The sequence below is a fragment of the Paenibacillus sp. F4 genome, assembly GCF_002894905.1.
Taxonomy (GTDB): Bacteria; Bacillota; Bacilli; order Paenibacillales; family Paenibacillaceae; genus Paenibacillus; species Paenibacillus polymyxa_B.
The window spans coordinates 57,672-173,014 of record NZ_POVS01000013.1 but is presented as its reverse complement, the minus strand read 5'-3'; the positions used below and the strand labels follow the sequence as shown (position 1 = coordinate 173,014).

The 115,343-nt window shown below is 46.1% G+C and carries 106 protein-coding genes and 3 pseudogenes (2 of these 109 cut by a window edge); 21 read left to right on the top strand and 88 right to left on the bottom strand.

The genetic code is table 11. The features are described from left to right. From dxs to C1T21_RS13865, 23 genes are all read right to left on the bottom strand, one after another. Positions 1-786 carry the start of a 1-deoxy-D-xylulose-5-phosphate synthase gene (gene dxs, locus C1T21_RS13975; protein WP_039270954.1) on the bottom strand. The gene continues 1,113 nt to the left of window position 1, outside the view, so the window shows 786 of its 1,899 coding nt (coding positions 1-786); its start codon is at positions 784-786; its stop codon lies beyond the left edge, outside the window. A gap of 107 nt (positions 787-893) precedes the next feature. Continuing rightward, positions 894-1,817 carry a polyprenyl synthetase family protein gene (locus C1T21_RS13970; protein ID WP_103048687.1) on the bottom strand — a complete coding sequence of 308 codons (924 nt, stop codon included), beginning with the start codon at positions 1,815-1,817 and terminating at the stop codon, positions 894-896. Beyond that, positions 1,789-2,049, bottom strand: coding sequence for an exodeoxyribonuclease VII small subunit (xseB, locus tag C1T21_RS13965; RefSeq protein ID WP_013310814.1), 261 nt, complete (start codon positions 2,047-2,049; stop codon positions 1,789-1,791). Before xseB ends, C1T21_RS13970 begins: the two co-directional genes overlap by 29 nt. Continuing rightward, positions 2,039-3,403, bottom strand: coding sequence for an exodeoxyribonuclease VII large subunit (gene xseA / locus C1T21_RS13960; protein ID WP_103048686.1), 1,365 nt, complete (start codon positions 3,401-3,403; stop codon positions 2,039-2,041). The genes xseB and xseA overlap by 11 nt, the downstream gene beginning before the upstream one ends. A 12-nt stretch (positions 3,404-3,415) precedes the next feature. Further along, positions 3,416-4,273 (bottom strand): bifunctional methylenetetrahydrofolate dehydrogenase/methenyltetrahydrofolate cyclohydrolase FolD, encoded by an 858-nt coding sequence (folD, locus tag C1T21_RS13955; protein WP_103048685.1) that lies wholly within the window; start codon positions 4,271-4,273, stop codon positions 3,416-3,418. Between the two features lie 37 nt (positions 4,274-4,310). Beyond that, positions 4,311-4,760 (bottom strand): transcription antitermination factor NusB, encoded by a 450-nt coding sequence (gene nusB, locus C1T21_RS13950; RefSeq protein ID WP_013310817.1) that lies wholly within the window; start codon positions 4,758-4,760, stop codon positions 4,311-4,313. Positions 4,761-4,895: 135 nt separating this feature from the next. Continuing rightward, the gene (locus tag C1T21_RS13945; RefSeq protein ID WP_023989248.1) at positions 4,896-5,129 is read right to left on the bottom strand and encodes a DUF2273 domain-containing protein; all 234 of its coding nucleotides are present in this window, start codon (positions 5,127-5,129) and stop codon (positions 4,896-4,898) included. A 15-nt stretch (positions 5,130-5,144) separates the two neighbouring features. Next, positions 5,145-5,684, bottom strand: a complete 540-nt coding sequence (gene amaP, locus C1T21_RS13940) for an alkaline shock response membrane anchor protein AmaP (protein ID WP_013310819.1) — start codon at positions 5,682-5,684, stop codon at positions 5,145-5,147. Between the two features lie 73 nt (positions 5,685-5,757). Then, positions 5,758-6,171: an Asp23/Gls24 family envelope stress response protein gene (locus C1T21_RS13935; RefSeq protein ID WP_013310820.1), complete on the bottom strand. Its 414-nt coding sequence runs from the start codon at positions 6,169-6,171 to the stop codon at positions 5,758-5,760. A gap of 125 nt (positions 6,172-6,296) precedes the next feature. Beyond that, on the bottom strand, positions 6,297-7,640 hold the full coding sequence (gene accC / locus C1T21_RS13930; protein WP_103048684.1) for an acetyl-CoA carboxylase biotin carboxylase subunit: 1,344 nt from the start codon (positions 7,638-7,640) through the stop codon (positions 6,297-6,299). Positions 7,641-7,701: 61 nt separating this feature from the next. Then, entirely contained in the window at positions 7,702-8,193 is a 492-nt protein-coding gene (gene accB / locus C1T21_RS13925) for an acetyl-CoA carboxylase biotin carboxyl carrier protein (protein WP_029517257.1), read from the bottom strand. 138 nt (positions 8,194-8,331) lie between these two features. Continuing rightward, positions 8,332-9,156, bottom strand: a complete 825-nt coding sequence (locus tag C1T21_RS13920) for a SpoIIIAH-like family protein (RefSeq protein WP_103048683.1) — start codon at positions 9,154-9,156, stop codon at positions 8,332-8,334. A 62-nt stretch (positions 9,157-9,218) separates the two neighbouring features. Next, positions 9,219-9,860: a stage III sporulation protein AG gene (spoIIIAG, locus tag C1T21_RS13915; protein WP_029517255.1), complete on the bottom strand. Its 642-nt coding sequence runs from the start codon at positions 9,858-9,860 to the stop codon at positions 9,219-9,221. A 16-nt stretch (positions 9,861-9,876) separates the two neighbouring features. Further along, on the bottom strand, positions 9,877-10,647 hold the full coding sequence (spoIIIAF, locus tag C1T21_RS13910; RefSeq protein WP_103048682.1) for a stage III sporulation protein AF: 771 nt from the start codon (positions 10,645-10,647) through the stop codon (positions 9,877-9,879). 37 nt (positions 10,648-10,684) lie between these two features. After that, on the bottom strand, positions 10,685-11,875 hold the full coding sequence (gene spoIIIAE, locus C1T21_RS13905; protein WP_103048681.1) for a stage III sporulation protein AE: 1,191 nt from the start codon (positions 11,873-11,875) through the stop codon (positions 10,685-10,687). 12 nt (positions 11,876-11,887) lie between these two features. After that, the gene (gene spoIIIAD / locus C1T21_RS13900) at positions 11,888-12,277 is read right to left on the bottom strand and encodes a stage III sporulation protein AD (protein ID WP_013310826.1); all 390 of its coding nucleotides are present in this window, start codon (positions 12,275-12,277) and stop codon (positions 11,888-11,890) included. An 8-nt stretch (positions 12,278-12,285) separates the two neighbouring features. Beyond that, positions 12,286-12,489: a stage III sporulation protein AC gene (spoIIIAC, locus tag C1T21_RS13895; RefSeq protein ID WP_010345636.1), complete on the bottom strand. Its 204-nt coding sequence runs from the start codon at positions 12,487-12,489 to the stop codon at positions 12,286-12,288. Positions 12,490-12,501: 12 nt separating this feature from the next. Beyond that, entirely contained in the window at positions 12,502-13,020 is a 519-nt protein-coding gene (spoIIIAB, locus tag C1T21_RS13890) for a stage III sporulation protein SpoIIIAB (RefSeq protein WP_103048680.1), read from the bottom strand. Beyond that, positions 13,013-14,008 (bottom strand): stage III sporulation protein AA, encoded by a 996-nt coding sequence (gene spoIIIAA / locus C1T21_RS13885; RefSeq protein ID WP_023989257.1) that lies wholly within the window; start codon positions 14,006-14,008, stop codon positions 13,013-13,015. The genes spoIIIAB and spoIIIAA overlap by 8 nt, the downstream gene beginning before the upstream one ends. Before the next feature lie 413 nt (positions 14,009-14,421). After that, positions 14,422-15,675, bottom strand: a complete 1,254-nt coding sequence (locus C1T21_RS13880) for an aspartate kinase (protein ID WP_028540593.1) — start codon at positions 15,673-15,675, stop codon at positions 14,422-14,424. Positions 15,676-15,870: 195 nt separating this feature from the next. Then, on the bottom strand, positions 15,871-16,428 hold the full coding sequence (gene efp / locus C1T21_RS13875; RefSeq protein ID WP_029517249.1) for an elongation factor P: 558 nt from the start codon (positions 16,426-16,428) through the stop codon (positions 15,871-15,873). Positions 16,429-16,461: 33 nt separating this feature from the next. After that, positions 16,462-17,535, bottom strand: coding sequence for a M24 family metallopeptidase (locus C1T21_RS13870; RefSeq protein ID WP_061829060.1), 1,074 nt, complete (start codon positions 17,533-17,535; stop codon positions 16,462-16,464). Between the two features lie 81 nt (positions 17,536-17,616). Beyond that, a complete protein-coding gene (locus C1T21_RS13865; RefSeq protein WP_103048679.1) occupies positions 17,617-18,198 on the bottom strand; it encodes a YqhR family membrane protein in 582 nt (193 codons plus the stop codon). A 285-nt stretch (positions 18,199-18,483) separates the two neighbouring features. Here C1T21_RS13865 and C1T21_RS13860 point away from each other — a divergent pair, with 285 nt between their 5' ends. The 3 genes from C1T21_RS13860 to C1T21_RS13850 all read left to right on the top strand — a co-directional run bounded on the left by C1T21_RS13860 (position 18,484) and on the right by C1T21_RS13850 (position 20,980). Continuing rightward, positions 18,484-19,485 carry an ABC transporter substrate-binding protein gene (locus C1T21_RS13860; RefSeq protein ID WP_103048678.1) on the top strand — a complete coding sequence of 334 codons (1,002 nt, stop codon included), beginning with the start codon at positions 18,484-18,486 and terminating at the stop codon, positions 19,483-19,485. A gap of 174 nt (positions 19,486-19,659) precedes the next feature. Then, entirely contained in the window at positions 19,660-20,652 is a 993-nt protein-coding gene (locus C1T21_RS13855) for a DUF1385 domain-containing protein (protein WP_071641501.1), read from the top strand. A gap of 7 nt (positions 20,653-20,659) precedes the next feature. After that, positions 20,660-20,980, top strand: coding sequence for a hypothetical protein (locus tag C1T21_RS13850; RefSeq protein ID WP_023989265.1), 321 nt, complete (start codon positions 20,660-20,662; stop codon positions 20,978-20,980). A 117-nt stretch (positions 20,981-21,097) separates the two neighbouring features. On the opposite strand, the gene C1T21_RS13845 is transcribed toward C1T21_RS13850, so the two are convergent. The 3 genes from C1T21_RS13845 to mntR all read right to left on the bottom strand — a co-directional run bounded on the left by C1T21_RS13845 (position 21,098) and on the right by mntR (position 24,481). Continuing rightward, the gene (locus C1T21_RS13845) at positions 21,098-22,087 is read right to left on the bottom strand and encodes a patatin-like phospholipase family protein (protein WP_023989266.1); all 990 of its coding nucleotides are present in this window, start codon (positions 22,085-22,087) and stop codon (positions 21,098-21,100) included. Between the two features lie 95 nt (positions 22,088-22,182). Then, positions 22,183-23,919, bottom strand: a complete 1,737-nt coding sequence (locus C1T21_RS13840) for a family 10 glycosylhydrolase (RefSeq protein WP_103048677.1) — start codon at positions 23,917-23,919, stop codon at positions 22,183-22,185. Between the two features lie 136 nt (positions 23,920-24,055). Next, positions 24,056-24,481 carry a transcriptional regulator MntR gene (mntR, locus tag C1T21_RS13835; RefSeq protein WP_007430946.1) on the bottom strand — a complete coding sequence of 142 codons (426 nt, stop codon included), beginning with the start codon at positions 24,479-24,481 and terminating at the stop codon, positions 24,056-24,058. Between the two features lie 251 nt (positions 24,482-24,732). Between mntR and splB the strand changes: the two genes are divergently transcribed. Continuing rightward, entirely contained in the window at positions 24,733-25,797 is a 1,065-nt protein-coding gene (gene splB, locus C1T21_RS13830) for a spore photoproduct lyase (protein WP_103048676.1), read from the top strand. On the opposite strand, the gene C1T21_RS13825 is transcribed toward splB, so the two are convergent. From C1T21_RS13825 to adhE, 8 genes are all read right to left on the bottom strand, one after another. After that, a complete protein-coding gene (locus tag C1T21_RS13825) occupies positions 25,790-26,506 on the bottom strand; it encodes a cytochrome c biogenesis CcdA family protein (RefSeq protein ID WP_180984595.1) in 717 nt (238 codons plus the stop codon). The two genes, splB and C1T21_RS13825, sit on opposite strands and share 8 nt — an antisense overlap. A gap of 166 nt (positions 26,507-26,672) precedes the next feature. Next, positions 26,673-28,691, bottom strand: coding sequence for a methionine--tRNA ligase (gene metG / locus C1T21_RS13820; RefSeq protein ID WP_103048674.1), 2,019 nt, complete (start codon positions 28,689-28,691; stop codon positions 26,673-26,675). Positions 28,692-29,104: 413 nt separating this feature from the next. Further along, complete coding sequence (gene yidD / locus C1T21_RS13815) at positions 29,105-29,395, bottom strand: membrane protein insertion efficiency factor YidD (protein WP_061829057.1); 291 nt, start codon at positions 29,393-29,395, stop codon at positions 29,105-29,107. Between the two features lies 1 nt (position 29,396). Next, positions 29,397-29,888: a Fur family transcriptional regulator gene (locus C1T21_RS13810; RefSeq protein ID WP_013310843.1), complete on the bottom strand. Its 492-nt coding sequence runs from the start codon at positions 29,886-29,888 to the stop codon at positions 29,397-29,399. 253 nt (positions 29,889-30,141) lie between these two features. Then, complete coding sequence (locus C1T21_RS13805; protein ID WP_103048673.1) at positions 30,142-32,364, bottom strand: copper amine oxidase N-terminal domain-containing protein; 2,223 nt, start codon at positions 32,362-32,364, stop codon at positions 30,142-30,144. Between the two features lie 219 nt (positions 32,365-32,583). Beyond that, the gene (pflA, locus tag C1T21_RS13800) at positions 32,584-33,342 is read right to left on the bottom strand and encodes a pyruvate formate-lyase-activating protein (RefSeq protein ID WP_013310845.1); all 759 of its coding nucleotides are present in this window, start codon (positions 33,340-33,342) and stop codon (positions 32,584-32,586) included. 51 nt (positions 33,343-33,393) lie between these two features. Continuing rightward, positions 33,394-35,655, bottom strand: coding sequence for a formate C-acetyltransferase (pflB, locus tag C1T21_RS13795; protein WP_103048672.1), 2,262 nt, complete (start codon positions 35,653-35,655; stop codon positions 33,394-33,396). Positions 35,656-35,983: 328 nt separating this feature from the next. After that, complete coding sequence (gene adhE / locus C1T21_RS13790; RefSeq protein ID WP_103048671.1) at positions 35,984-38,596, bottom strand: bifunctional acetaldehyde-CoA/alcohol dehydrogenase; 2,613 nt, start codon at positions 38,594-38,596, stop codon at positions 35,984-35,986. A 258-nt stretch (positions 38,597-38,854) separates the two neighbouring features. Between adhE and C1T21_RS13785 the strand changes: the two genes are divergently transcribed. Next, a complete protein-coding gene (locus C1T21_RS13785) occupies positions 38,855-39,571 on the top strand; it encodes a Crp/Fnr family transcriptional regulator (RefSeq protein WP_013310849.1) in 717 nt (238 codons plus the stop codon). A gap of 139 nt (positions 39,572-39,710) precedes the next feature. Here C1T21_RS13785 and C1T21_RS13780 read toward each other — a convergent pair whose 3' ends face one another. Further along, positions 39,711-40,478 (bottom strand): DODA-type extradiol aromatic ring-opening family dioxygenase, encoded by a 768-nt coding sequence (locus C1T21_RS13780; RefSeq protein WP_103048670.1) that lies wholly within the window; start codon positions 40,476-40,478, stop codon positions 39,711-39,713. 316 nt (positions 40,479-40,794) lie between these two features. Here C1T21_RS13780 and C1T21_RS13775 point away from each other — a divergent pair, with 316 nt between their 5' ends. Next, positions 40,795-41,094, top strand: coding sequence for a hypothetical protein (locus C1T21_RS13775; RefSeq protein WP_246773006.1), 300 nt, complete (start codon positions 40,795-40,797; stop codon positions 41,092-41,094). 89 nt (positions 41,095-41,183) lie between these two features. On the opposite strand, the gene C1T21_RS13770 is transcribed toward C1T21_RS13775, so the two are convergent. From C1T21_RS13770 to C1T21_RS13745, 6 genes are all read right to left on the bottom strand, one after another. Next, complete coding sequence (locus C1T21_RS13770) at positions 41,184-41,507, bottom strand: winged helix-turn-helix transcriptional regulator (protein WP_103048668.1); 324 nt, start codon at positions 41,505-41,507, stop codon at positions 41,184-41,186. A 267-nt stretch (positions 41,508-41,774) separates the two neighbouring features. Further along, on the bottom strand, positions 41,775-42,506 hold the full coding sequence (locus C1T21_RS13765; protein ID WP_103048667.1) for a ThuA domain-containing protein: 732 nt from the start codon (positions 42,504-42,506) through the stop codon (positions 41,775-41,777). 20 nt (positions 42,507-42,526) lie between these two features. Beyond that, positions 42,527-43,495 (bottom strand): sugar phosphate isomerase/epimerase family protein, encoded by a 969-nt coding sequence (locus tag C1T21_RS13760; protein WP_061829051.1) that lies wholly within the window; start codon positions 43,493-43,495, stop codon positions 42,527-42,529. Between the two features lie 77 nt (positions 43,496-43,572). Next, positions 43,573-44,655, bottom strand: coding sequence for a Gfo/Idh/MocA family protein (locus C1T21_RS13755; protein ID WP_061829050.1), 1,083 nt, complete (start codon positions 44,653-44,655; stop codon positions 43,573-43,575). Beyond that, entirely contained in the window at positions 44,648-45,415 is a 768-nt protein-coding gene (locus C1T21_RS13750; RefSeq protein ID WP_103048666.1) for a sugar phosphate isomerase/epimerase family protein, read from the bottom strand. Before C1T21_RS13750 ends, C1T21_RS13755 begins: the two co-directional genes overlap by 8 nt. 18 nt (positions 45,416-45,433) lie before the next feature. Continuing rightward, the gene (locus C1T21_RS13745; RefSeq protein ID WP_103048665.1) at positions 45,434-46,540 is read right to left on the bottom strand and encodes a Gfo/Idh/MocA family protein; all 1,107 of its coding nucleotides are present in this window, start codon (positions 46,538-46,540) and stop codon (positions 45,434-45,436) included. 166 nt (positions 46,541-46,706) lie between these two features. Here C1T21_RS13745 and C1T21_RS13735 point away from each other — a divergent pair, with 166 nt between their 5' ends. Next, complete coding sequence (locus tag C1T21_RS13735) at positions 46,707-47,525, top strand: AraC family transcriptional regulator (protein ID WP_103048664.1); 819 nt, start codon at positions 46,707-46,709, stop codon at positions 47,523-47,525. Between the two features lie 83 nt (positions 47,526-47,608). On the opposite strand, the gene C1T21_RS13730 is transcribed toward C1T21_RS13735, so the two are convergent. The 5 genes from C1T21_RS13730 to C1T21_RS13710 form a co-directional block, all read right to left on the bottom strand. Continuing rightward, a complete protein-coding gene (locus C1T21_RS13730) occupies positions 47,609-49,093 on the bottom strand; it encodes an alpha-N-arabinofuranosidase (protein ID WP_103048663.1) in 1,485 nt (494 codons plus the stop codon). Positions 49,094-49,413: 320 nt separating this feature from the next. Next, complete coding sequence (locus C1T21_RS13725) at positions 49,414-49,692, bottom strand: DUF6171 family protein (RefSeq protein WP_029517224.1); 279 nt, start codon at positions 49,690-49,692, stop codon at positions 49,414-49,416. A 98-nt stretch (positions 49,693-49,790) separates the two neighbouring features. Next, positions 49,791-50,111 carry a hypothetical protein gene (locus C1T21_RS13720; RefSeq protein ID WP_013310862.1) on the bottom strand — a complete coding sequence of 107 codons (321 nt, stop codon included), beginning with the start codon at positions 50,109-50,111 and terminating at the stop codon, positions 49,791-49,793. A 76-nt stretch (positions 50,112-50,187) separates the two neighbouring features. Then, positions 50,188-51,132 (bottom strand): Gfo/Idh/MocA family protein, encoded by a 945-nt coding sequence (locus C1T21_RS13715; protein ID WP_103048662.1) that lies wholly within the window; start codon positions 51,130-51,132, stop codon positions 50,188-50,190. A 163-nt stretch (positions 51,133-51,295) separates the two neighbouring features. Continuing rightward, the gene (locus C1T21_RS13710) at positions 51,296-51,985 is read right to left on the bottom strand and encodes a TerC family protein (protein ID WP_103048661.1); all 690 of its coding nucleotides are present in this window, start codon (positions 51,983-51,985) and stop codon (positions 51,296-51,298) included. Between the two features lie 350 nt (positions 51,986-52,335). Between C1T21_RS13710 and C1T21_RS13705 the strand changes: the two genes are divergently transcribed. Together C1T21_RS13705 and msrA are read left to right on the top strand one after the other, a co-directional pair. Further along, positions 52,336-52,953 carry a TVP38/TMEM64 family protein gene (locus C1T21_RS13705; RefSeq protein ID WP_103048660.1) on the top strand — a complete coding sequence of 206 codons (618 nt, stop codon included), beginning with the start codon at positions 52,336-52,338 and terminating at the stop codon, positions 52,951-52,953. Positions 52,954-53,132: 179 nt separating this feature from the next. Continuing rightward, positions 53,133-54,104, top strand: coding sequence for a peptide-methionine (S)-S-oxide reductase MsrA (gene msrA / locus C1T21_RS13700; protein ID WP_103048659.1), 972 nt, complete (start codon positions 53,133-53,135; stop codon positions 54,102-54,104). Between the two features lie 105 nt (positions 54,105-54,209). Here the strand turns inward: msrA and C1T21_RS13695 are convergent, their stop codons facing one another. After that, the gene (locus tag C1T21_RS13695; RefSeq protein WP_103048658.1) at positions 54,210-55,013 is read right to left on the bottom strand and encodes a lipid II flippase Amj family protein; all 804 of its coding nucleotides are present in this window, start codon (positions 55,011-55,013) and stop codon (positions 54,210-54,212) included. A 151-nt stretch (positions 55,014-55,164) separates the two neighbouring features. Between C1T21_RS13695 and C1T21_RS13690 the strand changes: the two genes are divergently transcribed. Then, positions 55,165-55,614: a DUF2188 domain-containing protein gene (locus C1T21_RS13690; protein ID WP_061829041.1), complete on the top strand. Its 450-nt coding sequence runs from the start codon at positions 55,165-55,167 to the stop codon at positions 55,612-55,614. 66 nt (positions 55,615-55,680) lie between these two features. On the opposite strand, the gene C1T21_RS13685 is transcribed toward C1T21_RS13690, so the two are convergent. Further along, complete coding sequence (locus C1T21_RS13685) at positions 55,681-56,385, bottom strand: YitT family protein (RefSeq protein ID WP_013310869.1); 705 nt, start codon at positions 56,383-56,385, stop codon at positions 55,681-55,683. 460 nt (positions 56,386-56,845) lie between these two features. Then, positions 56,846-57,736, bottom strand: coding sequence for a DMT family transporter (locus C1T21_RS13680; RefSeq protein WP_103048657.1), 891 nt, complete (start codon positions 57,734-57,736; stop codon positions 56,846-56,848). 301 nt (positions 57,737-58,037) lie between these two features. Between C1T21_RS13680 and C1T21_RS13675 the strand changes: the two genes are divergently transcribed. From C1T21_RS13675 to C1T21_RS13660, 5 genes and pseudogenes are all read left to right on the top strand, one after another. Then, positions 58,038-58,439: a YhjD family protein gene (locus C1T21_RS13675; RefSeq protein WP_069289864.1), complete on the top strand. Its 402-nt coding sequence runs from the start codon at positions 58,038-58,040 to the stop codon at positions 58,437-58,439. Positions 58,440-58,886: 447 nt separating this feature from the next. Further along, positions 58,887-59,996 (top strand): annotated as a pseudogene (locus tag C1T21_RS13670) (spore germination protein); the annotation flags it as partial. A 66-nt stretch (positions 59,997-60,062) separates the two neighbouring features. Continuing rightward, positions 60,063-60,619 (top strand): annotated as a pseudogene (locus C1T21_RS28010) (GerAB/ArcD/ProY family transporter). A 104-nt stretch (positions 60,620-60,723) separates the two neighbouring features. After that, positions 60,724-61,077, top strand: coding sequence for a GerAB/ArcD/ProY family transporter (locus C1T21_RS28005; RefSeq protein ID WP_308411641.1), 354 nt, complete (start codon positions 60,724-60,726; stop codon positions 61,075-61,077). Further along, positions 61,074-61,973, top strand: a pseudogene (locus tag C1T21_RS13660) (Ger(x)C family spore germination protein); the annotation flags it as partial. The gene C1T21_RS28005 and the pseudogene C1T21_RS13660, both read left to right, overlap by 4 nt. A gap of 18 nt (positions 61,974-61,991) precedes the next feature. Here the strand turns inward: C1T21_RS13660 and C1T21_RS13655 are convergent. Next, positions 61,992-64,517, bottom strand: coding sequence for a transglycosylase domain-containing protein (locus tag C1T21_RS13655; protein ID WP_103048656.1), 2,526 nt, complete (start codon positions 64,515-64,517; stop codon positions 61,992-61,994). Between the two features lie 216 nt (positions 64,518-64,733). Here C1T21_RS13655 and C1T21_RS13650 point away from each other — a divergent pair, with 216 nt between their 5' ends. After that, entirely contained in the window at positions 64,734-66,002 is a 1,269-nt protein-coding gene (locus C1T21_RS13650) for a DNA polymerase IV (RefSeq protein WP_103048655.1), read from the top strand. A gap of 154 nt (positions 66,003-66,156) precedes the next feature. Here C1T21_RS13650 and C1T21_RS13645 read toward each other — a convergent pair whose 3' ends face one another. From C1T21_RS13645 to C1T21_RS13630, 4 genes are all read right to left on the bottom strand, one after another. Next, the gene (locus tag C1T21_RS13645) at positions 66,157-66,444 is read right to left on the bottom strand and encodes a stage VI sporulation protein F (protein ID WP_013310877.1); all 288 of its coding nucleotides are present in this window, start codon (positions 66,442-66,444) and stop codon (positions 66,157-66,159) included. Positions 66,445-66,555: 111 nt separating this feature from the next. After that, the gene (gene recG / locus C1T21_RS13640; protein WP_069289870.1) at positions 66,556-68,604 is read right to left on the bottom strand and encodes an ATP-dependent DNA helicase RecG; all 2,049 of its coding nucleotides are present in this window, start codon (positions 68,602-68,604) and stop codon (positions 66,556-66,558) included. A 1-nt stretch (position 68,605) separates the two neighbouring features. Then, positions 68,606-69,475: a DegV family protein gene (locus C1T21_RS13635; protein WP_103048654.1), complete on the bottom strand. Its 870-nt coding sequence runs from the start codon at positions 69,473-69,475 to the stop codon at positions 68,606-68,608. Positions 69,476-69,524: 49 nt separating this feature from the next. Beyond that, positions 69,525-71,309 (bottom strand): DAK2 domain-containing protein, encoded by a 1,785-nt coding sequence (locus tag C1T21_RS13630; RefSeq protein WP_103048653.1) that lies wholly within the window; start codon positions 71,307-71,309, stop codon positions 69,525-69,527. A 509-nt stretch (positions 71,310-71,818) separates the two neighbouring features. Here C1T21_RS13630 and rpmB point away from each other — a divergent pair. Beyond that, the gene (gene rpmB / locus C1T21_RS13625; RefSeq protein ID WP_013310881.1) at positions 71,819-72,007 is read left to right on the top strand and encodes a 50S ribosomal protein L28; all 189 of its coding nucleotides are present in this window, start codon (positions 71,819-71,821) and stop codon (positions 72,005-72,007) included. A gap of 224 nt (positions 72,008-72,231) precedes the next feature. Here the strand turns inward: rpmB and spoVM are convergent, their stop codons facing one another. From spoVM to C1T21_RS13525, 19 genes are all read right to left on the bottom strand, one after another. Next, complete coding sequence (spoVM, locus tag C1T21_RS13620) at positions 72,232-72,312, bottom strand: stage V sporulation protein SpoVM (RefSeq protein WP_010345573.1); 81 nt, start codon at positions 72,310-72,312, stop codon at positions 72,232-72,234. A 390-nt stretch (positions 72,313-72,702) separates the two neighbouring features. Next, positions 72,703-73,371 (bottom strand): ribulose-phosphate 3-epimerase, encoded by a 669-nt coding sequence (gene rpe, locus C1T21_RS13610; RefSeq protein ID WP_023989299.1) that lies wholly within the window; start codon positions 73,369-73,371, stop codon positions 72,703-72,705. Between the two features lie 4 nt (positions 73,372-73,375). Then, positions 73,376-74,293, bottom strand: a complete 918-nt coding sequence (gene rsgA, locus C1T21_RS13605; protein ID WP_103048651.1) for a ribosome small subunit-dependent GTPase A — start codon at positions 74,291-74,293, stop codon at positions 73,376-73,378. 73 nt (positions 74,294-74,366) lie between these two features. Beyond that, positions 74,367-76,646, bottom strand: coding sequence for a Stk1 family PASTA domain-containing Ser/Thr kinase (pknB, locus tag C1T21_RS13600; RefSeq protein ID WP_103048650.1), 2,280 nt, complete (start codon positions 76,644-76,646; stop codon positions 74,367-74,369). Beyond that, positions 76,643-77,419, bottom strand: a complete 777-nt coding sequence (locus tag C1T21_RS13595) for a Stp1/IreP family PP2C-type Ser/Thr phosphatase (RefSeq protein WP_103048649.1) — start codon at positions 77,417-77,419, stop codon at positions 76,643-76,645. The genes pknB and C1T21_RS13595 overlap by 4 nt, the downstream gene beginning before the upstream one ends. Positions 77,420-77,425: 6 nt before the next feature. Continuing rightward, positions 77,426-78,466, bottom strand: a complete 1,041-nt coding sequence (gene rlmN / locus C1T21_RS13590) for a dual-specificity RNA methyltransferase RlmN (protein ID WP_013310887.1) — start codon at positions 78,464-78,466, stop codon at positions 77,426-77,428. Between the two features lie 187 nt (positions 78,467-78,653). Then, positions 78,654-80,069, bottom strand: a complete 1,416-nt coding sequence (gene rsmB, locus C1T21_RS13585; RefSeq protein ID WP_103048648.1) for a 16S rRNA (cytosine(967)-C(5))-methyltransferase RsmB — start codon at positions 80,067-80,069, stop codon at positions 78,654-78,656. Continuing rightward, positions 80,066-81,025, bottom strand: coding sequence for a methionyl-tRNA formyltransferase (fmt, locus tag C1T21_RS13580; RefSeq protein ID WP_103048647.1), 960 nt, complete (start codon positions 81,023-81,025; stop codon positions 80,066-80,068). Before fmt ends, rsmB begins: the two co-directional genes overlap by 4 nt. A 6-nt stretch (positions 81,026-81,031) precedes the next feature. Next, on the bottom strand, positions 81,032-81,529 hold the full coding sequence (def, locus tag C1T21_RS13575) for a peptide deformylase (protein WP_061829023.1): 498 nt from the start codon (positions 81,527-81,529) through the stop codon (positions 81,032-81,034). A 132-nt stretch (positions 81,530-81,661) separates the two neighbouring features. Further along, complete coding sequence (gene priA, locus C1T21_RS13570) at positions 81,662-84,238, bottom strand: primosomal protein N' (protein ID WP_103048646.1); 2,577 nt, start codon at positions 84,236-84,238, stop codon at positions 81,662-81,664. Further along, positions 84,238-85,542 carry a bifunctional phosphopantothenoylcysteine decarboxylase/phosphopantothenate--cysteine ligase CoaBC gene (coaBC, locus tag C1T21_RS13565; protein ID WP_103048645.1) on the bottom strand — a complete coding sequence of 435 codons (1,305 nt, stop codon included), beginning with the start codon at positions 85,540-85,542 and terminating at the stop codon, positions 84,238-84,240. Before coaBC ends, priA begins: the two co-directional genes overlap by 1 nt. Before the next feature lie 90 nt (positions 85,543-85,632). Then, the gene (gene rpoZ, locus C1T21_RS13560; protein ID WP_013310893.1) at positions 85,633-85,836 is read right to left on the bottom strand and encodes a DNA-directed RNA polymerase subunit omega; all 204 of its coding nucleotides are present in this window, start codon (positions 85,834-85,836) and stop codon (positions 85,633-85,635) included. Between the two features lie 122 nt (positions 85,837-85,958). Continuing rightward, positions 85,959-86,531 (bottom strand): guanylate kinase, encoded by a 573-nt coding sequence (gene gmk, locus C1T21_RS13555; protein ID WP_103048644.1) that lies wholly within the window; start codon positions 86,529-86,531, stop codon positions 85,959-85,961. A 14-nt stretch (positions 86,532-86,545) separates the two neighbouring features. Continuing rightward, complete coding sequence (gene remA / locus C1T21_RS13550; RefSeq protein WP_005548256.1) at positions 86,546-86,806, bottom strand: extracellular matrix/biofilm regulator RemA; 261 nt, start codon at positions 86,804-86,806, stop codon at positions 86,546-86,548. A gap of 56 nt (positions 86,807-86,862) precedes the next feature. Continuing rightward, entirely contained in the window at positions 86,863-87,750 is an 888-nt protein-coding gene (locus C1T21_RS13545) for a YicC/YloC family endoribonuclease (protein ID WP_103048643.1), read from the bottom strand. Between the two features lie 35 nt (positions 87,751-87,785). Then, positions 87,786-89,672, bottom strand: coding sequence for a bifunctional homocysteine S-methyltransferase/methylenetetrahydrofolate reductase (locus C1T21_RS13540; RefSeq protein WP_103048642.1), 1,887 nt, complete (start codon positions 89,670-89,672; stop codon positions 87,786-87,788). Between the two features lie 144 nt (positions 89,673-89,816). Continuing rightward, entirely contained in the window at positions 89,817-90,842 is a 1,026-nt protein-coding gene (locus C1T21_RS13535) for a hypothetical protein (RefSeq protein ID WP_103048641.1), read from the bottom strand. Positions 90,843-91,050: 208 nt separating this feature from the next. After that, the gene (gene dapF, locus C1T21_RS13530) at positions 91,051-91,884 is read right to left on the bottom strand and encodes a diaminopimelate epimerase (protein WP_103048640.1); all 834 of its coding nucleotides are present in this window, start codon (positions 91,882-91,884) and stop codon (positions 91,051-91,053) included. Between the two features lie 109 nt (positions 91,885-91,993). Beyond that, a complete protein-coding gene (locus C1T21_RS13525; RefSeq protein ID WP_103048639.1) occupies positions 91,994-94,792 on the bottom strand; it encodes a calcium-translocating P-type ATPase, SERCA-type in 2,799 nt (932 codons plus the stop codon). Positions 94,793-95,021: 229 nt separating this feature from the next. Between C1T21_RS13525 and C1T21_RS13520 the strand changes: the two genes are divergently transcribed. Continuing rightward, positions 95,022-96,767, top strand: a complete 1,746-nt coding sequence (locus tag C1T21_RS13520) for an Rqc2 family fibronectin-binding protein (RefSeq protein ID WP_103048638.1) — start codon at positions 95,022-95,024, stop codon at positions 96,765-96,767. A gap of 93 nt (positions 96,768-96,860) precedes the next feature. On the opposite strand, the gene C1T21_RS13515 is transcribed toward C1T21_RS13520, so the two are convergent. From C1T21_RS13515 to C1T21_RS13475, 9 genes are all read right to left on the bottom strand, one after another. Next, positions 96,861-97,730, bottom strand: a complete 870-nt coding sequence (locus C1T21_RS13515) for a PHP domain-containing protein (protein ID WP_103048637.1) — start codon at positions 97,728-97,730, stop codon at positions 96,861-96,863. Continuing rightward, positions 97,730-98,686, bottom strand: coding sequence for a selenium metabolism-associated LysR family transcriptional regulator (locus C1T21_RS13510; RefSeq protein WP_103048636.1), 957 nt, complete (start codon positions 98,684-98,686; stop codon positions 97,730-97,732). Before C1T21_RS13510 ends, C1T21_RS13515 begins: the two co-directional genes overlap by 1 nt. A gap of 210 nt (positions 98,687-98,896) precedes the next feature. Further along, positions 98,897-99,334, bottom strand: coding sequence for a hypothetical protein (locus tag C1T21_RS13505; RefSeq protein ID WP_023989315.1), 438 nt, complete (start codon positions 99,332-99,334; stop codon positions 98,897-98,899). A gap of 229 nt (positions 99,335-99,563) precedes the next feature. After that, positions 99,564-99,824, bottom strand: coding sequence for a YlbG family protein (locus C1T21_RS13500; protein WP_023989316.1), 261 nt, complete (start codon positions 99,822-99,824; stop codon positions 99,564-99,566). A gap of 39 nt (positions 99,825-99,863) precedes the next feature. Next, a complete protein-coding gene (locus C1T21_RS13495) occupies positions 99,864-100,304 on the bottom strand; it encodes a YlbF/YmcA family competence regulator (RefSeq protein ID WP_013310906.1) in 441 nt (146 codons plus the stop codon). Between the two features lie 108 nt (positions 100,305-100,412). Further along, a complete protein-coding gene (locus C1T21_RS13490; RefSeq protein ID WP_103048635.1) occupies positions 100,413-102,437 on the bottom strand; it encodes a helicase-associated domain-containing protein in 2,025 nt (674 codons plus the stop codon). Between the two features lie 6 nt (positions 102,438-102,443). After that, entirely contained in the window at positions 102,444-104,267 is a 1,824-nt protein-coding gene (locus tag C1T21_RS13485) for a DNA repair helicase XPB (protein WP_103048634.1), read from the bottom strand. A 177-nt stretch (positions 104,268-104,444) separates the two neighbouring features. Continuing rightward, a complete protein-coding gene (locus C1T21_RS13480; protein ID WP_023989320.1) occupies positions 104,445-104,873 on the bottom strand; it encodes a CBS domain-containing protein in 429 nt (142 codons plus the stop codon). Positions 104,874-104,957: 84 nt separating this feature from the next. Beyond that, positions 104,958-106,163, bottom strand: a complete 1,206-nt coding sequence (locus C1T21_RS13475) for a M20 metallopeptidase family protein (protein ID WP_103048633.1) — start codon at positions 106,161-106,163, stop codon at positions 104,958-104,960. Positions 106,164-106,412: 249 nt separating this feature from the next. On the opposite strand from C1T21_RS13475, the gene ftsW reads away from it, so the two are divergent. Then, on the top strand, positions 106,413-107,672 hold the full coding sequence (gene ftsW / locus C1T21_RS13470; RefSeq protein WP_103048632.1) for a putative lipid II flippase FtsW: 1,260 nt from the start codon (positions 106,413-106,415) through the stop codon (positions 107,670-107,672). A 226-nt stretch (positions 107,673-107,898) separates the two neighbouring features. On the opposite strand, the gene C1T21_RS13465 is transcribed toward ftsW, so the two are convergent. Then, positions 107,899-108,264, bottom strand: a complete 366-nt coding sequence (locus C1T21_RS13465; protein WP_013310912.1) for an Asp23/Gls24 family envelope stress response protein — start codon at positions 108,262-108,264, stop codon at positions 107,899-107,901. Positions 108,265-108,456: 192 nt separating this feature from the next. On the opposite strand from C1T21_RS13465, the gene cax reads away from it, so the two are divergent. Next, positions 108,457-109,527, top strand: coding sequence for a calcium/proton exchanger (gene cax / locus C1T21_RS13460; protein ID WP_103048631.1), 1,071 nt, complete (start codon positions 108,457-108,459; stop codon positions 109,525-109,527). A 140-nt stretch (positions 109,528-109,667) separates the two neighbouring features. On the opposite strand, the gene C1T21_RS13455 is transcribed toward cax, so the two are convergent. From C1T21_RS13455 to C1T21_RS13435, 5 genes are all read right to left on the bottom strand, one after another. Continuing rightward, a complete protein-coding gene (locus tag C1T21_RS13455; RefSeq protein ID WP_007431028.1) occupies positions 109,668-109,958 on the bottom strand; it encodes an Fpa/YlaN family protein in 291 nt (96 codons plus the stop codon). Between the two features lie 141 nt (positions 109,959-110,099). Next, positions 110,100-110,342 (bottom strand): HPr family phosphocarrier protein, encoded by a 243-nt coding sequence (locus tag C1T21_RS13450; protein ID WP_013310915.1) that lies wholly within the window; start codon positions 110,340-110,342, stop codon positions 110,100-110,102. Positions 110,343-110,431: 89 nt separating this feature from the next. Beyond that, the gene (locus C1T21_RS13445; protein WP_013310916.1) at positions 110,432-111,547 is read right to left on the bottom strand and encodes an aminopeptidase; all 1,116 of its coding nucleotides are present in this window, start codon (positions 111,545-111,547) and stop codon (positions 110,432-110,434) included. A 76-nt stretch (positions 111,548-111,623) separates the two neighbouring features. Beyond that, entirely contained in the window at positions 111,624-112,475 is an 852-nt protein-coding gene (locus C1T21_RS13440) for a hypothetical protein (protein WP_374703727.1), read from the bottom strand. Positions 112,476-112,670: 195 nt separating this feature from the next. Continuing rightward, entirely contained in the window at positions 112,671-114,656 is a 1,986-nt protein-coding gene (locus C1T21_RS13435; protein WP_103048629.1) for a sensor domain-containing diguanylate cyclase, read from the bottom strand. 436 nt (positions 114,657-115,092) lie between these two features. Here C1T21_RS13435 and rpsD point away from each other — a divergent pair, with 436 nt between their 5' ends. Then, positions 115,093-115,343: the start of a 30S ribosomal protein S4 gene (gene rpsD / locus C1T21_RS13430; RefSeq protein ID WP_013310919.1), read on the top strand. 349 nt of this gene lie beyond the right edge of the window; the window shows 251 of its 600 coding nt (coding positions 1-251); the start codon lies at positions 115,093-115,095; its stop codon lies off the right edge, out of view.

The window sequence follows — 115,343 nt, the reverse complement described above, 5'->3', positions numbered from 1 at the left end:
GAAGGTTTCGATTAGCTTCGGCAAATCATGTCCGTCCACTGGACCGAGATACGTAAGTCCCAGTTCCTCAAACAGTACACCAGGCACCATCATATATTTAAGACTGTCCTTGACACGGCCAGCCGATTTGGCAAGTTTACCGCCGATCGCGGGTATTTTTTTCAGCAAAACTTCCAGCTCATCTTTTGCTCGCAAATAATGACGGTCCGAGCGGATTTTACTCAAATAATTATGCATGGCTCCTACATTAGGTGCTATGGACATTTCGTTGTCATTCAGAATGACCATTAAATTTTTGCGCTCATGACCGATATGATTCAACGCTTCGAAGGCCATCCCCCCAGTCAACGCTCCGTCTCCGATCATTGCAATGACTTTATTGTCCTCGCCCTTCAAATCTCGAGCCAAGGCCATTCCCATTGCCGCCGACAGAGAAGTGCTGCTATGACCGGCTTCCCAAACATCATGCTCGCTCTCACTTCTTTTTACAAAACCACAAAGTCCATCACGCTGACGAAGTGTATCAAAACGGTCCATTCGCCCTGTCAATATTTTGTGTACGTAGGCTTGGTGCCCAACGTCATAAATCATCTTGTCCTTCGGACTGTTATAGCAATAATGCAGGGCGATCGTGAGCTCAACCACTCCCAGATTCGATGCCAGATGCCCCCCAGTCACGGACAGCTTCTCAATCAAAAAGCTCCTGATTTCCTCGGCTAGAGAAGCCAACTCCTCAACCGACAGTGATTTCAGATCGCCTGGTTGCTTTATGTGTGGAAGCAGCACGCATATCTCCCCGCTTTCCTTCAAGTTTGTGTGTAAAGTTAACAAGTATTATATCACACTTTTTGACTGTGCTTAAACGCAGACAAGTCAAAACAGCTCTAACGCAACTAATGATCACGCTTCATCAGGTAATCGGCTATCTCCAGCAAACGAGAAGAATCGGGAATACCGCTCTCTGTTATCACTTTTTTAGCAGATGCGGTGAGTTCCTCCACCTGCCGCAAAGATGCGTCCATACCAATGAAATACGGATAGGTAACCTTCTCCTGTTCAACATCACTTTGCGTTTTCTTACCCATTTTGCTCTCATCGCCTATGAGGTCCAGTATATCGTCCTGGATCTGAAAAGCCAGCCCCAAGTCTCGTCCAAAGCGGCGAAGCGCCTCTAATTGACTCTTGTTCGCCCCACCAATCCGTCCACCTGCCAAGAGCGAGAAAATAATCAAATCAGCAGTTTTATGAAGATGGATATATTCCAGTTCCTCGATCCCCGTTATTCCTTGCTCGCCTGACATATCGGCGACCTGTCCACCTACCATGCCCCGCGCGCCACTCATTTCGGACAAATCCTCAACAATGGACAATAGCGAATCGGATGAAACACCGTGACGCCGTCCTGCTTGCACAATGCTGTAAAAGGCATGGGTCAACAGAGCATCACCCGCAAGGACGGCAACCGCCTCACCGTATACCTTATGATTCGTCAGCTTACCTCGCCGATAATCGTCATCATCCATGGCTGGCAAGTCGTCATGAATGAGAGAGTACGTATGTACCATTTCTACCGCACATGCCACTGGCAACGCAGCTTCCCTGCTTCCACCGAATGCTTCAGCAGCAGCGATCACAAGCAGAGGCCGCAGCCGTTTTCCGCCTGCGGTGAGTGAATAATTCATAGATTCTCGAAGAACATCGGGAATGTTCCAATCGGCCGGGAACTGCTCGGTCAGCGCAGACGAAACCGCATCCGCCGTCCCGGTTAAATATTCCTTGAACGACGGTCTATTCAAGCCCTTCACCGCCGTTTTCATCTAATCCGCCGCCAAAAGGCTTCTTGCGCAAATCTCCATCCTCTTCCACGATCATTTCAATTTTACGTTCGACCTGCTCCAGCTTTTGACTGCAAAGCTGAGACAGCTTCATCCCCCGCTGGAACAAATCAATGGCTTGCTCCAGAGGAACGTCTCCATGCTCCAGTTGTCCGACAATTTCTTCAAGAGCGGCCATAGCCGCTTCAAAATTCAATTCCGTTTCATTCGCCACCGTGCTTCGCGTCCTCCTTCATTCCCCATACTTGGCAGTCCAACTGCCCATCACTTACTTTAATCTTGATGGAATCTCCCGGCTGTACGTCTTTGAGCGACTTAATCAGCCGTTTCTCCTGCTCATCGTATACCAAGCTATAGCCTCGGGCCATGACTTTGAGTGGGCTCAGCGCATCCAGCTGACGAATTCCCGTGTGCAACTGCTGCCGTCCCGTTTTCGTAATAGCACGCATCGCAGACTCCAGCTGACGTTGCGCCATATCCGTCTGCTTACGTGCCGAACGAATTTGTTCACGCGGATTAAACCGCTCTAGTACCTGACGCATACGTGCGTTCTTTTCTGCGTTTAAGCGCGAACGGTTACCCGCTGCGCGGATTAGCCGCTGCTGCAGCATGTCCATTCGCTCTGCATGCTGTAGCATATAGCGGCGTGGGTGCAGCAAGACTGGTGAACGCTGAAGCCTCGCCAAGCGTTCGCGGCTGGTTTCCAGCCGCTGCCGGAGGGCGTTACGCAGGCGTTGCTCACGCTGGAGCAGCTGATCCCGTAGCTCTGCCTGATTAGGCACAGCCAACTCAGCTGCTGCGGTTGGCGTTGCTGCACGCAAGTCAGCCACAAAATCGGCAATGGTAAAATCCGTTTGGTGTCCAACTGCCGAAATAACCGGAATGACCGATGCGTAAATGGCGCGCGCAACCGCTTCCTCATTAAACGCCCACAGTTCTTCCAACGAGCCACCTCCCCGTCCGACGATCATCACCTGAACCTCTTGCATACGATTCATAGCTTCAATTGCCTTGACAATCGAGGGTGCGGCACCTTTTCCTTGTACAAGCACAGGATACAACACAATTCCAGCCTGCGGGTATCGCCGTTGAAGTGTCGTAATAATATCACGCACAGCCGCTCCGGTCGGTGACGTAATCACGCCAATGGTTGCCGGATGGGCAGGGAGATTACGCTTACGAGCAGTATCAAACAATCCCTCTGCATCCAGCTTTTGCTTGAGCTGTTCGTAAGCCAAATAAAGGCTTCCTATACCATCAGGCTGCATTTGAGTCGCATAAAACTGATATTGTCCATCTCGTTCGTACACGGATACGTTTCCCCGGGCAATAACACGCGTACCTTCTTTCGGTACGAAGGGAAGCCGCTGATTATGGGTTGCAAACATAATCGAACGTATGCGGCTCCCCTCATCCTTGAGCGTAAAGTACATGTGACCACTCGAATGATGCGTAAAATTAGAAATTTCCCCGCGTATCCATACATCAGACAGCACCTGATCCGATTCCAGTTTCATCCGGATATAACGATTCAGGTCCTTTATAGAGTAAATACGTTGTTCAGCCATAGGCAGCTGCCCTTATGCCAAACCGTGCGACCGCTTGGCCGCTACAAGCGTATTTTGCATCAGCATCGTAATCGTCATCGGGCCTACTCCGCCGGGAACAGGCGTAATCGGACCAGACACTTGCTTCACGCTCTCAAAATCAACGTCCCCCGCCAGCTTTCCGTTCTCCAGACGGTTCATCCCCACATCTATCACAACCGCTCCGGGCTTCACGAACGATGCATCAATAAAGTTGGCTTTGCCGATCGCAACGACTAAGATATCCGCTTGTCGACTTAGATCCCCGATATTCGCTGTACGGGAGTGGCACATCGTAACCGTAGCATTTTCACGTTGCAACAATAAAGACACTGGCTTGCCTACGATATTACTGCGACCTATAACTACCGCATGTTTACCAGCAATCTCCACTCCAGCACGCTTGATTAACTCAATGACTCCAGCAGGAGTACAAGGCAATAGACTATCGTCACCGATGACCAAATTCCCTACGTTCACCGGATGGAATCCATCCACATCCTTCTCCACTGCAATCGCGTCAATGACAGCTTTTTCATGAATATGCTTTGGCAACGGCAGTTGAACCAAAATCCCATGGATAGTACTTTGATGGTTCAGCTTGTCCACTAGTTCCAGTAATGCTTCCTGCGAAGTATCTGCTGCCAACCGGTGAACCTCTGAGTAATAGCCGAGATCATGGCACGCCTTTTCCTTGTTTTTAACATACACCTGCGAAGCGGGATCTTCGCCTACCAATACAACAGCCAGTCCCGGTTGAAAGCGGTGCTCTTTCAGACGAATGACCTCTTGCTGAATACTTGCGCGAATATCCTGAGAGATTTGTTTACCATCAATGATCGGTGCTGACATGTTTAACCACTCTCCAACCTGATTCAGTAGTCTCTACTTAAAAACGTGCTTTCAATTGCTCCAGTTCTTGAATCACTCGTCCCAGTACACCATTAACAAATTTACCGGATTCCTCGGTACCAAAGTGCTTCGACAACTCAATCGCTTCATTAACAGCTACCTTGGCTGGAACATCTTCACGGAAAATCATCTCATATGCCGCAAGTCTCAAAATTTGACGATCTACACGTGAAAGTCTGCTGATCTGCCAGCCTTTAAGATAATCCACCAACAGCCCATCAATGGCTTCCTTGTGCTCCCACGTACCCCGCACATGCTCTAAAACATACGCTCTTAATACTGCCGCGTTTTTAACGACAACTTCCGCTTCGTTTTCCTCAGCGGCTTCCTGAAGCAACATGTCCACGGCTGCTGCCGCATCCACTTCATTCATTTCCATATGGTACATACTCTGTACCGCTAATTCCCTCGCCAGACGTCTTTTCATGCCCTGCCTCCTACGCTTGCCTATATCTATTTTTCATTCTAACCAATTTCCACAAAAAAACCTGTGAACGCATCCTCCAAAACGTTGGGCGCAAAGAAGCTACAGCTCTATTTTGGAGAACACGTATCACAGGGTTCATTTAAAAGGACGCCAACGCTGCGACAACCAATCGCCCCATTCCTTCCAAGGGAGAAATGAACCAAGCGCTGAATCGCTACGTCTTCCTAGCGTATATCCGATGAACACCATCAATGCAAAGAACAACATATTCCAAAAGCCTGCCCACAAATAAATAAAACCGAAAAAAATACCAGCCGTGATCCCCATGATCCGGCCCTTGTAACTTCCCCATATTTCTTTCCAGGGCATCAGGGAAAATCACCTCTATTCCACACGACTCTTAAAGCTGGGTGACTGAGAAACATTAGCGATGTACACCGACACATTGGACACAGGAATTCCTGTAATTTCTTCCACATGATCGTGTACCCCCTTTTGTACCTCGGAGGTTAACACCGGAATGGAGCTTTCCCCGTCTACAACCGCCCGAATCGTAATATCAAGTCCCGATTCCAACACGCGAACGCGTGCTTTCAAATCCTGCATCCCGCGAAATCGGGAGGCTGCTTTGAGGCACAGATTTTCAATGGTGTCCACTGAAATCTGAATGTCACCATATTCCGTTCGTTGATCAATAGAATGCTGTACGGTTTGGTTCCGTCGAATAGAGATATAAAAAAAACGAAGACTCAATAACAACAGAACCCCTGCAATAATCAGGCTGGTAAACCACACCACTCGCTCATCCTCAATACTTAAAACATACGGAATGGCCCCGCTCAGGAGGAGGATGGCGAGAATGGAAATAATTCCGATACTTAAGCTGTACAAGAACAGCAGAAGTCTGTCCATAACTTTAGCCACGAAACGCACAGCCTCCTTAAATTAGAGTAAACCCTCGACCCATAAGGGTCGGGGGTTTGTACAAAGTATCGCTCTATTTAACCCGTCCGGCGCCCAGCACTTCCGGCTCTTCTACTTTTTCGGCATTTTTGAATTGAACATCATGAATTTGCACGTTCACTTCAACAACGTTAAGACCTGTCATGTTCTCAATCGAACGCTTAACATTATGCTGAATAGCAGCAGCCACCTCAGGCAGACGGTTACCGTACTCAATAATGACGGAGACGTCTACAGCAGCTTCACGCTGTCCGACTTCCACTTTTACACCTTTAGATAAATTTTTGCGGCCTAGCAGTTCGGCAAACCCACCAGCAAATCCGCCACTCATTCCCGCTACGCCTGGTACCTCAACGGTAGCCAGTCCGGCAATGACTTCAATAACTTCTGGGGCAATTTGAATCTCCCCAATTTCTGTACGTTCGAATTCGGTTGGCACTGTGCTCATACCTTCAACACCTTTCGGTCAAAATAAGTTTCATTCCAGCTTTGGATTTCAAAGCAGACATGCTCACTTATTATCCATACTATATCATTTGGCGTTCATTATGACAAACTGAGGAAATATACCGATTAAACTTCGTTTTCCTCCAAAAATTTAATATCAAAATCGCCTTTAATAAAGGTCGGATGCTCTAGCAAGCGCTGATGAAAAGAAATCGTTGTGGGTATGCCCTCAATAGCAAACTCAGACAAAGCCCGCTTCATTTTGGCAATTGCATCTTGCCGTGTAGGTGCCCACACAATCAGCTTGGCGATCATAGAGTCATAATAAGGAGGAATGCTATAACCTGGATATGCTGCGCTGTCTACCCGTACTCCAGGACCGCCTGGAGGCAGATAAAATCCGATTTTACCCGGTGCAGGCATAAAATTACGATCCGGATCCTCAGCGTTAATACGGCACTCTATCGCCCAACCATTGATGGTGACTTCTTCCTGCGTAAAGGAAAGCGGATGTCCTTCAGCGACAGAAATCATTTCCTTAATCAGGTCTACACCAGTAATCATTTCTGTTACGGGATGTTCTACCTGAATACGTGTATTCATTTCCATGAAATAGAAATTATTGTCCGGGCCGAGCAAAAATTCGAGAGTACCTGCACCAGAGTATTGAACGGCCAAAGCTGCACGAACAGCTGCCTGACCCATTTCTTCACGGACATCCTGCGAAAGTACAGGACATGGTGCTTCCTCCAACAACTTCTGACGACGACGCTGCACAGAGCAGTCCCGTTCGCCCAAATGGGCAACATTACCATGCTTGTCCGCTATGATCTGTATTTCCACATGTTTCATACCGGTCAAATATTTTTCTAGGTACACACCCGCGTTGCCAAATGCTTTTTGCGCCTCCTGCTGAGCGGTAGTGATTTGCTGAATAAGGTTATCCTCATCCTCAGCGATACGAATACCTTTACCTCCGCCACCTGCTGTGGCCTTGATAATTACCGGATATCCGATATCACGTGCGATGCTGATTGCATCCTGCAAATCCTCAACCAGCCCGTCTGAACCCGGAATAACCGGAACTCCGGCATCCTTCATGGTCTGCTTGGCTACGGCCTTATCTCCCATTTTGTTAATGGCTTCAGGAGAAGGACCAATAAACGTAATATTACACGATTCGCAAATTTCAGCGAAGTCTGCGTTTTCCGCCAAAAATCCGTACCCTGGATGAATGGCGTCACATTCAGTCAATGTAGCAACGCTCATCAGATTCGTAAAATTAAGGTAGCTGTCCTTAGATAGCGTCGGTCCGATACAGTAAGCCTCATCTGCGAGACGCACATGTAACGAATCCTTATCAGCTTCCGAATATACAGCAACTGTCGAAATATTCATTTCGCGGCAAGCGCGAATGATACGAACCGCAATTTCTCCACGATTCGCAATCAATATTTTTTGAAATGTCATGACTTTATCCTCCCTGGGAGCAGTCTTGCCGAACCCTCAAAAGAGGGTTCAAACAAGCTTTTTACTCCGGTTTCACAAGGAACAATGGCTGGCCATACTCGACCAACTGTCCGTTTTCGGCCAAAATTTCCACAATTTCGCCCTTCACTTCAGCTTCCAGCTCATTCATCAGCTTCATCGCTTCAATGATACATACCGTTGTTTTTTCGCCCACTTTGCTGCCAATACTCACATACGGAGCCGTATCCGGGGATGAAGAACTATAGAAAGTGCCTACCATCGGAGATACGATCTTATGTAGATTGCTTGCATATTCCCTCGGTTCCCCAGCAGTTGTAGATCCAACATCGGACTGTACTTGTGGATTTGGAATAACAGCTTGTGGTGCCACTGCATAAGCAGGTGTTGCCACAGGAGCCTGTACCGTAACGATCTCGCTTTTGCCCGGTTTCCGGATCAACAGGCGAGTTCCTTCATTTTCAATTTCAAGCTCATGCACAGACGTTTCATCCACCAGCTTGATCAATTCCTTAATCTCGCTTAATTTAAACATCTCTATTAATCACTCCTTCAGCATTTTGCCGGTTGCTGATAACATTGTTGAAACAGCTTTATGTATTATATCACAATCATTAAAAATAGAAAGAGCCCGGAATAATGCAGAAATCCGGGCTTTTTCGCGTTTTTTGTCTTATTGTGTAACATACTGGACACTGATCTTATCCTGCGTTACGTTCAGCTCCTTCATGACTTTATCGACAATTGTTACCGCTTGCTTAGCATCCAATTTTTCACTCAGAACCACTACTTTGTATTTATCAGCATCTTCCTCACGGACGACCGCATTGGCGAACTGCTGCTGAAGCTCTTCTTCAATTCCAGTAATTTTAGCCTGCTTATCTTCAAGTACATGTAATTCCTTTTGAGCCTCCGCAGCTTTCTTTGGTGTGCTGTCGTTCATTGCGGTAGTCAATTCATCATTTTTCTTCTGATTTTCCACGTCCCGTTCCAGCAAATAGTTGTCAATCACAGCTGCTGCTGTAGGTTGAGCAGCTTGATCGGTTGCCACTTGATCCAGTACCTGCTGGTCGGTTTTGGCTGTAGAGGCTGCTTTGTCGTCACTTTGTGCTGTCGCGTCCGTCTTAGTCGCAGTTGTGTTTTGATCGGATGTCGCTGGTTCAGTAGTAGGGATAGCTGCCGTATCTTTATCGCCTTTTGAGTTTTCTGTTGCTGGGTCAGTTGTAGAAGCCGTATCCGACTTTGTGGAAGTTGCTGATGCTCCATCAGTTACTTCTCCATTCGTCACTACTTCATTTACCTTCAGTTCGTTCAATTGTTCCTCTGCCTTCGTCGTTGCTTCCTGTGCGGCATCCTGCTTAACCTTGCTCACTTGCTCACTATCGGCTACTGGTGGATTTGCAGGGCTTGAGTCCTCTGTAAACAAATAATACGCAGACAGCACGACCATTAAACTCAGCATGGACACCAGCCAAACGGTTTGTCTTTTATTATTCATGTTCCGTCCTCCATATTCATAAATGGTTTAAAATATAAACTTATTTGTTCCTAAATTCCAAATTATCCCTGCTTGCGCGGTACGACTGAAATTTTGTAGGAAGGTACATTTAGTCCCTTCTGTACAGCATCGACAATTAGCTGCTTCACTGTAGGGTTTTCTGCCCCCATAGCCACAACAAGCACTCCCCTCACCTGCGGTTTTACTTTTTTTGTCACAATCGGGGTGTGCTGGCCACCTGATGACTCATAGGTGACAATCTCGCCATCACGTGTATATTGAGTAGTGTGTCGTTGTCCGCCATTAGCGTCCGTCTCGTTGTTCTCTTCCTGCATGTCCTTTACATTGCGTTGAACGATAACTTCTTCGGTGGAATCTACCGTAACCATGACATCGACGGTTCCTACGCCAACAATCTGCTCCAGCATCTGTTTCATATTGTCCTCAAAAACCTTCTCGATCCCGGCAAAGGAACTTTCTTCACCTGTTGTTGTCTCTAACGTAGGCTCATTTTTCATCACGCCAGGCGGCTCACGGCCTACGTTTTCTGGATCAACCTTTTTCACATTAACGAATGAATTAAAAAGCATGATCGCTACACCGATAAGGCCAAGTATAAGCAGCCAACGAAATGAGTTGAATCTTTTCGCCCCATCCGCCCCTCCACCCAGCCATTGCTCCAGCTTTTTCAGCCATTTGCTCATTTCTACTCACCTCCTGTTACCATTCATGTGTTCCATCCTGCGAAGAAACCACCTGAACATTTTTGCTGTCTATCCCCCATTTTTCACTTAGAAGTCCTGTAATTAAGCCAAAAGCTTTCGTATCCGTTGGCTTTCCGTCCTCAGCAGTTTTATCAGGATTACGATCATCTTCTCGTGTTCCTTCATTAAGTTCTGAAGTTTTTGTATGTGTCGGTTCCACACGAATATTCACTGTCTTTTCGGTTACAGGCTCCACCATTATCGGCTTGGCATCTGCACCAGGCGAGACGTCTGTGTTTTTCTTTTCTTTTTCTGGCTGCTGCTCTGCCAATTTGACCACTACCGACTGGACACCCGTTCCTGCCTCCAGCCCCGATTCCTTCTGTTGAATCTTTGCAAGGGTAACCTGGACCGACTGAATTGCTAACCCAGTATACTGTTCCAACTGTCCTTTCATTTCCTTAGCTACCTCTTTGCCAGCCCATTGCATGGAGCTTTGTTCTTGCTGTTGCTTCAACTGGCTGCCTTTTGCTAAAATCTCCTCCAATGTCGGTTCCCTCTTGCCTGTCTCAGCCTGACGTTGAAGATCCAATGCTCGCCCTAGAACCTCGGAGGGGCTGCTGCTCAGTAAGCGCACGACCGGAGACAGCAACGTCAGCAGAATAAGCAGGCTGAGAACGAGTTTTACATACCTTTCCATAGATCGGCTCGGTAAGATCATATCGACAAAAGAAGCCAGCAACACGATTAACACCAGTTCCTTAAGCCAGCCTCCCAGCCAGGTCACGTCACTCCCCTCCCCCTTGTTGGTTTACATGCATTGGTTACCTCATCATGACCGTCATATTGCCTGCTGCGAGCATGACTGTAATCGCAAGGAAGGACATTAATCCCACTGCCGCCAGCGCCGCGAAAACATAAATCATGCTCTTGCCGATTGCATCCAGACATTCCACGATAGGCGTATCACCCAAAGGCTGCATGATCGCTGCTGTCACTTTATAAATGAGAGCCAGTGTCAGAATCTTGAGGGCGGGAAAGGCGCACAGGAACAAAATAATAATGACTCCTACCAGACCAATGGCATTTTTAACGAGCAGCGAAGCCGAAATGACTGTATCTGTCGCATCTGCCAACGCCTTGCCGACCACCGGAACAAAGCTACCTGTAATATATTTGGCTGTGCGGATCGTTAATCCGTCAGTAACCGACGATGTCAAGCCTTGTACCGAAATGACTCCCAGAAATATGGTCAGCAGCACTCCCAGCACTGCTACTCCAGCGTTCCGCAACAGATCGGCTAGCTGGGTCAGTTTGTATTTGCCCGTCAACGAGTTGACCAAGTACAGCACAGCCGAGAAGAAAAGCAGCGGGAAAACCAGCGTATGAATGACTGTTCCGACCGTGTTGATCATAAATACAATCAGCGGGTGGGTCACCGAAACTGTTACGACGTTACCCATCGAGGCTAACATGGTAAACAACAGGGGCAACATTGCCATCATGAAGTGAATCATGCTATCAATCGCTTCTTTGGCATAACCAATCGCTACACTAAAGCTATTAATCGCCAGAATGATAATGACCATGTATACGATAGCGTAGGCCACTTTGCTGACCTGTTTGCTTTCAAAAGCGCTTTGCAGCGTTTCCAGCACCATACTCATAATGCTGAGCATGACGATGGTGACGAGCAACTTGGCATTTACTCGGATTTCATGGATGAAAAAATCAGCTATAGCGCTCAATACACCCTTTATGCTGAACCCTTCACCGCCTGGAAGCAGCATGTCCATGAAGGAAGGCGTTTTCTGATCCGGGAAAAATCCGCCGTATTGCTGCATGAGCCCGTCCCAATAATGTTCTACTTCATCTTTGGGCATTTGCTCCGCCTGCTGTCTGATCCATTCGTTTGTCGGTGTATCTGCAAAGAGGACCGCAGCTGAGGCACACCAAAGACATAGCAACAACATCGCAATTACTTTGAGATTCGGCATGCCCCGTAGCCTTTTCATGGCATCACCCCCTCAGGCGGGCATCAGCTTCAGAATGGTATCAATAATAATGCTGATAATCGGGATTGCGAGCACCATGATGAGTACCTTTCCGGTAAGCTCAATTTTGGAAGCAATCCCGTCTTGTCCTGCATCCCGAACGATTTGCGCTCCAAATTCAGCAATATAAGCGATACCGATTATTTTCAATACGGTTTTAAAATAGATCATATCCATGCCTGAAGACCGGGCCAGTCGCTCCAGTACAGCAACCACAGATCCGATCTTGCCAATCAGCAGCAAAAAAATGACGATTCCCGCAGCTGTTGCAATCAAAAAGGCAAACATCGGCTTCTGTTCCTTAATGACTAAAATGAGGACTGTGGCAATGAGGGCGAAGCCCACCACCTGAATGATTTCCATGTGTCCACCTACTGAAAAAGAAAGATAGATTTGATCTCTTGCAGAAGGTTATCCAGCATTCGCACCACCATGAATAGGACCACGACGAAACCAATGACCGTTACCCAGTGGGCCATGTCTTCTTTGCCCATTTGCTTTAATACGGTATGAATCATAGCGATAATAATGCCAATTCCGGCAATCTGGAAAATTGCGTTCACTTCTAAATTCATTCGAGCACCCCGCTAATAGATCAAAATGACGATCAATGCTCCGATCAGCAGTCCCAGGCTCCTGCTCATACGCTCGTACCTCACCTGATCTGCCTGCGCTTGCGCTTCCTCATGGGATAACTGCTGAATGGTCAGCGCAATGTGCTTGATCTGGTCTTCACGGTCGCTGGTTCCAAGGCTGTAAGCAAGCTGCCTCATCGCTTCCTTCTCGGCTTGCTTCATAGAGGAACGGCTCCACGAGTCTTCAATCGCTTTATGCAAGCTTTCTCTGGCAGTCAGGCCAAAAGAGGGGTGCATCCAGCGTGAGGCTTGCTGAAACAGAGTGCGCAGTGGCTCTCGCAAGGACTCTCCTGTCTTGGCGAAAGCATCTGGTAGCGGAGACACCCCGTAGGAAACCTCGGTGGTCAGTCTTTGCAGCGCAAGAATCAACTCCCTGATTTGCCGCGGCCTCATCGCAAACTGCCTTGCCCGCTGCCAGCCTGCCAGCGTAGCGGCCAGTATAACCAAGGCTGCACCCAGCAGCTTAAGCATAGGAGATGCCCCCATTCTGCCCTTCTCCAGGCAGTGTAAGCCTGCGCTGCTTGGCATCTGCCAGCCGAAATGAGACGCCCCGGCTCGTCCGCTCCAGCATGACGTAGAGCTGGAACAGCTCTTGCCCTGTAGTTAATCCAGCAAAAGCAGACCGGGTCGCCATTTCAGCCACATCGCGACCATGTGCGGAAGCAATGACTGCAATGCCTGCATGAAGTGCTTCGCGCACCGCCTCCGCATCTTCCGGTCGTCCGATTTCATCAACAATGAGGACATCCGGTGACATCGAGCGGATCATCATCATCATGCCTTCTGCTTTCGGACATCCGTCCAATACATCGGTGCGAGGCCCGACATCAAAACCGGGGATACCTTTGTGACTACCAGCGATCTCAGAGCGTTCGTCTATAATGCCTACCTTGAGTCCATTCCGTCGCCCCCCATTGCTTTCCATCCCTCCGTAACTGAGTTGCCGAGCCAAGTCCCTAAGCAGTGTCGTTTTGCCATGCTGAGGAGGGGACAAAATGAGGGTGTGCCGGATTTTCCCGGACATTCGATCTGCTACATAAGGCAATATCCGATCAGCTATGCCGGGAATTGCACGAGCAATTCTTACATTAAAGCTGCTTATATCCCTCAAATGCTCCACTCGTCCTCGGTTGAGCACGGTTCTCCCTGCCAAGCCAATACGATGACCGCCAGGGATCGTAATAAACCCTTTACGAAGCTCCTCTTCCATGGTATACAGTGAATGATTGCTGATAAAATCCAGCAGTCGGTGGGCATCCTCACGGTCAGGCTTATAGGCTTCCACATGGTTCAAAGTGAGCCGACCCGCAGACGTTACAAAATGATGATCACCATTTGCATTAATTTCCAACGGCCTTCCTTCCCTGACCCGGATTTCTTCCAGTTGCTTAAATACCGTTTCTGGAAGCCTTCCGAGTATACCGTGCAACGGTTCGGGAAATAACTCCAGCCATTCCATACCGATGCCGCCCCCTCACAGTTGTCCTTTTTCTTTAAGACAAGTCTATGGTTGACTCTCGCTTTTTATGCCGAAAATATATTGAAAACCTAGGCAAACTTTTGCTAACTCCTATCAACGCTCAACAGACCTTTCCCCCGCTTGTTAAAGCACCATTCTCTAATTCGCACAAATAAAAAAGGGCCTCTCAAAGCCTTGTCGGCTAAGGGATACCCTTGGGTAGAAAAGATAGATTCAGCAAAAAAAGAGGCTGCCCCTCAGTCTAACTCTCACTGATGGGACAACCTCTTAACCTACTGCTGTATTCTATGATTTATCAAACTATAAATAGAGGGCATATAATGTATCAACCTTTACCTGTCATAGCATCGTTCACATTAGACATATTCAGGGTCTAGATCACGTTGCAGTTATTAACGACGGTCTTGCGGTCCACCCACAAACGCTTGCTCCTCGGTGTCCAGGTTATAAGCTGTATGCAGCGCCTGAATAACCTCATGAAGTTTACCCGCTTCAATTACACACGATACTTTGATTTCAGATGTACTTACCATTTTAATGCTAACGCCTTGCTCTGCCAGTACGGCAAACATTTGCGCAGCAACACCCGGATGGCTAACCATTCCTGCACCTACAATGGATACCTTCACCAGGTTTTCCTCAGAAGTTACTTCACGGTATGGAAGCTCTCCACGAATACCTTCCAGCGTCTTCAGTGCTGCTTCACGATCCGTCAGAGCTACTGTAAAGGAGAAATCCGCTTTACCAGCTTCAACCCCGCTTTGTACAATAATGTCTACATCAATTTTGGCTGCCGCCAGTGTTCCGAATACTTTCGCCAGTACACCGGGGATATCGGCGACGCCCAAAATACTGATTCTTGCTACATTTTTATCATATGCAATCCCACTGACTACAACGCCCTGTTCCATTACTGCATCCTCCTTTACGACCGTTCCTTCATTATGGTTAAAACTGGACCGCACAATCAGCGGTACCCGGTTATGTTTGGCATATTCTACCGCACGAGGATGCAATACAGCTGCACCCAGATTGGCTAATTCCAGCATTTCATCATAAGAAATTTCTTTTAGCTTACGAGCAACTTTCACGATCCGTGGATCTGTTGAATATATACCGTCCACATCCGTGTAAATTTCGCAGGCATCCGCTTGAATCGCCGCCGCCAGCGCAACGGCTGTCGTATCAGAGCCACCACGTCCCAGCGTCGTAATGTCTCCCTCTGCAGACATCCCTTGGAAACCAGCTACAACAACGATCTTGTTGCTGCTCAGTGCATCCAGCACACGCTGAGGTTGAATATCCGTAATCCGTGCTCGACCAAAGTCAGATTCAGTACGAAAACCAGCCTGCCATCCCGTAAACGATACCGCTTCATGACCCAACTGCTGAATAGCCATCGACAATAAGGCGATTGAAATTTGCTCACCTGTCGTCATCAACATATCCAACTCACGTGCAGGCAACTGTTCATTCAACAATTTGGCCTGGTCAATCAGTTCGTCTGTCGTGTCTCCCATTGCGGAAACGACCACTACACATTGATGCCCTTCACTCTGTTTCTCAACAACGCGTTTTGCCACGCGCTTCATGCGCTCCGTGTCACCGACGGAACTGCCTCCGAATTTCATGACATACAAAGACAACGTTATTCACTCCCTCAGACTCAACAGTATGTAACCTTGAGATGGCACCAAACGACTGAACGTGACATCCTGCGGCATAACTTTAGTACAGTATAATACGAAAGTGCTGTGTGGAGCCAATGTTTTTTAATATTAGTGCTTATAAAAATATCCCCTGCCCTTACAAGGACAGAGGAAATCTAAAAGTTGCAAATTTTATGCGCGAGACATGTATTTGCCGTCACGTGTATCAATCAACAATACGTCATCTTGGTTAATGAACAAAGGAACTTGAACATTCAAACCCGTTTCCAGTTTGGCATTTTTGGTAGCACCTGTAGCCGTATTACCTTTAATGCCTGGCTCTGTTTCGATTACTTTCAGTTCCACGCTTGTAGGCAGGTTAATACCCAGAATTTCGCCGTTATAGCTGACGATATTTACATTCATGTTTTCTTTCAGGAAGTTAAGCTCCCATTTCAGTTGATCGCTGGACAATGTGAATTGATCATATGTTTCATTATCCATGAATGTATGGTCGTCTGCACTAGCGTACAGATAGGACACACCACGATTTTCGATTTGCGCCCGACCGATCGTTTCACCCGCACGGAATGTACGTTCAACGGTGTTACCGTTACGCAAGTTTTTCAACTTTGAGCGTACGAATGCAGCACCTTTACCCGGTTTTACGTGTTGGAAATCCAGCACCGTAAAAATATCTCCGTCTACCTCGACGGTCAAACCTGTTTTAAAATCATTAACGTTAATCACTAAAATACCCCTCCTACAGGACTGTTATCGTTATTAAACGACTGTAAATTCTTTGCTCGAATGTGTTAATACTTTGATGCCGCTATCTGTAATAACGATATCATCCTCGATCCGTACACCGCCCAATCCAGGGACATAGATACCTGGCTCGACCGTTACCACCATACCCGGCTCCAGAATATCATCACTCGCCTTCGACAGACGTGTAGATTCATGTACTTCAAGACCCAGACCATGACCTGTACTGTGCCCGAAATTGTCTCCATAGCCATGGCTCGCAATAATATCCCGGGTCAGTGCATCCGCTTCACGGCCTGTCATGCCCGGCTTAATATGTTCGAGTGCGTGAAGCTGCGCCTTAAGTACAATATCGTAGATCTCACGCAATTGGGGCGCTAAATCCCCTTGTGTAGCCACTGTACGTGTCAAATCGGAGCAGTAGCCATCCAGCAACGCACCAAAATCAAACGTAATCAGCTCGCCTGCTTGTACTAACTTAGCACTGGCTACGCCATGAGGCAAAGCCGAACGAACCCCGGAAGCCACAATTGTGTCAAATGAAGAGGATGTAGCTCCCTGCTTGCGCATGAAGAATTCCATTTCCAGATCCAGCTCACGCTCGCTGACACCTGGCTTGATGTAAGGTAATATGTGTGCAAATGTAGCATCTGCCAAATCCGCTGCCCGCTGCATCACTTCCAGCTCTTCTGCATCCTTGTACACCCTTAATTTCTCCACAATGCCCGACACCGGAACCAGTGAAATAGGTGACAAATCTTCGCTATAAGCTTTATGCGTCGCAACAGTTACAGCGTCTTGCTCGAAGCCTGTTTCGCTGATCTGATGGGAAGACAGCAATTCTTTCACCGTTTCCATGACCTGTGCAGCGTGCTGCACCACCGTGAAGCCTTCGGCTTGTTCGGTCGCTTGCGTCATATAGCGAAAGTCAGTCAGCAAATAGCTATGGGATTCCGTAATCAGCACATAACCCGCCGAACCTGTGAAGCCTGTCAAATATCGACGATTGACAGGGCTAGTAATTAGCATAGCCCGCAGATTATGCTCGCCCAGCGCCTGCCGCAGCTTTAACACCCGGTCATTCTTCATCTTTCATTCCGCTCCCCTCTGTCAAATAACCAAATGCTATTTTAACACAGGGAATAGGCGCTTGAGAAGTTTTTGTTACGTTCAGTCCTCAGCTTTCTCAGGCTCGCGCTTTCTTTCATCCGTATACTCGACAGCAACGGTATATCCGATAAATAGTCCCCACAGCATAAACACACAAATTTCCGTATATAAGGAATTCCATGTTAACCGATTAGGAGCATTCATCATCCCTAGCTTAGGACCTGTTAATACAAATAAAACAACCCACCAAATCAGGCCATATACAATTCCGGGTAAAGGGCCCTTAAATCTGCGCAGCAACAGAGTGTACACCAGTGAAGCTACGACAGATAATGCAATAAAAAACAGTAGCCCTACCAGATGCCCCGCCATGGTGTTCATAAACGAATGCTTGAAAAAAGGCTCTGCGAGAAAGCCAGGTGCTACTACGGTAAAGTGCAACTTATAAAACAGCCAGCGCAGCAATCCCCAGAGCAAACCCGCAAAAAAACCCAACTCAAGTGCAAAAGGAATGAGAGGCGTATGTATTTTGCCTGACTGCTGCCTGCCTCTACCACTGTCGTTATGATTACGTTGATCCTGAGATTCGCGAGACTGCTCCTGTTCATGGCCTATCTTGGGTATAGAGTAGGTTTCACTCATGTTGTTTAATCCCCTTTCAATATGCAAACTTTTTCCATGGTAAAGACTATTGCAATCGGAAATGCATGTACTTCCATCGGATTCTGCATTCCCATTTTGCTAGGTAGTATGCTCAAAAGGAGAATCGTTTAACAATGAACCGGAATGCAGAATAATAGCAGCTTACCAGTTAAGCGTTCGGACCCGTTTTTTTCATTGACAAAATTTCAATCCTCTATCATAATATAATGATGAAAATGATAATCATTATCATTTTCTAAAAAATATACACGGGAGAACGCTTCTATGAAAAAGGGACTAATTGGCATTTTATTGTTAATGGTTTTTACGCTCACTCTGGCAGGTTGCGGAGCAGCCGACAAAGCATCGAATAAAGATCAGGCACCCACGTCGGGTAGCAAACCGACTGACACAGCGACCGGTCCTGTGACGGTAAAGCATAATCGTGGTGAGATCACGCTCAACAAGCCCGCACAGCGTGTCGTAGTACTGGAATGGACATTTACAGAGGATTTGATTGCATTGGGCGTTCAGCCGGTTGGTAATGCTGACAATGCCAACTACAAGGTGTATGTGACACCGGAGGCGGCTCTGGACAGCAGCGTGGTCGATGTCGGTACGCGTAACGAGCCGAACCTGGAGGCGATTGCTGCATTGAAGCCGGATCTGATCATTTCCAATGTTGATGGGAATGAAGCTATCTATGATCAACTCAAGGCCATCGCTCCGACGATCGAATATAATCTGAACGATGGTAACGGCTACGATCATGATAAAATGGTAGAAATTTTTAACAGCATCGCAGTCGCTCTTGGAAAAGAAGACAAAGCTAAGCAGGTGCTTGCCGAACTGGATCAGCATTATGCTGAAGCCAAAGAAAAGCTCGCCGCTGCTGGCAAGTCGGATTATCATTATATACTGACACAGGCTTTCACTTCGCAAAATGCGGCCAGCCTCCGTATGTTTTCGGATAACTCAGTCGTCGTGGCAACACTAGCGAAGATCGGTATGATTAACGATTGGAAACCGAGCAAAGTTGAACAGTATGGCTTTTCAACAGTAGGCATTGAAGCTCTGTCTGCCGTTCAGGACAGTAACTTTATCTATATTGTGCAGCCGGACGATAATGTTTTCGGCGAACCCATGAAAAATAATTCGGTCTGGAACGGTCTGAATTTCGTTAAAGAAAAACGTACCTACTCACTGAGCGGTACGACATGGACGTTTGGCGGCCCTCTCTCTTCAAAAGGGCTGGTTGACCAGGTTGTCGGGGCGATTACGCAATAGGTTGTTTCCGATATTCATTCGGTTTTATAATGATTAGCATTTATGTGAGCAGTTTGACGCTCCATAAATGCTTTTTTTATAAGCCTGTGGTTACACCAGTTTCATCTAACTAGATATTCCCTTCCAAATTCGATACAATATACAAAAAAGCATGTATTAAGAGAGGTGAGACGGTTGTCACAAGCATCCAAGCCTGTGAGCTACGGCGGTCAGGCAGTCATTGAAGGTGTCATGTTCGGCGGCAAGCGTGTCAATGTCACGGCAGTTCGCCGCAAAACTGGCGAAATCACATATTTGGAAGTACCACGCAAGGAGCAATCCTGGGTATCCAAATTCCGCAGAATTCCTTTATTGCGGGGGATTGTAAGCATCATCGACTCCAGCGCTAAAGGTACCAAGCATTTAAACTATTCAGCCGATGCGTATGCTGATGATGAAGTAGATCCGGAGGAACGCGCTGAGCAAAAGAAAAAAGAAGAATCTCGCTGGAGTCTGAGTATGATGATCGGTGTGGCGGCGGTCGGTATTTTGTCATTCCTGTTTGGCAAAATTGTATTGACTCTCGTTCCGGTTATTGTAGAGAATTTCCTGTTCGGTAGCTTGTTTCACAGCCAAATTTTGCATAACCTCGCAGAAGGAGCTATTAAGCTGATTCTGTTACTGGCTTATTTGTGGGGTATTTCCCAAACTCCGTTAATTAAACGATTGTTTCAATATCACGGTGCAGAGCATAAAGTAATTACAGCATTCGAAGCTGGGGAAGAACTAACTCCGGCCAATGTGCAAAAATACAGTCGTCTACATTACCGCTGTGGTAGTAGTTTTATTATGCTGACTGTGATTATCGGGGTGCTTGTCTATTCCTTATTTACCTACGATAATCTGTGGGAACGTATGGGGCAACGGCTTTTACTACTTCCGATCGTACTGGGGCTTTCTTTTGAATTTCTCAAGCTGACCAATGCCCTTCGTGAAATTCCGGTACTTCGTTATTTAGGTTACCCCGGTCTGTGGCTGCAACTACTTACCACCAAAGAACCGACTGATGATCAAGTGGAGGTATCTATTGCCTCATTTAAGCGTATGCTTGAATTGGATGCTGAGTTGGAAAATGTACCTGTAAAGGAGACCTTCAACAGTCCGGTCCTTGATCCTGTGAAAGGATGAGTGAATAATGAACAGACATGCCGTTATTTTCTGGCTTACCCTTGCTTTGGGTGCATATGGGATTGTGGATATGCTATGGAGAGGAAGCTGGGGCTTTCTCATGAGTTTACTAATTCCCGTCCTTGTTTTTGCAGTTATATTTCTGCTATACAAATACCTGCCAGGACAACGTAATCGTACTCCCAAAATCAAACCCTCTGTGCGTACCATGGCCAAAACAGCCAACGCACGTAAGCAGCAAACTACAGGCAAGCGCAAAGCGTATCCTTTTCATGTGATTGAGGGTTCCAAGGGAAAAAATGAAGAAGAACAACCTAAATATCATTAATGATAATCATCCTTTAAAATGTAGCACAAAGGAGCCATCACCCGCGTATTCAAATATGACCGGGAAGAGGCTCCTTTTTTACACCCTTTTAAATTAACTTTAACTGCAAGTAAGTGTTTATTTCATAGCGTACATGGTATCCTTCATCAATTGATACTTGCTATACTGCTGCTGGTAAGAAGTGATGCTCCATTTGTGGAAAAAAGCATCCCCTGCCTGCACACCGGAAGCATACAACAAATCACTTTGCTCTGTAGAAATGTTAAATTGTGCAGTGCGGATACCCAATGTTGGAATCTTAATCGTCCGATACCGATTCTCCTGCTCAATATATCGCTCATCATGTGCTGATAGCATGGTATCAAAAATAGCCTGCAGCATGGTCAATGGACCCCGTATATAAGAAACTTTGGTCTCCGTACCCGTTTTGCCCACCATTTGAAACCCTACCGTTGGAATCGTTTTGGCCTCACGTTCATTTACAGGCTCATCAAAAAGCCACAAAGGCAAATTGCTTAGTAAAGCCCCATCAACTACAAATACAAATTGCTGAGAAAAAGTCTTTCCCTTGGCAAGTGCAGAATCAAGCCTTAACATAACGGGATCAAAAAAATAAGGGATACTTGTGCTCATCCGAATGGCTTTAGCTACCTCCAGTGAAGAGGGATTGATACCAAAACGTTTGATATCCTCAGGAAGCACCAGAATGCGTCCATTCGTGATATCTGATGCAATAATGCGCAATTTGCCAGGAGGTAAATCCGCGAACGTACGCACTCCCTTAGCTCGTAACAGCTCACGTACCCAGTGCTCCAGTGCCTCCCCTGAGTAGAGCCCTTTTTTAAGAAAGATACGGGCTGCTGGTCCAACCCACTTAATATTGAACACTGGAGAACGTCGTAACAACTTGACCAAGGGGGTTTTCTCAATTACGGCTTTCATTTCATCCGCAGAGTATCCCGCAGCCAATAAAGCAGCTACAATAGCACCTGATGATGTACCTGCCAAACGATTAAATACAATTCCATGCTCCTCCGCAGCCTTAACTGCACCCGCCAGCGAAATTCCCTTAACCCCTCCACCCTGGAACACAGCATTGATCAGCATAGATCAAAAAACCTCCGTTCTCTTGGGAGTAAGCAGTTCTACTGCTTATCTATGAGAACGGAGGCCCAAATAGAACCTATATGATCCAATTTATATCACATTTGATAATAATTTTGAAGAAGCTGAATGAGTCCATATGGATTTTTACGCAAATGCTGTGCACTAAAGTAAATATCCCCTTTGACCTGTTTATAATCTTCGTTCAGTTCAAGCTGCTTAATTAGCTCTTGAGCCGTTTGCCAGCCCTTTTCAGGGGTGCCGATCTTATAAGGAGAATGACCGATATACAGCTTAACATCTGAGTTTTTGACCTCATTGGACCACCATGCGACAAGCTTGTCATATCCCGCCGCCGGGAAACCGATACTCCAGTAAATTTGTGGAGCTACATAATCAATCCATTCTTTGTTAATCCAGGTTCTTACATCCGCAAACGTCGTATCATACGCTGTAACGCCTGCCTTCGTGTCTGAACCCGTTAAGTCCTGAGATTTGTTACGCCATACCCCAAAAGGGCTAATTCCAAATTGAACTTTCGACTTGCTGGCATGAATACTTTTGCTCAAATCGCGAACAAAATTGTTCACATTATCTCTCCGCCAGTCGCCCTTGTTAGAGATTTTGTTGGCATTATATGCTTTGAAGGTCGCATCATCATCAAAAGTCCCGCTGTAAGGATAAAAATAATCGTCCAAATGGACGCCGTCAATATCATATCCGTTCACGACCTCCATAATCGCCGCAATGACATGCTGACGTGCAGCCGGAATTCCTGGATTGATGTACAATTGGCTACCATTCTTAACAATCCAGTCTGGATGTTGATTAGCCACATGATTTGCAGCCAAGCCGCTGGTTGTTCCTGTAGAATTCGCACGGAACGGATTAAACCAGGCATGGAATTCCATGCCTCGCTTATGCGATTCGCTAATCATAAATTTCAAGGGATCATAGCCTGGATTTTTACCTTGGGTGTTGGTCAAATACTTGCTCCATGGTACGAGACTCGACGGATAGAGCGCATCGCCGCTGGCACGAACCTGAACAAATACCGCATTGATGCCCATCCCCTGCAAATCATCGAGCATTTTAGTAAACTCCTGCTTTTGCTTCTCGGAGCTGCTTCGGGCAGCAGAAGAAGGCCAATCACCATTAATGGTGGAAATCCATGCCCCACGCATGGAAGTTGAAGCCTTTACCTGAACCACATTTGCCTGTGAAGAACTTGAACCGTCCTCACTAGTAGACGGTAAAGTGACAACCGCCTGCTCATCATCGATGGCTCCCTGATCTGTACTTACACTGTCCTGATTGCCAGATACAGACGTATCTGATATGGAGCCGCTGCTTCCCGCAGAAGTGTTCCTGCCAGTAGAGACACCTTCCTTACCACTGCTTAACGTAATGACTCGCTCTGAAGCTTGCCAATCCACTTTTAATCCCAACTCTTCCCCAACAAAACGCAGTGGCACCATGACTCTCCCGCTTGTCATACGAGCAGATGCATCCAGTCGAACTGACTTGCCATTCACCGTAGCGCTTTGTGCACCGTTCTCCATAGATATATTTTTGTTCTGTGCTGTAATCGTTACCGTACCGGACGATTCCGACCAGTTGACCTGAGCGCCCAATCCCTCACTAATCACTCGCAAAGGGACCATCGTAACATTGGCTCCCTGTACAATATACGGTGACGCGTCACTTTGCAGGGACTGTCCGTCCAATATAATTTCAATATCACCAGTTGGAGCTGCTTGAACTCCAGGAACGATGGCAGTCTGCACTGCTAAGAGTAGACCTGCAGCCAATGCCACTATTTTCTTTCGATTCATATTATTACAATCCTCCGCTAACCCTGTTAATTTTAACCCCTATCTTGTCCTGCTATATAATGGATAGACGCTAATAACCGGATATTTGTTGCGGTCGGGACAAATAAAAAAGCATCGTCCATAAGGACAGATGCTTTTAGGAATCCCCACTCAATTCCTTGTGTATATCATGAAGCTGGCGTAAGCGATCTTCATCCCGGCGAAAATATTCGACCAATGTTTCGATACGGGTGATGGAATCCCAGCTCAAATGATGCTCAATACCTTCCACATCTTTATATATCAGGTCCTTGTCAACCCCAATCATATCCAGAAATTGCTCTAATAACTGATGGCGATCAACCAACCGCTTGCCGACCTTTTTCCCTTTCGGTGTCAAAATCAGTCCCCGATACTTCTCATATACAAGATAATCGTCCTTATCCAACTTCTGAATCATTTTGGTGACGGACGAAGGATGCACCTCTAACCCCTCTGCGATATCCGAGACACGAGCATAGCCCTTCTCATCAATCAGTTGGTAAATGCGTTCCAAATAATCTTCCATGCTTGGCGTTGGCACTTGTTTCCCTCTTTTCTGTTATTGAACGGGCGCTTACCGCCTTCATTTCCTGCGTTAAACCTACTATGTAATGATACATGTTATCATTGCCCATTGGCAAGTCTCATCCCTTCACTCACAGCTATTGCCACGATTTGTTCAATTTAAGCCGGGCACACTAATCTCGTCGTCCTGTATCGTTTATTTCTGCGGCAATATGTTAAAGTTGGACACCAGAGCACTGTGGATTTATTTCGAAAGGAGCGTTAGCCATGTCAACGCTTGAGCGTACTCCTGTCCAAATCAGAGGAACCAAGCCATTTTTGCCTGACCTGGTGTTTTTTGAGCCAGACGCACTGAATTATCCCAAGGGCCAGCGTATTATGGATTGGGTTAAAGCCAAGGATATTCCGTATCGGATGACTACCTCTCACAACCGAATTACCAATTTACCAGGTGAAACTGAAGTTGAAAAGTACCGAATGGCAAAAAAAACTTTGGTAGTCGGTATCCGTAAAACGTTAACTTTTGACCAATCCAAGCCCTCTGCCGAATACGCCATCCCCATTTCGACTGGTTGCATGGGGCACTGTCACTACTGTTATTTACAAACAACCTTGGGAGCAAAGCCGTATATTCGTGTATATGTCAACACTGACGATATCTTATCAGCAGCTAAAGCTTATATCGAGGAGCGTGCGCCTGAAATTACCCGTTTTGAAGCAGCTTGTACCTCCGATCCGGTTGGTTTGGAGCATTTCACCGGAACGCTTGGAGACTTGATTCGTTTCATGGCAGATGAGGAATTTGGTCGTCTGCGTTTTGTTACTAAATATCATCATGTTGATCCATTGCTGGATATTAAACATAATGGTCATACTCGCATCCGCTTTAGCATTAATTCCGATTATGTTATTAAACAGTTTGAACCTGCAACTTCACGCTTCGAGGAACGTATTGAAGCCGCGGGCAAAATCGCACGAGCCGGTTATCCACTGGGGTTCATCATTGCACCCATCATCTGGTATGACGGCTGGGAAGAAGGCTACGGCGAGTTGCTGCGTAAATTGGGAGAAACCTTGCCCCAGCATGCTACAAAAGATTTGACGTTCGAATTAATTCAGCATCGCTTCACCAAAACATCCAAAGCTGTCATCGAGAAACGTTATCCGAAAACCAAGCTGGAGATGGACATAGAGAAACGCAAGAAAAAATGGGGCCGCTGGGGACAAAACAAATATGTTTATCCCGATGAACAGCAAAATGCACTACGAGAGTTTATCACAGAGCGCATTTTTGAACATTTCCCTTTAAGTCGTATTGAATATTTCACATAACTAACATCCAATCTGGGGTAATCTGTTGTAAAAATAGCGTTACATCAGTCATATGATCCGTTACCAGTAAAATGCCAGTGATAACAAGTAGTATTCCACCTGTTTTGATTAGGATGGAGGTATAGCGAGAGGATAGTCGAACAGAGCCTGCCAGCAAAGCTAATATAAAAAATGGAATCGCAAAGCCAAGCGCATAGCCTGTAATCAGCTTGAACCAAATGTGATGCTCTACTGCCGCCAAAGCGATAATAGCTGTTAGCATGGGACCGATACAGGGCGACCAGCCTGCCGCAAACCCAATTCCGATCACAAAGGAACCGGCGTACCCGGCAGGCTTCCATGTCCAGCGAAGCTTATGCTCCCTCATTAGAATCAAAGGACGCACCACACCAAGAGATACCAGTCCCATTAGTAAAATAAGTAACCCTGCTACCACTCTTAGCGTATCCCCATAATTGGCAAACCATTCTCCAAGCAACCCGACACTTGCACCCAGTGAATAGAAAACGACCGAAAAGCCCAATACAAAAGCAAGCGTATGTCCCATCGTACGATAACGAACCTCGGCCTTGTGCCGTCCTTCAGCCAGTTCACGCGCAGACATCCCTGTCATATAGGATAAATAAGATGGATACAGCGGTAAACAACACGGTGAAAAAAAAGAAACCAGTCCGGCTACGATCGCCAACCCGGCGTTGATATTTGTCATCATCATTTCCCCCCACCTGTCTTAAATGAACACGAGCAAACAAGCCCTGCCTACTAAAACATACGTATAGCGGGAGCAAAATATGATGCAAGCCAAAAAGCGCATGCCCAGGAAGAATGATTCCCGGACATACGCTCATTACGTTCTTTTATTTTTACATAGCGTACTACTTTACAACTGCACCATTCGGCATACCTTCCGGTACGGTGGCCAGCGTAAGCTGATCTCCATGTGATGCTGCCAAAATCATACCTTGCGACAGCTCTCCCCGAAGTTTTACTGGCTTAAGATTGGTCACACAGATCACCTTGCGCCCAATGATATCTTCAGGCGTATAAAACTTCGCAATCCCTGATACTACTTGCCGCTGCTCATAACCAAGATCAAGTTGGAGCTTCAACAGTTTATCGGCCTTCTTCACAGGCTCGCAGGCGACGACCTGAGCAACGCGCAGTTCTACCTTGGCAAAATCCTCAATGCCAATCTCTTCCTTTGCCTCCGGGGCTTCCTGGCTCGCCTCAGATGCATTTTGCGGTTGAACTTGTGCTGTAGCTTCTTCCGGTTTCTTCCCCCCAGTCATTGCTTCCACGATAAAAGCAACCTCTTGCTCTGAATCCAGACGCGGGAAGATCGGATTACCTTTGACCAGCTGCGTTCCTTCCGGAATACGACCAAACTGCTTACCGCTATCCCATGTAGTCAGCTCACCTTGGCTAATACCAAGCTGTTCCCAAATTTTATGAGGAGCACGGGTTAAGAATGGCTGGAGTAAGATGGAAGCGATACGCAAGCTTTCTACCAAATGCAACATAACCGATGCCAATTCGCGACGTTTTGCCTCATCCTTAGCCAAATTCCATGGTTGCGTCTCATCAATATACTTGTTGCTGCGGCTAATAAATTGGCTAATCGCCGTTAATGCCACGGAAAACTCCATGTTTTCCATGGCTTCTTCTACTTTGCTATAAGTCGATGTTGCCATGTCTTCCAAAGCTCCGTCGAATGCTGTTACATTCGCTTCATAAGCCGGAACCTTGCCATCAAGATATTTATCTACCATCGCCACGGTACGATTCAATAAGTTGCCCAGATCATTTGCCAAATCCGAATTAACTCGATCTACAAAACTTTCTGGTGTAAATGTTCCGTCTGCCCCAAAAGGCACCTCGCGCAGTAAGTAGTAACGAAGTTGGTCCAGACCATAACGGTCAATCAACGTCACCGGGTCTACAACATTGCCTTTAGATTTCGACATTTTACCGTCTTTCATGAGCAGCCAACCATGTGCAAATACTTTTTTAGGCAACGGAAGATCCAGCGCCATCAGCATGATCGGCCAATATATCGTGTGGAACCTTACAATCTCTTTACCTACGATATGCACATTTGCAGGCCAGAATTTATCATACAACTCGGTATTGGAAGAGCCATAACCCAAGGCTGTGATGTAGTTGGAAAGTGCATCAATCCACACATACACGACATGCTTCGGATCCCCCTTCACCTTAATGCCCCAATCGAAGGTAGTACGTGATACAGCCAAATCCTCCAGACCCGGCTTGATGAAGTTATTGATCATCTCTTTTTTACGTGATTCCGGCTGGATAAACTGTGGGTTCTCTTCATAAAATTGCAGCAACCGATCAGCATACTTGCTCATACGGAAAAAGTAACACTCTTCCTTGACCAGTTCTACAGGGTGTCCACTATCCGGGCTTTTTCCTCCAGCCACATTGCCTTCGGCGTCCTTCACCACGTCAACCAGCTGAGTTTCTGTGTAGTACGTCTCGTCAGGGATGCTGTACCAGCCTTCGTATTCTCCCTTGTAAATATCGCCTTGCTTCAGCAAACGATCAAAAATTTCCTGTACGACAGCCTTATGACGTTCCTCCGTAGTACGGATAAAATCGTCATTGGAAATGTCGAGCTTCCGCCACAGTTCTTGAATACCTGCCACAATATCATCTACGAAACGTTGCGGCGTTTTGCCTGCTGCACTCGCTTTCTGCTCAATCTTCTGACCATGCTCATCCGTTCCTGTCAAATAGCGCACTTCATAACCACGTAGCCGCTTGTACCGGGCCATTGCATCTCCCGCAACCGTCGTGTAAGCATGACCTATATGTAGCTTGTCGCTCGGATAATAGATCGGAGTCGTAATGTAAAATGTGTTCTCATTGGACATGTGTGTTGCCTCCTGTTTTGTTCACGGCAGCTCGATAAGATCTGCTGACATGATGGTACTCCAATTCATGAATTTGGCACAAATTGGGCACAAAAAAGACCCCGCCCCTATGGGACGAGAGTCACCTCACGCGTTACCACCCAATTTTCCTGTATCCTCGCAGACTACAGGCTTCACCGGTCACATCTGACCGCCCATTAACGCTGGAACACGCCTCCCCCTTACGCTTGCCTCCCAAGCACTAATAACTGTGGCAAATACGCTCGAAAAAGGTTCCTCCAGGACCATATTCAGGCTTCGCTCCAGACCGGTTTGCAGCTAACCCCGGCTCTCTGTACTGGGCGGTTTACCCTACTCATCCCTTCGCAGGAAAACAATATTAACCAAAATATAACCAAATCCGCATAGCGCTGTCAAGTAAGACCCTTCTTGGAGTGGGTAGCCAAACGATCTTCGCTAGACCTATCTGTTCCCTTCTTTGCAGGAGGGACCAAATCTACGCCGCCCGGATGAAAGGGATGGCACTTGGCTATACGCTTAGCAGCAAGCCATGAACCTTTGAGCGCACCATGCACCTCTACCGCCTCCAATGCGTACGCCGAACACGTTGGATAGAACCGGCATGTAGCCGGCTTTAACGGTGAAATATAGGAACGATAAAACTTAATCGGAGCCTGTACCACTCTGCGTGTGGTGATTTTCATTTCAGTAGCCCCCGTGGCTGTGAGTGTGACTGCTCGTCTGTCTGAATCCCCCATCCGAATTACTGTCAGTATGCCCATTCTTCTGTTGACAATCTTTGCAATAACCAAAAATTTCAAACTTGTGCTCGACGATTTGGAATTGATCCGTTGTATCCGTCATTTGCATTGGGCAAAAAGAAATCGGTAATGTTTTCTGACAGCTCAAGCAAATCATATGGTGATGGTGATGATGCTCATTACAGCTCACCTTAAACTTCATTCCATCCTCAAAAGATACTTGTTCCAGCACACCCAATTCCTGCATTACACGCAGATTACGATAAACCGTATCAAAGCTAAGTCCACTGTACTTCTTACCCATATATTCATAAACGTCTTTGGGGGACAGATACCCTTCATTCTCGGAAAATAACGTGGCCAACGTCTTGCGCTGATCTGTAATACGCAGCCCCTGAGCGGACATTGTTGCAATAATTTCATCCTTTGTCAGCATGCGTTTCACCCTCCCCTGTCTGTAGTTTCAGGTTTTCTGATGCAGGCTTAGGCTTGCATCTATTTATTATACCACGATTAAAGTCAATATTATAAGAGATATTCGTATCTATACATAAGAAAAAGACGCTCTCCGGCGCTACGATTAAATTCGCAGCAGGAGAACGCCTATATTCTGCAAGTGACATCGACTTTTAAACGGTGAATGACGAGACCCAAGGTCTAAGCCGGTAAACAGCACCGGTTATTTCATATTAATTTTTAATAGCTGGCAAAGGCATAACTACTACGGAAACCGGCAAGTTACTTCCTGCAGCAGCAGTGAAATACATCTCTACACTTTCCTCGATATGCCCTGTGCGATACAGCACACTCATCTCATTTGGAGCCCATACTGCGCCGTTCGTCGGGATACCCACAACCTGATTGTTTACCATCGCATAGCCGGAATATTCGCCTCCACGCGGGTTGAACGTAATCAGTGAATACGGCGCTACATGATCCAATTTAACTTTATATACAACACCAAAATTACCGGCATTGGAAGCAGAAGAGCCGTCCAGACCGTCCGTACCAATCAGGTTCGGATCTACCTTATTATCACCAAGAACGATACGTTGAGCTGTTTTACCAACCTCTTCGGTATAATTGAGCGTGATATCCGAATTAGCATACGTTCCACGGTTATGAATACCGTCCTTAGGCAGTTTTGCCAGAGTAGGCAACACAGTTAACGGATCTACATTTGCATCTAACACAATTACCGTGTATTGAATAGGTTGATCCGTATACAAATCGGATAACAAAGATATGACCTGTTTTTGCTTGATTTTTTGTGCATTCAAATCCTCTAAAATAATGCGGCTTTCGCCAGGATTTAGAACTGTGCTAGAACGCTTGCTTCCATCCTGCATGGATTGAAAATATCGTTGAATTGAGACTTTACCCGCAGCCGTGGCAAATTCAGATGGTCCAGCAAAACCAGAATTTTCGACATTCATGTTGGCAGGAGTAATATTGTTGTTGGTCGCAATCACGTACATTTTCACATCTCGACCCGTTTCATTCACATGATGGACGAGTATGCGCGTGCTGCCTGATCCGGTTTCCTGATACACAATTCCGTCCTGAAATACACGTTCCGGGCTGTTAGCACGGATCAAAAGACGCGGAGAAGATGTACTAGTCAAAGGAATGGTAGCCATGGTAGGCACCTGACTGCCGTCTACTGTATATTTATCACCATATGGTGTGAAGATTTTATTGAAATCATCTTCGTTGTACAGCAATTCATTCGTAATTTTAATTGTTTCACTTTTGGTACCTGTTGCGCCGTGCTTATCAGTCACGGTGAGTGTGATTGTTACATCACCTGGTTGGAAGAAGGCAAGTTTCTTATTCTCCCAATCACGCTTAGTGATAGCATTCTCATCATCTGTACTCAGGTCGGTAATGGTGATTTTCTCACCCATTTTGTACTCTTTTTTATCAGTTGTAAACAGAGCCACTGGCGGTTGATTTGGTGGTCTTACTGTAATTGTAACTGAGTAAGGATCACTCCAGTTCCCAGCAGAGTCAAGAACAGAATAGGTAACTACATATGTACCCGGCTCCTGAAATACGTCCTGCTTACCTTCCCAACGTTGGTTCACAATCGGAAGACCTGTAGGAGAAGATTCCTTCGTCAAATACGTAACTTGGGTTTCGCCCGCATAGATATCTTTTTGTTGAACCGTGAAGGAAGCTTTAGGTTTCTGATTCAAATCCATGATAACTTGTTTAGTCGTATTATTCACAGTATAAGGAATATTTAAGGCCTGTGTAATCGAGGTCAATGGCACCATAAATACGTTCTTTTGCTGAAAAGCCGGTCCCTTCATTTGTCTGGCTTCACCGTTAACCGTATAAACCTTGCTGTCTGTTTTGAAGCGCATGACATTTGTTCCTTGTGTGATTACGGTTTCTTTGGTGGCAGTGTCATAACTAAACTGCAATCCGACACGGCTGACAAGTGAACGGATAGCTACATAGGAAACTCCGTCCTTCACGGTCATCGGCTGAGTTGCTGTGTACACCTGTCCGTTTTGTTCCATTTTCGCGCTGTTTAAGTACAAAATCAATTGATTAGCACCCATGGATGTTGGAGCTCCACCAGGATTGGTGATCGTTCCGTCTCCACCGTATACATCATTGGAAACGTTCGATCCGTTGGTTGTATCCGTAGGCAGGCCAGTCAATGGATCATTGGATACGCCTGTGTTATTAGGTGTCACCGTGTCATTTTGTGTGCTAGTTCCATCTTGATCTCCGATGCTATTCTGAACGCCTGAATCAGCAACATTGGCCTGAGCCTGCTGTGCGCTAACCGAATCGGTGGATTGAACGGTTGTTGATGCTGCTTCTGCTCCTACAGGGGCTACTGCGGCCACCTGAGCTACCGCAAGGGCGGTGAGCATGGTCCATTTCTTGAAATTCATTGTCTGTCTCCTTCTATCACCAAATTATTATCATTCCCGTAAAAAGTCATACTATTAGACGCGTCAGTTGTTAAAAAGTTTCTGGAAATTTTGCTGATCATGAAAAAAGGGGAACTTTCTCCTGTGACTGCAAAAAATTCAACAACAAAAAACCGCCGCCCATCTGACCTGATGTGGCGGCGGCTTCATTACTAGGAAATAGCTTTTGAGCCATTTACATTATGATGGACGACAGACAGCATTCTTTCCTGCAGTCTCCAGACGACCCTCTTCAATGAGTCGGTATGCACGTTGAACTTCTTCATCTGTAGGAGATGGAACTCCCTCCAACGGATACTCCTTACCAAGCATTTCCCATTTGTAAACACCCATTTGATGGTAAGGTAAAATTTCGAATTTCTCGACTCCGTTCAACGTTCCGATAAACCGTCCCAAATTCAATAAATCTTGCTCGTCATCATGAATACCCGGTACAAATACGTGTCTAATCCACATTTTGCGCCCTTGCTCAGACAACCAGCGAGCCGTACTCAGCATACGGTCGTTAGACTTGCCTGTAAGCTTAATATGCTTGTCATTGTCAATATGCTTAATATCCAGTAGCACCAAGTCTGTTACGTCCAGCAGTTCATGGATACGGCCCGCGTCATTAAATCCGTTACTGTCCAGTGTCGTGTGCAAATTCCACCGACGTTTCACTTCTTTGAACAGCTCTGCGACAAAATGAGCTTGCAGCGTCGGTTCTCCACCGGATACGGTCAATCCGCCTCCTGAAGAACGGTAATAGGCTAAATACGGCTCAATCTCAGCCAATACCTCCTCCAACGTCATCGGATTACCTTCATTCAAGGCCCAAGTGTCCGGGTTATGGCAATATTGACATTTCAACAAGCATCCTTGCATAAAGAGCACGAAGCGGATGCCGGGACCATCGACGGTCCCGAAGGTTTCCAATGAGTGTATGTGACCTTTCAACATGTTGCATCATCCTTCCCGCATCCGCTATGCGTGCGTCATTGTAATACTTATTTACATTGTACCGTGGAAAGTACGGTTAATAACATCCAATTGTTGTTCACGAGTCAGCTTGATGAAGTTAACGGCATAGCCGGAAACACGAATCGTAAGCTGTGGATAGTTTTCTGGGTGCTCCATTGCATCCAACAGTTGTTCGCGAGCAAACACATTGACATTCAGATGATGTGCGTGGCTTCCAAAGTAGCCATCCATCATCGAAACAAGGTTTGTTTTACGTGTTTCTTCTTCTTTACCCAGTGCTTTAGGCACGATGGAGAAGGTGTTCGAGATACCATCCAGACTGTGTTCATAAGGCAATTTGGCTACGGAACTCAGAGATGCCAAAGCACCTTTTTTATCACGGCCGTGCATTGGGTTTGCCCCTGGTGCAAACGGTTCGCCTGCTTTACGTCCATCCGGTGTTGTACCTGTTTTCTTACCGTACACCACGTTGGAAGTAATAGTCAGTACAGATTGAGTAGGAACCGCATTACGATAAGCTTTATGCTTGCGAATCATGCTCATGAAGCTTTCTACCAGTTCCACAGCGATGTTATCTACACGGTCATCGTTGTTACCATAGCAAGGATATTCGCCTTCGATTTCAAAGTCAACGGCAATCCCTTTTTCGTTACGGATTGGTTTAACTTTTGCAAATTTAATGGCACTCAAGGAGTCGGTAGCAACTGACAGACCCGCAATACCACAAGCCATGGTACGGAGAATATCACGATCATGCAACGCCATTTCAATGCGTTCGTAGCTATATTTATCATGCATGTAGTGAATAACATTCAAAGTGTTCATGTACAGTTTTGCCAACCATTCCATCATAGGTTTGAAGCGGCTCAACACTTCTTCATAATCCAGAACTTCACCTGTAATGGCTGGGAATTCAGGCCCTACTTGAACGCCAGATTTTTCATCTTTACCACCGTTAATTGCATACAGCAGAGCTTTAGCCAAGTTGGCACGAGCACCAAAGAATTGCATTTGCTTACCGATTTTCATTGCCGATACACAACAAGCAATACCATAATCGTCTCCATAAATTGGACGCATCAGATCGTCATTCTCGTACTGAATGGAGCTAGTTTCAATAGAAACTTTCGCACAATATTTTTTGAAGCCTTCAGGCAATTTTTCCGACCAAAGTACAGTCAGGTTCGGCTCCGGTGCAGGTCCCAGATTGTAGAGGGTGTGCAGGAAACGGAAGCTGTTTTTAGTTACCCGAGTTTCTCCAGTTACGGACATACCACCAATGGACTCAGTAACCCAAGTTGGATCTCCACTGAATAGTTCATTATAGTCAGGTGTGCGCAAGAACTTAACAATACGCAATTTCATAACAAAATGATCGACCAGTTCTTGAGCTTGTTCTTCTGTCATTGTACCCTCTTCCATATCACGTTGAGAGTAAATATCAAGGAAGGAAGATACACGTCCTAAGGACATTGCTGCACCATTTTGTTCTTTGATTGCTGCAAGATATCCAAAATATACCCATTGGAAAGCTTCTTTCGCATTGTTAGCAGGTTTTGAAATATCAAAACCGTGCTCAGCAGCCATTTGTTTCAGTTCATTCAAAGCACGAATTTGTTCGGAAATTTCCTCACGCAGACGAATTACGTCTTCTTCCATGGAATCAACTTCAAGGCTTTTCAGTTGCAGCTTTTTATCTTGGATCAAGAAGTCTGCACCATACAAAGCTACACGACGATAGTCACCGATAATACGACCACGACCGTATGCATCAGGCAGACCAGTAATGATACCAGCTTTACGGGCTGCTCTCATTTCATCTGTATAAGCGTCAAATACACCTTGGTTGTGAGTTTTACGAATATGAGTGAAGATATCAATGATACTTTCTGGTACTTCAAAACCATAGGCTTTACAAGCGTCGATCATCATCCGAATTCCACCAAACGGCTGCAAAGAGCGTTTGAATGGAGCATCTGTTTGTACACCGACAATTTGCTCTTTATCCCGGTCTAGATAACCCGGTTTATGTGAAATAATAGTGGATGGCGTATTCACGTCTACATCAAGCACGCCGCCGTTTGCCAACTCTTTTTTGGTAAGATCGGATACAATATCCCACAATGCAGTTGTGTTGGCGGTAGGACCAACCAAAAATTCTTCATTGCCAACATAAGGTAAGATATTAGTTTCAATAAAATCGTTGACGTTGACTTCTTTAGTCCATTTGCCTTTTTTAAAACCTCTCCAGCCAGATTGTTGCTCTTGTAATTCTCTCTCAATCACCGACATGTAAATCCCTCCAAATTGTTTGGTCTTCCGGACTTGTGATTTTTTTCACGATAAAGCTATTTCTTGAGCCCGGCCTGTTCACCGATGCCTTACGCTCAGTGTCGGGACCTTTCTTACACCCTTATTGTAGAATAATGATAGAGTGTAGTATGTGATAAAAATCACAATATGAGTGATTTTTATCACTTTATTTTCCCTAGCTTCACGCCTATATCCTTAGCCTTGCCGTTCACCTCCCTTCCCAAACCAACAGGCCCTCTATATAGAGAGCCTGCATTGGTATTGAACGAGAAAATGCTTTTTCACAAGTCTCTTCGTACCTATTATATTATTGGTCAAAACGTCCGTAGAAGGCATTGCGATAGACATCAGCCAACTCCGTAACCAGCGGCAACTTCGGATTCGCAGTTGTACATTGATCTTCAAAAGCGCGGTCAGCCAGATAGTCTACACGTGATTCGAAATCCTTCGCATCGAAACCGATTTGTTGGAACGATTCCTCGATACCAAGTGTTTTGTTCATCTTACGGATTGCTTCGATCAAGCTGTTAACCCCTTCTTCGGTGGTGCGTGCAGGCAGTCCCAATATGCGCGCGATTTCTGCATAACGCTCATCCGCAACAAAGTGCGAATATTTAGGGAACGAAGCAAATTTTGTCGGTTTTTTCGCATTATAGCGAATGACGTGCGGCAGCAAAATGGCATTCGTGCGGCCATGCGCTGTATGGTATTGTCCACCCCATTTATGTGCAAGACTGTGGTTAATGCCCAAGAATGCATTAGCAAACGCCATACCAGCAAGGGTGGAAGCATTATGCATTTTTTCACGAGCCAGCTTATCACCGGTCAGAGCCGATTGTTCTAGGTATTGGAATACCAATTGAATGGCTTTAATCGCCAGACCATCTGTGTAGTCATTAGCCATTACGGACACGTAAGCCTCGATAGCATGTGTCAGAACGTCCATACCTGTGTCCGCTACAGCTGTTTTAGGCAGCGAATATACAAACACTGGGTCAATAATTGCCACATCAGGAGTCAACTCATAGTCAGCCAGCGGGTACTTCGTGTTGCCCAGGTTTTTGTCCGTAATTACTGCAAACGATGTAACTTCGGAACCTGTACCCGAGGTTGTAGGGATCGCTACAAATTGTGCTTTTTGGCCCAGACGTGGGTACTTGTAAATCCGTTTACGGATATCCATGAATTTTTGTTTTAAGTTATTGAAATCAGTATCTGGATATTCATAGAACATCCACATGCCTTTAGCCGCATCCATTGGCGAACCGCCGCCCAGTGCGATGATGCAATCCGGTTGGAAACGTCTCATCATTTCTGTACCACGTTCTACCGTAACTGTCGATGGATCTGGCTCTACTTCAGAGAACACTTCGATAGCTACCGGTGTTTGGCGTTGATGCAGATAATGAATAACACGATCTACATATCCCAGTTGTACCATCATAGGGTCCGTGATAATGGCTACACGTGTGATATCAGGCATTTTAGCAAGATACTGTGTCGAGTTTTTCTCAAAATAGATTTTGGAAGGTACTTTGAACCATTGCATATTCACCGTCCGTTTCGCCACCCTTTTCACATTAATCAAATTGACTGCCGATACGTTCGACGAAGTCGAATTACGACCGTACGAACCGCAACCGAGTGTCAACGAAGGAAGGTTGGTGTTGTACATGTCGCCAATCGCACCATGTGTGGAAGGTGCATTTACAATGATACGTCCTGTTTGCAGACGGTTTGCGAAGCGAGCGATAACGTCCTCATCGTTCGAATGAATAGCGGACGAGTGGCCCATGCCCCCGAATTCCACGACTTCAGCAGCGCGCTGAATACCTTGTTCCGCATTTTTTACTTTATAGCAAGCCAATACAGGACTCAATTTTTCCGCAGACAATGGGAATTTTGTTCCTACACCTTCAATCTCAGCGACCAAAATTTTAGTTCCTGCTGGTACTGTGATACCACTCATTTCAGCAATTTTCACAGCAGACTGCCCGACGATTGCTGGGTTCACTGCACATTTCTCGACATTCATAGCTCCTTGAGTGAGCTTAGCTGCTTCTTCTTTATTTACAAAATAGCAGCCGTTAGCGATCATCAATTTTTTCACTTGTTCGAAGATTGGCTCTTCGATAATAACCGCTTGCTCGGAAGCACAAATCATACCGTTGTCAAAAGATTTAGAGAGGATGAGATCGTTCACGGCCTGCTTGATGTCTGCTGTTTTTTCAATAAAGCAAGGCACGTTACCTGGGCCTACACCCAGAGCAGGTTTACCGCAGCTATATGCCGCCTTAACCATGCCTGATCCACCAGTTGCCAGAATCAGCGCCACATCAGGGTGGTTCATCAGTACATTGGTCTTATCCATCGAAGGTGCTTCAATCCATTGAATACAATCAGCTGGAGCACCATGTTTAACAGCTGCTTCGAGCAAGACGCGGGCTGCTTCCGCACTACACGATTGAGCAGATGGATGGAAACCGAAAATGATTGGGTTACGTGTTTTAATGGCAATCAACGCTTTGAACATCGTAGTCGAAGTCGGGTTTGTCACTGGAGTGATCCCCATGATAATGCCGACTGGCTCTGCTATCTTTTGAAAACTGTCAAAATCATTGTCCTCAATGACACCGACGGTTTTTTCATTTTTGATACTATGATAGATATATTCTGTTGCAAACATGTTTTTGGTGATTTTGTCCTCGTACACACCGCGTCCTGTTTCTTCAACAGCCAACTTCGCCAGGTACATGTGTTTATCCATCCCTGCGAGTGCCATAGCTTGTACGATTTCGTCAATCTGTTCCTGATTCATACTCATGAAAGCTTGCTGTGCCCGGTTTCCCCGGTCAATCAGCGTTTGAATATACTGCTCTGCGCTTTGCTCTTTTTGGATAACCTCGTTTTTAACAGCCATTTCCCTCATCCTCCTGTTATCTCGTGTACTATCTCTTGTTCACGCACTGATCGTAACACAGCTTTTCAAGATATATTGTGATTTTTTTCACAATCTATTTAAAATTTTATTTTATGAAGTGAATTAAATCACAAAGTTTGGAATTCTGCCACTTTTACCCCCTCTTCTTGCCCCAAAAACTCATTGCACAGGTATATAATGAATTTGAATTGATCAAGTTGCAGATAAAAAACATAGGATACAAAGGGGAAATGGACGATGAGAAACCCTACAAATGTAATGGAAGCCCGCGGCAACACCTGTTGCTTCTCGGAGGCCAGCTTCAACCGATTGCAAGTGATGATGAAAGATCGAGTTATGCCAGAAAGCTCGCATCTGTTCTGGGAAGGAGATACAGCGGATAAGCTGTTTTATATTAAGCGCGGACGCGTGAAAGTAACCAAAACAACGGATGAGGGTAAGGAACTTATTCTATATATGTATCAAAGCGGCGATCTTGTTGGCCAAGCCGATCCATTTTTCGGTACTAAGCATTCCTTTTCTGCTGAGGTTCTGGAAGACAGTGATATTGGCGTAATCGATCATACAGATCTGGAGCTGCTTATTTGCCAGCATTGTGATTTTGCGATTGACTTTATGAAATGGATGGGTTCGCATCACCGCATTACTCAGACTAAGTTCCGCGATTTGATGATGTACGGCAAGCCAGGTGCTCTATGTTCAACACTCATCCGTCTATGCAATACCTATGGTGAGCCTCACGGCGAACATATCCTGATTCATAAGAAAATTACTCATACTGACTTATCTAATATGATCGGTGCGACTCGGGAAAGCGTAAACCGGATGCTTAGTGATCTACGTAAGAAAAATGCAGTAGAATACGATAATGGCATGATTGTTGTCAAGGATTTGGAAATGCTGCAAGGCGTATGTCATTGTGAATTGTGCCCTCGTGAGATTTGCCGGATATAATAAATTGTTTTTTATGTAAAAGGGAGTGTTATAAGCCATTATAGCTTATAACACTCCCTAATTTATTTCCACTCCCCTACTTATACAGGAGCAGTAGCGAAGCATTTTAACAATAGTCCTTCTTCTGGCAACACACTTTTTAAAACTGTAAGCATAGATAACTTAAATTCCCCATCTCATAGCTTCTATGGATGACCTTGGCTTTGTTTGCAGGATTGCCACTCCCCATTGCAATAAACAACGGTACAAAGTGCTCTGCTCTTGGTACGGCCTGACGAGCATACGGTGCTTCGCTTTCATAATGATCCAAAGCCTCTATATCTCTACTTTGCACTTTTTCAATAATCCAATCATCAAAATCTATAGCCCAAGGTTCTGTTTTCGTTTCCCCCCATTTGACGATACGCAGATTATGAACAGTCACTCCACTGCCAATGACCAGAATATCCTGTTCTCCCAGTCCACGCAGCATTTCACCAATGGCATATTGTGCTTTGGGTGAAAGATATGGATTTACAGAGATCTGAACTACCGGAATGTCTGCCTCAGGATACATACGATGCAACAATGTCCAGGATCCATGATCCAGTCCCCTCACCCGGTCAGTTTGTACGTCAATGCCCTTTTGTTCATATAATTTTTCCAGCTTATTGGCCAGTTCCACAGAACCATGTGCTGGATATTTCACCGTGTACAGTTCCGGTGGGAAACCGCCAAAATCATAAATGGTATCGTACACGTCATCCATCGAACTGATCGTCAACGTTTGCGCTTCCCAATGAGCAGTAAAGATAACAACCGCTTTAGGACGAATGCTTTTCCCCAGTTGCTCTAAAAATGAAGTATAGTCCGTCTGTTCAATAGCAAGCATCGGTGAGCCGTGGGCCAAAAATAAAGATGGAATCATATAATATCCCCTTGTCATCAATAATTTATTTTATTAATTAAGTAACTTTATGTAAGTAATAGTACATAAGTAACAGAGTAATGTCAACACAGATTTCAACATACACTTAAAGATCAAAGACTCCATAAATAAAGATTGATATAGGTATAAAGTCATAGTAATATGTAACTAATAAATTTTAAATTTCACTATATATCAATACAAAGGACTGGTTTCTATGGAGATATATACTTCTAATTGCCCAAAATGCGGTTCTGTTTATCGTCAAAACCTTAGAAACCTATGTAGTACTTGTATTCAGGAAGAAAATATATTCTTGGACCGCTGTTCTAACTATCTATGGAAGCATCCTTCTACTCATACCCGCCAGCTCAGTGATGTAACCGGCACACCTATGGAATTGCTCACAGACTGGGTAAGGGCAGGCAAGTTTCCCTCCACATACAGTCAGCTTGATTATCCTTGTGAATCCTGCCGTTCCCCTATTTATGCAGGAAGACTTTGCCATTCCTGTTTGGGTACATTCCGTTCGGCCGCGCTGGATATTCAAACCCGTGTCCCCCGTCGTACAACAGCAGCATTATTCTCAGTTGCGGGGCGCGTCAAAGGCTATTAAGCCGTGTAGCCTATACACAAAATAAAAAAACAGCCTTTTTCCTAGGAAAAGGCTGTTTTGCTATGAGAAACGCTTATTTAGTTTGGTGCTCATCTGATCCATTCCTCAGCCCAATATTGAATCTGTTCCATAACCGGCTGAAGTGCACGGCCTTTGGTTGTTAGCTCGTATTCAATGCGGACAGGAGTTTCCGGATATACATGACGTGTAAGAATTCCTTCATTTTCCAAATCTTTCATCCGCTCTGATAACATTTTGTCACTCATTGTGGGAATCAGATTGGAAATATCCTTAAACCGCTTAGGACCGCTCATCATGGATTGAATAATTAATCCATTCCAACGCTTACCCAAACATGAAAAGGCGGTTTCAAAACGCGGACACATTTTTGTACATTGCGGTTGACTCTCCAAATTTTTCACCTTCTTTTACATTTCGGTTTGATAAAGCTTTCCTTTTGTTAGTATATATCATTTTAGCATACTTTATCCCGAAAGAAAACACTTTCTTCTTAAATTAAATACCTGCGCCGATAAAGTTGCCATGACCAAAACTGATTATACAACAAACCAATACAGCAGGTATATGTCTAAATCGTTAAATACAAAAAGGCGGAATCCCAAGAGGTTCCGCCTATCAATCTGTTCATTATACAGCTCATCAAAATGTGATGATTGTCATTATACCAACACTCCACCGAGAGGTCTTATAGGTTCAGTTCTACCATATATTGGTTTGTTAATATTTGTCGGAGAAGTCCAACGAATGCTGTTGGCGATAACTTTCAAAATATCAGGCTGGTAATAAGTCGGATAGGTCTCATGACCTGGGCGGAAATAGAATATCTTACCGCTACCTCGGCGGAAAGTACATCCGGTTCTAAATACTTCGCCGCCTTCAAAGTTACTAACAAATACCAATTCATCCGGCGCTGGAATATCAAAGAACTCGCCATACATCTCTTCCTGCTTCAACAAAATTTTGGCATCTATGCCTTCTGCAATGGGATGTGACGGATTCACCGACCAAATAATCTCCTGTTCACCTGCCACCCTCCATTTCAGATCGCAGCTAGTGCCCATTAGGGCTTTGAATGGCTTAGAAAAATGGCCTGAGTGCAGCACGATCAAGCCCATTCCTTCCTGCACTCGCTTGACAACACGCGCCGTAACTTCATCGCTCACCTGATCGTGGGCTTTATGCCCCCACCACAGCAGCACATCTGTGGAATTCAGGATATCTTCTCCCAAACCATGCTCGGCATCATCACGCAGAGTAGCTGTTCGAATGGCAAATCCCTCTCCTGCCAGGCCGTCAGCCAACGCTTTGTGTATCCCGTCAGGATATATCTGTTTAGCTTCATCATTCAACTTTTCGTTCAAAAATTCATTCCAAATGGTGACGTTAATCATCAACATTTCCCCCTATTAGGTTAGACCCACCACATCTCGCTCAGCGGTTCTTCAATCAGTACCTGGCGAAGATTGTGGACGGCCTTAGTAAAGCCTTCCTCCACGGACATCAGACCATCTTCATGCTCAATACTCACTACATAATCGTATCCCACCAGACGCAGAGCACTGATAATATCTGCCCAGGTTTTTACATCATGTCCATAACCCACAGTTCGGAACTGCCAAGCGCGATCTAGCATTTTCGTATATTCCTGCATATCGGTAAGTCCATATTTATTTACATTGATCGGATCAATCGTCGTATCCTTGGCATGAAAATGGTGAATGGCTCCCTCTCGGCCCAAAATTTGAACCGCCTGCACTGGGTCAATTCCCTGCCACCACATATGGCTCGGATCCAGATTAGCACCAATGACCTCTCCCGCAGCTTCACGCAAACGAAGCAAGGTCGCTGGTGTATGAACGGAGAAGCCCCCGTGTAGCTCCAGCCCAATTTTAACATGATGATCTGCTGCAAATTTCCCCGTCTCAGTCCAGTAAGGAATAATTTTATTCTCCCATTGCCACTTCAACACTTCCTGAAAATCATTAGGCCACGGAGCCACAGGCCAGTTTGGATATTTCGCATCCTCATGATCACCCGGACAGCCAGAGAAAGTGTTCACAACTGGAACTTCCAGCTTTTCTGCCAATCGAACGGTTTTAAGAAACGTATCATGATCAGCCTGGGCCAAATGCTTTTGCGGATGGAGAGGATTGCCGTGACAGCTAAGCGCACTAATCGTTAGTCCGCGGGACTCTACTGCCTTTTTGAAATTTTTGAGCGCTGTATCATTCTCCAGCAACTCATCCGGCTTACAATGCTTATCCCCAGGGTTGCCGCCTGTACCGATTTCTACAGCATCCAATCCTTGAGAAGCCACATAATCCAGCGCCTCCTCCAGCGAACGTCCGCCAAACAACACCATAAATACTCCAAGTTTCAAAAGAAATCCCTCCCTGTATCATATGTGAAAAAAGCTGCTTTCATTATAATGATGGTCTATTCGGGATAATTACGGGCTTAGTCAAAATAGACAGCTTTCCCCGTACGAGCCGATTCATAGATAGCTTCCAAAATTTCAGTAACAACCAGTGCCTGTTCCGGCTTCACAAGAGGTTCTTTGTCGTCCAGAATAGATTCGATCCATAGACGGGCTTCACGGTCTGCCTCATTTTCCGTTTCTCCAGAGTAAAAGGCAACACCACCTGCATCCAGATCTATTTTCGTATCAAACAAGCGGCTGTTCTTTTCCCCGTTAATGCGCAATCCATCCTGCATATCGGCTCCGCCTTCGGTACCGCATAACAGCGTCTTCGCTTCGCCAAACTCTACAACGTTCAATGCCCAGCTGGACTCTAGTACAATCGTAGCTCCATTTTGCATCGTAATAAAACCAAAAGCTGAGTCCTCTACCTTAAATTCCTCAGGATTCCAAGGTCCAAAGGCATTTGCTGCATCTTTACGATCCCCTAGCTTATGGAAGGTTGAACCTAGTACGCTTTTAGGCTTGTAATTATCCATCAGCCAGAGTGTCAGGTCGAGTGCATGCGTGCCAATATCAATAAGGGGACCACCGCCCTGCTTCTCTTCATCCAAGAATACTCCCCAGGTCGGAACGGCGCGACGGCGTAGAGCAATGGCTTTGCCCAGATAAATGTCTCCAAGCTCTCCTTGTTCGACCAATTGCTTCAGATACAAACTGTCATCACGATAACGGTTTTGATACGCAATAGACAGCTTCTTACCTGTACGGTTGGCCGCATCGAGCATTTCCCGTGCCTGCTCTGCAGTTTTAGCCATCGGTTTTTCACACAGCACATGCTTACCTGCCTCAAGCGCCGCTACGGTAATTTCCGAATGCGAGTCGTTGGGTGTACATACATGTACGACTTCAATGTCTTTATTTTCTAACAGCTTACGGTAATCGCTATAAACTTGCGAGCCTTCAACTCCAAACTTTTCTGCTGCCTCTTCAGCGCGCTCCTGAATGATGTCACAGAATGCAACGATTTCTGCACGCTTCTGCTTGGCAAGACTCGGCAAGTGTTTGCCGTTGGCAATGCCTCCACAACCAATAATCCCGATTTTGAGTGTTTTAGACATGAATATTTCCTCCCTGAGCTGCGTATTGTTGGAGCCATTTAATGCTGGTTTCAATGCTTTCGATTGGAGGGTTTGAGCAGAAATCCTGTTCGACGACGATCCAATCCACACCTGCCTGAATAGCGGCGTCTGTAATGGCCTGAAGCTGCACTTCGCCTTTGCCAAGCTCTACAGTCACTGCTTTTTGTTGCTCGTCACGTGCCATATCCTTTAAGTGAATGATAGGCAGGCGTCCATTATAACGTCCGATGTATTCCACTGGATCATAGCCCCCATAGTATACCCAACAAGTATCCATTTCGACCTGTAACAAATCATCGGAAACCGCATCATATAAAGCATCGAATACCGGGCGATCATTGATTTTTTCTGTCAATTCAAAATCATGATTATGATAAGCCAGTATCAAGCCCTGTTCTTTCACTTTTTCACCAATACGATTCAAATTAGCAAAAATTTCATCCCACTGTCGCTGTTCTTCGGTTAAATAAGGAACGATTAGGTACTTATTGCCCAATTCTTTGTGGTATGCAATCTCCTCATCCAAATGATCCAGCAAACGAGAATATTGTATATGAGTTCCAATAACTTCCAGATTCAGCTCATCCAAAAGCGCTCTGACATCCTTGGCATTGCGTCCGAAAAAGGTATGAAATTCTACCCCTTTATAGCCAAGCTCAGCTACCTTGCGCAATGTACCTTCAAAATCCTGTTCAAGCTCTTCCCTTACTGTGTACAATTGCAATCCTACTTTAGCCATTACCCTTCACCTCTTTAATTAGGATGAATTTTCCATTATATCTATTCCATAATACAAATCCTCGTCCGGCTTGAACGTGCTTTCCATCGTAATGTGATTGCCTTCCAATGATGAGCGCTGAAAAGCATGCATGGCTTCTAACACATGGTAGGCCAGCTCAGCATTAGCACGATGGTTCTTTTCACTGCGTATGGCTCTCACCATCTCGCCCGCGCCTGTTCCACGTTCGTTTTTCCCGCATTCAAAAAGGGGCTTTAACAGCTCTGCGTTTTCCTCGCCAGGTCGGCGAATTTTGACATCTCCGTTAAAAAAGTTCGGGTCCGGCAAGTTCAAAGTCCCTTCCGTTCCGTAAATTTCAATACGTGGCAGGTCTGATGCTCCCTGAATATCAAAGCTGGTAATCAAGGTTGCGATGGCTCCGTTATGAAAATCCATGGTCCCGGCCAAGTGCGTTGGTGTTTGCACCCGTAATGGCGTGCCGCTTTTGGGACCGAAATGTATATGACGTTCCGGAATCTGAATTCCTACGGAGCCGCTAATTCGCCGAATCGGCCCCAACACTTGGATCAGCGAGGCCAAATAGTAAGGTCCCATGTCAAACATCGGTCCTCCTCCAGCTGCATAGAAAAATTCCGGATTCTCATGCCACCATTCAGGGCCTCTACTCATTAAAAAGGCAGTAGCGGCTACTGGCTGACCAATCATTCCAGTCTGTATGGCATGGCGTGCGGTCTGAATAGCCGATCCAAGAAAAGTATCAGGAGCGCATCCGACACGCAGATTTTTTGCTTTGGCTAAATCCAGAACGCGTTTGCCATCCTCTAAAGAAACCGCCAAAGGCTTTTCACTGTACACATGCTTGCCTGCCTCTAGTATCGCCACATCTGTCAGTGCATGGCTGCCAGGCACGGTCAGATTAAATACAAGCTCAATCTCAGGCTGACGAAGCAATTCATCCACTTTGTATACGTTTTCAATGTTGAATTCATCGGCCCTCTCCTTGGCCCTCTCATCTAGTAAATCAGCGACGGCCACCACTTCAATAATTGGGCTCTTTTGGAGATTTTCAAGATATACCGAGCTAATAGTACCGCATCCGATAATCCCGGCCTTCATTCGTTCCACGTCGTCACACTCCTTGGCCTCCAACATGTACTTTCTCATCTAACATGTAAGCTTTACAGTTCACATAGTATTCTATTTCTGTTTCGTTTAAAATGAATAATATGATTAAAACATGAACAATCTGGTCAATATTTGAAACAGCCATATGCCCAAAGGAGTCATCGTCATGTCTATCATCGAGCCTTGTCAGGTTCTTACCGCAGGCTATTCCTTCCATCGAAAGCCCTTTTATTCGAACCAGCCTGATGGGATCAAAAATTATTTATTCCGTTTGCAAACAGATGGACGCTGCCAGGCCCGCATTAACGGGGAAATGACACGGATTGAGGCGGGTGACCTACTGCTATTCAATCCTACCGAGCCTTATGAACTGGATATTCATAGTGAGTTGAATCCCATGGGAGAGCAGGTCGTGGAAAGTGGAGATTATCACATTTTTTTCGGTGGTTCCTGGGTAGATGAGTGGTGGAACCATCATAAACGACCCAACAGAATTAAGGTTCAGCTCACAGAAGCCCTGCTTGGCCTATTTCGTCAGCTTGTGATGGAGCAACGACGTATTTCTAATCCTTACCCGGAAATATCAAGTTACTACATACGCATTTTATGTTTGGAGTTTGACCGTATGCTATCCGATTATCCTATCGCTACTCATCATAACTATCTTGCGTATCAGATTAAAAATTATATTGAAGAAAATGCATCCTCTAACTTCAAGCTGGATGACGTGTCTTCACACGTCGGTATCAGCGTATCCCGAGCAGTACATCTGTTTAAGGAAACATTCGATACGAGCATTATGCAGTACACGCTGGACATCAGGCTTAACATGGCGAGAGAACGAATCATTTTCAGTCCCATGTCACTGGAACAAGCCGCCGAATCGTCAGGATTTGCAAATTACACGTATTTTCACCGTGTATTTCGTTCCCGCTTCGGTATGTCGCCCAAGGAATTCAGGGTGATTCACCGCGAGCAATTGTAGGTAAAAGAGAGCGTTCACCTGAACGCTCTCTTTGTTCATAACCAATAATAGTGAATACTGCTTACATACCACGACCCAGCTTTTTACGGAGCAATTGTCAGCATCACTACCGACATTGGTGGCAGTGTAACATCCAAATGCTGACCTTGCAGCTGATAGGATGTGAAAGCTTCCTTTTTCACACGCTCTGGCTGATCGAACGTATTATGTGCCTGCATATCGTCGCTGGCAAGGACAACACCGCTGATCTTTTTAATCTCTTCCAGTCCTCTTAGCTCCAATTTCAAGTTTGCCGACTCGCCCGGATGGACGTTGCAAAAGCTAATATGAATATTGTCATCCTGCGCCTTGGAGGCAGACACGCTTACTTGTGGGATGGAATCCCCGTCATATTCATAATCGCCTACCTTTACATGAACAGCCAGTGCTTGTGCATCTTGATGCACCTTAAACATTTCAAATATATGGTATGTCGGCGTCAACAACATAGCAGGGCCTTCGGTCAGAATCATTGCCTGTAAAACATTGACCATTTGAGCAATATTCGTCATCTGTACTCGGTCATGGTGATTATGGAAAATGTGTAGGTGCAGCCCAGCTACCAGCGCATCGCGCATCGTATTTTGCTGATACAGGAAGCCTGGATTGGTCCCCGGCTCAGTCAGGAACCAGGTTCCCCATTCATCGACGATCAGTCCGACCCTTTTGTCAGGATCATATTGGTCCATAATGGCTGAATGACGAGTAATCAATTCATCCATATGCAATGATTTTTTCATCGTCTCAAACCATTCCGCTTCATCAAAACCGACTGCTTGCCGTTTCCCTTCCCAGTTACCCGGGATCGTGTAGTTATGCAGGCTCGAACCGTCCATAAGATGCCCTGCTTCGCGCATCAGCACTTCGGTCCAACGATAATCATCCACATTCGCCCCACCTGCAATCCGATAAATGCGGTTCTCGCCATAGTTACGGACATATGTCTGATATCGGCGATACAGGTCGGCATAATATTCTGGGCGCATGTTACCGCCACAACCCCAGTTTTCGTTACCCACTCCAAAATATTTGAGCTTCCATGGTTTCTCACGACCGTTTTCCTGACGCCATGCAGCCATAGGGGACTCTCCATCGAAGGTCATGTACTCTACCCACTCCGACATTTCCTGAACTGTACCACTGCCGACATTTCCACAAATATAAGGCTCTGCATCTAACAGTTCGCACAATTGAAAAAACTCATGTGTGCCAAAATGATTATTTTCAACCACACCGCCCCAATGCGTATTTACCATTCTCTTACGGTTTTCTTTTGGCCCGATACCATCTTTCCAATGATATTCATCGGCAAAACAGCCTCCCGGCCAGCGCAGCACAGGAATGTTCAGCTTTTTCAGGGCTTCCACCACGTCATTACGAATTCCGTTTGTATTCGGAATCGGTGAGTCCTCTCCAACCCATATGCCTTCATAAATGCAACGTCCAAGATGCTCAGCAAATTGTCCATAAATGTTTTTATTAATAATGCCTTGTTTCCAATCGGTATTAACAACAATAGAACCCTTCACAACAAACCCTCCCCAAAAATATTAAGATTGTTAGAACACCCGCACAAATGTTTGCGCTTTCATTTCGGCCTAAATATCACTCATCCCACCGATTTTCTTTCGATCATAATTTTTACGCATCATTACTTTTAGTAATCATTAATATAAATGTTAATTATTAAACAAAAACATTTCACGTGTTTAATATATTTTATTGTCTACTTTTTGTCAATCGTTAAGAAAAGGTCCAATCAAACCAAAAAGCCTGCCATTAAGGCAGACTAAGGTATGACTACTTTAACCCGTAATCCAGGTTCAGCCGAGCTTGAGCATTGTATCTTTTAGGCTGTTCCTATCCAGCGTGAACCATGGTAACTAGGACAATTTTGAGCTGCCGCCAAAGCACGTACACGAACAATACTTCCGCTGATACCACACGTATGCCCGGACATTAACTCTTCACATTGTGAGCAGGCCAACAGTCTGGCTTCGTACACTTCATCATTTACACATTCCATTTTGGGTCTCATGTTGGTTAGAATTCTGGTAATTTGCTCTTCCGATATCGAGATATCTCTTTCACAGCCTTTACAGGTACTTGGCACAGGTATATCTTCCATCGTAAGCTTACCCTCCCCATCAACAATGTCTTAAGTAAATACAGTTGAATCCATGATGCCAATAAATGATAACAGTATATTCTTTATTCTGGCTAGCTCTATTTCCGTTCCGACGGAAGGCTCGCTGCCGCCTCAGATACGACCATCGCCAAGTCCTCATTTCCGAACATGGACAGTACCCCTAATACCGTATCCAGCGGAATATCACCCGCTTCTTCACGCGATACAGTCAACTTGCGTACTCGTAGCAGACGCTCGTTGCTATCCTGATGCGGATACGCTACCCGATATAATTCCTCTGGCTCCAACCCGTGATTGATACACCATTGCGCAAATACAAGGATCATCATATCTTCTTCTTGCTTATAATTTTCGATGATGGCTTCTTCTAGCTGTTTACCACGATTGTCTTCTTCCATTCATTCATTTCTCCTTCAACCTATTTCTTGATGTCTGAACTGTTATGATCACTATCGTCCGTTCGGACGTTCCATATTAATCACTCAAACGGCTAATCAGTTCGTCCGCCAGCATATGGCTTTCCAATACTTTTCCAGCTCGTACAGCACATTCCTCCGGACGATGAATATGCTCCAGAAAATGATTTACGACCCCGGTGAATCCCCGTCTTTCCAAAATCGTATCCCAACTTCCAAAAGCTTGCGTTAGTGGTGAATTATCTTTTTGCATAAAAACAGCCTGTTCCATATTAGTTACTTCAACAGACCGTCCTCCCCCGTGAAGCTCCAGCTTCTCTATGTCAGCCCCTGCCTGTCTGCTCATACTGTAGCTACCGGTAGCATTACCCAAACGTACGGACCCGAACGCAGCGTCCATATATCCTTCAGTCGTCGTATCCAGACTACTATGCAGCAGCTCATAATCATCGCCACCCAGCCACAATAGCAAATCAAGCATGTGAATTAAATCATCATAAACCGTCTGTGCCGCTGGTCTTCGATCATATCCAGTTCGGTGTTTAATCGCCGCACATTGACTGAAACCGCCCGCTTCCTCTAACCATGCTTTAGCAGCTACATAATGCGGGGCAAAACGTCGATTAAAGCCTACCGCCAGCAGTACGGCCTGCGCTTCAGCAAAAGCGGTCATTTCCAGATTCTGACGAACGTCATAGGACAACGGTTTATCCACATACACCGCAATCCCCTTTTCAATACACGCCATGACCAGATCAAAATGGGCTTCGGTCGCGGCATGTATAAATACAGCTTCCGGTTCCCATGCCAGCATCTCCTTTACATCCGTCGTTCCTCTTGGCAACCTATACTGCTCCATAATAGAACTAACCGGCTCCTGTGAACGGTTCATGACACCTACGATGTCTACACCTTCGTGTGCAGCCAGTAACGGCAAATACACTTTACGAGCAATACCACCCAGTCCTGCAATGGCTACTCTTGTCTTCGTTTGCTTGTCCATGTCGTTCCCACCTTAATTACTCAGTTCATCTGTTGTCTAGTTTACATGGAAGTCCGCTGACAAGTAAAGAAAAGAGACTGCTCCCGGTCCAATTGGACCTGCGGAACAGCCTCTATGACATGAGCGTCCAGCTTCAGCCAAGATTACTTCAATGTAAGTTAGCTTAGGCGTGCAGCGCTTGCTTTTTTGTTTTTTCACTTTTTATTTTCTTAACACGCATCCCAATAGCTACAACCAGAACCACAACCAGAACTTCAAAGCCGTATTTAACGACTGCATTCGTGAACCAGTGTGCAATTAACGGCTCGGCCACCACCATTTTAGCAGCGGTATAAGCTAATACAGCGGCTCCAATCGTAATCACTATCGGGTAACGTTCAGTCAGCTTCAAGATAATTGTACTTCCCCACACCATGATCGGAACGGAGATTGCCAGACCGAGAATAACGAGTAGCATATTTCCATGAGCTGCTCCCGCAACAGCAAGTACATTGTCGAGGCCCATCATCGTATCCGCAATAATAATGGTGCGGATCGCTGCCCACATTTGATTCGTGGCTGAAATTTCATGCTTCTTTTCTTCAACCAGCAGCTTGTAAGCGATATAGATGAGCGCAAGTCCCCCGATTAATCGCAAGCCATAAATTTGCAGTAAATACGTGACCAACACTGTAGCAATCACACGAATGATGACTGCGCCGACCGTCCCCCAAATAATGACCTTTTTTTGATTGGCCTTGTCGACATTTCGAGCTGCCAAACCGATTACGATCGCATTATCACCAGCTAGCACCAGATCGATGATAATGATGGACAATAATGCTGTTAAAAACTCAATTGAAAAAAAATCCATACGTTTCTCCCACCTTTTTTATTTATTTGTTATACTGTACATAGTTCAGCGCTTTATACTAAAAAAGCGCCATTTCGCGGAATCCGGAAACGGCGCTTGACCCAAATTTGGCATCAAAAAAAGACCATTTACCCGGATTCCTAAAATCCTGGCAAAGGTCTCGCTTACAACATTACGTTGCCAATAAAGCCGGGGATTAAAAATCCCGTAATGACGACTTTACTCGTTGAGCTACTCCCCTTTGGGAACTATTCTGTTAGTGGCAGTATAGCACACATTATTGGGAATGTGAACCCTATTTTTTCTGTATAAGCGATAAGCCGAACAGGGATATTGAAAGAGGTATGTAAATGAAAAAATGGCTACTCGCTGCAGCTTATGTTTCGCTGCTTTGCATCGCGTTTATCTACAGATATGATTGGCTCGCCTGGGCAGACAAGCAAACCTCCTTTCCGGTTCTGCTACTGCTCGCATTTTTATTCGCGCTAATTCCGTTTGTGCCTTACAAGCTGATTATCGCTTCCATTGCTTATGCCGCGGGCCCCTGGCAAGGTGCTCTGATTTGCTGGCTTGGCACTACTTTGGCTGCGTTGGTCGTTTTCACTGCAGTACGTACCCTGTTCCGTGACAAAGGACGTGCCTATTTGAAACGGGTTCCCGCATTGGAGCGCTTCAATCGAGTCATGGAGAGGGAGCCTTTTGCTGCTGTTCTGCTGGCTCGCCTGATTCCAGTCATCCCCCAAGCAGCGGTAAATGTATACGCTGGAGTAGCAGGGTTTCCGTTCTGGAGCTTTATCCTAGGTACAGCTATTGGCAAGCTTCCCGCAATTGCGGTGTATGCTTATGCAGGTGGTACCTTTGCAGAACACCCAATCACCGGTTTGCTCATTTTGGTGCTATATACTGCACTGGTGGGCGGCGCCTTTATACTCTACCGAAAAAGGCTTCAACGCGCCAATAGAATTTAATGCGATAGTTTGCCACCGTCTCTGTAGGATGTTTCATTGCGATTTTTGAGGACAGAGCCAATTACGCTGATGCTTGGTTTCTGACGTTTCGTTGGATTTTGCAAAAATCTCGTATATAATTTAATTGTGAGCTATTTAAATAACAACTAATTAAACATTCTCAGATTGGAGTGATAAATATGAGCACCAACAATCCAAACACGGTAGAAAAAGCAACTTTTGCAGGTGGCTGCTTCTGGTGCATGGTTTCCCCTTTTGAGGAATTACCCGGTATTTTGAAGGTTAGATCTGGATACACAGGGGGACATACCGAAAATCCTACCTATGAAGAGGTGTGTTCTGAAACAACGGGGCATGTGGAAGCCGTACAGATTACATTTGATCCACAAGTTTTCCCGTATGAAAAACTGTTGGAGCTATTCTGGCAACAGATTGATCCGACGGATGAAGGTGGACAGTTCCACGATAGAGGTTCATCCTACCAAACGGCTATTTTCTATCATAATGATGAACAGCGCATCAAGGCAGAAACTTCCAAAGGAGCTCTGGCTCAAAGTGGCCGCTTCGACAAGCCCATTGCTACACCCATCTTGCCTGCGGCAACTTTTTATGAAGCAGAAGAATATCATCAGGACTATCATAAGAAGAACCCCGCTCATTACAAGCGCTACCGCAAAGGCTCGGGACGTGAAGATTTTATCGAGCAAAATTGGTCCGGCAAGATTGATAAATCCGATCTTAAAGATCGGCTGACGCCTATTCAATACGAAGTAACACAAAAAAATGCGACCGAGCGCCCTTTTCAAAATGAGTTTTGGGATCATGAGGGTGAAGGCATTTACGTGGATATCGTATCAGGAGAGCCCTTGTTCAGTTCATTGGACAAATATGATGCAGGTTGCGGTTGGCCCAGCTTTACCCGTCCGCTGCGCAGCTACAATGTCAAAGAAAAAACCGATCTCAGCCATTTTATGATCCGTACCGAGGTGCGAAGTCGTGAAGCTGACTCCCATTTAGGGCATGTATTCGATGATGGTCCAGGTCCAGATGGTTTGCGTTATTGCATCAATTCTGCCGCGCTCCGTTTTGTGCCTCAAGAAGATTTGGAGCGTGAAGGATACGGAGCATATAAGTCATTATTTGAAAAGTAAGTAGCCATAGAATCATTGGGGCTGATCCGCGATCTATCTTTAATAGATGATCACGGGCCAGCCTTTTTTGGGATATGGCCACACATCATTACGTAAGCTAGCAATTTAACTCATTACCCATCCAAGCCAAATGGCTAGCGGTACTAGCAATAGCTGAGATAATAAAGTACCTGCCAAACGCGAGATGATCATCCAACCGTACATGCTGTTCATCCGAGTTAAGGGTAGCTCCCCTCGTAGCGTTTTCTCTGACAGAACCGCCAATCTTGGATCAATTAACAAGGTCAGTAATACCGTTGCGACGCCATTGATTAGACCTGACGACATTGACATTGCTGTACCTTGAGCAGGCCACAGGAATGATGCATATAAAGCAGATACTACTCCAGTTGTATAAATGGCAGTAACAGCTATATTCAGAATAATTAAACGCTTGGGTATCGCTCCGCCAATCAGTGAGGTTAGCATGGACCAGGTAGGGCGCTTTATGTAGTAGCCTGCATGCTTCCAGCGACTTCGCAGCATTAAATGACGCGCCAAAGCCGGAATAGATCCGGTATGCTCCAAATGCACAATCCATCTGGCTGACATGCGTACCACTGTTGGATACAGTAATATAGCAAGCATGGTTCCAACGGTTGCTGCCAGCAGTACCCCATGCATATATATTTCCAGTCCAATATCCGTTCCGCCCACTTGTGCTGCAGCTTTAGCCTGATCGACCATCCCTCCGAGTAAAGGCCCCTGCGCCATGTTAGAGGTGCGTGAAACCAACAGCAGCATTCCCGCAACGGTTAACGCCAATCCAATCCGACGCGCTCGCAAACCACCAAGCCGGAGAGCATAGGACAAGCTATCTGTAGTATGAATGATGATAGTCAGCAAAAAAACAAAACCCCAGGCAAGCAAATGCTTCACTCCTTTTCCTCGTATTCTGCACACCATTATACGCTTTTTTTCAAGATACATTTTACAATATATTCATTTCTTTGATTTCCGTTTGTTTAAGCCGACAACGGGTAATACATAATACATCATCCGCTATAAGGAGTGTGCAACTATGCCTTGGAACAAACATGATTACCCTCCATCCATGAAAAACCTGGAACCTCGGGTGCGAGAAAAAGCCGTTGATATTGCTAACGCTCTACTCCGTGACGGCTATGAAGAAGGACGCTCGATTGCGATTGCCACTTCCCAAGCCGAGGAATGGAACGATAATCATCCAGCCGAGCAAGATGAGAAACCTAAAAAACATGAAAAACAGCATTCAAGCGAAAATGTACACGACCATCATTCCGCTTCTTCCGATGAGAAGGAACCCATTCATGTGGTGCCGTACGAGGATCGCTGGGCAATCAAAGAAGAGGGACACAACCAGCCCATTTCAACCTTTAAACACAAAAATGAGGCGATTGATGAGGCTCAAAGTTTTGTAGAACGCCAACAGATTTCTGCAATTATTCATGACCGGGATGGACGCATCCATTCTACTTTAAAGCCTTCCTGATAGAAGCTGAATACAGCGAAAGGGTGTTACGAAAGAAGATTTCTCTCCTGACGTAACACCCTTTCCTTATTGACGAAGGCTGTGGACGACCGGCACTGTTTTGGCAACTACCTTTTTAGCGGGAATAGCCGCTGGCAGTACCTTTTTCACAGGTCGGTGCAGTTGGAACGTGGTCGTCCATGTAATTATTTTTCCGGCAAGCCACACAGCCAGTATTGTAAACATTGTTTCCTTCATAGGCAGATACAACAATGATAATCCCAGTACGATGATGTCACTGACAATAAACACGTTGCCGATTTTCCACCCGCGCCACTCACTGATCAGCAGAGATAAGATATCATCGCCCCCGGTTGCTCCACCGAATCGCAGTACGATTCCGGCTCCCAAACCTGTAAGCACCCCACAAAGTAGAGCAGCTATCAGCAGATTTCCATGTAGATCTATAACCAGAGTCGAATACTTCTCAAATCCTGCATAAAACAGTGAAAAAGCGACGGCTCCGATTAACGCAAGCAGCATAAATCTTCTGCCCTTCAGGACCCATGCCAGCAATATGACGGGAATATCAAGCAGCAACATACTCCATGCTGGAGATATACCAAACGCGTAATGTCCCAGCAGGGCCAAGCCTGCAAATCCGCCTTCTGACAAATGATTCTGAGCATTAATGTGATAGTACGTAAAAGCTAAAATGCATGTTCCGAGCAACATGACAGCAATCTGTCTCAATGCTCCATTGTTCACGATAGATTCGTAAGTTTTCCTCATACAGGCTCCCTCGGTTTCTCGTAAGTTTGATGTGGATGAACCCACTCTTACGGAAGCTACCGGATAAGATGTGCCTGGAGGACTTGGTCCTTCGCATGTACAATCCCCTCTTCCGCAGAGTTGGCTTTCGCAACTTGACGTTACTCCGCGGAAAAGCTAAGTATAAGACAGATCAAATCGTTTCCAAATCGTCCTTTGGGGAAGTATCCTTCGGGGACACATGGTATCCTGATCCTTTCTTTTGTGGAATAAAACTCCGACATTTCTGTGGTGCATATAATTCTATAATTTATTATACCACACCTTGTCACCTGCTAAACAGCTTGCTTTTTTGCTGCACCATATTTTATTTTATGTGTGAGCATGCTTTATTGTATGTGCGAATTAACGTATTATACCGAAGGTTTGGCGAATGCACATTTAATATAGCTCAAAGTGTATTTCATTTCTGCTTAGATTATTATCCACTTAATTTGGCGGTTTTACGCTGGTTGGCCATAAACACGCCTCCAAGTATAAGGACTAGCCCAGTCAGAACGTTCCAGCCGATAGTTTCATTCAGGAGCAAAAAGCCCCATACGATGGCACTTACTGGTACAAAATACGTCACCGAAGAAGCAAATTCCGCACTCCCCCGCAAAATCATGTAGTTGAACAAAATATATGCTACCCCTGATCCCAAAACTCCCAGTCCTATAAGGGAACCCAATACACCTGGATCAGAAACAACCGACAAATCAGGTCTCTCCACAATTGCCATCATAATGCCCCCCCCTACTGCCGCACCAAACAAGGTTGCAAAGGTAGCCTGATACATGGAAAGATTGGAGAGAAAACGTTTGGAGAGCTGTGTTCCAAATCCATAGCAGAGAGTCGCAAGCAGCATACACCCAAAACCCACAGGATCAACAGAAATAATAGATGCAGGATTAATACCCAATAAAATAATAATTCCTACAAAAGCGAGCCCCATTCCTAACCACTGCATTCGATGAAAAATAGCCCCGAAAAAAACAAGCCCCACCAACATGGTCCATATTGGCGTGGTGGCATTTAATACAGAAGCCATGCTGCTAGCTATTCTGGTCTCGCTAAAACCGATCAATGTCCATGGCAAAACCATGTTGACCAAAGCTACCAGAATAACCGATTTCCACGGAATGCTTTTAATTTTAAACGGCCTGCGCATAAGTAGCATTAATAAGACGATAAAAATAAGTCCAAAGCTGGATCTAAGGAATACAATAGTCCACGGTCCTACTTGATGTAGCAACAACACCTTGATAAACATAAACGAACCGCCCCAAATGAGGCTCAACAATAATAAAGCTGCATATAACGAACGTGACAATATGTATACCTTCTTTCTCCACTTTCTTAAGTTAAATAGTAGAGGCTGACCGCAGTCAGACGATCTCCCCTTTTATGTAAGTTTTTATCCATTAGCTTAACATAAACTCTGCTTGACTGTCATTGGCGATAAACGCAAGAATTCTTTACACAATGGCACATGGGTATCGCTCTCTACCACTTTCCAATAATTGAGGATTGCTTTAGCCTTGGAAAAATACCTATGATGAGGTATAAATAGAACATACGTTCTATATAATGATTATATATTGTATTCTCACTCGGAGTAAAGGAGATTTTTTATGCCAAGCCAAAAGACACTGAACCACAAGAATAAAGCTCCTTTGCCTTCTGAAGAAGACGCAGGGTTGGTCAAGATCTGTGTACTTCTAACTCTTGTGCTGGATGTGCTGGAACGAGACATTCGTATTATACATACCTCTCCTCTAAAAATGCCTGATTTGTATGTTCGTAGCCTGACTGGAGTACAACAGCGTGTAGCTGTTCAATTAGCAGAGACAAAGGCACGAATGAAAACACTAGGGGTTAAAATATACAGCGAAATCCGAAATCATGAAGGTGTAGAGGTTTTGTATATATGCCGCGGCTATCAAAGGCGATTTTTTATGCTTTCATCCTTTGCCCGCAGCGAGGTCCGGCGGAAACTGGGACACTATCTAGGAATTGATCCGACGCAAGATTAAGCCCCCTTGTAATCTAGTCTCTAGTTCTTGCACGATTAAATTTCATTCCTTACAAAATAACCAACCCATTTCCCATTTATCAACCTAAATTCTAGTATAAAACTATTGCATTACGTGAAGTGAAGGTGATTCAAGAATGGATAGTCACCAGATCATGGATAAACTCAGTCCATATGGCACACATTATGCCTATCTCATCCAATAAGGAGGGCTCTCTTACGCTGGACATGACGCAGCTTCCGTTGAATTAAGCAGAAATGTTTCCTTTATTGAGCAAGCACTTTTTTATACGGATGATTTAAAAAAAGCAGGCGATTTCCGTTGACGGCAAAGACGGTATGCTGCTCTATATTGATTCGCTCGTAGATCAGGAGATGATTCAAACTCATATCCTGAGTGCCTTAAACCGATGCAGTCTCTCATCAAATGTTCACCACCTTAAGCAGTCAAAAAGACACCGACCTTCAAAATACTGCTGATTCGCTTATTCAGGGATATTGCATTTTTATGATAAATGGAGCGGAAGAATTTTTTATCCTTTCTTCCGAAAAGACGTATGCTCGCAGTACGGACGAACCAGAAAACGAAGGGATTATTCGCGGACCGCACAATGGATTCATTGAGCAGTTATCCATCAATCTGAATCTGATTCGCAAACAAATTGCCACACCGTCACTGGTTGTACGCTACTTTTATGTGGGATCTAAAACCCGGACTAAAATTGCTATTGTCTATGTTCAAGACTTGGCTAATCCTGAGCTAGTGGAAGCAGTGAAAACGAGAATTAAAGCGATCTCCTCCGATATGGTGCTCCCCCCCCCCCCCCNNCCCCCCCCCCCGGTTTTATTCAAGAGTTTATTGAGGACAACCCTTTTCCCCTCTTCCCTCAACAGCTCAGCACGGATTATTAGTTCATTTCTAAGAACGATTCGAATGATGAGCTTTTTGATCGCTTTTACGCTGCCTGCCATTTACATTGCGACGATTGCTTTTCATCCAGCTATTTTGCCATTAGAGCTGGCGCACACCATCAAAAAATCACTGGAAAATGTTCCATTCCCAGCGATTGTGGAGGCTATGCTGCTTGAATTGATCTTTGAGGTTCTGCGAGAAGCCGGGGTTCGTCTCCCCAGTCGGGTTGGCCAAACTATTGGAATCGTTGGCGGTCTAGTCATCGGAGATGCTATCGTTCGGGCTGGTCTCGTGTCGTATACGATGATCATCGTCGTCTCGTTAACAGCCATTTCTTCTTTTTTAGTACCTTCTCATGAAATGAGCTCAGCGGTTCGTATCCTTCGTTTTCCGATGATGGTTGCTGCAGCCTTGTTTGGATACATTGGCATTGCTTTCGGTTTACTTTTTCTTACTATCCACCTTTGCAAGCTGGAGACCTTTGGTACGCCCTACTTTGCTCCTCTTGCACCATTCCGGCTCGGTGATATGAAAGATGTTTTTATCCGCTTTCCGATTTGGACATTTCATCAGCGACCATATGATTCCCAAGCCCAAAAATTGAAGCAGCAGAACGACTCTAGGAGCTGGAAACGACGTGAATAAAGAAAGTACCATTGCATCGGGTCAACTTTTTTTCTCATCATCAAGTTTGAGATTGGCGTAGACATTTTGTCACTTCCCTATCAGATGCACCTTTCAGCTAAAGGAGGGGGTTGGATATCTGTCATTATTGGCGGCCTTTTGATTCAACTCATTATTTTGATGTGCTGGCTTCTGCTAGACGTTTTCCCTCCTCTTCGATTTATCAAATATTAACCCAAATTACTGGTTGCTGGATTGGAAAAGCATTGACTGTGGCTTACATCGCTTACTATCTGCTTATGGGTACCTCCGTTCTTGTGAACGCATACGACGTCATCAATCGCTGGATGCTGCAATATACTCCCCGTTGGGCTATACTTGCCCTGTTTTTGTTCAGTAGCATATATCTGGTTCGCGAAAATTTAAGAACAATTGCTCGAGTGCTTGTTTTAATTTCATTTCTGATTTTTCCCATGATGCTGTTAATTAGCTATGGTATAAAGCAGTCCAACCCGCTTTATCTGCTACCTCTAACTGAGGCGGGATGGCCCCGTATTATTGTCGGTTCAAAAGAAACGCTCCTAGCGATGTTTGGTTTTGAGTTCATTCTTGTCGTCTTTCCCATGGTGAGGGCAAAAGTATAGGCAAGCTCAAGTCAATTCTGGCAGCTAACGCGATCGTGGTACTATTGTATTGTTTTACCGTATTTACCTGTACAACCGTATTCAGCCCCTAACAGCTTGAATTAATGCCAGAGCCAGTCATTTATTTGCTCAGATCCATTCCACTGGGAACGATGGATCGAGTCGATTTTATTTTTCTGCCGATTTGGCTCATTTCGATCTTTGGCGCTATAAGTGGTTATTATTATGCGGCGTCTTACGGAATAAGCTATCTATTCAAGCAAAAGAGCCACAAAAAGGCGGTTCCCTTTGTTGTGCTCGCCTCATGTTGTATTGCCTATTTGCCTCAACGAAGAGAAGATTTCGAGCTTATTGGTTCCATAGCTAATAATTCTGCTTATATTTTCCTAATTGTGTTCCCTTTTCTGCTGCTGATCCTATCCTATCTCTTCAAAAAAAAGGAGGGACCTGAAATATGAAAAAAAAGAGCAGAGCGCTTGGAATGCTAACTCTACTCATTTTTATAACAGGCTGCTGGGATCAGGACAATTTGAAGGATGCCCGATTGGCAAATGCATCGGCTTATGATCTCACTCCTGAAGGCATGTTGTTGCAAACGCTAGAAGTTGTAGACGATTCTCAAAGCAACCAAGGTAAAAGCACCAATGAAATTCACTCAGGCACCGGCCATTCCGTTCGGCAAAGTACAGACAAAATCCGAGCCAAAGTAACCGGGGATATCCGCTTTTTCAAATACGGAGTTATTCTGTATGGTACAAGCTTGGCCCGAAAAGATCTATATCCCTATCTGGATGTGTTGTATCGTGAGCCTGACCATCCGACTTCCCATGTCAAGGTAGCTATTGTAGAGGGATTAGCTGGAGAAATAATAGATCAAAAAGGCATAGGCAACCTCTTAATTGGCGAATTTATAACCAAAAAAATCAGAAGCCTTGAGGAAATGTGTATGTTCCCGGAAATGACACTGGAGACACTGCTCCCCCCAATGCTTGATCCGGGTCAAGATTTTGTGCTTCCCTATCTTTCCAAAGAAGGAGAAGATATTACAGCACGTGGAATTGCCTTATTTCACGGACAAAAATTCACAGGAAGCCTAAGTAGTGAGCAAGGTGTTTTATATGTCTTGATGACTGGAAAGTGGAAAAATACAGCTCGCTTTGTAAAAAGGATACATCCAGGATCTGTCGGTGATGTGCAAAACTTTATTACGTATCAGGCTAACATTCAGAATGTCAAACGTAGCCTTATAGTGAAGGTTCAGCGCGATGGACAAATTGATGTGGAGCTTAACCTGAAATTACCTGTCGATATTGTTGAATATGCACGCAATCATCTTCAAGATAAAGCTAACGTACGGCGTCTGAACTGTCGTTTAGTTTTTGGGTTGATCAGATATTATTTCTGGATAAATAACTTCATCAGATTGGGTTTTTGGAGTCTCACTCTGGCTTTCCGATTCAGAAGGAGTCCCCTGTTCGTTTTCAACAGAAGGTTGCGAAGTATCTGTTGATGGCACATCGTTATTCTCATCAGGCATTTCTATCTCTGTGTCTGCGTCAGGAACAGCAGGATCCGTTTCCTCTGGTGGAATTTCCTCTTGATCTATTGCAGGTACCTCAACCTCTGGGACTTCTTTTTCCTTGATATCTGGTTTGGACGGGACCACTGGTCTAGCAGAACGCGGAAGCCGTTCTCTTCCAACTTCAGTAGGCACATACTTTTGATTAAACCAGTCAGTCACAAGTTGACCCGATTGACGGGAATAACGCCCTGGCAGCTTACCTGTAAGGCTAGAAACCGTAACTCTTACAACACCTTCCGGCCGTATAAAGTGCTTATTCTTAAAAAGTTCAGGCTGGTCCTTGACCGCCTCATTCATGATCAGTGCCCACACTGACTGTGCTCTGGAATGGCCTTCTTGAGATAATGTATTAACCTGTTGGCGGTAACCAGCCCAGACGCCTAGTGTAACGTCAGGTGTATACCCCATAAACCACACATCACCAAAGTTTTGTGTCGTACCGGTTTTACCGGCGATATCAATGGCACCGTAGCTTTTAAAAGCATTTTGCAGGCGTTTGCCAGTTCCCCTCGGATCTGATATAACAGTTTTGAGCATATCCGTCATCAAAAATGCGGTTTGCTGCGAATATACACGCTTCGTCTGCGGTTTAAATTCATATACGATCTTCCCGTTGGCATCCGTAATTTTGCTGATCAGATGAGGTGCATTATATACACCCATATTGGGAATCGTTCCATATGCTGCGGTCAGCTCCTCGACGGATACCCCTTTGCTTAGTCCACCCAAAACCCCTGTCTGAGCATGTTCATCCTGCGGCTGAATCGTCGTAATTCCAAGAGAACGCACAAAATTCCAAGCATTTGGAATTTTAACTTCATATAAGAACAGCCTCAGCGCAGGGATATTGATTGACCGATTGAGTGCTTCACGGGCTGTCATAAGCCCCTCGTACCGTCTGTTATAATTTTTAGGAATATGATAACCTTTACGCCCGTCTTTCAATATGATTTGTGAATCATCAATAAGACCGGCTGGCTGAGTGTAGCCCTTTTCCAATGCAGGTAAATAAGCAGCAATAGGCTTCATGGCAGAACCGGGCTGACGTGTCATTTGAGTTGCATAGTTCATTTGCTCGGTATTAAAATCCCTGCCCTCGATCATACCGAGTATAGCCCCTGTTTTATGATCAATCATGATTGCTGCAATCTGCTCTAATCCCTTCTTCTTACTGTATGGAGAAAAATTTTGTGGATTGGCTGCAATCTGCCGCATATTGTTATAAATTTTCTTATTTATCGTTGTATAAATTCGATATCCGGACCGTTGCAACTCTTCTCGCGTATTTTGAAGAAGCTCGGCATGCTCAGGCTTGGAAATCTCGGCTGCCGTGATATCCGGATTTTGCTGGAGCGCTAACAATTGAGCGGCTTCCCGCTCTGTCTCCAGCATTAAATAAGGGAATGTGTTATAACTTTTTTCGCGATGGGGCGCAAGAGTGGCTTTCACATCAAATTGAAGCGCCTCGTTATATTCGGATAGCGTAAGTTTACCTGTAGCCAGCATTCTTCCCAACACGACACGTTGGCGCTCCATCGCTTTATTGAAGCCTTCTTCATCAAAGTTCCCTTTACCATCAAAAGCGGAATAAACAGATGGCAGTTGCGGGAGACCTGCCAAATAAGCCGCCTGAGCAATATGAAGCTTATGTAGATCACTTACATTGAAAATCCCTAACGAAGCAGACTTGATTCCATATAAATTGTAACCAGCGGAACCATTACCAAAAGGCATTTTGTTTAAGTAAGCCGTTAATATTTTATCCTTGCCCATAAACCGCTCCATACGCAGTGCCAGCAGCATTTCCTTCACCTTGCGGCTGTCCGTCTTATCCAGACTGAGAAAAACCCTTCGGGCTACCTGCTGCGTCAGTGTGCTGCCGCCTGTTTGGCGGTTTTCATTCAAAAGCTTCTGCTTAACAGCACGAGCTGTTCCCTTTAAATCCACACCACGATGCTCATAAAATTGGCTGTCTTCCGTTGAAATGAGGGCGTCCACAATAGACTGAGGGACATCCTTCAGATCAACGAGCTGTCGATCCTCCTCCATGCGCATTCTTCCAACCGGAGTTACCTGATCATTAAAAAATACAAAGCTGGTCAGAGCGTTCTCATTTACCTTTTCATATATCAACTGACGTGATCGTACAGGTTCATCATGAACCAGTGCCGCTACATAACCGGATATAAGACCTCCAGCAAATAGCACTCCAAGTACACCCGCAAACGAGAACCACTTGATATTAATCAGCAAAACTCTGCCAAAAATACGCCACCTACTGCGTTTTTGAGATGATGGTCGACGTTTTGGGTTCATAAAAATGGTTTTCTCCCCTCAATATTCATTCATTTCCACTTGTTTTTGCTCAAGATATTATGATACGCCATGTTAGGTTTTCCGTAAACTGTAACGTTCCAAAAAATACATTTGTATTAGGAACACTTGTTCTGTATATAATACTACTATAAGAGTATACATTCAAGAATATTTTGGAAGGATGATCCACACATATCAGGAAAGGAGGTCGGATTTTTGGAGGAACGCAGAAATAGAACCATATTCTTATCGGACTGCCAAAGTTTTTATACCAGCATCGAAAAAGCAGATGATCCCAAATACCAACATAAGCCACTCGTTGTGGCCGGTGACCCTGCACTTCGTTCAGGCATTATTTTAGCTGCGTGTCCGCTGGCCAAAAAATACGGTATATCTACAGCAGAACGTCTGGGAGAAGCGGTGAAAAAATGTCCTGACCTTATCATTGTACGTCCGCGTATGCAGCATTATATCGATGTCTCATTAAAAATAACAGAAATTTATAATGAATATACGGATTTGGTTGAGGTTTTCAGCATTGATGAACAGTTTCTGGATATGAGCGGAAGCCTCTCCCTGTTCGGGGATCCGGTGAGTATTGCAAGTGAAATTCAGCAAAAGGTACTGGCACAAACAGGAGTATGGATTCGAATTGGTATCGGCTCCAACAAAATGCTGGCTAAAACCGCAACAGATATATGGGCTAAAAAAAATGACAGTGGCATTTTCTTGTTGCCTGCATCCGATATTGCAGCGTTGCTATGGCCCCAGCCAGTACGTCTTATGTTCGGCATCGGTTCGCGCATGGAACGGCATTTGGAGAAGCTTGGACTACACACCATTGGAGATATCGCACGTACTCCCTTACCCCGGCTACAGGACAGATTCCGGTCTCATTTCGGTAAGCAGTCCGATATTCAGGCAGAGGTAATATGGCGAACTGCGAACGGGATCGATCACAGCCCAGTCAAGCCGGAAACATTTAATACACCTCCCAAATCCATCGGTCATATGATGACTCTTCCCCGCGACTATCTCCAGCCTGCGGAAGTGGAAACCATCCTGCTTGAACTAACAGAGGAGGTGTGTCGGGACGCCCGCCGCAAAGGATATATGGGCTCGGTTGTAACTGTTCATTGTATATGCAGTCCCTACGAGGCACCAACCGGATTCTCCCGACAAATGAAGATACCCGATCCTACAAACCATACCCAAAAGGTATATGAAACCGTTAAAAAAATCTTTTATACTTTTTGGAATCATATGCCTGTGAAGCGCGCAGGAGTTACTTTAAGTGGATTGGTGGATGATCAACTGTATCAGCTGGATTTTTTTGAGGATCAGGAGCGATCCCGTGCTTTGGAAAAGGTGACGGACACTTTAAAGGATCGGTACGGTCAGTCCATCATCATGCGCGCATCGTCGTTAACAGATGCCGGGCAGGCCATGGAACGGTCTATCAAAATTGGCGGTCATTACAAATAAAAAATCTCATGATAAGCTCACACTAGCTATTGCCCGGGGAATGAACTAACTAAAACAAACCAAAAAGGATCGCCTGATATCAGGCAATCCTTTTTTTTATCTGTGCTTCACAAAAAACATGGAGAGCGCTTCGAAGCACCTCTTCAAATAGCAATCAACGGAACATTCCCCACAGCTTGATTAGATGGAATGTATTGGACGGATCAATTTTTTGTGCCAATACGAAGGCGGTCAATTGCTCCTCCTGCGCAGCCGTCAAACGCTCGTTTAAAATAGCAGAAGTGGACTTCACAAGATGACGCACCTTAGCTTTATTTTGCAGGTCCGCTTTAGTCACACCTTCAATCTGCTGTTTAACCCGCTCCTTGAGCGCACGATTCTTCATTTTCAACTTAATCCGCTCCACCAGTTGCGGACTGATTCCATATTGCTGATAGCTCAATGTTGCCACACCTCCCATATCATTCGGTCATTCCCAAATATATGACGGCCAGCCTGTCCATTGTGCCTATCTGTTTAAAACGTTTAGAACAACCTCATGATTCATGGTGGATTAGTCGATGAGATCCCCCTGGAAAATCTGCTCTTTTTGCAAATAACCGCGCAGTGCTTCATACTGCGGAGATGTCCAAAAGGACGCATCCTTGATCAGATCAGTTGCATCCTCACGCGCCTTTTCCAGCACCTCAAAATCCGCTACCATATCTGCTAAACGAAACTCGGGTAGCCCACTCTGCTTGGTGCCAAAAAAGTCACCCGGCCCTCTCAAATCCAGATCGCGTCTAGCCACCTCAAAACCATCGTCCGTATCGGTCATAACCTTCATCCGCTCCTGACCAACCTCCGACTTAGGATCAGCGATCAGTACACAATACGAGGCATGGGCTCCCCGTCCGACACGTCCACGTAATTGATGTAACTGGGACAGCCCAAAACGATCCGCATCCATAATGATCATTAGCGTCGCATTGGGGACGTCTACCCCCACCTCCACAACCGTCGTTGAAACGAGTAACTGAACCTCATTCGCATAGAAAGAACGCATAACTTCTTCCTTTTCTGCGGGAGTCATTCGTCCATGTAATAGCCCAACGCGGTAATGTGGAAAAGCCTGTTGCATTTGAATATGCAAATCAATGGCATTCTGTACGTCCAGCTTCTCCGACTCTTCAATCAACGGGCAAATCAGATAAGCCTGCCGTCCCTGATCTACCTCGCGGGAAATAAAACCAAGTACCCGATCCATCAGTTCGTGCTTCACCCAATAGGTGGAAATTGGAATACGTCCCTTCGGCCGCTCTGACAACGTAGAAACATCCATATCGCCAAACGCAGTGATGGCCAGCGTACGAGGGATCGGTGTGGCCGTCATCGTCAGCACATCGGGATTATAGCCTTTGCGACGCAGTACACTACGTTGGTTCACTCCGAATCTATGCTGCTCATCCGTTACAACAAGCCCAAGCTGGCGAAAATATACATCTTCCTGAATGAGAGCATGGGTGCCTACTACAATGTCCAGCAGACCCATTTGGAGAGCAGCTAGCAGCTCCTTACGCTTCTTCCCGGTTGTACTCCCAGTCAGTAGGCCCACACTGATTCCAAAGGGCTCAAACAGCTTGTGAAGCGACCGCATATGCTGCTCGGCCAATATTTCGGTTGGCACCATCAGCGCTCCCTGAAAACCAGAACGTACTGTGGCAAATAAACCGATGGCAGCAACAACTGTTTTACCTGACCCAACATCTCCCTGAAGCAGGCGGTTCATACAATAAGGTGAGCGTAGATCGTGCAGTATTTCAAGCTCTACCTTCTTCTGTGCATCTGTTAATTCAAAAGGCAAAGCCCTTACAAATTCACGAATCGTGGCGTTATCCACCGTATGTACCACCCCGTCCGCTCGACCACGATTTAGCGCCCGGAATGCCTGCATTTTCAGCTGAAATAAAAATAGCTCCTCATACACCATCCGCCGACGAGCCTCTTGCCCCTCGCGGTTGTCCTGAGGCTGGTGTATACCCGCGATAGCCTGCTTGCGCGGCATCATACTATATTTGCGTACAAGCAACTCAGGCAATATTTCGGGGATCATTTCGCCAAACTGCTGGAGCGTCTGATTCATCGTTTTTCGCATCCAGCTTTGCGTAATCTTGCCGCCTATAGAGTACACCGGTTGAAGCGTCCCCGAGCGGGCTACTCCTTTATCAGGAAACTCAGAATCTGCAACAGTCATCTGCATCCGTTTGAGGTCCCATTTACCAGTCACCACAATTTCACGACCTGAGGTTAGTTGCTCCTTCATGAAATGCCGATTAAACCACGTCGCGGTAAACATCCAATCCTCGGCCATCAATTTACAAGTCAACCTTGATTTGCGCCCGTAACGCTGAAGCACCGGAATGCCCATAATTTTGGCCTGTACCGTAATCTTATCTCCGTCCTTCACTTCGCTTAGCGAGCGCAGTCGGTAATCTTCATACCGAAACGGATAATATTCCAGCATGTCCTGTATGTTAGAAATGCCAAAAGCGTGAAGCTCTCCCTCTTTGAGAGCACTCACGCCATGTATTTGTTTTAAAGGTATTTGATCCAATTGCAGCATATTACCTCTCATCTCCGGCCGGCCATACAAAAATGCCAATCGTTCCTGGCCCTACATGGGTCCCAATCACAGCGCCAAGTTCAGTATATATTCGATCTCCCAGCTCAAAATGCTCTGCCAACTGAGCCACGAACGCTTCTGCCGCTGAGCGATCTGCCGTATGACCCACAGCAATATTAATTTTTTGGCCTTTTAAATCCCGCTCCAGTAGTTCAATAATTCGTGCTGTCGCTTTTTTGTGCCCTCTCGCCTTATCAACCGAATAAATAATGCCTTCTTTGTCAATCGAAAGAATCGGCTTAATGTTAAGCAACGTACCAACCATTGCCGCTGCCTTGCCAATACGTCCGCCTTTTTGTAAGTATTCCAGGGTATCCACCAGGAAATATAAACAACGGCGCTCCCCACGACGTTCCACAGCCCGAACAATATCAGCCGGGGAGTGTCCGGCAGCCGCCAGCTCTGCCGCATAAACCACTAGCATGCCGTATCCGTATGAAGCTGATTTGGAATCCACCACAGTCACTCTATGTTCATGCTTCTCCAGCATGGATTTGCCCAGCAGAGCAGACTGATACGTTCCGCTCACACCCGAGGATAAATGGATAGAGATAACCTGGCTCTCGGGGTATTGCTCCAACAGCGTCGTGTATGTCTCCAAAAAACGGGCTGGTGAAGGCTGTGACGTCGTAGGCAGATCATCAGCCCGTACTAGTTCGCTGTAAAACTGCGACGCTGACATCTCAATGCCGTCCAGGTAAGCTGTGCTGCCGAACATCACTGTCAATGGTACAACAACTATACCGAGACGGTCTGCTAATTCTTGTGGAATATCAGCCGTGCTATCCGTCAAAATGATGGTACTGCTCATCAGTCAGACCTCCTTTTGTTGTGGACTTCCATGGGCGTGCTAAAGCACATCAGGTTTCCACTGAGAACAAATAAGGATAAATCGGCTGACCACCTTCATGAACTTCCACTTCAGCATCCGCATAATTTTCTTCAAGCCATGCAACAAGCTGATCTGTGTCTTCTTGATTCGCGTCTGAACCTGTGAGAATCGTAACAATTTCATCGCCATTCACCAGCATTTTCGCTAGCAAAAGACGGGACGTTGCCATTAAGTGTTCCTCGGTCGCTACAATTTTGGAATCCTGAATACCGATGTAGTGCCCGGCTGTAATATGCAGGTCATCCAGCGTCGTATCCCGTACCGCGTAGGTCACTTGCCCAGACTTCACCCGGGTGACTGCGTCACGCATATTGTCCTGATTTACCTCAAAAGCCTCTTCCTCCTGGAAGGCAAATGCTGCCGCAATGCCCTGAGGAATTGTTTTGCTCGGAATAACCGACACCATACGTTCCATCTCTAGCAGTTCACGTGCTTGTTCTGCTGCCAAAATAATATTGGAATTATTCGGAAGAATAAAAATATGTTGAGCTGCAATCGAGCGCGCCGCATTAACGAAGTCCTCTGTGCTCGGATTCATTGTCTGGCCGCCAGAAAGGACAACATCGACGCCTAAACTTCTGAAAATATCAGCAATTCCTTCACCGGAAGCCACAGCTATAAAACCAAAGGATGCCAGTTCATGAGCGGGGGGCTCAGATGGCTCTTCCTCACGTGCAGGCTCTGTTGGTATTTCAGCAAACCACTCAGGCTCAGGAGCAACATCCATACCCGCAGACAACAAATCACGATGCTGCTCGCGCATATTTAAAATACGAATCTGTGTGATCTCTCCGTAACGCAGTGCCAAATTCAGCACTTCACCAGGAGCCTTAGAATGTACGTGAACCTTGATGACATCATCGTCTGAAATTACGATAATAGAATCACCATCTACGGATAACGCTTTCCGGAAGGCTTCCTCATCAAAATCGGTACCTTGCGCTTCGCCCAATTGTCGATTAATAAAAAACTCCATATCATACAAAAATTCAATATTATCCGTTTCGAGCTTCGCTTGCGCAGAAATCGGCGCATCTGGGGAAGGAACAACTGCAGTAGCAGTAGGTCTCTCCGATACGTGAGGAGCAAAAACCGGGCGTACATTATCACTTTTTGCAGTTGGAGACGTCACCAAGCCGCTTCCAAGATGTTGCATAAAGCCTTCATAAATATACACAAGACCTTGCCCACCCGAATCTACAACTCCTACTTGCTTCAGTACAGGGAGCATGTCCTGCGTCATGGCAAGCGTTTCCTTCGCTTTGGCAAGCACTTCTTCCATCAGTTCCGTGATGTCGTTCGTCCGGCGCGAGAAAAACACAGCATGCCTGGCCGCTTCCTTCGCCACGGTAAGAATTGTACCCTCCACCGGCTTAACCACCGCCTTGTAGGCCGCATCCACCCCGCTCTGCAATGCCGATGCGAACTGAAGGGTATTCAATTCCTCGTATGGGGCAGCGTAACGGCTGAAGCCACGAAACAACTGAGACAGGATAACCCCTGAATTGCCGCGGGCTCCCATCAGCAAACCTTTGGATAATATGCCGGACATGACACCGATGGAGGAAGAGTCCCCCCTCTTTAATTCCGTTACGCCCGCGCTCATCGTCAAATTCATGTTGGTTCCCGTATCACCGTCTGGCACCGGGAATACATTTAGTGAATTGACATGTTCCGCATGCTGCTGTAATTGTTCCGCCCCGGCTAAAACCATTGCGGTAAAATCTGTTCCATTCAAAGAACGATTACTCAAGAGAATTCCCCTTCCTAGCTTAATACACTTGTTTTACTATCAACCTTCACAACACCTTATTCAGCTGTGCGACAGGTTCAATTGAATTATACTAAAGCCAGACGACGAATACGAATGTCACACTTTCATAAGCTCTTGTACTCACGTCTGGTCGCTCTTCTACAGGTCATATAAAATGAAAAACCAGTCAACTGCCCAACAATAAATCATCGGCTGGATTGATAACTATAGTCCCGCCTTTGAACCGCCGGCATGACTGGAATAAGAATTCACATTCCATTTAAAAAACAAAATAATCGCAGCAATAACTATCCCATATTGTACTATAATGCGAAAGAGAAATAAATAAAGTTTTTGAATCAGTTGACGGAGCTTTTTTGACTATGATATTATATTTAAGTATTGTTTTGTTCAGGTTAGTGACTTACAAAGTCCGGCTGACCCAGTCGGCCTGAAGAGAGACCCGTTCCGTATGGAATTTGGTTATTTTCAGAATAGGAGGTGGAATCATGTCTCGTAAATGTTCTGTAACAGGCAAAAAGCCTGGCAGCGGTAACCACGTATCTCACGCTAACAACCGTAATCGCCGTACTTGGGGCGTCAACGTACAAAAAGTTCGCATTCTCGTTAACGGTAAACCGAAACGCGTTTATGTCAGCACTCGTGCATTGAAAGCCGGTAAAGTGACTCGCGTGTAGTCGTAAAAAAATATCGTTATAAACAAAAGGCACCTCGTTTTAAACGGGTGCTTTTTTGGTTATTCGAAAAGTAATATCCATCTGGTTCAGGAAAACAAAATGTCAGGCACCTTCCCGTGCGTCCCAACCTTTTACTGCCGAGCTACCTATCTGTTATGCCCGGGAAGCGTGCCCTGTGTACCTCTAGCTTTCATCCTACATCCTGTGTTTACATTACGATGAATTCAGTTTTTCTGGAATGTATTCAAAATGGCTTTAACGAATCCACCCAGAAATTTTGGCAGCTTGATTGTGTAAAACTTCATGCCTCACCCTCCCCATCATCCTCCTGCATCCGTTCTCTGTAGTTTATGCAACCTGTCAAGGGTTGTTGCCCCACAAAAAAAGGCTACATGAGAATCCCGCTCATGTAACCATATTTATGCACAACCATCCCAGGCTATACCATCAGACAAGTCCGCGAACATAGAGATATGCTGAGAGTATGAAAATAAACAGGATATAATAAAGTACGCTGCACACCACAAAACCTATTCGTAAACCACGCCGTTCATTTTTCCGAAAATAAAACAGTACAATTAGAATAGCCAAAAGTGAAAGAACAGCATTCCAAGGAGCCTTTACTAGTGAGAAACAGCTAAGGGTCAACCCCGTCGCCATGCTCGCTACAGTCATCCACAATGCTTCGGTCAGCTTCACTTGGACAAACGAGCTGCACTGTCCCGAATCGCAGCTATAGCTGCAGCGCGATCTGCTCTGCCGAATACCGCACTACCAGCCACCAGCACGTCAGCCCCCGCTTCAAATACAGCTGGTGCCGTCTCCTCCGCAATACCTCCGTCTACCTCGATATGTACGTCTGGACGACCCAGTTCGTTCAACCAAGCACGAATTTGTCTGATTTTATTTAACGTCTCTGGAATGAAGGACTGACCTCCAAAGCCAGGATTGACCGTCATTACCAGAATCATATCCACATTTGGCAGCACTTCCTTGATCGCGTATGGTGAAGTACCCGGATTGAGAGCCACTCCAGCCAGAGCACCTTGCTGCTTGATCAAGTGAAGGACACCATGCAAATGAACACAGGCCTCAGCATGAACAGTGATGATATTGGCTCCTGCTTTTACGAAATCGCCAATATAGCGTTCAGGATGCTCAATCATCAGATGAACATCCAAGGGAAGAGTCGTATGCGGACGAATAGCCTGAACAATAGGTGGACCCAATGTAATATTGGATACAAAATGTCCATCCATTACATCCACATGAATCCAGTCCGCTCCTCCTGCCTCAGCTTCCGCAACTTCACTGCCCAAGCGAGCAAAATCAGCGGATAAAATCGACGGTGCTATTTTTAACATATACTCAGTACCTCCGCTTTTTTTCTTTTAATTCCTGATAGAACTGCAAATAGCTATCATACCGTCCCTGTGAAATATGTCCTTCTTCCAGGGCCTCTCTTACTTTACAGCCAGGCTCGTGAATATGGGTACAACCCCGAAATTTACATCCTTCCGCATACTGCTGGAATTCACGAAAACAGGGAGATAATTCATCCACACCTAGCTCCAGAAAATCCAGTTGGCTAAACCCCGGTGTATCTGCTACAAACCCTCCGTTGTCTAGAGGAATCAGCTCCACATGACGAGTCGTATGTCTTCCTCGGCCCAGCTTATTGCTTATGGCGCTCGTCTCCAGCGTTAACCCAGGCTCTAGAGCATTAAGCATGGAAGACTTTCCTACACCTGACTGCCCGGAAAACACGCTGATTTGACCAGCCAACAGCTTCTTAAGCTCAGCCGTCCCTTCTCCGGTACGGGCACTGGTTACCAGCACCTCATAACCGATCTTCTGGTACATTTCCTGAACGGCCAGCACGGTGTCATCCTCTGAAGGGCTGCCTTCATACAAATCGCGCTTAGTCAGACAGATAATCGTATCCAGCCCGGCGTGCTCAATATGAACTAAAAATTTGTCCAGTAAAGGCAGGTTTAAATCCGGCTCACGCAAGGAAAACAGCAGCACGGCAAGCGTGGTATTGGCTACCGGAGGACGTATTAGCTCCGTCGTACGCTTTCTAATCTCCTCGACCATACCTTCCCCGTTTTCAGTCAGTTCGTAAACGACCCGATCACCAACAAGAGGCGTAATCTCTTTTTTCTTAAAAATGCCGCGTGCTCTGCATTGTACTGTAGCTTCGCCAGATACCGGACGCCCATCCTGATCCAGGCTGGAGACATAATAATATCCGCTAAGCGCCTTGACGATCAGACCTTCAGGCATGTGTAAGATGTCCTCCTTCATAATGTTCAAGTTTCATTGCGTATAGCAGGTTGAGCATCTTCCTATTGCAAGTTTACTGATGCTGGACAGCCTCAATCACTTTTTCCTTCTTTTTGTGAGAAGCGTGGCCTGGGTTGTTTTTATAACTAACCGCCAACTCACTGCGCGTCCCCCCCGTGGAATTCGTTCCAGGAACAAAGGCGGAAGGGTCACCATTATCTCCTGTGCCCTCCTGATTGTTCGAGTCGCCTCCACTATTACCACTATCATTAGAAGCTCCCCCGCTATCACCTTCCTCGCCGTTTCCACTTCCATTCTGCGAGGAAGTACCATCAGGTGTATCCGTTGGTGAAGTTCCAACAGGCGGAGCAATTTGGGGCATCGTCACCGTTCCATTTTTCGCCTCAATATAAGAGACTGGATACGTATCAATAAAGTCACCATCTCTAAATACTGAGACAACACTGTCTTTGTTCGGAGCCATTAGCAGGTTGATAGTGAACACCTGTGTCGTATTAATCGTACGGCTTCCCCATTCCTGATTTTCTCCACGTGCATCCGTATAAGTGATACGAATTTTACTGTTTTTACCCTCTTCCTTCGGCGCAACAGGCACATTAAATGGCAGCGTAATCGCTTCTGGCGGGTAACCCGTGCTTACATAAAACGTAATTTCCGTATTTGGTGGCAACTCACTGCCTGCCTCTGACGGCCATTGTTTGGTTACTCTTCCTTTTTCCTGCTCATAGCTAAATTCTTCTTTAATCGAGCCAACCTTCAGCCCTGCCTTTTTGACCTCATTTTCCGCTTGGTTCTGCGTTTTCCCTACGAGACTTGGCATTTTTACAGTGTCAGCTCCCTTGCTGACTGTGAGCACAACCTGAACTGAATCCTTATCAAATGGCTCATTGGCAGCGGGTATCTGACTAAGGACGGTCCCTGCGGCCTGATCACTAAACTGCTCATTTTGCTGAATCTGCGTCTCCTTAATTTGCTGGGCGGTCAGCAGCTTAACAGCATTTTCGTAGCTTTGGCCTTTGACATCCGGCATCGGGGTAAGCGGCTTGGCAATCCCGACTTTCAGACTAATCTTGGTTCCTTCCTTGACTAAAGAATCTGCAGGATAGCTTTGATAAAATACAACTCCAGGCGCGATTCCTTCTTTGTATTCATGCTGGATTGGCTCCTCAATGAGTAGCCCCGCTTTACTGAGATTAACCTTCGCTTGGTCTTCTGTTTGTGTCAATACACCTGGTACTTTTACCTCAGGCACGACGAGTACACTTTGCACATAGTACACCACTCCGCCCATGCACAGAAGTAACACCAACACTAGTGTTACCCACAAGATCGCTTTTTTTCTATTTTTTTTGGGCGATTGCTTGCTCGAAAGCTGTTCAGACTCACGCGGCTGGGCAGGTACATCATCCCCGCTAGAAGACATCCCTAATTGTTGAGGCTTAATAGCCGGAATAACCCGTGTTTGATCCTCATCATCCAAATGTGTAAACTCCAGCTTGGATTCATTACGCCGTCCCGGCAGCAAACAGGTTTCCAAATCTTTTAGCATCTCGTCTGCCGATTGATAACGCTCTTCTGGATTTTTGCGCATAGATTTTAGAATGACATTTTCCACACTTTGCGGAATCAACGGATTAATTTTACGCGGTTCCTCAAATTCCTCTTGCAGATGCTTGAGCGCTACACTAATTGGACTTTCTCCCAGGAAAGGGAGCTGCGCCGTCAGCATTTGATATAAGACAATACCTAAAGAATATAAGTCCGATTTTTCGCCGGTGACGACACCCTTTGCATGCTCAGGTGAAAAATAATGAACAGAACCTACAACAGAACCCGTCTGGGTAATGGTCGTTGACGTAACGGCTCTAGCAATCCCAAAATCGGTTACCTTAACCCGTCCATTACGTCCAATTAATATATTATGAGGCTTAATGTCTCGGTGAATAATCTGATTTTGATGGGCATGCTCCAGCGCATCACAAATCTGGGATGCAATCCGTACTGCTTCATCCACTTGCAATGGCGCACGTTCTTTAATAATCTCATTCAAATTTTTACCTTCGATGCACTCCATTACAATATAATGGATTTCATCCTCTTGGCCGACATCATAAATACTGACCACATTCGAATGCGAAAGCGAGGCCGCAGACTGCGCCTCACGCCGAAACCGGCGAATAAATTCCTCATCATGAACAAATTGCTGGCGCAACACTTTAACTGCAACATTGCGATTCAGCAAAATGTCTTGAGCCTTATACACCAGCGCCATACCGCCGCCACCGATGCGCTCAATAATTTCGTATCTTCCCCCTAGCAGGTGCCCGATCATGCGTCACACCCCTTTTCACTCAATGAAACCGTGTCATCGGGCAATTCAAACAAAGCTACAGTAATATTATCGTCTCCTCCGGCAAGCAACGCCAGATGTAGCAGACGATCCGCACGCTCCTCCAAAGGATTCTCTGCGGCACCTACTACTTTGCTGATTTGTTCTTCCGTTACCAGATTGCTTAATCCGTCGCTACACAGTAACAGTACATCGCCTTTTTCCAGCGCAATGGAGTCAATATCCACTTTCACCTCGGAATCAGTGCCCAGCGCCCGTGTCAGTACATTGCGACGAGGATGGTTCTCCCGTTCTTCCTTACTGATCTGACCGTTTTTGAACAGCTCATTAACCAAAGTATGGTCTTCTGTAAGCTGACGTACCGCTCCTTTGGAAATGACATAGGCACGACTGTCACCGATATGTCCGATAATTCCGGATGCGTCGTTTAATAAAACCGCAACAACTGTCGTTCCCATATTATGATACTTTTCATCGCGTGCTGCCGTCTGGAAGATGACTTCATTGGCATGCAAAATAGCGTCGCTGAGCGCCGCCGTCAAAGAATGTGCGGATAATCCGCTCTCCAGCGTCGCCAAATCAGCGACAAGTGTCTCTACCGCAAGGCGGCTGGCCGTATCACCGGCCAAATGCCCCCCCATACCATCGGCAACAATCCCAAGAATATAGCCTTGCTCCAAGTGCCTGATCCAGGCAGAATCTTCATTCACCGAACGTACACGTCCGACATGGCTGACATGAACTGTTTTGATCAAATGGTTTCACCCCAACTCCATATGCTTTGCACGCAACTGACCGCAAGCAGCGGCAATATCGTGACCCTGTTCACGCCGGATCGTCACATTGACGCCTTTTTCGGCAAGAATACGTTGGAAATTAAAAATATCACTGCGTGATGTGCGTACATACTTGCGCTCAGGCACATGATTGACTGGAATCAAATTGACGTGACACAGCATGTCCTTTAACACATCCGCTAGCTCTTCAGCATGTTCTGCCTGATCGTTTACTCCACCAATCAGGGCATATTCAAACGAAATTCTCCGCCCCGTCTTAGCAAGATAGTAACGTAGAGAATCCATAACATCCTTAAAGGGATAACGCCGATTTACAGGCATCAGCTTCGAACGAAGCGCATCATTAGGCGCATGAATGGATATTGCCAGATTAATCTGGGTATCCTCGTCGGCAAATTTATAAATATTCGGTACAATACCGCTGGTCGACACTGTGATATGACGTTGACCAATGTTCAGACCTTTTTCATGAACCATTGTACGTAAAAACGTCATAGTCGCTTCATAGTTTTCAAAAGGCTCGCCCGAGCCCATAATCACGATGCTGCTCACTCGTTCATTGGTTTTATCCAAAATTTTCTGAGCCTGCACCACCTGTGCAGTAATTTCACCAGCCGTCAGGTTCCGTTTGAGGCCTCCAAGCGTCGAAGCGCAGAAAGTACAACCAATCCGGCACCCCACTTGAGTCGTTACACAAATACTGTTTCCGTAATTGTGTCTCATAATGACCGTTTCAATGGCATGATCATCGTGCAAACCGAACAGGAATTTTACTGTCCCGTCCTTCGATTCCAACTTTGTAATTTCACTAAGCGTCACAAAACTAAATTGCTCCTCAAGCTTCTCTCTCAGCGCCTTGGACAAATTCGTCATCTCGCTGAAATCATTGACCCGCTTCACATACAGCCAGTCAAAAATTTGTCCTCCACGAAAAGCAGGCTCGCCATTGTTCTTGGCCCAGTCCTGAAGCTCCTCCAGAGTTAAATCATATATAAAAGGTTTCATCAATGTTTGCACCCGTTCCTTCTTCATTAAGTTCTGTTTGATCGTAGATAGTATTTTTCATTCTTCCTATTTTAGCACAAATCCTTGAGGGGGTAAAAATTTTTCGTCTTCATGCAAAAAACCGCCGGAAATGTTCCGGCGGAATGTGGAAATACTGGTGGAAAGCTGCCTGGAATTCTCTTCCGCGCTATTTCACCCGACGCAGGCGCGCGATATAAAATCCGTCGCTGTGGAAATGCTGCGGTAACAGCTGTACCGAGCCTCCCTGTATACTATCCTTTTCGCGGCTCACGTCCGGGAAGGAATGACCCTCTGCCAATTCATACTCTGGATGTTCGCTTAAAAACTGAGTCAATCGTCCTTCATTTTCGTCCGGTTCAATCGTGCATGTGCTGTATACCAGAATACCACCTGGCTTCAACAGTCCCGCCACACTATCCAGCAACTCATGCTGAAGCTGTGTAATGTCGCGAACATCCTGCGCAGTTTTGCTCCAACGCAGGTCCGGCTTACGACGAATTACTCCAAAGCCAGAGCATGGCGCATCCAGCAAAATACGGTCAAAAGAAGCTGGAGCATATCGTTCCTTCAGTTCTAGCGCATCACCAGTGACTGTTTCCACGACATCCAGGCCAAGTCGATTAGCCTGTTCACGGATTAATTGATGCTTATGGGCATGCAGATCATTCGCAACTATCCGGCCTTGATCTTTCATCAGCTCAGCCATATGAGCTGTTTTGCCACCTGGAGCGGCACAGCAATCCAGTACCTGCATGCCAGGCTCAGGAGCGACTGCTTCGGCAACGAGCATGGAGCTTTCATCCTGTACGGACAGCAAGCCGTCCGTATACCACGAGGTAAGCGCCATATTTCCACCGCTACGAACAACAATCCCATAGGGACTAACTGCGGAAGGAACGGCATCAAGCCCTTTTGAACGCATCTCGTCCAGCAGCTGATCACGGCTGGTCATTGTCGTATTCACCCGTACGCTGACCGCAGGGGGCTCATTATTAGCCTGACAGATAGCCTCAGCAGTATCTGCACCGTATTGCTTAATCCAGCGCTTAACCAGCCACTGTGGATGAGAATGTTCTAATGAAATCCGTTCCTCCGGTGACAAATCGTCAGGAATACGCAGCTTGTCCGGCTCACGCAACATGCTGCGGAGCACACCGTTGACCATACCGGAAATCCCCTGATGCCCACGACGCTTGGCAATGGTCACCGCTTCACTAACGACTGCATGATCCGGAACTCGATCCAGATAAACCACCTGATACACACTCATTCGCAGCAACGAACGTACCCAAGCCTGAAGCTTGGCCGTTCCTTTTTGAACAAATTTATTGAGAAAATAATCTAGTGTATTTCGGCGTGCGATTGTACCGTATACAAGTTCCGTCGCCAAACCAGCGTCACTTGCAGATAAACCTGCCTGCTGAAGCCGACGATTTAGCTCAAGATTGCTATATGCACCCTCTTGCTCCACACCGGTCAACACATCAAGTGCAACTTCCCGCGCCGTCTGATTGCGAGTCTTGCCGGATCTGGCACCCACTCCCTTGCCTTGGCCTCCCTGGCGGGAGTGACTCCCGCTCATCCGAGCACCGTGCCTGGCTTCATCTGTCCGCCGCGTGCAAAGGTTCCGGCATCCATAACCTTTTTGCCAGCCGGTTGAACCTGAGTCAGCCAGAGAGTTCCTTCGCCTGTCTGCACCTCAATGCCACGAGCGGTCAATTGAAGAACCGTTCCGGGTGCCGAAACATTTGAGCCACTCACTTCACTGTTTATGAAAGGCTGCTCAGCAGCCCAAATTTTAAAAACATTCTCCTCCCAAAGCGTAAACGCACCGGAAAAAGGAACCAGGCCGCGAATCCGGTTGTATATCTGCTGAGCATTGTCACTCCACGAAATACGCTCATCCTCGCGGTTCAGGTTCGGGGCATAAGTTGCCTCGTCCTCGTTTTGCGGCGTACGGTCTGATTGGCCTGCCAGCAACTTAGGCAGCTCGTCCTGCAAAAGCTTTGCTCCAGCTACGCTTAGCTTCTCAAAAATCGTACCCGAGGTATCCTCCGGCTCTATAGCAAGCTCAACTCGCGATATCATATCGCCAGTGTCCAGTCCTTCCGCCATATACATCAGCGTCACACCCGTCACAGTTTCACCATTAATAATCGCACGCTGGATCGGTGCACCTCCCCGATAACGGGGAAGTAACGAACCATGCACATTCAGACAGCCGAACCGAGGCAGGTCTAGTACGGACTTAGGCAAAATTTGCCCATAGGCTGCGGTTACGATCAGATCAGGACGCAGCTCTGCCACCTGAGCCACCGCTTCTGGCTGGCGCAGGCGGGTTGGTTGCAGTACAGGTAATCCGCGTTTTTCTGCCGCTTCCTTGACTGGTGTAGGCGTCAATATTTTTTTTCGTCCCTGTGGCTTATCGGGCTGTGTAATCACACCGACCACGTTATAACCGTTGTCCAGTAACATGTTCAGCGATGGCACTGCAAACTCAGGCGTACCCATAAAGATAATACGAATGTCTTGACTCATCGAACCTCACTCTCCTATCTGACGGTTCGGTCCTGGCTGTTCCAGCGCAACCTCATATACTTTTTCTGCAATATCCGTGAATAAAATTCCATTTAAATGGTCAATTTCATGCTGAAAAGCACGAGAAAGCAACCCTGTCGCTGTAACGGTAATGGTTTTACCCTCGCGGTCCAGTCCCTTGACTGTAACCTTCTCGGCACGACGCACATCCCCGTTCAACCCTGGTATACTCAGGCAGCCTTCAGGACCCAACTCCTCCCCTTCTTCGGCCACGATCTCTGGATTAATCATTTTAATCAAACCATGCTCATCTCCAGCATCTACAACGATGAGACGCTTCAAAATGCCTACTTGCGGAGCAGCAAGACCTACTCCCTCCGCTTCATACATCGTATCTGCCATATCGTCGAGCAGCTTTTGCACGTTAGGCGTAATTTTAGTGACTTCCTTTGCTACTTTGTGCAATACGTCATCCGGCTCCAACACTATAATTCTAATTGACATGACAACAGAACACCTTCCTCTTTATGCTTCATTTAGGCCTAACTGTATTCATCACAAACGCGACTGCTACATTATCCTATGTACGGACGGCTTGTCCGCATTATTTGTGCTAATTACTTTTGTGGCAACACTCTACATAAGCATTTGCGGATCAACATCCAGACTAATCAGCAACTTTTGTGCCTGTGCGGATTCGGCCATTTCATCAGCTACTTGCTGAGCCAAACTAATCGCGTCGATATTTCCACGCCATTTTATCATACATTGAAATCGGTATCTATTCTTGATTCTCGAAATGGGTGAAGCTACTGGTCCCAAAATGTCGAGTACATCCGATGTAAGACGATCCATATTCCCGAACCAGCCCCGTTGTCTGGCCCGTCCCTGTAGTGTTGCTGAATAATTCTCAGCCAGCCGGACCAGCACCGGGAGTTGTTCATGAGAAAAGGTCACCAAAATAAGACGACAATATGGTGGATAGTGCAAATTGCGGCGGTGGTTCAATTCTTCCCTCACAAAAGAAGCATAATCATGGCGACTTGCGTGAATCACCGAATAATGCTCTGGAGTATAGGATTGTACGAATACTTCCCCTGGCAATTGATGTCTCCCAGCACGTCCAGCTACTTGTGTTAACAGCTGAAAAGTCTTTTCCGCAGCCCGAAAATCTGGTAAATTGAGAGCCGAATCCGCAGTAATGACACCAACCAGTGTCACATCGGGAAAGTCCAGGCCTTTGGCAACCATTTGAGTACCGAGCAGCACGTCCGCTTTTTTATCACGAAATTGCTTGAGGAGCTTTTCGTGGGCATTTTTTTCTGTCGTTGTATCAACATCCATTCGAACAACACGTATACCGGGAAATAGCTTCGCCAGCTCTTCTTCCACTCGCTGGGTACCTGTACCGAAATAGCGAATATGCTCACTACCGCACTCAGGGCAAGTCTGAGGCACGGGCTCGGAATAACCACAGTAATGGCAACGTAAATTGTTCGACCGCTGATGATACGTAAGCGAAATATCACAATGTGGACAACCCGCGACATAGCCACAGCTACGGCACATGACGAACGTGGAGTGCCCACGCCGATTCAACAGGAGTACCGTCTGCTCCTTACGCTCTAACCGCTCTGCAATTCCATTATGCAACGCACGGCTGAACATAGAGCGGTTGCCAGCACGCAGTTCCTCACGCATATCCATGATATGTACTTCGGGTAACGTGTTCCCCAATGCGCGAGTTGGCATTTCAAGCAGCAACGGCGCAAACTCGTCGTTGCTTTGTGAGCGAGCCGCATAGTAGCTTTCCAGCGACGGAGTAGCCGAGCCGAGAATAACGACAGCCCCATGCTGATGGGCTCTGCGAATGGCGACATCACGCGCATGGTATTTAGGTGTCTCTTCCTGCTTATAGGACGTTTCGTGCTCCTCATCCATAATAATAAGACCTAACTCACGAAAAGGCGCAAATACTGCCGAGCGAGCACCAATCGCCACTTTCACACGGCCTTCGCGTATTTTGCGCCACTCATCGTACCGTTCACCCCCGGACAACCTACTGTGCATCACTGCTACCTGATCGCCAAACCGACCTTTAAAACGCTCAACCATTTGTGGGGTTAACGATATTTCAGGTACCAGCACAATGGCCTGCCGATTCTGCTCGATACAACGCTGAATCGTCTGTAGATAGATTTCCGTCTTACCGCTCCCTGTGACTCCATGCAACAAATAAGCTCCTTGCTCACGCGTGTCCAGCTGGCGAATAATCCGTTCATATACCGACTGCTGCTCTGCTGTGAGAGGGAGTGGCTCTGTAGGCTTGAAGTGTCTGCCCCGGTAGGGGTCGCGGAACACTTCGACATCCTCCAGCAACACATAGCCCTTATCTTCCAGCGCCTTAACCGTTGCAGCCGAGACACTCAGTGAGGTCATGACTTCCTTCAGCGACAGAGGCAGAAACTCGCTACGTTCCAGCAAAAAAGCAAGTACCTCCCGCTGACGCTGCGCTTTGGCAGAAAATTGCTCCAGCGCCGTTGATGCCTCGTCTATGCCAATAGCCAGATCAACGGATTTCATGGTCTTTTTGCCAAGTTTGTCTTTAATAACTTGACTTTCCTGAAGCACACCCCGGCGTAACAGTGATTTAATAACCTCCGCTTCCTCCGGGAAACGTCGACTGAGTTGCTGCAATGGGACTTGCTCCTTCTCCTGAATGAAGCTAACAATCCGACGCTCCGTCGGATCACTCATACCATCGTCGGTCAGAAGTGTCCATTCGAGCTCATCGCCCTGATTCGGTTGTATAGTACGTTGTGGATGCGTTAACTCATGCTGTTCCGCAATTGAGATATAGCGTTCTGCTTTGCCCTTCAGCGCGGTAGGAATCATCACTTGCAGTGCCATAATTTGATTACAAGCATAACGTTCGCTCATCCATTTGCCCAGTTCGACTAGGTCGGCAGATAAGGGTGGTACCAAATCCAGCAACTCCTGGATCGCTCTCATCCTGTATTTCGGTGGATCATCAGCCGGGACTACCGAGATGACAAAAGCCTGCACCGTCCGTTTGCCAAATGGCACAGCTACCCGGCTACCCGGCTCAATCCAAGGTCTCATTGAGTCTGGTATCAGATAATCGAAGGTGCGGTCCGTATCCTTGGCAGGTACATCGACAATGACCTTGGCAACTAAATTGCCCGTCTCCATTAATGCAGCACCCCACCCATGCGTCCCGCGGCTATAGTAAGCAACTTACGCGCAACTTCTTCCTTTGACTGTACAGGAATACGCTCTACGATCCCGCTTCGGTCATAAATTTGAACAGCATTCGTATCGACGCCAAAACCAGCACCATTCACAGTTACATCGTTTGCCGCGATCAAATCACAATTTTTACGTTCTAATTTATCTATCGCATACGTCTCCAAATGTTCGGTTTCAGCTGCAAAGCCAATTAAAAATTGATGTTTCTTACTCCGTCCGAGTGATTCTAGAATATCGACGTTCTTCACTAGCTCTAGCGTAAATACACTATCTTTTTTCTTGATCTTGGTCTGTGCAATCTCACGTGGTCGATAATCTGCAACTGCAGCAGCCATAACGACCATATCGCTCGTTTCCCATTGCTTTAATACAGCGTCGTACATGTCTTCAGCTGACTGGACTCTTTCAAGCATAATACCAGTAGGCGGTTCCGCGCTGGTATTGGCGGCAATCAAGTGCACCTCTGCACCCATCTCCTGAGCCACTTTTGCAATGGCAAAGCCCATTTTGCCAGATGAATCATTTGTGATATAACGTACTGGATCAATTCGCTCGATCGTGCCTCCAGCCGTTACAATGACTTTTTTGCCTGAAAGGACCGATTCATTCTCATTCACAAGTGACTCAGGCACTTGAGCCTCCATAGATTCGTCACCAAACCATCGTGGTTCAGACTTGATGTTGGTTTTTTGTTCCTGAGCTTGCTGATCAAAAAAACGCTCTATGGTTTGCACAATTGTGTCCGGCTCTTCCAAACGTCCTTTGCCAACGTAACCGCAAGCCAGTAATCCTTCACCAGGCTCAATCATCTTCACGCCACGTGATACAAGCGTCTCCATATTTTGCATGACTGCGGGATGAGTGTACATATGTACATTCATCGCAGGCGCCACCATAATAGGCGCTGTTGTAGCCAGCAACGTTGTAGACAACATATCATCAGCAAGACCATGCGCCATTTTCCCGATAATATTCGCAGTTGCAGGAGCAACAAGCACTAAATCAGCCGCATCCGCCAGATGAATATGGGATACGACTGATGGCTCTCTTTCATCAAATGTGTCACTGTACACCGGATTACGAGAGAGCGACTGCAGTGTAAGTTCGGTAATAAACTCCTTGGCAGAGGCCGTCATAATCACATGAACATCGGCTCCCTTTTGCGTCAACCTACTGCACAGCGCAGCCCCTTTGTAAGCAGCAATTCCGCCAGTTATACCAAGAATAATAACTTTTCCCTTCAACATCGTTAACTCCCCCTGACCTAAAAAAATAACAACCTTGCGGTTGTCAAAGGAATTGGCATTGCGCCCGGTTATAATAGTTGTGTATAATTCTTACTCGTCTTCGCCGCTTTCAAGACGCAGATGATCCGCGTAAATCTCTTCCAACGCCACTCCAACCTGTTTGTGGGATTTAGGATTCTTGAGAGTCGTCTTTTCACCCTCGCGCAACTGTCTGGCACGACGTGAAGCCGCTACAACCAACGAATACTTACTATCTGCCTTTTTCATCATTTCATCAATGGAAGGATACAGCACGAATAGACACCTCTTCATGTAGTTTTGGGACTGTATAAGCTGAACTCCAGTGTACACCTTCAAGCTCAGCTTATACAGTATTATTTCTCTTTAGGTACGCTTGGCATATGTAAAGCCCTCGTTTAAGGATGAACCTTACAATGTTCGGCGATAATAATGGATTCTATTCGTTTACAAGCGAAATCAATCTCATCATTGACGACCGCATAATCATAGTGACGCAATAAATTCATTTCATCCACAGCTACCGACATACGGTGGTCTATGGTCGCTTGAGTTTCTGTGCCCCGTCCCCGGATTCTATCCTTTAATTCGTCTAGCGAAGGCGGAAGCAGAAAAATGAATATGCCTTCTGGAAATTTTTCTTTAACCTTTAACGCTCCCTGAACTTCAATCTCCAGAAAAATATCTTTTCCCTGCGAAAGCGTCTGATCTACAAAATCACGTGGAGTACCATAATAGTTCCCTACATACTCAGCATACTCCAGCATTTCGTCTCGTTCAATCATACCCAGAAATTCTTCACGCGTTTTAAAAAAATAGGTCACTCCATCCTGTTCGCCTGAACGAGGTGTTCGAGTTGTAGCAGAAACGGAGTATGTTATCTCTGGTAGCTTCTCACGCAATGCGTTGCCTACCGTCCCTTTACCGACACCCGAAGGTCCGGATATTACAAATAATAATCCCTTAGCCATAGTACACTCCATTTTTATTCGTCATTGTCATCATCTTTAGTGGATAGGCGATGAGCGACCGTCTCCGGCTGCACCGCAGACAGGATTACATGATCACTGTCTGTAATAATAACAGCCCGCGTCCGGCGGCCATAGGTAGCATCAATTAGCATATGACGGTCCCTGGCTTCCTGTATAATCCGCTTGATCGGAGCAGACTCCGGACTGACGATGGAGATAATTCGGTTGGCCGACACGATATTGCCGAAACCAATATTGATCAATTTGATTGCCATATTCAGGTCTTTCCCCCTATACATGTGACTCTTGCAGCCGTGCCGCTACCAGGTAGCTACTCAATATTTGCAGCCTGCTCACGAATTTTCTCGAGCTCTGCTTTCATCTCAACGACCAAATTAACCAATGTGAGATGATTAGCCTTGGAGCCGATCGTGTTGACTTCCCTGTTCATTTCCTGGATTAAAAAATCTAATTTGCGACCGGCCGGCTCGTCTGACAGCAGCAATCCCTTGCACTGTCCAAAGTGACTTTGAAGCCGGGTAAGTTCCTCGTCAATATTGCTGCGATCCGCGAATAACGCAATCTCCATTCCGAACTTATGTTCATCAAGCGTAAATGAACCGTCCTGAAGCTCTTTAAGCCTGTGTTTCAGCCTGTTACGGTAGTCGCTCACAACATGAGGAGCCAGCACCGTCATTTCATGATGCAGAGATTCCAGACGTAAAATACGGGATTCCACATCTTGCGCCAAATGCCCGCCTTCTCGCCTTCTCATCTCCAGTAAACCTTGCAAAGCTTCATTCAAAGCTCGCTGTAGTTGCTCTTCCCAGTCCTCTTCATCTCCATGGCAAGCCTCTCCAGGCTCACCCAGAACGTCAGGCAAAGCAAGAATATCGCTTATCCCTATCGTTCCTTTCACTCCATAGCGATCCGCCAGCTGCTCCGCTGCATGCAGGTAAGCCTGCACTACAGTGTCATTCAACCTCGCGGCGGGCATCTGTTCTTCATCACGTTCCCTGTGGATGAAGACATCGATACGACCGCGTTTAATCTGCTGTTGAACCGTTCTTCTCAAGCCATCTTCGTATCGAGTCCATTCGCGCGGAATTCTCATCATCACTTCGCAATAGCGGTGATTCACCGATTTCAATTCCAAGCGCACTTTATAGCCCTCATAATGAAGGATGGCTTGACCGTATCCGGTCATACTCAATGACATCGGCATCACATCCATTATACTATTGTAATTGATTATTATAGTCGAAACAAGGGGGCCTGTGCGCGGCCTGATTTTTGCCATACGTAAGAAGTCAGTTCAGCTGTCATTTCATAGAACATAAATGGAGTCATAAAATAGATACCATTAAAATGTTCCATTGCCGTATCGAGTAACTCCTTGGCAATAGACACGCCCATTGCTCGTCCTTCCGGACCCTCAAGACCAGACATACGTGCACGCACCTCATCGGATAACTGAATCCCTGGTACTTCATTGTGCAAGTATTCTGCATTGCGCCCACTAGCCAGCGGCATAATACCGATAAAAATCGGTACTTCCAAATGTCGTGTTGCTTCCGCGATGGCTGCAATCAACTCGTGGTCGTAAACGGGCTGAGTCATAACATAATCAGCTCCGGAGGCAATTTTCTTCTCTAATCGCTGCACGGCTTTACCCAAATGCTTGACATTAGGATTAAATGCGGCACCTACCACAAAATTAGCTTTCTGCTTCAGTGGCTTACCGGAAAATGCGACACCATCATTTAATTGCTTGATCATGCGTATAATTTCAAAAGAGGTCATATCATACACCGAACTGGCGCCTGGCAAATCACCGAACCGCGCCGGATCTCCAGTAACCGCCAGTACATGGTCAATACCGAGCGCGTCAAAACCCATCATGTGGGATTGAGTACCAATCAGATTGCGATCACGACATGCTATATGAATTAATGGGCGCAAGCCTGTTTCAATACTGACCAAATGTCCAAGCGCCATGTTGCTCATGCGGGTGACTGCAAGCGAGTTGTCAGCCAGTGTAAGCGCGTCGGCCCCGGCTTTCTTCAACGCATGAGCACCTTGCATAAACCTCGTAATGTCCAGATCGCGCGGAGGATCCAGTTCTACAATGACCGTATGTCGTTCCTTAACCAGATCCACAATGTTGGGCTCGCTGATATGTCTGCCATTTCCTCGTTCCTCTTCATCTGCAATCTGCTCCGCCACTTGAAAGGACTCTTTCGACAAAGCTTCTTTTGAAGCCAGCGGAGGCGGTTGCAAACGGTTCAAAGCTTTTGAGATAGCTGCAATATGGTCCGGTGTAGTTCCGCAGCAACCACCGAGCAGCCTCGTTCCCAGGTCTACAAAGGACTTGGCACATTCTCCAAAATATTCAGGTGATGCACCGTATACATAGTGACCGTCCACATAATCTGCTAGTCCCGCATTCGGATATACGGACAGCGGCACAGACAAAGGGCCGTCCAGCTGCTCCATTACACTCATAATTCCCTGCGGACCCGAGTGACAGTTAAATCCAAGGATGTCTGCCCCCTCATTACGCAGCACCGAAAAAGCTTCCGCCACTAAAAAACCATCCTGGGTACGACCAACCTGATCAACTGCAAACTGACAAATCACCGGAATGTCACTGTATTTACGCACACTGTGAAGCGCAATGCGTATTTCATCCAGTGAATAAAACGTTTCGCACAAAATGCCGTCGACTCCTTCGGAGAGAAGGGCATCAATTTGCTGCTCATAGTTTCTTGCCAGCTCCAGCTTTGATATGTTAAGCCGTTTGCCCCCACATATGGAACCCACCGCACCTACCACATAATGTTCAGGTCCGGCCGCAGCTCTGGCAATTCTCACACCGGCACGATTGATCTCTTCTACCTTAGATTCCAATCCAAACCGGGCTAACTTATAATCATTTGCAGAAAATGTATTAGTCTCCAGCAATCGAGCTCCTGCACTTAAATATTGACCATGCACGTCTGATATAACGTCAGGCGAAGTGATGTTCAGTTCTTCGAAAGACGTATTTACTGGAAATCCTAGCTGGTATAAAAAAGTCCCCATTGCGCCGTCTCCGACAATAATTTCACGATTCAGCACAGTACGCAAATCCGGTTTCATGTCCTCTGCTCCACCCCGCTCTTTATTTTCATACTAATGTAACATAAAGAGACTACAAACATAAGCCAAAAACAAAAAAAGCCGCTCCACTCCCCGACAATATGATATCAGGAGTGAAGCAGCTTGATTTATCTTTTCTATTTCCTACAACATTTTCCCATCGGAAGAATGGAGAGAGTAAGCGTAAAAAGTCCCTTTTTTATTCACTTTAGCCACAATAGAATCCGTTCCCTTTTGCTGCTTGGAGAACGTATATTGATTCCCTTGAACTTTCACTTTATAGCCGGTCAAATTGATATTAAACAACATCTGAGCCTTGGGCTTGACTAGCTTCAAAGCTTCTGAGGCAGTATATTTCGGGCTTGCAAATGTTTTTTTGAAATCTGCGTCATCATTCCAGTCCACCCCATAGGTGGATACGGCCAGCACTTTACCGGTTACCGCACTAATTTTGACCTCACTCGCCTCGTTTGCATCCTCAAACGACCAATATGAAAGTCCCTTCGTCTCGTCCTTGTACCGTGAAGCGTGCTGTACCTTGATTCGCTGTCCACTCACACGCTTAAATGTGTTCATTGCACGGTTCAGTAACACAGGGTCCACCTGCTTCAGCGCATAGTCCGCGTTGATGGTAATAGCGTTACCTCGATCCACATCCACATACAACGAGGAAGCTTGTTCTCCTGCGCCCCAAAATACCCAGTAATTTGATGGCTTGTTGGACTGATAAGGGGATTTGACCCGCCAAAATGCTTCAAATTGCAAAGGACGCTTCCTGTCAAACGCTTTGGCGCTGTTTAGCACCTTCGTCTTGAGTGGCACGTTCATCGCCTTTCCCAAGCTGCTTATTTTATATCGTATGGTTGTAGAATCCACTCTGTTTTTTTCTTTATTATATTCTGTCTGCAACGTAGCAGTTCCGTCTTCCAGTTCTCCCTCTACAATCCAGGTTTTCCCCATATCTGTCACATCGTCAAATTGAAATGCTGTCTTTGAACCAATGAGTTCTTGCACCGCTTTTTCTAAACGGCTTACCACTGTCGGAGTTAGCGAGCCAACTTGCTTGTCCGTCGTTTCCGCGGCAGCAGGAATGGTCGCCGCCTGAACCGGAAGCGCGGTGGCTACAAATATGAGGACTGCAACTGCTGAAATCCAACGAAATTTCCGCACTATGAACGGCCTCCTTATTGTTTTTTTCATTTTCTATATTATACATCGCTCAGGCGCCAAAAAAAGACAGAATATTGCCTTCTTCATCGTATTCCTTGTATACAGGGGCATGTAAGTCCAAAAAAAGAAGACCTACTAAGGTCTTCTTTTCACTCACTTCTATACGATTCATAGGCCAGTTACACGCTATCTTTATAGTTCACATGATTCAGAACAGACGACCTTCGTACACGATCTCAGCCGGACCCGTCATATATATGTGATTATCTTCCTCGCTCCATTCGATATCCAGGTCGCCGCCCTTCAGGCTTACAATGGCGTGACGGTCGCTGTATCCGTTTAATACAGAAGCAACAAGCGTAGCACAGGCTCCGGTTCCACAAGCTAGCGTTGGTCCGGCTCCCCTCTCCCATACTCTCATATCTATATGCTTCCGGCTACGTACCGTGGCGAACTCAACATTTGTTTTTTTAGGGAACAACGGATGGCATTCCAGCTTCGGCCCCCAGGCTTCCAGATCAAAGCTTGGTGCATCCTCCACATAAATGACACAGTGCGGGTTCCCCATAGATACAGCCGTAAAGCGAAAACCACTTCCGCCAGCTTCAATGGGCTCATTAATTACGCTAGACAGATCCAGTGTAGTTGGAATCTTCAAACCCTCAAGAATCGGCTCTCCCATATCCACCTTCACCATACGAACAAGTCCGTTCTCTACAGTTAGTTCGACCTGCTGTACCCCTGCACCCAGTGTCTCGATCGTGATCTGTTCACGGTTGATATGCTTACGGTCATATACGTATTTGGCAGCACAACGGATAGCATTACCGCATTGCTCGGCCTCCGAGCCGTCCGAATTAATGATACGCATGCAGAAATCCGCTTTTTCTGACGGCAATATATATACCAACCCATCGGCGCCAACACCAAAATGTCGATCACATAGCCGAACAGCTAATTCCGAGGCGTCAGACGGCAAATCCTGATGCCCAAACCAAACGATAAAATCATTACCTAGACCGTTCATTTTTGTGAATTCCATAGCTTACCTCCGCCGTTGCTGCTGATATCATGTTCCTCATGAAGCTTTGATCCCATGATATCATACAGGGCAATAGTGGGAAAGCGATGCGGTATGCATGACCCGATTACTAGGCTGAAAACTTCGTACGTCCTGCTGAAAAGTGTGTATTTCCGCCGCGACGACGGTTGCGTCGACCGCCCCATACACTTCCTGCTCCCATAAGAAACGTAGGAATCCCAGCTGCCACAATGGATAGCGCCCACTCACGCAATCCAAGCGGTACCGTTTTGAAAATAGGTTGCAGCACAGGCACGTACATAACCACCAGCATTAGCACTACGGAGGAGAGCACGGCAAGCACGAGATAACTATTTTGAAACGGATTACGATGGAAAATAGAACGGGAACTGCGGCAATCAAATACATGAATTAACTGTGCCAGGACTAGCGTAGCAAAGGCAACGGACTGTGCTTTGATCAATTGTCCTGCGTCATCCGGTGCAATACGTAATGTCAGCCAGAAGGCCGCTAGCGTACATAAACCAATCAACAAACCACGACTAATGATTTTCCAGCCCAGTCGACGAGCAAAAATATTTTCCTTTGCGCCACGAGGTTTGTGCTCCATGAGATCCTTTTCTGGCTGATCCACCCCCAGAGCCATCGCTGGTAGGCCATCAGTCACTAGATTCACCCATAAAATCTGGATCGGTAGCAAAGGTAACGGCAGCCCGGCCATCATGGCAAAGAACATCGTCAAAATTTCACCAACATTGGAGGCGAGTAGATAACGGATAAATTTACGGATATTCTCGTAAATATTCCGTCCTTCCTCAATTGCGGCTACAATTGTTGAGAAATTATCATCACTCAGAACAAGTGCAGCCGCTTCTTTGGTCACGTCCGTCCCCGTAATGCCCATAGCAATACCGATGTCCGACGCCTTTATCGCTGGGGCGTCATTGACGCCATCTCCGGTCATGGCTACGACATGTCCGCGTCTTTGCAGCGACTTGACGATCCGTAGCTTGTGCTCCGGCGAAACCCGTGCATACACAGAGACGGTATCAACGGCTTTGTCCAGCGCCGCATCATCCATCGCAGACAATTCCTGTCCTGTCAACACATGGGATCCGCGCTGAAGAATGCCCAGCTGCTGTGCAATGGCCTCTGCAGTTGTACCGTGATCTCCGGTAATCATCACAGTGCGAATGCCAGCACGACGGCACTTGCCAATGGCTTCGCGAACCTCACGACGTGGCGGATCAATCATGCCTGTCAGCCCAATAAAGATCAGCTGTGCTTCAGCCTCCTCAACCGTGGAGACACGCTCATGCGAGCGGATATCACGGTAAGCGACACCAAGTACACGTAGCGCCTCCGAGGCCATTCCTTCGTTAGCTGCCAGTACCTTTTGGCGCAGCGTACCCGTTAACGGAACGACATTTCCTTCCCATAAAATGTAGGAACACTGACCCAGCAGTACATCTGGGGCACCTTTGGCAAAGACAATGTGTCCTCCCTGGTGGCGTACGAGTACCGACATTCGCTTCCGATCCGAGTCAAAAGGAAATTCTCGCTCCCTTGTGTACAGCTCATATAGCCCTTGTCGCGTGACTCCGCCCTTGGCAGCTAATGTGACCAGTGCTCCTTCCGTCGGATCACCCTTCAACTCCCAAACGGCGGACGGCGTCGGCTCTTTGGTCTTCTTTTTCGAACGCAGCTCCTCTGTATCGGCCTGAACAATTTCCGCATTGTTGCAAAGCACACTGGCTTGCAGCAGTCTACGCAGAGATTGTCCGTTTTTAAGATCGGCAGGAAGGTCTCTATCCATAATATGCCCGTGTGGGTCATAGCCCTCTCCCGTAACTCCCCAGAAACGACCGTCCAGCCATAGCTTGGTGACTGTCATTTTATTTTGGGTCAGGGTACCCGTTTTGTCGGAACAAATGACAGATGCACAGCCGAGCGTTTCAACAGAAGGCAGCTTACGCACAATCGCCTTTCGTTTAATCATACGCTGCACACCCAATGCGAGCGCAATCGTCACAATAGCTGGCAACCCTTCCGGTATAGCTGCCACAGCCAAGCTCACTCCGGCCAAGAACATGCTCATGGCTGGCTGTCCATGTAAAATGCCTGCTACGACAACGAGCACCGTTAGCGCCAACGCTACGATAATCAAAATTTTGCCCAATTGCTCCAATCTGTGCTGCAACGGTGTCTCCTGCGACTCCGTATTTTCAATCAAGTCAGCGATCTTACCCATTTCGGTACTCATACCTGTACGTATAACCATTCCTTGTGCGGTTCCTCTGGTCATCATCGTGCCCATAAAACCGATGTTTTTTTGATCCCCAAGTGGTACTTCGGCGGCATGAATAGGGCGGCAATGCTTACTCACCGGGACTGATTCCCCCGTCAGGGCGGACTCCTCTACATCACAGCCATTCGTACTCAACCACCTTACATCTGCGGGGATGCGATCACCACTTTCCAGCAGCACGATATCACCCGGTACCAGTTCTCTGGCTTGAACTTGAATTCGTTTGCCGCCCCGTAACACTTTGGCGGTTGGAGCCGACAGTTGTCTCAAAGCTCGCAATGAACGCTCAGCTCTGAATTCCTGGACAAAGCCGAGAATTCCATTCAGTACAACAATAGCAATAATGGTAATCGCGTCCAAATATTCGCCAAGCAGGCCGGATATCAGGGTCGCTCCCATCAATACAAGCATCATAAAATCCTTGAACTGGTTGAGCAGCAGCAAGATTGCCGAAACTCGCTTCCCCTCGCTAAGTTCATTCCATCCTGACCTTTCTCTTCGTTCCGCAAGCTGTTCCTCCGAAAGACCCTGCTTCGGGTCGACTTCCAGACTTGTTGAAAGCTGTTCATTGCTTAATTGGTGCCAGTGTGCTTGTTCCATTCTCCCCAATTCCCTCCCGGTCAGATAGTCCGTTTCCGTCGGTTGTGCGTAGGATGGCTGCCCGTTATTATATTTTTGTGCCGCGATTGCTGATAAGCTGGACAGACTTTCTAGATTCAATCTATTCGGACAGAACCTGAAATATCACAAAGCCGCTTAAGTTTTGTCCCAAAGTTATGTATCATAGAAGGAAGGCGAAAATACATTTGCTTCAAAGGAGAACATAATTATGGCATTGGACGGAATCGTAACCCGCGCTATCGTACACGAACTGCAAGGCATCCGGGGCGGGCGCATTAATAAAATACATCAGCCAAATGATCGCGATATCGTGCTGAATCTGCGGGCACAAGGCGGAAGCGTAAAGCTGCTGCTGTCGGCTAATCCGACCTTCCCGCGTGTACATTTTACAGAACAAAGCTTTCTTAATCCGACAGAAGCCCCTATGTTTTGTATGCTCCTTCGCAAGCATTGCGAAGGAGGCGTTATTGAGAAAATCACGCAGGTGGGCATGGAGCGTATTATTCACATGGATATACGTCAACGTGATGAACTGGGAGATATTTCACTCAAACGAATTATCATTGAACTGATGGGTAGACACAGCAACATTATTTTGCTTGACCCGGAAACAGGCGTGATGCTGGATGGCATTCATCATGTCACACCGTCTATCAGCAGCTATCGGGTCATTATGCCTGGCTTTCAATACACGGAGCCTCCTGAACAAAACAAGCTGAATCCACTAGAAACGGAAGAGGCAGCCTTCATATCCTCGTATCAAACAGCGATCGAGACCGAAGAAGCTCCCAAACGCTGGATCGTCAACACTTTTACTGGACTCAGTCCCCTCATTGCTGAGGAGATACTAACTCGAGTCACTAATGAAGTATCTGGTGATAGTGATCGTTCACTATGGAGTACATTCAGTCACATCATGGATGACGTGCGGAATCATCGTTTTCAGCCGGTATCTGGACTAAACGCACAAGATAAAGTGATATTCTCAGCTATTCCTCTGACGTTGATCCAAGAAGAACGTAAGGAGTACGCTACCATCAGTGAGTGTATGGAGGACTTCTTCGGTGAAAAAGCAGAAAGGGATACGGTTAAGCAAAAGGTCAGTGACCTACTGCGGTTTCTGCAAAACGAGCGGAGTAAAAACCTAAAAAAACTCGACTATCTCCATCAGGATTTGGCCGAGGCGGAAGATGCCGATCAATTTCGTATTTATGGAGAGTTGCTGTTCGCTTCGCTGCATGAGGTGAAAAAAGGTGACAAAGAAGTGACGCTCATCAACTTTTATGATGAGGAGCAGCGTCCAATGACCATCCCACTGGACCCACTACTCAACCCGTCAGATAATGCACAACGGTATTTTAAAAAATACAACAAATATAAAAACAGCTTGGCTGTCATTGACGAACAACTGGAGAAAACGCACGAAGAAATCCGTTATATGGACAATCTTCTTCAGCAGCTAGCCCACGCCTCTATGAATGACATTGAGGAAATACGTGAAGAACTGGTTCAGCAGGGCTATCTCAGAGATCGGGTCAAAAAAGGAAAGAAAAAGAAGAAAAACGACCGTCCAACCCTGCACGTCTATACATCATCCGAAGGTATCGAGTTACTGGTCGGCAAAAACAACTTGCAAAATGAATATGTGACAAATCGACTGGCCGGACCAAATGACACCTGGCTGCACACAAAGGATATTCCTGGGTCACATGTCGTTATTCGTGCTGAGCAATTCGGGGATACGACGCTGGAGGAAGCAGCTCAACTCGCCGCCTACTTTAGCCAGGCCAAGCAGTCCAGCAGTGTGCCTGTGGACGCCACCCTGATTCGGCATGTACGTAAGCCCAGCGGAGCCAAACCCGGCTTTGTCATCTACGACCATCAGCGTACGCTCTTCATTACACCCGATGAGGAGCTGATCAAAAAGCTGCCGAATCGCATCAAAAACGGCTAAGTCTCACTAGCCTATTGAATCCATCAAAAAAGCCCTTTGTTCTTTGCACGATACACTTCTGGTGTTCCATGCATAAGGCAAGGGGCTTTTTATTTACTTTTGTCCAACAGCAGCCTTCCTCAATTCCTCGACAACCTGACCTTCCACACTACGGCTACCCAGATCACCGTGGAAAATAACACCTTGGCGTGCGCCGTGAAAATCCGAGCCGCCAGTTGCAATGAGCCCATATTGCGCCGCCATCGCAGTATATCGGCTCTCAGCCTCAGCATCATGGTCCGAATGTCGCACCTCCAAGCCCACAGGCTTCGCCTCCTCTATAATAGAGCGAACCAGCTCATCATTTCCGTACAAGCCAGGGTGGGCCACCACAGGTACCCCTCCTGCTTCACGAATCCAGTTTATGGCTTCCGCAGGCTCTACACGGGGTACAGACACATATCCGGGTGCTCCTTCCGCCAAGTAACGGTCAAACGCATCTCGCATATCCTTCGCATATCCCTTTTGAACCAGCGTATCCGCCATATGCGGACGTCCAATGCTTTCATCTGGTGCCAGCGGTCTGCCCATTGTAGCCACCACTTCATCCAGTGTGATTTCCACGCCCAGACTACGCAATTGGCTCAAAATCAAATCATTACGGGTATCCCGCGCCTGGCGAAGCTTTTCCAACCGCTCCAAAAACACTTTATTGCGGTAATCCATAAAATAACCGAGTATATGAATATCCTTACCGCCAGCTCGAGTACTAATTTCCACTCCTGGCACCACATTAATTCCTATGCGTTTTCCTTCCTTCAGAGCTTCCTCCAGACCAGCTACCGTATCATGATCTGTAATGGCCACACCTGCCAGTCCTTTTTCCTTGGCCCAGCGCACATTATCTGCGGGTGGCTGCATGCCGTCAGATGCTTGGGTGTGTGTATGCAAATCATATCGTTTTACGTTAATCTGCTCCTTCATTATACATCCTCCTTCTCTTTCACCTTTGCAAGCTCGTCCTGCGAATCCCTCAGCACGTCCGTTCCCTGATCATGACGACGCAAGTAAGACAGGAAGGTGACTACCGGAATCGGCAACAACGCCGACTTCAAATGAATTGCATAAAATTCTCGTTTGAACGTGATATCTGAAATGTTTACAATTTTCAACAAACCGAGCGCAACTTCATGCTTCACCGAAGAAGGTGATAGCATGGTAATACCCAGTCCAGCCTCCACCGCCGATTTGACCGCTCCAGTGCTCCCCATCTCCATTACAATACCAAGTCGAGAGGTATCCACACCACGACTTTTCAGCTCATCTTCTATCACTTGACGTGTACCAGATCCCTTTTCTCTGGCTACAAAAGGATGCTTAAACACATCTTCCAGAACCACTTTTTTAGCCTTGGCCAGCGCATGTCCTGCAGGTACAATCAGTTTCAGTTCGTCCTGCATCACAGGCTCCACCACGATATCTGGATGCTGGACTGGGGCCTCAATTAGTCCTAAATTCAACTGATGTTTTAGTATATCATCCATAATTTGAGTCGTATTCATCACATTCATCGCCATGCGTATATGAGGGTATTCCTGGCCAAACGGCCCCAACATTCTGGGTACAATATACTCACCAATCGTTAGGCTGGCACCAATATGCAATCTTCCCTCCAGCATGTGAGTAAAAGCAGACATCGCCTCGTCAGCTTCCCTAATCAGTTGCATGCTTTTTTTTGCAAAAGGTAGTAGTGTCGCTCCCGCCTCTGAAAGCTCGATTTTTTTAGTCGAACGTTGCAGCAGCTTCGTGCCGAAATAATCTTCCAAAGACTGAATTTGCATCGTCACCGCAGGTTGTGTCATATGCAGCGCTTGTGCCGCCGCCGAAAAGCTCCCACGCTCCGCTACGGTATAAAAAATGTGCAACTGATGAAAGTTCATACTGACAGCCCTCTCCCCTCTGATCTCTCTATTTTACCATAAGAAAAACATCTGTCGAAGCATTTCCAAGTAAACTTACTGAATTGGGGGAGTTTTATTGCTGGAAATAAAAAAAGCATGCAGCTGATAACTGCATACTTTCTACTCAAAATTGACGGTAATCATAAGTTCGGAGATTTTTTCATCTAGAGCCGACCGCCCAATCACCGTCTATTTTTGCTTACGAGTGCTTTTCATCAGTGTCATGCGTCGCGAATGGCGTAGCCATGAATAGTATGACTTCAAATCCCTTAATTCAATGGTCTCCGACATTCGACCCAAAAAGGTAATGACAATCATCTTGTGAAGCGGATTCCCCGCAATATCCATCTCGCCGGGCAACTCTCCAAATTCGGCCACGACGACCAGATCACCATCAATTAAATATACATCCTCTTCGTTATGATAGTAGGACTCCATCCTGTTTTGCTTCAGGCATTCCCAAAGCCAGGCGGCGATATGATTCGTCTCGGACTGTTTCTGCTCTATCCGATCTAAGTAGCGAGTTTTCGCATGATTTGTAATCACGATATCGGCGACTTTTTTATCGCCCATCTCCACGTAGAACGGTTCGTATGTACTCCATCGCTGCATTGCTTTGTCACGCACGGGATCACTCTCCCCACCAGATAGGTCTTTATATCTACCAATATATTCATATGTTACCTCAACAGACCCGGGACTACAAGTTACAAAATTGAAGTTTATGGGCGGTTTTTAAAGATTTTTTAGGTCTAACAGCATTAAGACCATTATGCAAAAGTCCTGACTTTACAAAAAAAGCCAGCCCGTAGGCTGACCTTTTAAGAATATTTTACAATTTTTGGATATTAGAAACTTATATTTCATATTCTTTCATCTTTTCCTTATCGTCGTTGTACTCCGTCCTAATCTCATTTCGAAAAGAGCGCTCGACCTTACGCACATAGGAAAGTCTGCGAATATTTTTAACGGTGTCTTCTGCCCGATCCGCATTCATATATATAACTACATAATGCATACGCTTTGAAATAAAGTGGACATTTCCGTATTTCTCCAGATTGCGGGCAGCCTTGATATCGCTTACCCAAATGATGTACCCTGTCCGCTCGGCAAACATTCGCTTCATCTCCCCTCCACTCGGTATCATTCCTATGACCTATCCACAGGAGCATTTCCCTCCGCTGCCACATCCGCCCTTTTTCACATTCGGATCATTGCTCGGCACCTTAATGGTCTCGGACACGGAATATGCAATCGTTTCAGACATGGCATGAAGCATATCATCCAGCGCCTTTTCGGCTCGTTTGAACTCCTTAACATCCACGAATTGTTCCAGTTCCAGCTCAACGACCTGCACTGCATCCTTCGCTTCATGATAGTTCGGATGAAAATGCCCAAAACGCTCCGTTTCCGCGAATAGCTCCTTTTTGGCATCCAGCTTGCGTACACACGCCTGAATAGACGGATTCAATTCCACACGCTGTTTCCAATATAAATAATCCGATACCTCAAAGGATCGGTTGACCATATCGCCCAATTCATAGGCGTTAATAAGCACTTCTGCCATATTGACCGTATTCAATTCGGCTACGCTCATGAATGTTCATCTCACTTTATATAAAGTTCTACCCTGTAAAAGTAGACTCATTTATCATACCACATCCTTCTTTTGAGAAGAAGGAGTTTCATGCACTTCCTGGCTCTACTATGTAAAAGGAACCAGCAGCCGCATATCAGACCATTCACTTGGCTGTAAAGTCGCAAGTGAAGGTGTTTCGTCATCCATTCCTGAGGTGTACCAGCCTGTGACACTCCATGGCGCACCGGGAAGCACCGCCTCCGGTATCCATTTAACCTCTTTCCCACCGATTCGCAGTCCCACAGCAGCCTGCCAACGGATCGCTTGCTCGATCAACTGCCGGGCAGTGGAAGTATGGTAACTCCTCCATTCTTTTGTCCATGAGGAGGGGACTGTAGATCTTTCCGGAAAATAGTCAGACGGATCAGGCAACATGTGCTCTTGTTCGTAAAAATGCAGCGTGCGCCCTGTATAAACCAAACCTGCTCTTCCCTCTTGGGAAAATATAGGACGGGCCTGAATCGGTTCGGACTCCATTTCAATGTTGGGACTGCCTGAACTTATGTTCTCTGTTTCCGAAATCAATGGATAATGATGAGTTTGCTCGTCCACACCTTCCGGTTCACGACGTGGACCTAATCCAATTGCAGCAAGCGTTTTTCGTATTTTGACAGCAGAGCTCGCCGGAATAATAAAGTCCCTATCGCCGAGCCGTTCCAGCAATCCTTCCAGCGCGGGATGGCGTGCAACTATGTCTGCATCCTCCTGTGTGCCACATCGCAAAAGTGTTACCGTTGCAAAAGCAGTCCGTCCGACATCACCTGCCCACTGTTCTACCGCCATACGTACATGATCAGGCACACCTGTTCGGCTGTATTTATCCAGAAGAGCAGGAATTGCTTTGGCTTCCATTCCTAACTCGATTGCCTCTGTAACACTTTCTCTGGTGATCCGGTATACTACCATCCGATCTCCTGTCACACGTTCACAGCAGCATTCCAGTCGCCAGCGTACATCATATGCCACATCTGGTGGAACCAATATTTCAAAATCAGGTTGTACATAAAAAGCACCTTGCTCTTGATGTGTATCCTCGTAATTATTGGGACGAAGCATGTCTATCACAGATACATTCCAGCGAAAACACAGTTCGCCCGATGCAGTTTGGCCCCAATCGCCCATTCCAAAAGCAGTCAGGGCCTTCAGCCAACCCTTCAATTCCTCCATGAAAGGTCCAATGAAATTAAAATCAGATACCGGTTCTCCCGCAAACCCTTCCGGATTTGAGATTGTAGGAACAAAGTCTAAAAGGGCACCATTCTTGGAATCAGCTCTGCTCGTACTCTCCTGCTGGATTAGGCCTACCTGAAGCATCCATTGCAGCAGAAACTTGATAGATATCCACCCTTCTGTTCCTACATACTGGGAGACGGCACACAGCATATAGCGAAAATGCTGCATAGACGCTTCGGCCTTGCCGTATCTTTCCATGAGTGTAGCAAAAATATGCTTGCGCATTTGCCAAGCAGACAAACGAATCCAAGTCGCCAGTTGCGTTTCCTGAATGCGAAAAGACACAGTTTCTTTCACTAATAGCCCCAAACTGAGTAGCAAATCCATCATGACCACCGTTTGCACTGGATACATCTCTGCATGCGCATAATGCAACCCAAGACCCATCAGGTCCTCTGGGCGAAAGGGGGTCAGTTCATTCAATTTTTGCAATGATCGCTTATGTATGGTTCCTTTGGCCGTCAAAGGGACACCTTGTACCGCAATACGTGACAACGCATGCAGCAATTCCCACTCCAGGCCTGTCATTGATTCATGTACTGTTATCGGATGATCCGAATGCATCATGTTCATAGGATTTTGCTCTAACAACATATCGTACAGATCCGGTAGCCGATGAACCGGAATATATAAAATTCGTTCGCCCCACGATTTGGTAACAGCCTCCAGCCAGCCCCGGGCACGTAATCCACGCAGTGCCAGTTTCGTTTCGACTCCGCTTAACGCTCCCCGGGTAAGTTGTATAGCTTCTTCTTCCTTCATGGGCTGTCCCGCATACCGGATAAAGCATCGTCTAAGCACCAGTAGCTCATCCGATGAAAGCTCATTCCAGCTGTCTTGCGTGTTCGTTACGCTCATTCTTGATTAGGCCTCCTTTTTCTTCCCACGATCTCCAGGCTTAGCATCCCGGCCTCCGATAGCCTCTGTCACACTAAATCTGCGAACCGCATATTCATAGCCTTGCTCAATCAGAAACAGCTGACGACGAGCTGCAAAATCCGTCTCCTTGCTATTTTCCGTCACTAGCGCATAAAAATAAGCTTTATTCTCGCCCGACTTTGGTCGCAAAATACGGCCCAGTCGCTGCGCTTCTTCCTGGCGAGAGCCAAAGCTACCCGATACCTCTATGGCTACTGCCGCATCCGGCAAATCCACCGCAAAGTTTGCAACCTTGGACACCAATAGGGTCCGAATTGTACCCTTGCGGAACGCATCGAACCAACGCACCCGCTCGGTCTGGCTCATTGAACCCGTAATCAGTGGGACGCCCAGCTCCTGAGCTAATACACGCAACTGATCCAAATATTGACCAATAATAAGCGTGGGCAAGCCGCTGTGCTGCTGCATCAGGCTACGCACCGCCTCCAGTTTGACCGGATTTTCGGCTGCAATTCGGTACTGCTGTCTGCCCTCGGCACGCATACTGCGCTCCAAAAGTTCAGCTGTCATTGGAAGCCGTAGCTCCACACAATCGACCTGAGCGATCCAGCCCTGTCGCTCCAGTTCCTTCCACGGCATATCATACCGTTTGGGTCCAATTAAAGAGAACACATCTCGTTCACAACCATCCTCACGAACCAGCGTGGCTGTTAACCCCAAACGACGAGTAGCCTGAATGTCAGCCGTTGCCCGAAATACTGGCGCGGGCAGCAAATGAACCTCATCATATATAATGAGTCCCCACTTCCGCTCACTCAGCAGTTTCATATGCTCAAAATCCCCATCTTTGGTACGACGGTGTGTCAAAATTTGGTAGGTTGCCACCGTAATTGGACGCACCTCTTTTTTCTGACCACTATATTCCCCGATGGAATCGGCAGAAATATCCGTCTTTTGCTTTAACTCTTCTACCCATTGCCGTACAGAAGTGGTATTAGATGTTAGAATAAGCACCTCGCACTGAAACCGATTCATTACGGCCATACCTATCACTGTTTTTCCGGCTCCGCATGGAAGCACCAGTACACCACTACCCCCTAAGCCGTCCGCTCCTTCAAACGCATCAGCGGCCTTTACTTGATAATCACGAAGCTGCAACTTCGTTTGTCCCTTTCCCAAGGTAAAACTAAGCTGATTCCCTTCAAGATAGCCTGCCGTATCCACAACGGGATATCCCAAGCGCGTTAATTCCTGCTTGAGCAAGCCCCGATTTTCGGGCGGTACCGATGCACTTACCTCATCAACGCGAAGTAAACCAAGCTGTTTTAGCTCATGCTTGGTCAGTAGCTCATCCAGTAAAACGGGGGTCTCTGCTGCCAAGATCAAGCGATCACCTATTGTATAGCTGTTGGCTTTCCCTGTCTTTATACCTCCGTCTGGCTCATGTTCAGCACGGTATGCGCCAATAGTATCTGTGCTATAAGTTCGTTCTTCTTCCGTACCCTCCCTTGAAAGCGTCAACGTCCCATAACGAGAAACGAGCTGTTCAATATCCTTCAACAAATCACGTGGAATATCCCAACGGGACATGGAGTTCAAACTATTTTGAATGTCCTTAGCACTCCATCCGAGGGCAGCTGCGTTCCACAAAGACAGTGGGGTGAGGTGATATGTATGAAAAGTGGACGGGCTTTTAACCAGCTCCGCATAAATCTGCAACTGTGAACGAGCCATCTCTGAACCGGGCAAGCCCATTTCCAACAGAACGGTAAAATCACGTTGTACAATACAAGGATGTTCTGGATTCATAACTACCTCCTGATAATCTAACCATACATCATTTTAAAGTTATATAATAAATAGCTTATCCGTTTATTCGCATATCAACCAGAACAGCAAGGAGCCCAACCCATATTCGGGTTGAACTCCTGATTAGAAGCTTGGGGTAAAGACCTCCCCAAACTAATGCCTACCTTAATTATTTTTCTAGTGGACCTGCTCGGAAATATGACTAAGCGCCTCTCCAGCGTTGTCTGCAAAAATATTACGAACTGCCAAATCCCCAATCGAGACAATCCCGATCAGACGGTCTCCTTCCGTCACGGGCAAACGACGGATTTGCTGCTCTGCCATCAGCTCAGCTGCTTGGTCCACCGACATGTCCGCACTAGCTGTACGAATACCTGTCGTCATAACCGTATCGACCGAACCCGAACCCGAATTTTTAGCCGCATAGCCGCGAACGACAAGATCACGGTCTGTTACTACACCGATCAACTTATCACTGCCTTCGCTTTCCACAACCGGAATAAAACCAGTATCATTGTCCTTCATTTTGACCGCAATTTCATAAATATTGTCCTGCGGGGTAACCGTTACGCATTTTTTAGTCATAACTTCCTGAACTTTTTTCATGGGTACTCCCTCCTTTTCAAGAGTAGGGTACCCCATTTCATTCAGCTCATACTCCAGATTGAACCGTTCCCAATTCAACTCATTTTAGCCCTTAATTGCCCCTGCTTTTCGTTCCGCAGCGTATCCCGTAGACATCGCAATAAACAAACAAACCGCGTTAATCATAGCATCCTCATCAAAATCAAATTTCGGATGATGGTGTGGATAAACTGCTCCTTTAACTGGGTTACCCGCTCCTACGAACATGAAGCAACCTGGCACACGTTCCAAATAATACGCAAAATCTTCAGCAGGCATCAGTTTCGACGCTTCCTGTACATTCTCCTCGCCAAAAACAGATTTTGCTTCATTAAAGAAACGAGATGCTTCATGTGCGTCATTGACAACTGGTGGGTATCCCATAATATAGCGAACCTGTGCTGTTGTACCGTATGTTGCGGCTGTAAGCTCTGTCACCTCATGCAGTCGCTCCTTCATTACCGTTCGTGTCTCCTCATCAAACGTACGAATCGTCCCACTCAAGCGACACGTTTCTGCGATCACATTTTGCGCAGAGCCCCCTTGGATGGTTCCCACCGTCAGCACGGCAGGTCGCAAAGGGTCGACTGAACGGCTTACGACACTTTGCAGTTGCATAACAAGAGCTGAACCCGCCACCACACTATCATTAGTGGACTGGGGCATGCCACCATGCCCACCCTTACCTGTGATTTCAATATAAAAATCGTCTGCCGCCGCCATCAGCGGCCCTGCACAACTCGCAGCCGTCCCGACCGGAAAAGGTGTCCATAAATGGATGCCATAAATGACGTCCACACCTTCCAATATACCATCCTTTATTACACTGACCGCTCCGCCAGGCAGCAATTCCTCGGCAGGTTGGAACAACAACCGAATTTCTCCTTGCAGCTCGTCCCGGTTCAGACTGAAATAGTAAGCCGTTCCAAGTAACGCGGATGTATGTCCGTCATGGCCGCAAGCATGCATGGCTCCGTCCACACTGGAGCGATATTCACATTCCTTTTCATCCTGAATCGGAAGAGCATCCATATCGGCGCGCAGCATGACGACAGGCCCGGGCTTAGCACCACGAATGATACCTACAACACCGTGTCCCCCTACCTGACGGCGAACCTCTATCCCCCACCTCTCCAGCTTATCCGCTACAAAAGCGGCAGTTTTGCTTTCTTGAAAGGAAATTTCGGGATTCTTATGTAAATGTCTGCGCCACTCCACCATGTTTTCTTGCAAACGATCAAACCAAATCTTGTCTAACGCATGCTGTGTCATTCTGCTCCACCTCTCCTTTTAAAGCACCGGGCAAGTTCCCGATTAATCATGCAGCGTCACCACGTATGCACCGCTGCTCTCAAGTCTTCATTTTTATCCTATTGTAGCAGATATGGAATTGTTGCGATATCTGTTGCTCCAGGGAGGTTGCAGAAGCTCAACAAACATAATATGATAAAATGGATGAACGATAAAATGATAACCGTCTGCGAGGAATATACCTTGTGGCGAATACCGGGGGAAGCTGATATGAGAAATACGAAGCCGGAGACTCGAAGAAGAGGCACACCGGATTTCCAATTGCTGATCCTCACTTTGTTACTGGTTGGATTCGGTGTACTTATGGTATTTAGCTCCAGCTCAAGCGTAGCTCTGCTGAATAAAGAATACAATTTTGACTCTTTATATTTTGTGAAGCGCCAATCTGCATTTGCTGTACTTGGACTTTTTATTATGTTGGTAGCTATGAATATTAAGATGGAAAAATATAAAAAGCTTTTTGTACCTTTATTTTTCATAACTATATTACTGCTAATCATCGTTCTTTTTACAGGCTCACTTAACGGCGCAAAAAGCTGGCTCAGGTTTGGTAGTGTTGGCTTTCAGCCAACGGAGCTTGCGAAAATTTCCATCATCCTTTACTTATCCGCACTGATCGTCAAAAAAGGAGATCGCTTTAGAGATCTGCGGACTGGCTACATACCTGTAACAGTCATTGTAGGCTGTGTTGCAGGACTCATCATGCTTCAACCTGATTTAGGCTCCTGCTTCATTTTGGTTGCTACAAGTGGTCTGATTATTTATGCCGGGGGAGCCAGTGTCAAGCATATTACAGCATCAATTGTTCTGCTCGTGCTAGGCGCCTCCATCGTATTTGGTATTGGGTCGTTGTTTGGAGGAGATTCTGGAACCACAGATGGACAAGCTGCTGCCAAGCAAGATTATAAAATCGGACGCTTTCAAGCCTTTCTTAATCCCGAGAAATATAGACAAGGAACAGGATACAATCTGGTACAGTCCTTGCAAGCTATAGGTGAAGGCGGCTTAAACGGGTCAGGATTTGGTAAAGGTATTATCAAGCTTCACTATCTTCCTAATTCATTTAATGATTTTATCTTTTCCGTAATCGGTGAAGAATTCGGATTTATCGGAACAGCCATATTCCTGATGCTATATTTGTATTTCATTTGGCGAGGCATGATCATTGCTCTGCGTTGCCATGATCCGTTCGGAACGTTGGTAGGCACCGGCATCATGGGTTTGATCGCCATTCAGGCCTTCATTAATATCGGCGGTGTAACCCAAACGATTCCAATCACTGGCGTAACGCTTCCTTTTATCAGCTTTGGTGGCTCCTCCCTACTTGTCATGATGTTTTCCATGGGCATTATGCTCAGTATTTCTCGTGAGAACACCAAACAAGCGGTGCAGGAACGCACCACAGGGGTAGCTGTCCGTAATGAAGTACCCAATCGCTTTCAAACCCGTAGAACCAACCGTTTTCGCTAAAAAAAAGAACTTCCATGGACCACTTACAATGGTGGCTTTGGAAGTTCTTTTGGTTATGTATAAAATACGAGAGCCTTTTGCAAAAATGGCTGTACTGTTGAGTCACAAAACGAAAACTGGCGATTCTATAACCACCAGTTTTCGTGTTTTCACTCGGGTTATCCCACGGAATTCCCGACATGTAGGAAATTGGTTAAAAATGTAAATTTATCGGTTCCTGATTCTTTTACACTGCGTCGTCCTTGAACGCGACACCTTCCACTTTTACGTTCACTTCCACGACCCGCAAACCCGTCATACTTTCGACGGCTTCTCGCACATTTTGCTGAAGAATTCGGGACACCTCATGAATAGGTGTTTCGTAGAGCACGATAATACGTAGATCAATGGCAGCTTCCAGCTGTCCAACCTCCACTGATACGCCTTTTTGTACATTTTTACCGCTCAGCCTTTTGGCCCAGCCTTCCGATAAACCGCCTGACATTGCAGCAATGCCCGGTGTCTCTAATGCGGCCATCCCGGCAATTTTACCTACGACATCGTTGGAAATCTTGATGTTTCCTGCTTCCAGTTGTTGAATTTGCTCTGCCATGACCTATGTCCCCCTTCATCCATCCTTTATTTGTATTGTAAAGCCTCAGCCACTCCAAATGCAAACCCTACGTATGAAAAACAACTTTCGTTTACAACCTATATCATTTTGGGTATATTAATTTAGAAAATCCATACAAGTGACAGCTTTCGCCAAACTTGTACACATCTATTGATATCGAGGTGCTCTTCATTGAAAAAATGGTTATCTCCCGCTTTGCTTATAGCGACATTTGCTCTTAGCGCAGTCGCTCATTACACGCATTGGAACGCTATAGCCCAATTTGTCATTTGTGCAATTTCTGTTGTATTCGTAGCCGGTTTTCTCGGCAGGGCGACCGAAAGTGTCGCGCATTATGCTGGCCAACGTTTAGGTGGGTTCTTAAATGCCACCTTTGGTAACGCAGCCGAACTGATCATCGCCATCTTTCTTGTTAAAGAAGGTCTTTACGATATGGTAAAGGCCAGTCTTACCGGTTCCATCATCGGTAATCTGCTGCTGGTGCTCGGAGCAAGTCTGTTCGCTGGCGGTTTGAAGTACAAAGTGCAAAATTTCAATGTATCGCTGGCTGGATTAAGTGGTTCTCTGATGATTGTGGCTGTTATTGCCTTGTTCGTTCCAGCTGTCTTTCTGAACACACACGTTATCACGGATAATGAATCGGACACGCTCAGCCTCATTGTCGCAGGCACGCTCATTGTCGCGTATATTGCGTGGCTTATTTTTTCTATGATTACGCATAAGGACTATTTAGCTGACGTGACCGAACAAAAAGATGAAGAATTGCCACATGAGCATGCCCCTGTGTGGTCCAGAAACAAATCCATTGCCTATTTGGTACTTGCTACCGTCATGGTCGCTTTTGTCAGCGAATGGCTGGTAGGTACACTGGAGGTGTTTACGACCCAATTTGGGCTCAGCGAATTGTTCGTAGGTGCCTTCCTCGTCGCTATTATTGGGAATGCAGCCGAACACAGCGCTGCTATTTTACTGGCGATGAAAAACAAAATCGGTGCATCGGTCGAAATAGCTGTCGGCAGCAGTTTGCAAATTGCGCTATTTGTTGCCCCTGTGCTGATTTTTGTCAGTTACTTTATGGGAAACACGATGAATATTGTTTTCACCACTATTGAGCTGGTCGCCATTGCTGTCGCTGTATTTATCGCCAAATCCATCACCCAGGACGGCTCAACCAACTGGTATGAGGGACTCATGCTACTGGTAGTGTATGTATTGTTAGGTGTATCTTTCTTCCTTGTGTAGCTTTTAAGGTTTTAAAATGTGCATTAGGATGGTGGAAGGGCGATGCGCTTTTACCATCCTAAAAGAACATTTTTTTAAAAAAGGCATCAAAAAAAGCATGCTCTCAAACTCCGCATGCTCTCATCAATTCAACCATCTTCCTAATTGGCCTTATTATTCATGGCCTCATATAGAATAGCCAGATTGCGTTCCAGCTCACTGACCAGCTGTTTACCTACCATTTCCGGAAGAAGTCCAGCGCGAACCGCAAAATCCACTTCCTTGGAAAATCCGTACATCTGAGTATCCAGCACTTCCTCATAGAGAGGGCAATAACGGGTTGCCAGATTCTCCATCTGTACTTCAATAAGCTTCTTTATTTTATCTGCATCTTCCTGAAGCAGATTAATAGCCTTGATATTCAATTGTTCCTGCAAATCAGATGAAGTCATGGATTCTTCCCCCCTATGTCTCAATGTCGCACAAGACGTCCTATCCTTAATATTAGACCAAATTGCAGGCTAATACAAGAACCTGACAAAAAAAGCATCCCTACAGTTACAGGTAGGGATGCTTTTACTTCAAGAATAAAGTTAGCTGGCTACTGAAATGTGAAGTCCGTGCTTCTCGAACACCTCGATGATCGCTTTCTTAGCTTCCTCCGCATCTGGTCCATGAACGTGTAGTTCATAGCTATGGCTGCTGACTAGGGTCGTAAACAAGCCCAGTATACTTTTCACATCAATATACTTATTTTCGGAATGAAGGACGATGGAAGAGGTGAACTTGCTCGCCGTCTGTGCAATTTCAACAACCGCCGCGTTATTATTGGACATAGAGATCCCTCGCTTTACTGAATTGTCATGTATCGTTACTCATCCATAATAATACATTGAAATCGCTTTCTCAGCAAGAACGGATATCATTATTTTAAATTCTCAGGGTTTAATGGCTCCAGCTCAGGCAGTACAAAGATGCCGTCTTTACGAATCAAAACATCGTCAAAATAAATTTCACCACCGCCATATTCTGGACGCTGAATCAACACCAAATCCCAGTGGATCGATGAACGATTACCGTTATCCGCTGTTTCATAAGCTTGACCCGGTGTAAAATGCAAGCTGCCGGCGATTTTCTCGTCAAACAAAATATCCTTCATTGGATGTAAAATGTGCGGATTAAATCCGATGGCAAACTCGCCAATATAACGTGCTCCCTCGTCAGAATCGAGAATATCATTCAGCCGCTTCGTATCGTTACTCGTCGCTTCCACAATCTTACCATTTTCAAAACGGAATTTAACATTTTCAAAAGTAATACCATTATACAGGGTTTGTGCATTGTAGCTGATAGTTCCGTTAACGGAATCACGTACAGGCGCGCTGTATACTTCGCCATCCGGGATATTGCATTGACCTGAACACTTGATAGCTCCAATTTGCTTAATAGAGAAATTCAAATCCGTACCCGGTCCGCTGATTCGTACCTTGTCCGTCCGATTCATCAGGTCTGCCAATGCATCTTGAGCTTTGTCCATTTTTGCATAATCCAGATTACACACATCGAAATAAAAATCTTCGAACGCTTCTGTGCTGATATTCGCCAATTGAGCCATGCTGTCATTCGGATAACGCAGCACTACCCATTTGGTGTGTTTCACCCGTTGTTCGCTATGTACCGCATGCTGATAAATGGAATTATACATTTTCATTTTATCTTCCGGCACATCTGACAGATCATTTACATTTTCACCTGCACGAATTCCGATGTAGCAGTGCATTTGCTTCATCCGGTTAAGGTCAATCTCAGCCCAGGTCTCCAGCATCTCCTTTGTCGCGTGACGAAGCATGGCGCTCTGTACCTTACGGTCTGTAAGTTGTACAAAAACATTTCCACCTTTTTTACCAACTTCATGAATGATGGCGTTAAGTAAGTCGCGCTCTGTACCAATCATTTCGATCAATACATTTTCTCCAGGCTGCACTTCAACAGAGTAACCTACCAGATTTTCCGCCAGCTTAAGTATTCTAGGATCTTTCATGTAGTGTCTCTCCTTCTCTATTTCATTCTTTTTGAACAATGGTTAATTCAAAATTCATTGTATCACGCCCGCTCCGTTACTTGTAGTCCTCAAAAGTAACTCTGGTTATCAAAGCCTCTTGATGCAGCTCTTCATTCACTCCCTGTCGGGAAATCCTGCATTCGGATGAAAGCTTTAAGGGTAAACCTGTTTGGCGATCTATGGTCAGATGATACACAGTACGCACAATGGATTGCTCCAGCTGGTTGCTCATATCCTCACAACTTTGTGCCCATATTTGAGTCAGCTTCTTTTGCAGTTCTCGATTCGTTCCTGTATGCTGCGTTTTTAATATCCCGATTTGAGGGTTTAAAGTATTCATTTCTTTTATTAAACGATCTTTCAACCAGCGCTTTGCCGAAGCAGATTCCGGTTCAATCCTCAACACCCAAGTTCCCCGGGCAGCTCCCGTTTCCATACGAATGCTCTTATTCAGTGTATTTAATTCCTCAAGCTCCTGAATCGGATTGAAGCGATTTAACATACCATTTCCAACCATAGGGGGATAACCGGATGTCAGCGCAACCCATTTTCCACTCTGACGAAGAAAACGTTCTTGTGTAACGTCATGCTCGGACTTACCTTGTTTCAGAGCTGCGTAGCCACCTTGCTTACGAAAAGCCTCTGCAGAACCCCAGTGCATGGTCAATTCATCATGATTTCTTAGCTTACCGCGATATTCAAACTGCTTATTCATTGGGAGACCGCTGTCAGCTCTAATTGCAGTCCGTCCAGTAAACGTTACCATCTCTTTGCCGGCCATCCCTGCAATAGCTCTCTTAAAAATTTGCTCAGGAGTATATTGTCGATCCAGTGCACAACCACTTAACACACCTATTACAAGGAACACACCACAAACCTGCATCACCCATTGCTTTCTCCAATGCATCCCATCATCCGTCCTATCCTGAACATAACTGTACTCATGAGCAATAAACCTGCTTCAAGGCAGTTATGCTACCTGGTTCACTTTATCGTGTTTTCCCTATAATTCAATCATACACACGATATAGCTACGTTTAGGATTACCTGTCTGCAATGGGTTATGCAAGACAAAAAGAGAACATTCCCTAAGGAATATTCTCTACACATTGGCTACATGATCAACAACTATTCGATTGCGTCCTTCATTTTTCGCTTCGTACAAGGCCATATCAGCCCTATAAAATAAAGATTCAATACTGATCTGCTCATCCAGCCAGTTCCATTCAGCAATCCCGCAAGAAACAGTCACCTGAGGCTCGGTTTCATGCTGTACACGGTAACGTATTTTTTCTGCATATCCGAGCGCCTGCTGCACCCCCAGCTGCGGTAAATAAATGGCAAGCTCCTCGCCGCCCCATCTGGCACATACATCCTCATCGCGAGTCGCCGAACGAACGATATTGCTGACGCTTTTCAAAATTTCGTCACCCGTCTGATGCCCATGCGTATCATTCACCTGTTTGAATTGATCAATATCAACCAAAATAAGAGATCCACAAAAATCCTTTTCCTGATGTTGCTGAATGATTTGGTCCACATAATGACGTACATACAGACCTGTTAACATATCCATATTAGCCAACCGCCGCACCTCAGCGTGCAGCATAGCATTGGTTACCGCCAACCCGATATGAGGGGCTAGCATTTGTAGCATTTTGTAATTATCGTAAGAGAAAAAGTGTGGAAGCTTGCTGGACAATAGTATAACCCCTTTAGGAGTATCGCTGGTCTTCATCGGTACAGCCATCAAAGACTGGGAGTCCGTCGCATCCATAAAATGAGAGGATATCTTTCCATCCTTTCTATAGTCCGACACAATCACTGGTTCTCCTGTTAAGCGTATCAGTCCAGCAAATCCATCTTCAAGAGGGTAACTTTCCAGTCCTAAGCTTTCCACATTACTCGACATGACCTTAAAACAGTTTCCATCTTGATCAAGCTGTACAATACAACAAAAGTCCGCCATGAACATTTTCAATAATTCCTGCACGGCAAATTCAAATATTTCATTTAACTTCAGGCTCTGATTCAAGCGCTGAACCAGTTCATTAATGAGACGCAATTCATGGATAAGTACGTTCGATTGCTCAAGCAGCTTCGCATTTTCAAATGCAGTACCAGCCGTATCCGCCATCATGGCAATCAGCTCTACATCCACTTTTTTCATACTATCCGCACCCGATGGAAGAATCATATGGAAAACACCGTATACACCCTGCTTGCCGCGTAATGGGATGCCGATTTCAGTTATTTCATCTTGTGTACCGACAGGCTCATTCACAGCCATTTGCCCTTTCATAAATGCACGGACGCATACATCTTCGTCCCGTTCATGCAGCAGCAAAGGTTTGACCTGCGGATTGCGACTGTGTCGATCCTGACTCATGTACAAGGTGATATCTACATGGGGAAACAAATAGGCGATGCTCCCGAATACCTCATCTAGCACGCCTTCCACGTCAATTTTGTCATGCATCCGTTTTACAATCTGAAATAAAATAGAACGACGTCTACCTTCACGATCGCTTCGATTCTGCATCCCAAGGATATCTTCCATAAATATATACTCAAACTTCGAGTAAAAGCAGGATTTAAAATGTAAAGCAGCTGCTAACAATGTGTCCTGATTTGAGACAGAATGTTGAGCAGGCCGTGTAAAACGAAGAGCGGCAAAGGGGTCCCTCTTGTAATTACGGCATAGTATGGGAACCATATACACAAACGCAAGGCTTCCATCACGAAGTTTGCGCTGGCTCACTTCCATCTCTCTAGATATGCAACAACGTTCGACCAAATCCAAATCCTCGTCATCATCTTCTTCCCTACCAGCAACACGAACACCTATAAAGTTAAAAACAGCAGTATACTCTTCGTTAATCCAGGATATACCATTGCTCTGCTGTAACCAACTCCGATATCCTTGAACAAGCAGCTGGTTAATATAGGGGAAATCATAGGGTGTCATATCCATGTTCTGGAGCCAGGCAAAAGACGTATATCCTTTATCATCAAACAGCGGAGCACCGTTAGCCTGGACTATTTTACTGTCAAGCATTTGCTGATCCGTTGTTGAAAATTCCGACATATTAAGGCGCTCCTTCACAGCAAAGTTAGCTGTACCAAGACAGCGGCTATACACCACTATAGCTCATAATACGATCTATTTTACTCTCAACTTTAGAAATTTGCATCCATTTTCCAGAAATTCGTCCCACTTTTTTAGTTCTAAAGCCCTATCGACAAATTTTGACGTTTTCATTCTTTTTCTCTTCTTGACATTGACCTACTCTTACATATAGTATATATTATTGAAAAAGACTGTACGGCAGAACTATCTACTGTGCGGATCTTAAATTTTGGGCGTAACAGTTTGTGTCACCCTCATCTTTTTTGTTGCTGACAGGACAGCGGCTGAACTTTTCTGTCAGTAGTGCGTCTCACCTTAATAGGTAGCGCCGAACAAATTGGAGCGCAAAGAGAGCCCCAACTCAAATTTTAATTATGAAGGAGTTAACTCTATAATGGCACGTTACACTGGTCCTAAATTTAAATTGAGCCGTCGTCTCGGTATTTCCCTGAGCGGCACAGGTAAAGAATTGAAACGCCCTTTCCCTCCGGGACAACATGGTGCAAACCAACGGAGAAAAATCAGCAACTACGGTATGCAGCTTCAAGAGAAACAAAAGCTGCGTCACATGTACGGCTTGGGTGAAAAACAATTCCGTACCCTGTTCAACAAAGCTCAACACATGCACGGTATCGCTGGTGAAAA

Coding starts and splice junctions, on each gene's coding strand:
- C1T21_RS13510 (WP_103048636.1), bottom strand. CDS start 98,686: ATGAACTTTCATCAGTTGCACATTTTTTATACCGTAGCGGAGCGTGGG.
- C1T21_RS13865 (WP_103048679.1), bottom strand. CDS start 18,198: ATGAGTGAAACCTACTCTATACCCAAGATAGGCCATGAACAGGAGCAG.
- C1T21_RS28005 (WP_308411641.1), top strand. CDS start 60,724: ATGCCAGAGCCAGTCATTTATTTGCTCAGATCCATTCCACTGGGAACG.
- pknB (WP_103048650.1), bottom strand. CDS start 76,646: ATGATCGGGCACCTGCTAGGGGGAAGATACGAAATTATTGAGCGCATC.
- C1T21_RS13545 (WP_103048643.1), bottom strand. CDS start 87,750: ATGTCATTGAGTATGACCGGATACGGTCAAGCCATCCTTCATTATGAG.
- msrA (WP_103048659.1), top strand. CDS start 53,133: ATGAGCACCAACAATCCAAACACGGTAGAAAAAGCAACTTTTGCAGGT.
- spoIIIAE (WP_103048681.1), bottom strand. CDS start 11,875: ATGAAAAGGCTACGGGGCATGCCGAATCTCAAAGTAATTGCGATGTTG.
- C1T21_RS13685 (WP_013310869.1), bottom strand. CDS start 56,385: ATGAGGAAAACTTACGAATCTATCGTGAACAATGGAGCATTGAGACAG.
- C1T21_RS13710 (WP_103048661.1), bottom strand. CDS start 51,985: ATGGATTTTTTTTCAATTGAGTTTTTAACAGCATTATTGTCCATCATT.
- gmk (WP_103048644.1), bottom strand. CDS start 86,531: ATGGCTAAGGGATTATTATTTGTAATATCCGGACCTTCGGGTGTCGGT.
- C1T21_RS13480 (WP_023989320.1), bottom strand. CDS start 104,873: ATGAAAAAAGTTCAGGAAGTTATGACTAAAAAATGCGTAACGGTTACC.
- nusB (WP_013310817.1), bottom strand. CDS start 4,760: ATGAAAAGACGTCTGGCGAGGGAATTAGCGGTACAGAGTATGTACCAT.
- spoIIIAA (WP_023989257.1), bottom strand. CDS start 14,008: ATGGAATGGCTGGAGTTATTTCCCGAACCGTTGCACGGTATACTCGGA.
- C1T21_RS13450 (WP_013310915.1), bottom strand. CDS start 110,342: ATGTCCAATAATAACGCGGCGGTTGTTGAAATTGCACAGACGGCGAGC.
- adhE (WP_103048671.1), bottom strand. CDS start 38,596: ATGGCTGTTAAAAACGAGGTTATCCAAAAAGAGCAAAGCGCAGAGCAG.
- C1T21_RS13870 (WP_061829060.1), bottom strand. CDS start 17,535: ATGAAGAATGACCGGGTGTTAAAGCTGCGGCAGGCGCTGGGCGAGCAT.
- accB (WP_029517257.1), bottom strand. CDS start 8,193: ATGTTTAAATTAAGCGAGATTAAGGAATTGATCAAGCTGGTGGATGAA.
- spoIIIAB (WP_103048680.1), bottom strand. CDS start 13,020: ATGCTTAAGCTGCTGGGTGCAGCCTTGGTTATACTGGCCGCTACGCTG.
- remA (WP_005548256.1), bottom strand. CDS start 86,806: ATGGCAATCAAATTGATCAATATTGGTTTCGGCAATATCGTGTCGGCC.
- C1T21_RS13705 (WP_103048660.1), top strand. CDS start 52,336: ATGAAAAAATGGCTACTCGCTGCAGCTTATGTTTCGCTGCTTTGCATC.
- C1T21_RS13490 (WP_103048635.1), bottom strand. CDS start 102,437: ATGAGCGTAACGAACACGCAAGACAGCTGGAATGAGCTTTCATCGGAT.
- C1T21_RS13780 (WP_103048670.1), bottom strand. CDS start 40,478: ATGATTCCATCTTTATTTTTGGCCCACGGCTCACCGATGCTTGCTATT.
- C1T21_RS13825 (WP_180984595.1), bottom strand. CDS start 26,506: ATGACAAATATCAACGCCGGGTTGGCGATCGTAGCCGGACTGGTTTCT.
- C1T21_RS13750 (WP_103048666.1), bottom strand. CDS start 45,415: ATGGCTAAAGTAGGATTGCAATTGTACACAGTAAGGGAAGAGCTTGAA.
- rsgA (WP_103048651.1), bottom strand. CDS start 74,293: ATGCCTGAAGGTCTGATCGTCAAGGCGCTTAGCGGATATTATTATGTC.
- C1T21_RS13755 (WP_061829050.1), bottom strand. CDS start 44,655: ATGTCTAAAACACTCAAAATCGGGATTATTGGTTGTGGAGGCATTGCC.
- C1T21_RS13840 (WP_103048677.1), bottom strand. CDS start 23,919: ATGAATCGAAAGAAAATAGTGGCATTGGCTGCAGGTCTACTCTTAGCA.
- pflA (WP_013310845.1), bottom strand. CDS start 33,342: ATGTTGAAAGGTCACATACACTCATTGGAAACCTTCGGGACCGTCGAT.
- rlmN (WP_013310887.1), bottom strand. CDS start 78,466: ATGAAACCTTTTATATATGATTTAACTCTGGAGGAGCTTCAGGACTGG.
- C1T21_RS13675 (WP_069289864.1), top strand. CDS start 58,038: ATGCCAAGCCAAAAGACACTGAACCACAAGAATAAAGCTCCTTTGCCT.
- C1T21_RS13725 (WP_029517224.1), bottom strand. CDS start 49,692: ATGGAAGATATACCTGTGCCAAGTACCTGTAAAGGCTGTGAAAGAGAT.
- C1T21_RS13935 (WP_013310820.1), bottom strand. CDS start 6,171: ATGAGCACAGTGCCAACCGAATTCGAACGTACAGAAATTGGGGAGATT.
- splB (WP_103048676.1), top strand. CDS start 24,733: ATGTCAACGCTTGAGCGTACTCCTGTCCAAATCAGAGGAACCAAGCCA.
- folD (WP_103048685.1), bottom strand. CDS start 4,273: ATGTCAGCACCGATCATTGATGGTAAACAAATCTCTCAGGATATTCGC.
- C1T21_RS13845 (WP_023989266.1), bottom strand. CDS start 22,087: ATGCTGATCAATGCTGTGTTCCAGGGTGGAGGGGTTAAGGGAATTTCG.
- accC (WP_103048684.1), bottom strand. CDS start 7,640: ATGACATTTCAAAAAATATTGATTGCGAATCGTGGAGAAATTGCGGTT.
- spoVM (WP_010345573.1), bottom strand. CDS start 72,312: ATGAAGTTTTACACAATCAAGCTGCCAAAATTTCTGGGTGGATTCGTT.
- recG (WP_069289870.1), bottom strand. CDS start 68,604: ATGCTGCAATTGGATCAAATACCTTTAAAACAAATACATGGCGTGAGT.
- C1T21_RS13540 (WP_103048642.1), bottom strand. CDS start 89,672: ATGAAACCGGATTTGCGTACTGTGCTGAATCGTGAAATTATTGTCGGA.
- spoIIIAG (WP_029517255.1), bottom strand. CDS start 9,860: ATGAGCAAATGGCTGAAAAAGCTGGAGCAATGGCTGGGTGGAGGGGCG.
- C1T21_RS13850 (WP_023989265.1), top strand. CDS start 20,660: ATGAACAGACATGCCGTTATTTTCTGGCTTACCCTTGCTTTGGGTGCA.
- C1T21_RS13635 (WP_103048654.1), bottom strand. CDS start 69,475: ATGAGCAGTACCATCATTTTGACGGATAGCACGGCTGATATTCCACAA.
- C1T21_RS13920 (WP_103048683.1), bottom strand. CDS start 9,156: ATGAATAATAAAAGACAAACCGTTTGGCTGGTGTCCATGCTGAGTTTA.
- C1T21_RS13495 (WP_013310906.1), bottom strand. CDS start 100,304: ATGAGCGTAGCCGAATTGAATACGGTCAATATGGCAGAAGTGCTTATT.
- C1T21_RS13435 (WP_103048629.1), bottom strand. CDS start 114,656: ATGTCGGAATTTTCAACAACGGATCAGCAAATGCTTGACAGTAAAATA.
- metG (WP_103048674.1), bottom strand. CDS start 28,691: ATGTCCAATGAGAACACATTTTACATTACGACTCCGATCTATTATCCG.
- yidD (WP_061829057.1), bottom strand. CDS start 29,395: ATGAAAATCACCACACGCAGAGTGGTACAGGCTCCGATTAAGTTTTAT.
- rpmB (WP_013310881.1), top strand. CDS start 71,819: ATGTCTCGTAAATGTTCTGTAACAGGCAAAAAGCCTGGCAGCGGTAAC.
- C1T21_RS13655 (WP_103048656.1), bottom strand. CDS start 64,517: ATGAACCCAAAACGTCGACCATCATCTCAAAAACGCAGTAGGTGGCGT.
- C1T21_RS13455 (WP_007431028.1), bottom strand. CDS start 109,958: ATGACTTCATCTGATTTGCAGGAACAATTGAATATCAAGGCTATTAAT.
- ftsW (WP_103048632.1), top strand. CDS start 106,413: ATGAGAAATACGAAGCCGGAGACTCGAAGAAGAGGCACACCGGATTTC.
- spoIIIAC (WP_010345636.1), bottom strand. CDS start 12,489: ATGAATTTAGAAGTGAACGCAATTTTCCAGATTGCCGGAATTGGCATT.
- rsmB (WP_103048648.1), bottom strand. CDS start 80,069: ATGAGCGGGAGTCACTCCCGCCAGGGAGGCCAAGGCAAGGGAGTGGGT.
- pflB (WP_103048672.1), bottom strand. CDS start 35,655: ATGTCGGTGATTGAGAGAGAATTACAAGAGCAACAATCTGGCTGGAGA.
- C1T21_RS13440 (WP_374703727.1), bottom strand. CDS start 112,475: ATGCATTGGAGAAAGCAATGGGTGATGCAGGTTTGTGGTGTGTTCCTT.
- dapF (WP_103048640.1), bottom strand. CDS start 91,884: ATGGAATTCACAAAAATGAACGGTCTAGGTAATGATTTTATCGTTTGG.
- C1T21_RS13445 (WP_013310916.1), bottom strand. CDS start 111,547: ATGAAAGATCCTAGAATACTTAAGCTGGCGGAAAATCTGGTAGGTTAC.
- C1T21_RS13690 (WP_061829041.1), top strand. CDS start 55,165: ATGCCTTGGAACAAACATGATTACCCTCCATCCATGAAAAACCTGGAA.
- C1T21_RS13970 (WP_103048687.1), bottom strand. CDS start 1,817: ATGAAAACGGCGGTGAAGGGCTTGAATAGACCGTCGTTCAAGGAATAT.
- C1T21_RS13515 (WP_103048637.1), bottom strand. CDS start 97,730: ATGAAGGAGCAGATTAACGTAAAACGATATGATTTGCATACACACACC.
- C1T21_RS13860 (WP_103048678.1), top strand. CDS start 18,484: ATGAAAAAGGGACTAATTGGCATTTTATTGTTAATGGTTTTTACGCTC.
- coaBC (WP_103048645.1), bottom strand. CDS start 85,542: ATGTTGAAGGGAAAAGTTATTATTCTTGGTATAACTGGCGGAATTGCT.
- C1T21_RS13810 (WP_013310843.1), bottom strand. CDS start 29,888: ATGCTGACAAAGGATGAAATTATTGCAACAATGTCCGCTCAGGGGCTG.
- C1T21_RS13525 (WP_103048639.1), bottom strand. CDS start 94,792: ATGGAACAAGCACACTGGCACCAATTAAGCAATGAACAGCTTTCAACA.
- C1T21_RS13720 (WP_013310862.1), bottom strand. CDS start 50,111: ATGGAAGAAGACAATCGTGGTAAACAGCTAGAAGAAGCCATCATCGAA.
- C1T21_RS13735 (WP_103048664.1), top strand. CDS start 46,707: ATGTCTATCATCGAGCCTTGTCAGGTTCTTACCGCAGGCTATTCCTTC.
- C1T21_RS13765 (WP_103048667.1), bottom strand. CDS start 42,506: ATGATTAACGTCACCATTTGGAATGAATTTTTGAACGAAAAGTTGAAT.
- C1T21_RS13500 (WP_023989316.1), bottom strand. CDS start 99,824: ATGTTTGCCGAGCGGACAGGGTACATCATTTGGGTAAGCGATATCAAG.
- fmt (WP_103048647.1), bottom strand. CDS start 81,025: ATGAGTCAAGACATTCGTATTATCTTTATGGGTACGCCTGAGTTTGCA.
- C1T21_RS13805 (WP_103048673.1), bottom strand. CDS start 32,364: ATGAATTTCAAGAAATGGACCATGCTCACCGCCCTTGCGGTAGCTCAG.
- C1T21_RS13465 (WP_013310912.1), bottom strand. CDS start 108,264: ATGGCAGAGCAAATTCAACAACTGGAAGCAGGAAACATCAAGATTTCC.
- def (WP_061829023.1), bottom strand. CDS start 81,529: ATGTCAATTAGAATTATAGTGTTGGAGCCGGATGACGTATTGCACAAA.
- C1T21_RS13945 (WP_023989248.1), bottom strand. CDS start 5,129: ATGCCCTGGAAAGAAATATGGGGAAGTTACAAGGGCCGGATCATGGGG.
- spoIIIAD (WP_013310826.1), bottom strand. CDS start 12,277: ATGGAAATCATTCAGGTGGTGGGCTTCGCCCTCATTGCCACAGTCCTC.
- C1T21_RS13715 (WP_103048662.1), bottom strand. CDS start 51,132: ATGGACAAGCAAACGAAGACAAGAGTAGCCATTGCAGGACTGGGTGGT.
- C1T21_RS13520 (WP_103048638.1), top strand. CDS start 95,022: ATGGCATTGGACGGAATCGTAACCCGCGCTATCGTACACGAACTGCAA.
- C1T21_RS13475 (WP_103048633.1), bottom strand. CDS start 106,163: ATGACACAGCATGCGTTAGACAAGATTTGGTTTGATCGTTTGCAAGAA.
- rpe (WP_023989299.1), bottom strand. CDS start 73,371: ATGTTAAAAATAGCACCGTCGATTTTATCCGCTGATTTTGCTCGCTTG.
- C1T21_RS13785 (WP_013310849.1), top strand. CDS start 38,855: ATGAGAAACCCTACAAATGTAATGGAAGCCCGCGGCAACACCTGTTGC.
- C1T21_RS13485 (WP_103048634.1), bottom strand. CDS start 104,267: ATGAATCCAGAACATCCTTGTATTGTACAACGTGATTTTACCGTTCTG.
- priA (WP_103048646.1), bottom strand. CDS start 84,238: ATGGAGACGGGCAATTTAGTTGCCAAGGTCATTGTCGATGTACCTGCC.
- xseA (WP_103048686.1), bottom strand. CDS start 3,403: ATGGCTGAACAACGTATTTACTCTATAAAGGACCTGAATCGTTATATC.